Origin of the sequence: Nocardia sp. AB354 (genome assembly GCF_049538315.1) — a bacterium.
GTDB classification, from domain to species: domain Bacteria; phylum Actinomycetota; class Actinomycetes; order Mycobacteriales; family Mycobacteriaceae; genus Nocardia; species Nocardia nova.
Genome location: NZ_JBMVFU010000001.1, coordinates 168,411 through 283,753 on the forward strand (window position 1 = coordinate 168,411; position 115,343 = coordinate 283,753).

Below are 115,343 nucleotides of genomic sequence, written 5' to 3' on the forward strand. Positions count from 1 at the left end.
GCGTCACCGGTCCGTCCTGCCGTTCAGCGTCGGCATGAGCGGGGCCGGCGCCGACCGTGAGCGCCGGAATTATGCCGACGAGCGCCGCAGCGAGAGCAAGACTCCATCGCGTATTCATCTATCCCCCTGGGTATTTCGGTTGTCACTTGCGGATTCGAGGGCGTCGCGGAACCGCATGATCACCTCTACCGACAACAGCTCCGCCTTCTCGCCGGTAGCCAGTTCGCGGGCCATGTAGGTTCCCGGCTCGCTGCGTTGGCCGAGCTCCTCTCTCTTCACTGCTTTCGGGGCCAGAAGAGCACCGCCAAGAACGCCACCAACGGCACCGCGAACGCTACGAACAGCCCCATCAGGCGCCCTCCGCGTCGATGTCCGCCGAACCGAGCCGCTCGGCTTCGCCTGGGCCGAACGCCTGAGCGCTGTTGCACGACTGCCGGTACTCCAGATACACCCCGACACCCGGTTGGTCTCCTGGGTACGCCTCCACCTCCAACACTCCACCCGGAAAGGTGTAAAGCCTTGTGCGCCTCGGCTCTGCGTCCATGTCGTCTCCGTCGCCTCGTGACCGGTGGTAGGGCACCCGGCACCGGGGAAGTCGATTCGGCCCGGTGCCGGGGCTTGGTCGGAACCGTAAGAAGCGAGCCGGCCCGCGGTCTACGATCGTGCTCAATCGTGCACATATCCAAAATTCCCAGTGCATCCCCGGCACGGCGGAGCCACAATCGAGAGCGTATGTGCAACTTCATGCATGACGCCGATGGAGGTAACCGCGATGAAGCTACGTTTTCTCGGTAAGGGTGGGAGCACCAACAATGGGTGTCCGTCGTTGTATGCCACCGACCAAGGCACATACCTGGTGCAGGGATGGGAGACGAATACTGTTGGCACAGTGGAGATTCCGCACTTGCTTACCGGATTCGCCGAACCGGATACGTTCATCGGTGCCACGTTGACCGACACCGGCCGGGGGACGTTCAGCGTCACCGGCCGACCGGTCACCGAGCCGGACGTGCTCGGCATATTGACCTTGGCGGAAGATGAGACCGCGATCGAGGTTCCGAAACAACCACGGAGGTTCTACGGCAATGCTGCTAGTACCCGATGAAGGGTTCCCGGACCTACTCCGGACGTGCAAGCGGGAAGCGTTTCATCTCGAAGTGCTCGACTCGTACGCAGAGCCCGGAGAGAGTGAACCGTACCGGAGGTTCCTTGCCGGTGAGCCGGACGACTACGCATGGTTCAAGCCGTGGACGGAACTGGTACAGGAGACCGTCGGCCGGGGTGTCTCGGTGACACGGGTTCGTATCGTGTCGGTGCCGCACACCGACTACACCCGGTTCTCTATGCGGGTCGCTGAACTCAATACCGATGCAGGCGAAGACATCCGGTATCTGCCTCGGCACGATGCCGGGGAAGTCCCGCCGGACGATTTCTGGCTGTTCGATGACGAGACCGTCGCCTACTCGGCATTCGGAGAGTCCGGAGGCTGGTCGGGCGCACTCACCACCGACCCGCACATTGTCGAATACGCCCTAGGGCTGAAACAACGGTTCTGGTCGCTTGGTACCCCGTTCCGGGAGTACGTCTCCAAGTGACTGGTTCCGTAGGGCAACAGCGCGAATCTCTCGGGGCTCGGCTCCGGGAGATTCGCTTTGCTGCCGGGTTGTCCGGTGCCGAACTCGCACGGCGTAACGGCTGGGACCCATCGAAGGTCTCTAAAATCGAATACGGACGGATAAAACCGTCACTCGAAGACATCACCGCATACTGCCGCGACTGCAACGCACAGGACCAATTAGCGGACCTGCACGCCACCCGCCAGAACATAGACACCGCCTATCTCGAATGGCGGAAGGTTCTCGGAACCGGCACCAAGCGACGACAGCAACAGTCGATCAAATGGGAATCCGAGGCTCGAATACTTCGATCATTCGAGCCGGTACTCGTCCCGGGACTACTTCAAACTGCCGAATACGCTGCCGGCATCCTCCGCAAGGTTATCGAGTTCCAGCAGATACCCGACGATTTGGACGCAGGGGTATCCAAGCGGATGGAACGGCAACAAGTCCTGTACCAGCGAGACCACCTATTCCACTTCGTCATCGGTGAACAAGCGTTGTACACCACCGTTGGAGATGATCAGACAATGATCGGTCAACTCGACCGACTGCTAGCGGTCCAGGGTATGCCACGGGTAACCATCGGAGTTATCCCGTTCACGGCACCGTTCGAGACGGCTACAACTAGTTTCCTGATGTTCGACTCGAAAATGGTTCTCGTCGAGAACATCACCGCAGAGTTGAACATCACCCAGCCGCGAGAGATTCGGGTGTATCACCGGACATTCGATGTGCTGGCGCGGCAGTCGGTCACCGGTGAGGCTGCCCGGGCGTTGATCCGAAAGGCTCTGGAGTCGAGAGGCCACCGCTGACCATCGGGTACCCGGCTACGCCACTCAGGCTGAGGCAGAGTCACAAGGCAACGATTGCTTCCGTCCACGCTGACGGATACTCGGTGCGGAGACGATGGTCCCACCGCGGTCGGTCGATCGGGGTTCAGCGGTACTGCACCGTGACCGGAGCGTGGTCCGACCAGCGCAGCGCGTATTCGGGCGCGCGTTCTACCACGGCCTGCTTCGCGCGCCCGGCGATCGCACCACGCGCGAGGTGGTAGTCGATGCGCCAGCCGGCGTCGTTGTCGTAGGCGCGGCCGCGGTAGGACCACCAACTGTAGGGGCCGGGCACGCCCGGATGGAGTTGGCGGACCACGTCGACATACCCCGCGGCCAGCATCTCGTCGATCCAGGCCCGCTCCCCCGGCAGGAAGCCGGAGTTCTTGACGTTGCCCTTCCAATTCTTGATGTCGAGTTCGGTGTGCGCGACGTTCCAGTCGCCGCAGATCACGAAATCGCGGGTCTGCGCCCTCATATGCGCGCCCAGTTCGCCCAGGAAACGATATTTCTCGTCCTGCATGGGAGTGTCGGCCTCACCGGTGTGCACGTACACGCTCGCGACGGTGACTTCGTCGAAATCGGCCTCCACGTAGCGGCCGACGCCGTCGAATTCGGTGCTGCCGAAGCCGATTCGCACGCGGGTGGGCTCACGGCGGGACAGAATTCCGACCCCGGCGCGGCCCTTGGCGCCCGGCTCGGCGTGAGCGAGGAACCACCCGGCGTCGAGGACCGGCGCCAGTGCCTTGCGGGTCTGGTCATCGGTTGCCCGGGTCTCCTGCAGGCAGATGATGTCGGCCTCGGTCACTGCGAGCCATTCGAGCATCCCCTTCCCGGTCTTGCCGGTAGCTGCGCGTATGCCATTGACGTTGACGGAACTGATGATGCGGGCCACGTATCGACCGTACAATGCGGGAATCAACCCGTCCTCGCGGACATCGCGGCCACGCCGAGCAGGCCGCCGCCGATTCGGAAGGGGTGACGACGATGACGTCCGGCACCACCCAACCCGCCACCTCCCTTGCGCCGATGACAGCCCTGCACACCGGATCGGGCGATCCGCTGCTGCTGTTGCACGGTTTCCTGATGTCGCCGCACTGCTGGGAGGACGTCGCGTCCCGATTGTCCGCTACTTGCGAGGTGTTCGCTCCGGCCTTCGCCGGGCACTGGGGCGGCCCCGACCTCAGCGGCTGGTACATCGACGTGAATCTGCTCGCCGACCGAGTCGAGGAACAGCTCGACGAATTGGGTTGGCGCACCTGCCATATCGCGGGCAACTCGCTCGGCGGCTGGGTCGGCTTCGAATTGGCCCGCCGCGGCCGGGCGCGCACGCTCACCGCCATCGCACCCGCCGGTGGATGGCACAATCCGTCGCTGGCGCAGTTGCGGGTGGGGCTGGAGTTCCTGATGCTGCTGCCGATCGTCGAAATCGGCGAGCGTCTACCGTCCTGGATCCGGTTCAGCGCGCCGGTCCGGCGGGCCACCGCCATGTTGCTGAGCAAGAACATCGCCGCGGCGCCGCGACGCGGAGTGGAAGCGGCGATCATGTCGGCGACCCACTGTGCGGCCATGCTGCCGCTGATCGTCAGCGGTCTGCGGATGGCGGTTCTCGACGATCTGTCCACCGTGCGGACGCCGGTGCGCCTGCTGATGTGCGAATTCGACCGGATCATCCCGAACCGCATGTACGCCAAGCGTTTTCTGCGGGAACTGCCCGAGACCGCAGACCGCATCCTGGTGCACGGCGTGGGTCACGTCCCGATGCTGGAGGCTCCCGACCGCATCGCGACCCTCATCGCCGAGCACGTCTATGCCAGCCGCACGCGTCTGCGGGCGGTGTGAGAAAGGCCGGCGGATCGGTTCGAACCCCTCGGCGCCGATCCGCCGGCCGCCATCACGTGGCGATCACCGGCCCAGCAGGCCCTTCGCGATATGGGTCACCTGGATCTCGTTGCTACCGGCGTAGATCATCAGCGACTTGGCGTCGCGGGCGAGTTGTTCGACGCGGTATTCCTGCATGTAGCCGTTACCGCCGAACAGTTGCACGGCCTCCATCGCGACCTCCGTGGCCGTCTCCGAGCAGTACAGCTTGATCGCCGACGCCTCGGCCAGGGTCGGCGGTTTGCCCGCGCGGCCGCGTTCGAGGGTGTTGAAGACCATGTTCTGCACGTTGATGCGGGCGATCTCCATCTTCGCGAGCTTGAGCTGCACCAGCTGGAAGCGGCCGATCTCCTGACCCCACAGCATGCGGGTCTTGGCGTATTCCACACACAGCCGGTGACATTCGTTGATGATGCCCAGCGCCATGAAGCCCACGCCCACCCGCTCGGCGACGAAACTCGTTCGCGCGCTTTCTCGCCCGTCGCCGCCCTTGTGCTCCTCGGTCTCACCGAGCAGCCGGTCCTTGCCCAATCGCACGTTGTCGAAGAACAATTCGCCGGTGGGTGAGGAGTGCAAACCCATCTTCTTGAACGGTTTGCCCTGGGTGAAGCCCTCCATGCCCTTGTCGAGGACGAAGGTGAGCACCTTGCGATCGCGTTTGTCGGTGCCGTCGCCCTCGTCGAGTTTGGCGTAGACGACCACCACATCGGCGTACGGACCGTTGGTGATGAAGGTCTTCTGGCCGTTGAGGATGTAGTCCTCGCCGTCGCGCTTGACCGAGGTCTTCATGCCGCCGAAGGCATCCGAACCCGAATCCGGTTCCGTGATGGCCCAGGCCGCGACCTTCTTCAAGGTCACGATATCGGCGAGCCAGCGTTCCTTCTGCGCGAGCGTGCCGCGCGACATGATGGTGGCCGCGCCCAGACCGATCGAGACTCCCATCGCGGCGACCAAACCCATACTGACGCCGGACAATTCGCTGATCAGCACCGCCATCAACGACTGCTGCTCGCCGAACGGGTCACTGCCGGACCTGGGTTTCTTGTCGCGCTGTCCGGCCTCGTCCGGCGCGGCCTCGGCGGCACGCTGCTTGGCGAGCATCTTCTCTATCGCCTCGGCGCCCATGACGTCGATGCCGAACTCGCCGAACAGTTTTCGCAAGATCGGATACGGCGGCATCTCACCGCTGTCGAGGGCGTCCAGATGCGGCCGGATCTCCTTGTCGATGAAGGCGCGCACGGCCGCGCGGATCATCTCGTCGGTCTCGGACCATTCGAACATCGTCATTCTCCTCCAGCGTCAGGGCAGCCGGGCTGCGATGTCGTCGATCAGCCAGGGGCCGTCGGTTTCGATGGTCTTCACGTCGTGCCAGCCGCCGAGCTCGGAGATGGCCCCGCCCTGGACGGCGAAGACCTTGCCGGTGACCGGGCATTTGTCGGTGGCCAGATAGGCGACCAGCGGCGAGATGTTGGCCGGGCTGAAGGCGTCGAATTCGCCTTCGCCCACCTCGGCGGCGAAGATCGCGCCCATACCGGGTGTGGCCAGGGTCAAGCGGGTGCGCGCCATCGGGGCGATGGCGTTGACCCGCACGCCGTAGCGTTCCAGTTCCTCCGCCGCGACCAGGGTCAACGCGGCGATACCGGCCTTGGCCGCGCCGTAGTTCGCCTGGCCGGCGTTGGGCAGGGTGACGCCGGAGGCCGAGGCGGTGTTGACGACGGCGGCATTGGGCTGCTTACCGGCCTTCGACTGGTCCTTCCAGTACGCCGCGGCATGGCGCAGCACGTTGAAGTGGCCCTTCAGATGCACCGCGATGACCGCGTCCCACTGCGATTCCTCCAGTCCGGCGATGAACCCGTCACGCAGGATGCCGGCGTTGTTGATCACCACGTCGAGCGTGCCGAATTCCGAGATCGCCTGGTCCACCAGGTTTTTCGCACCGTCCCACTGCGCCACGTTGTCGGTGTTGGCCACCGCCTTCCCGCCCGCGGCGCGGATCTCCTCCACCACCTGCTGCGCCGGTCCGGCGTCGGCGCCCTCTCCGGCGTTGCTCCCGCCCAGATCGTTCACCACCACCGAAGCGCCCTCGCGCGCGAACAACAGCGCGTGTTCGCGTCCGATGCCGCGGCCGGCGCCGGTGATGACGGCGACCCGCCCATCCAATACACCCATGAAAGTCTCCTCGGCTACGAGTTGTCGGCGACGACCGCCAGGCCGTCGGTCAGAACGAGATCGGTTCCGCGCGCGGTGCGGAACGCGTAGGTGGTGTCGGAGCCGGTCGAGCCGACCTTCCAGATCTGCGTCTCCAGATCGTCGCCGGGGAACACCATCTTCGAGAAGCGCACCGCGAAACGCTTCAACCGGTGCACATCGGAACCGGCGACCTCGGTGAGGACCGCCCACGACGACATCGCCATCGTGCACAGACCGTGCGCGATGATGCCGGGCAGTCCGGCATCCTTGGCCACCTGCTCGTCCAGGTGCAGCGGCACCGGATCGCCGGAGGCGGGGGCGTAGCGGTAGGTCTGATCGTCGTCCACGTGGGCGGCGACCCGGGCCAGGGGCGGGCGCGCCTCCAGTTCCGGATCGAACTTGTGCGCCGGCGCGCTCTCACCGACCCGCTTGCCGACATCGATGTTGCGGAAGAAGGCGGTCAGGTACTGCTCGTTGACCAGCTCGCCCTCGGAGTCCCGGCATTCGATGAGAATGGTGATGGTGGTGCCGTTCTCCCGGCCCTCGTAGCCGACCGCCTTGGCCCGCGAGACCAGCCGATCACCGGGCCGGATCGGGCGGTGGAAGTGAAAGTCCTGCTCGCCGTGCACGACTCGGCCGAAGATGTCCATCGGGACGACGTCGATCACGGGCATCATCATCGCCTCGAAGACGGGCACGATGGCGAAGACGGGTGAGGCGATATCGCCGGACAGGTGGGCCGGAATCGGGTCGTTGGTGGCCGCGGCGTACTCGGCGATCCGCTCCCGGGTGACCTCGAATCGTTCCTCGTCGGACCAGACGTCGAGGCCCGCGTCGTCGAATTCCACGGGCCGGGGTGCTGTTTCGGTGGCCATATGCGCCTCGCTATGCCGTCGCGAGCGCGTCGAGCTGGTCGAGGGTGGTGTCCAGCTGCTTGGCGCCGTCCTTCTCCACCGCCTTGCCGAGCGCGCCCTTGATGAGCGCGCCCTCGAAATCGCCGGAGACCGAGAACGTGCTGCCGGCCCCCTCGGGCGTGATGTCGAAGGAGAACTTCACCTTCACACCGGCCATACCGGCGCCGCTGAGCACCAGATTGTTCGGCGAATTCACCTCCTCGACGACCCATTCCATCTTGTTCGCCATGCCGAGCATCATGATCTTGGCGACCAGCTTCGAGCCCGTGGTGAGCGTGGCCGGCGGTTCCTCCATCCAGCGCTCGTGAATGGTGAACCACCTGTCCCAGGTCTGCGGATCCGAGACGACAGCCCACAGCGCGTCCGGGGTGGCGTTGAGGTTCTTGGTGGCTTCGATGTGACCCATGCTCGTACTCCTTTCAGCGCTCGGCGCGCTGGTAGGCGGTGACGACCGCGGCTCCGCCGAGGCCGATGTTGTGCTGCAGCGCGGCGGTGACGCCGTCCACCTGACGCTTGTCGGCCTCGCCGCGCAGCTGCCAGGTGAGCTCGCTGCATTGCGCCAAACCCGTCGCACCCAGCGGATGCCCCTTGGAGATGAGGCCGCCGGAGGGGTTGACCACCCACTTGCCGCCGTAGGTCGTCTGCTCGCCGTCGATGAGGATGCCGGCCTCGCCCTCGCCACACAGGCCCAGCGCCTCGTAGAGCAGCAGTTCGTTGGCGGAGAAGCAGTCGTGCAGTTCGATCACCTGGAAGTCCTGCGGGCCCAGGCCCGACTGCCGGTACACCTGCTGCGCGGCTTGCACATTCATGTCGTAGCCGATGAGGTTCTTCGCGGTGCCGTCGAAGGTGGACGCGAAATCGGTGGTCATCGCCTGGCCCACGATCTCCACCGCCCGCCCGGCCAGACCGTGGCGGTCGACGAAGTCCTCGGAGGCCAGGACCACCGCGCCCGAACCGTCCGAGGTCGGCGAGCACTGCAGCTTGGTGAGCGGGTCGTAGATCATCCTCGCGCCCAGGATGTCGTCGAGCGAATACTCGTCCTGGAACTGCGAATACGGGTTGTTCACCGAATGCTTGTGGTTCTTGAATCCGATCTTCGCGAAATGCTCCGCGGTGGTGCCGTACTGCTTCATATGTTCGCGGCCCGCGGCGCCGAACATCCACGGCGCCGGCGGGAACAGCACTTCGGAGATCTCGGCCAGCGCCATCATGTGCTTGGCCATCGGCTGCTCGCGGTCGTCCCAGGTGGAGCCGAGCGATCCGGGCTGCATCTTCTCGAAGCCCAGCGCCAGCGTGCAGTCGGCCAGCCCGCCCCGAATCGCCTGTGCCGCAAGGTAGAGCGCGGTGGATCCGGTGGAACAGTTGTTGTTCACGTTGATCACCGGGATACCGGTCATCCCCAGTTCGTAGACCGCGCGCTGGCCGGAGGTGGACTCGCCGTAGACGTAGCCGACGTAGGCCTGCTGCACCTCGCGATAGTCGATTCCGGCGTCGGCCAGCGCCTTGGTGCCGGATTCGCGGGCCATATCCGGGTAGTCCCACGCGCGGGTCGTCCCGTCGGCCTCCTCGACCTGCCGTCGCCCCGGTTTCTCGAACTTCGTCATTCCGACGCCGACGACGTAGACCTTGTTCGTCATCGAACCACCCTTCTCCCAGTCGGCCGCCCCGGCGAACGGCAGCGGTCGATCCGTTCCGATCGAACTGGAAACAAACATACGGAGCTGTATGTAAATGCGCAATAGGGTGCGTGAGGTCGCTGCCGGATCGGGAGGTATGCGCAGTTAGGACGTTTGTGTTGATACGTACAGGTGCATCTGTAGCTCGCTATAGCGCGCGCCCCGCCGCCGGCGCACCGGCGGGGCGGTACGGCAGTCAGCGGTGGCGCCCATAACAGCAGCCCGAGCTCCCGCGCGCGAGAGTCGGCGCATCGGACTCGGAAAGCCCCGCGGCACCGCACATCGGCGCCGGCGCGGAGCCTTTCAGAGCTCTCAGCCCCCGATTCCCAGGCCCGGCAGTGCGGATTCGGCGGCCCGGCGCAGATGCGCGGAAGCTCGCTGCCAGCGGCGGTGGGCACGCTCCGGATCGGGGGATACGAAGTTGGAGACCAGAATTCCGCGCAAGGTGTCCATCGCGGTATAGGCGAAGTCCCGAACTTCCTTGCGCCGCAATTCGTCCGGGACCAATTGCGATACCGCCATCAGGACGGCGTTGTTGACGAACGGCTCGACCTTCTCGGCCTCGGCGGCCAGCACCGGATCGGTGCGCCCGGCCACCCACAGCTCCATGGCCGCGATGAACAGTGGTCCTTGATGCAGCTCCCACATCGCGTCGAGGGTGGCGCCGATCGGATCGTCGCCGGCGCGCAACCGGCCCAGCTCCTTCATCGCGGCCTCGGTGCGCCGCTGCGCCAGATGCGAGATGGCGGCCACCACCAGATCCGTCTTGGAACCGAAATGGTGCACCTGAGCGCCGCGAGTGACCCCGGCCCGTTCCGCGACGCGCGGCGTCGTGGTGCCCGCATAGCCGTATTCGACCAGGCAATCGATGGTCGCGTCGAGCAGCCGCACCCGCATCTCACTGCTGCGCTGCTCCTGCGTACGACGCGGTGGCTTACCGACGACAGATCTGGCCATTCGGAAATCCTACACTTACATACACACGTGCATGAAACTCACTCGGGCTCGTGCGCCGCACGGCCGCGCTGGATAGCGGCCAGCACCACACGCACGCCGGCGCCGATGAGCGCCAGATCGGCCAGGATCTGCACAGTCACCATGACGCGGGCGGCCTGCGAGGTCGCAGCGATATCGCCGAAACCGACCGTTCCCAGCACGGTCACCGTGAAGTAGAGGGAATCGACCCGGGTCAGCAGGATCGTGAAACTGTCCGGCGCGGCCGACGACATCAACACATACGTCGTGGCGAATACGAGAATGAACACCACCGCGATCATGGTCAGCGCCTCGGCTCCGCGGAGTCCGGGATAGGGCGCGGCGACGATCCGCGTGGCCTGCCGCACGATGAGCACGACGACCAACACCAGACCACCACACAGGCCCAGTAGCGGACCGAGCTTGTCCAGATGATGAAAGGGCAGGACGAAATACAGCGCGACGAGCACGATCGTCGTCACCGCGGTCCGGGCGGCGGCATACAACGCCGCCCGCCGCCGCGCACCGTCACCGCCGCTCCACTGTTCCTGCGGATCCATCCTGACCTCCCGGTCGAGTTCTGCCGCCTGCTCGGGATCACTCAACCACGCCGGAGGGTCGCACAAGGGGAGGTTGCCCGGCGTTCTCCCGGTCGGCTACAGGCGAGGAGCGACCGGTTCACGGCGTCGCGCCACGCGGCGAGACGACCACACGGTGATGGTGAACAGCACCACCCCTGCGACGGCGAGGCCCGCGCCCACGACGGCGGGCGCGGTGTAACCGAGGCCGGCCGCGATCACGAGGCCGCCCAGCCAGGCGCCGGCGGCGTTGGCGATGTTCAGGGCGGCGTGGTTGAGCGCGGCGGCGAGGGTTTGGGCGTCGTGGGCGACGTCCATCAGGCGGGTTTGCAGGCCGGGCGCCAGTGCGGCTCCGGAAGCGCCGACCAGGAAGGCGCCCGCGGCGGCGGTGAACGGATTGTGTGCTGCCGCAACGAAAGCCGCGAGAATCACGACCATCGCGATCAGCGCGACGAACACCGAGCGGTCCACACCGCGGTCGGCGAGGACGCCGCCGCCGATGTTGCCCGCGACCATGCCCAGGCCGAACAGTGCCAGCACGATCGGCACGAGGCCCTGACCCATGCCGGCGACATCGGTGAGGGTCGAGGTGATGTAGGTGTACACCGCGAACATGCCGCCGAAGCCGATCGCGCCGACCAGCAGGGTCAGCAAGACCTGGGGGCGGCGCAGGGCGGTCAGTTCGGTGCGCGGATCGGTCACCCGCACGCCGTGCAGATCGGGCACGAAGCGGGTGATCGCGAAGACCGTGGCGAGCCCGATGACGGCGACGACCACGTAGGCGTCACGCCAGCCGAGCCCCTGCCCGAGCCAGGTGGCCGCGGGGACACCCACCACATTGGCGGCACTCAGGCCCAGCATCACCGCGGCGACGGCCTTGGCCCGCTGCCCCACCGGCGCCAGCGAGGCGGCGGCCAGCGAGGCGACACCGAAGTAGGCGCCGTGCGGCAGACCGGCGACGAAACGCGCGGCGACCAACGCCGGGAACGCCGGGGCCAGCACCGAGGCGATATTTCCGACGGTGAACGCGATCATCAAGGCGATCAGCAGACGCTTACGCGGCATGCGGGCGCACAGTGCCGCGATCACGGGCGCGCCGACCACCACGCCCAGCGCGTACGCCGAGACGGCATGTCCGCCGGTGGGCTCGGAAACATGCAGATCCGCGGCGATGTCGGGCAGCAGTCCCATGGTGACGAATTCGGTGGTGCCGATCCCGAAACCGCCGAGCGCCAGCGCGAGCATCGCCGGGACATGCCATCCGGTGCGGACGGAAGTCTCCGGCGCCGAGCCGAGCGCCGCACGGGACGACGCGTCACTCGCAGACGGCGCCGAGAGGAAGTCGACGGGAGGTGCGGTACGCACGGGAGCTGAGTCGGCCACGGGTGTGGCCAACACACGCGGCCGTCGCGGTGATACCGGCGGCCGGGGTGATTCGACTCACCGGAATCGGCTTCCGCTCGCCGGCACCGTCCGAGGAGCATCGAAATCGTTGCGGGACAACGGCTCTCGCCGTATCGGAGGCCGCGCCCGGCGCGCTGTCGGATACCTCACACGCCGTGCGATCGGGTGCGGAAAGCAATTCGGGCACCCGCGGCCACCGGGATCGGTGGGGGCGGGTGCCCGGATATGTCTACCGGCCGCGCCGGATTCCGGCCGGTCGTGAGCGTTCAGCTCAGTTCGCGCGCCAGGTTGGCGTCGAGCACACCGAGGAATTCCTCGGTGGTCAGGTAGCCCTGGTTGCCGCCGACCAGCAGCGCCAGATCCTTGGTCATCTGGCCGCTCTCGACGGTCTTGATCACGACGTCCTCGAGGGTCTGCGCGAAGCCGATGACCTCGGGGGTGTTGTCCAGCTTGCCGCGATGCGCCAGACCCCGCGTCCACGCGAAGATCGAGGCGATCGGGTTCGTGGAGGTGGGCTTGCCCTGCTGGTGCTGCCGGAAGTGGCGGGTCACCGTGCCGTGCGCGGCCTCGGCCTCACAGGTGCGGCCGTCCGGGGTGAGCAGCACCGAGGTCATCAGGCCCAGCGAGCCGAAGCCCTGCGCCACGGTGTCGGACTGCACGTCGCCGTCGTAGTTCTTGCAGGCCCAGACGTAGCCGCCTTCCCACTTGAGCGCGGAGGCGACCATATCGTCGATCAGCCGGTGCTCGTAGGTCAGTCCGGCGGCCTCGAACTCTTCCTTGAACTCGGTCTCGAAGATCTCCTGGAAGGTGTCCTTGAACATGCCGTCGTAGGCCTTCAGGATGGTGTTCTTCGTCGACATGTAGACCGGGTAGTTCTGCTGCAGGCCGTAGTTCAGCGACGCCCGCGCGAAGTCCTCGATCGACTTCTTGAAGTTGTACATACCCATGACGACGCCGCCGTCCTCGGGCATCTTCACCACTTCGTGGACGATCGGCTCGGAGCCGTCCTCCGGGGTGAACTGAATCGTGACGGTGCCGGCCTGATGCACCTTGAAGTCGGTGGCGCGGTACTGGTCACCGAAGGCGTGACGGCCGATGATGATCGGCTTGGTCCAGCCGGGCACCAGGCGCGGAACGTTGGAGATGATGATCGGCGCGCGGAAAATGGTGCCGCCGAGGATGTTACGAATCGTGCCGTTCGGCGAACGCCACATCTTCTTGAGACCGAATTCCTCGACACGTGCCTCGTCGGGGGTGATGGTGGCGCATTTGACGCCGACGCCGTGTTTCTTGATGGCGTTGGCCGCGTCGACGGTCACCTGGTCATCGGTCTTGTCACGAGTTTCGATGCCGAGGTCGTAGTACTCGAGGTTCACATCGAGGTACGGATGGATCAGCTTGTCCTTGATGAACTGCCAGATGATCCGGGTCATCTCGTCGCCGTCGAGTTCGACGACGGTCCCTTCAACCTTGATCTTGGACATGGATCTTCGTGTCCTCCTAAGGAAGGTGTGCTCCCATTGCACGGCCAGGCGAGCACGCTTGTGAGCGGACCCCAGCTGTTCAACAGACAACGTATACGCCCCGCGTTGTCCACGAGACGCCTGGTGCTAAACAAGACAAGCGTACTGGTGCGCTGGGTCTCACTGACAGGGGCGGTCCCATTGCGAGCTACCCACGTCACACCGGCCCGATGTCCGGTCGCCAGGGAAACGGACATACACCGCGAACGTCCGCCTCGAATCGGGCGAGCCCAACCCTCGCCCCCGCCGTGACCGATTGTTACCATCCACGGCAGGTCATGAGTGCCAGCGCCAAGCCCCGGCTCGCTGGCCGGCAACCCTCCAGTTGCGGTGGGGTGCTCCGGGTGATTGACCGGGCTCTCGAAAGCCGAGGGCAAGCGCGACTGTCAGGAGCAACAAGTGAGTGAGTCCACCGTGCCCATTGTCGACAAGTGCGTGGAGGCGGCGGAGCGGCGCAGGCGTATCGCTACCATCGGGGATGTGTGTGCCCCAGCCCTCCGTACCGCCTCGACCATGCGTGCGCTCTCGCCGTGCGCCGACCCGGCGGCCTCCGGCGCCGTGTTCCGGCAGGTCCGCGGGCCGATGCGGACCCTGGGACTCGACGGCACGGGAGTAGACGGCCTGGCACGGCTCGACGTGGTGACGGCACGGTGACCGTGAGTATCGAATCGAGCACGTCACGCCCGGGCGCAACGACACTGCTACCACCCGCGGACGGCACGGTGGGCATCATCGGCATCGGCGATGTCCGCGTCGAGAACGGGGCGGTCGTCCCCGGTGTCGAACTGGCCGTGCAGCGCTGGGGCGAACTGGCCCCGGGCCTGGACAACGTGGTGCTGGTCGAGCACGCATTGACCGGAGATTCGCACGTCTGCGGACAGCCCGACGAACTGCACGCCCTTCCGGGCTGGTGGGACGGACTGGTCGGACCGGGCGCCGCATTGGACACCGATCGCTGGTGCGTGATCGCTACCAACGTCCTGGGTGGTTGCCAGGGCAGCACCGGCCCCTCGTCCCTCGCGCCGGACGGAAAGCCTTGGGGCGCACGGTTTCCGGAGATTTCGATTCGTGACCAGGTGAGCGCCGAAGTGGTGCTGCTGGACCTGCTCGGCATCTCCCGCATCGCCGCGGTGGTCGGCGGTTCGATGGGCGGCATGCGAGTGCTGGAATGGATGGTCGGCTATCCCGATCGCGTCGACGCGGCCCTGGTGCTGGCGGTCGGCGCCCGCGCCACCGCGGATCAGATCGGCACCCAGACCACCCAGATCGCCGCGATCACCTCGGATCCGGACTGGCAGGACGGCAATTATCACGACACCGGCCGCCGCCCGCAGGCCGGGCTGGGCATCGCGCGCCGGATCGCGCATCTGACCTACCGCACCGAATTCGAACTCGACCATCGGTTCGCCAACACCGCCCAGGGTGACGAAAACCCTTGGGACGGTGGCCGTTACGCGGTGCAGAGTTATCTGGAACATCAGGCCGACAAGCTGGTCGCGCGGTTCGACGCGGCCACCTACGTGCTGCTGACCGAGGCCATGAACCGGCACGACGTCGGGCGCGGACGCGGCGGTATCGAGGCCGCGCTGGCCGCCACCCCGGTGCCGTGCGTGGTCGGCGGCGTGGACTCGGACCGGTTGTATCCGTTGCGGACTCAGCAGGAACTGGCCGATCTCCTGCCCGGCTGCAAGGGCCTGGAAGTCGTGCATTCGCGCGACGGCCACGACGGTTTCCTCACCGAGATCGAGGCGATCGGCAAATTGCTGGAGCAGACGATGGAGTTGGCGCGCGCCGCGCAGGACGCCCGCGCGTCCTGAGTTCAGCCGACGCCGAGGCTGCTGATGGTGACCGCCAGCACGATGATCGCGCCGCCCAGCACGGTGTAGGCGCCGATGTCGAACGGGCGGCTGCGCACCGCCAGCAGCCCCACCCGCGCCGTCGGCAGGCACAACCGGAACACCGCCGCCAGCAGGGTCGCCCCGCCGATGAAGAACGCACCGCGCCGCCACCGGTCCTGGGCCACGAAGACCACCGCGACCAGCAGCACCACCACGACCAGCAACATCGGCAGATGAACCTGGAAGAAGCGGCTCGCCGGGCTGGAATGCTGTGGGTGGGTGGTCGGCACGTCGGTCACGGCTGCGATTCTCGCATGTCCGGTCGTGCCGCCCCCGGGAGTGGGGGCGGGCCCGGCCGCGACGGCCACCGGATGCGGCCGCCGCGACCGAGCTGCAATCAGACGCCGAACGGTGCGGCGTAGCGGATACGGCCCGCCGGGAGAGGATGGTCCGCGTCGAGCGCGAGGGCCATCAGCGCGTCATCGGGGACATCGATGCTCAGATCGATGCCGTATCGGCTTGCCCGTCGGAAACCGAACCGCGGGTAGTACTCGGGGTGGCCGAGCACTGTGACGAAATGCTCGCCGCGGTCGGCAGCGGCCCGCAGTGCGGCACGAACGGCCGCCGCCCCGGCACCGGTGCCTTGATACTCGGGCAGTACGGCGCACGGTCCCAGGCACAGCGCCGGGATATCGCCGATATGACAACGAGTCAGCAGCGCATAGCCGACGACTGCGTCGTCCGGTCCGGTCGCCCCGATCGACAGGCCGTCGATCCAGGCGGGGTCGGCGCGTAGCGCCTCGACGAGGTCGGCCTCGTCGGGCCGGTCGAATGCGGCGGTAGTGACCGCGTGGACGGCGGGGATGTCGGCGGCGGTTTCGGCGCGCGTGATCCAGGTTCGAATAGTCAATGCTACGAATCCGTTTCGTATCGATCGGGTGATGAGTCGACGCGGCTGCGCGAGCGGGCGCTCGGCGCAATCGCGGACGAGATCAGGCCGACGCGCGGAAGGGGCCCTGGGGAAGGTGTTCGGCACCTGCGCGCACGGCGGCCTCACGCACAGTCATCGATCCACCTCCCGGGAACTCATCGATACCGAGGCGATCGCGGCATCGTCGAAACGGATCGGCCGTCGCCATACGGCCGCCGATCACGGTAACAGAGGCCGGGCTGCGAGGCGTACCACTTATCCGGGACGGGTACCGTCTCGGTGTGCTCAAGCTGGTGTTCTTCGAACCGCGTATCCCACCGAATACGGGCAATGCGATCCGTTTGGCGGCCGGCACGGGATGCGAACTGCATCTGATCGAGCCGCTCGGATTCGATCTGTCGGAGCCGAAGCTGCGCCGCGCCGGACTGGACTACCACGATCTCGCGGTGGTCACCGTGCACGAAAACCTCTCCGCCGCATGGAAATCCCTGCGTCCCGAGCGCGTCTTCGCCTTCACCACGCACGCCACCACGCACAACACCGATATCTCCTACCGGGCCGGAGACGTCCTGCTGTTCGGTCCGGAACCGACCGGGTTGCCGGCCGACGTCCTGGCCGACCCGCACATCACCGATCAGCTGCGCATCCCCATGCTGCCCGGTCGCCGGTCGATGAACCTGTCCAACGCCGCGGCGGTCGCGGTGTACGAGGCGTGGCGGCAGCTGGGATTCCCGGGCGCCGTGTAGCCGCCGAGGCCCGCGCCCGAACGGCACGCCTCAGATGTCGATCGTGAAGCGTTTGAAGCGGGAGGTGGCGCCCGCGGTGAGGTGGACGGCCGACTTGGGCACGCCGAAGTGCTGGGCGAGAAGTTCGATCGCGGCCTTGTTGGCCTTGCCTTCCACCGCGGGGGCGCGCACGTACAGCTGCAGGGTGCCGTCGTCGAGGGTTTCGACGAGCGGGCCCTTGCGGCTGTTGGGTTTGATGGTCGCGCGGACCACGGTCGCCACGTGCTGCTCCTCGATGTCGGTCGGTGGGACGAGCCTAGCCGCGACCGTTCAGCGGAAATCGCGTGACTTCGAGGCCATGCGCAGGTCCATGCGCTGCAGATGTTCCGCCACCACACTCACCACACCCTCGGCGTTCTGCACCCGCCCCCGGATCAGCAGCGCGGGAGCGCCCTGGGCGATGCGCCGATAGCGGCGCCACAGCCCCACCGAACACACCACGTTCACCATGCCGGTCTCGTCCTCCAGATTGATGAAGGTGACCCCGGACGCGGTGGCCGGTCGCTGCCGGTGCGTCACCGCACCGCCGATCAGCACCTTCGACCCGTCGGGCACGGCGAGCAGCCGGTTCGCCGCGACCACGCCGAGTTCGTCCAGCCGCGGACGCAGGAATTCGGTGGGATACCGACCGGGCGACACACCGGTCGCCCACACATCGGCGGCCGCCATTTCCAGTTCGCTCATCCCGGGCAACGCCGGTGCGTCGGTGACCGCCCCGGTCCCCGGCAGCCGATCCGCCCGCTCCCCCGCCGCCGCACCGGCCGCCCACAGCGCCTGCCGCCGGTCGAGACCGTGGCCCGATGCGGACTCGATGCTGCCGAGCGCACCCGCGGTGGCCAGGGCCTCGGCCTGCGGCACCGTCAACTCGACCCGCCCGGTCAAATCCAGAAACGATCGATAGGGACCGGAAGACCGTGCGGCGACGATCTTTTCGGCCACGTCGTCACCGATGTGCCGGACCGCGGACAAGCCCAATCGCACCTGGGTTCCGCACTGCTCGAGCGTCGCCCCGGCCAGGCTGTGATTGATATCCGGCCCGTGCACCACCACCCCGTGCCGGCGGGCGTCGGCCACCAGCGACTGCGGAGAGTAGAAACCCATCGGCTGCGCGTTCAGCAGCCCCGCGCAGAACGCCGCGGGATGATGCAGTTTGAACCAGGCCGAATAGAATACCAGCGCGGCGAAACTTTGCGAATGACTTTCCGGGAAACCGAAATTCGCGAAGGCGTAGATCTTCTCGTAGATGCGATCGGCCAGCTCTCCGGTGATTCCGTGCAGATCACGCATGCCCTGATAGAAGCGGCCGCGCAGCCGCTCCATGCGCTGCGGTGACCGTTTCGATCCCATCGCGCGGCGCAACTGGTCCGCCTCGGCGGCGGTGAAACCCGCGATATCGATCGCCATCTGCATGAGTTGTTCCTGGAACAGCGGAATTCCGAGGGTGCGGGCCAGCGAACTCTCGAGCGCCGGATGGTCGAGCGTCACCTCCTCCCGGCCGTTGCGCCGGCGGATATAGGGATGCACCGAACCGCCCTGAATGGGGCCGGGCCGGATCAGCGCGACCTCCACGACGAGATCGTAGAAGGCACGCGGGCGCAGCCGCGGCAGCGTCGCCATCTGGGCACGCGACTCGACCTGGAACACTCCCACCGAATCCGCGCGCGCCAGCATCTCGTAGACGGCGGATTCGGTGAGATCGAGGGCGTGCAATTCCACGACCTCACCTTTGTGCTCGCGCACCAGATCGATCATGTAGTGCAGGGCCGAGAGCATGCCCAGACCGAGCAGATCGAATTTCACCAGACCCGCTGCGGCACAATCGTCCTTGTCCCACTGCAGCACACTGCGCCCGGGCATGCGCGCCCACTCCACCGGGCAGACGTCGGCGATCGGCCGATCACAGATCACCATGCCGCCGGAATGAATACCGAGATGTCGCGGCAGGCCCTCGATCTCACCCGCCAGTTCCAGGACCCGGTCCGGAATATCGGTATGCGTTTCGGATGCCACCGCGGTCCATCGGCTCACCTGTTTGCTGAACGCGTCCTGCTGGCCGGGCGAGAAACCCAGCGCGCGAGCGGCATCGCGCACCGCGGACTTGCCGCGATAGGTGATCACATTGGCCACCTGGGCGGCGTATTCGCGACCGTACTTCCGGTAGACGTGCTGGATCGCCTCCTCCCGGCGATCGGATTCGATATCGAGATCGATATCGGGCGGGCCGTCACGTTCGGGCGCCAGGAAACGTTCGAACAGCAGATCGTTGGCGACCGGATCCACATTGGTGATGCCGATCGCGTAGCAGACCGCGGAATTGGCCGCCGACCCCCGGCCCTGGCACAGGATGTCGTTCTGCTTGCAGAAGTGGACGATATCGTGCACGACCAGGAAGTAGCCGGGGAAATTCAGTTCGGTGATGATCCGTAGTTCGTGTTCGATCTGCCGGTACGCCTTGGGATTCCCCTCCGGCGGGCCGTAACGATCGCGCGCTCCGGCGAGGGTGAGTTCCCGCAGCCAGGAATTCTCGTCGTGGCCGGGCGGCACGTCGAACGGCGGCAATTCGGGGGCGATCAAGCGCAGATCGAAGGCGCATGCGCGAGCCAGATCGACCGCCCCGGCCACCGCCTGCGGGTATTCGGCGAAGAGCCGCGCCATTTCCGCACCCGAGCGCAGATGCGCGCCACCGGTGGGCGGCAGCCAGCCGTCGATGTCGTCCAGACTGCACCGTGCCCGGATGGCCGCCAGCGCCATCGCCCGGCGGCCCTGCGCCGGGGTGGCGAAATGCGCTGCGGTCGTGGCGATCACCGGCACGTCCAGCCGGGTGGCGAGGGCGATCAACCGGGCATTGCGTTCGTCGTCGTCGGGCACTCCGTGGTGGGTGAGTTCGACGCTCACCCGGTCGCGGCCGAACAGATCCATCAGCCGGCGCAGCGCCGCCTCCGCCTCGGCGTCACCCCGCTCCAGCGCCCGGCGCACATGACCTTTGCGGCAGCCGGTGAGAATATGCCAGTGCCCGTCGGCGGCGGCGGCGAGCCGGTCCAGGTCGTAGCGCAGGATTCCCTTCTCACCGGCCACCATATGTGCCGCCGACATCTCCCGCGACAGCCGCCGATATCCCTCCTGCCCGCGCGCCAGCACCAGCAGATGCGGCCCGGACGGGTCCGGTTCACCCGTGCGCGGTTGCGAATCGTCCATCGGAGCGGAGCCGAATATCGTTGTCGCGTCGCAGATTTCACCCAGCGACAATTCGGCACCGAACACCGTCGGCAGCCCCCATTCGGCGGCGGCCTCGGCGAAACGCACCACCCCGTAGAAGCCGTTGTGATCGGTGAGCGCCAGGGCCTCGAGCCCCAGGCGCACCGCCTCCTCCACCAACTCCTCGGGTTGGCAGGCGCCGTCGAGAAAGCTGTAGGCCGAATGCGTATGCAATTCCGCATACGGCACCAGCGGACCGCTCGACTCCGGCCGCGACCCCGCCCGGTATTCGCCGCGTGTATGCGACCACGCCGGGCTGTCTCCGCCGTCACCCGGCGGGGCGGCCCCGCGCCCGGGCAGACCGGAGAGCACCCGCTCCATTTCCGCCCAGGTGGGCGGGCCGTTTCCCCAGCCCATATCGGCACGCACCTTCGTAGATTCGAACGTATATTCGATACCGATGCTAACTCGTGGGCGCAACGTTCGGAAGGCGGCCCCGCTGCGATCAGCGGGTCCGGACGAATATCCCGCCGACCACCGCGGCGGCGAGCAGTGCGAGGACGGCGATCACCAGCGACGTCCGCAGGCCGCCGAGGAAGTCACCGGCCACCAGCGTGCCGAATACCGCGACCCCGACCGCGCCGCCGACCTGCCGCGCCGTGTTGAGCTGCGCGGACGCCACCCCTGCCCGGGCGGCCGGCACGCTCTCCAGCACCGCACTGGTCATCGCCGGCACGACCGTTCCCGCACCGAAGCCGACCGGGACGGTCGCCACCCAGATCATCCACAGCGGAGCATCCGCACCGGCCAGAACGAGCAGCAGCAGACCACCCGCGAAGGCGAGCTGCCCACCGACGATCGGCGAGCGCGGGCCGACCGCGGCGGTGATCCGGCCTCCGAGCAGATTCGCGGTCAGCGCGGCCAGGCTCATCGGCAGGAATACCAGCCCGGTCACCAGCGCCGAATCACCGCGCTGCTCCTGCAGAAACAGCGACAGCAGGAAGACGATGCCGTAGTAGGCGAAGTTCTGCACGAAGCCGACGACCGAGGCGGCCGAGAAGGCCGGGTGCGCGAACAGATCCAACGGCAACATCGGGTCCGCCACCCGGCGCTCCCACCGCACGAAGAAGACCGCACCGGCCGCCGCCGCGATCAATCCGGTCAGCACCGGCGCCGAGCTCCAGCCCCGGTGGCCACCCTCGATCAAGCCGTACGTCGAACCGCACAGCACCACAACCACGGTGAGCTGTCCGACCGGATCCATGCCACGGCCGGTGCTCGCGGGCGTCGCCGCCGCCCGGGTGGTGGCCAGCAGTCCGCAGGCGCCGATCACCAGATTGACCAGGAACAGCGACCGCCAGCCGAGCGTCGCCAGCAATACGCCGCCGATCACCGGTCCGGCTGCCACCGCCGCCCCGCCGGCCGCTGCCCACAGCCCGACCGCCCGCGCGCGCCGCCCGGGGTCGGCATAGGCGTGCCGGACCATCGCCAACGAGGCCGGCAGCTGGATCGCGGCTCCGAGGCCCTGCGCGAACCGGGCGGCGATCAACATCGCCGGCGCCGTCGCCAGCCCGCAGGCCAGCGAGGCCGCGACGAACACCGTGAGACCCGCGACGAACGCCCGCCGCGCCCCGATCCGATCGGACAGCGTGCCGCCGATCAGCTGGAAGGCGGCGAATACCAGCGTGTAGCCGTCCACCACCCACTGCAGCTGACTCAGGCCGGCATCGAGCCGGTGCCCGAGCGTGGGCAGCGCGACGTTCACGATGGTGGCGTCCAGGCTGACCATCAGGAATCCGAAGGAAGCCGCGAACAGCGTCCACCGGGCCCGCCCGGGCGCCTCGGTGATCTCGATGCCGGAAATCGGCTGGGTGACAGGTGTGCTCACGTCGTCAGCATCGATCCCGGGGCGACCGCCCGACAAGGGCCGAGGGTGCACCTGTCAGGGCTACCCTGAGCGAGGCGTGATGGTAGGAGGAGCGGTGGCAGACACACAGGCGAGCGAGTTGGGTTCGTTCCTGCGCTCGCGCCGGACCGCGCTCGCGCCCGAGGCGGTCGGTATCCGCGTCGAGGGCGTGCGGCGCACGGCAGGGCTGCGCCGCGCGGAGCTGGCCCGGCTCGCGGGGGTCAGCCCGGGCTACTACACGCGGCTGGAGCAGGGGCGTGCTCCGCATCCGTCACCGAGTGTGCTTGCCGCGCTGGCGAATGCGCTGCGGCTGTCCGCCGACGAGCGCGAGCATCTGTTCGCGCTCGGCGGCGATGTGCGGCTGCAGCCGGCCGAGCCGGGCGAACTGTCGCTCGGCGCCCGCCGGATGCTGGAGCTGCTGTCGGAGCCGACGGCCGCGTATGTGATCGACCGCTACAGCGACGTTCTCGCATGGAATGCCGGCGCCGCCGCGCTCTTCGGCCACCTGGTCGAGGGCTCCGGCCATCCGAACAACGTCCGCTATGTCTTCACCGACCCTGAGGCGAGGCAACGCTTTTCGGACTGGGACGAGATAGCCGCCGACTCGGTGGCACATCTGCGTGCGGCCACCGGTCGGCGGCCGGACGATCCGACGCTGCGCCGGCTGGTGGCCGACCTGCACGCCCGGAGCGCTCCTTTCCGGGAACTGTGGGCCGATCACGAACTGCGGCACAAGGTCAGCGGGCACAAACGGCTGTACCACCCACTCGTCGGCGCCTTCACGCTCGACTACGTGGTGCTGGCCGTTCCGAATGTGCCGGGGCAGCGGTTGGTGGCCTACAGCGCCGAACCCGGCACGACCGCGTGCGACGCGCTGGTACGGCTGGCGGCGGCTGCGCCCCGGGCATCCACTGTCGCGGGCTGACCAGGGAAGCGGTCGGCCGCAGGCCGGGACAGACCCGCGCTGGAATCTCGCTGATTCGAATCCTTTTCGCGAATATCGGCTCGCCCTAATGTCACTGGGCGAATCGACGGCGGGAAGGAAAGGGACCCCATGTCTGTACTGGAGTCCGCGCCGGCGAGTACGCGCGCCGCGGGGCTCACCGCCTGAGCCCGCTCATCCGCCGGTGTACAGGGCGCGACGCCGGCGCCGCGCACGCCGGACCGCCTGTTCCGCCGCGGCGGCGGCCTCTCCTTCGGATGCCCCCGCTGCGATCGCCTTCGCCCGGGCGTCGGACCCGGCCTTCTCGTCCCTGGCCGCCCTTCGCCCGCGCAACGTTGTCCACAGACTCACCGTCGTCTCCTCCCGCACCGATATCCGAACACCCAGCATGACGCGGGAGCGCCGGGCCGGCATCGCCCGTCGGAATGACCGGTACGGGGCCGATGTAGTCCTCGCGACCTACCCGGCTCCCCCGCGCCGATGTGCGCAGCCCCCTTGGCAGCGGAACTTACTTTGGAGTAAGTTCGGAGGAAATCGACCTGCAAGGGAGCAGCGATGTCGGATAACCACGCGGCCGAACACGGCTATCTGGCCCGTCGGCGGGCACGCCGGGATCTCGCCGGTAAACATGTCGTCATCACGGGCGCCTCCTCCGGTATCGGGCGGGCGGCGGCGACCGCGGTCGCCGCCAAGGGGGCCGTGGTGCTGCTGCTGGCACGGCGAGGCGAGGAACTGAACGCCGTGGTCGAGGAGATCACCGCCGCGGGCGGGCGGGCCTACGCCTACCAGTGCGACGTCACCGATTCCGACTCGGTGGACCGGACCGTGAAGTCGATTCTCGACACCCACGGCCACGTCGACATGCTGGTCAACAATGCCGGCCGCTCCATCCGGCGCGCCGTGCACCGATCCACCGACCGGCTGCACGACTTCGAACGGACCATGGCGGTCAACTACTTCGGTGCGGTGCGGATGACGCTGGCACTGCTGCCCCAGATGCGGGAGCGCAAATTCGGCCACATCGTGAACATCTCGAGCGCGGGTGTTCAGGTTGCCACACCGCGGTTCGCCGCCTATCTCGCCAGTAAGGCCGCCCTGGACAAGTTCGCGGAGGTCACGGCGGCCGAGATGCTCTCCGACAACATCACTTTCACGACCATTCACATGCCGCTGGTGCGGACGCCGATGATCGCGCCCAGCGGTAAACAGGGCCCGTCGGAATCTCCCGAATGGGCGGCGGCCACCATCGTGCGCGCGCTGAGCGAGCGGCCGCGGCGCATCGATGTGCCGGTGGGCACCCTGGCCGAATACGGGACGCTGTTCGCACCGGGGATCAAGGATCGGGTCATGCACCGGTACTACCGGGCGCTGCCGGACTCCCCCGCCGCCAAGGGCGAACTGCCGGTCGAGGACGAACCGGAGTCGGAAGTGCCCGCGCTGCAGGCGAAACCACAGCGCAAGCCGTCGGCGGCGGAGCGGGTTACCCGCTCGACACTGCGCCGCGCCGCCCGGTTGGTTCCCGGCACCTACTGGTAAACGCGGCTGCAGCCTCCACCCGCGTCGCTCCGTTGCGCTCGCTCCCGCCGCCGGTCACCCGCGGCGAAATGTCACGTGGTCTCGCGGATTTCGTCCACGACGATCGCCGACACCGGTTTCGGGGCGGCGCCGCAGCTCGCCTGGCGGGGCGGATAGCCGACGGTTCGCGTGGTGACCAGCCACCGGCGGCCGTCGGTATGGGTCACCTCGGCGGCGCCGGCGAAGGTTGCCGGATCCGATGCCGGGGCCGCCCGCTCGACAACCGAGACCGTCAACTGGTCGAGGGCGGCCGGCACCCGTTCCCGCACCGCGATCTCCGCCACCTGCTCGACCGGCGACAGGCCACTTCGCCCACGAAACCCCTTCAGCGACAGGTGGTTACGCCGCACCTGCGCCACCGCTCGGACCGCGTCCTCGGCGTCGACCCGGCCGTAGGTCAACCCCTCGGGCAGGATCACCATGGCGGGCGCGAACCGGTGCCCGCCGGTATGCGAGCACTCCCAGACCTGATCCGGATATTCGGCCGCCAGCCGGGCCGCGATCGGACGTCCCAGCCGGGCGCAACACTGATCGCGCTTACCGTGTGCGCACACCAGGGTCAGCGGATCGGTCACGCGTTCACCGATTCCCGGCGCGGGACCGTTCAGCACGTGCAGATCGATATCGAGAAGTTGTTCCGGATCGGTGACGGTCAGACGTTCGCACCACGAACCCTGTGGCCGGGAGGCGGCGAGCAGAACCGTTCGCACACCGGTGAATTCGCCGCGACCGGGACGCCGGATGAGGGTGGGACGGACGCGCGCGGCCTTGGTGCGGGCGGCCAGTTCGGCGGTGAGCTCGGCACCGAGGACCGCATCGCCGATCACATCGCGGCCCCAGGCGCCGGGTTGTTCGATACACAGCCAGCCGCTCACCCGGGTCGCGCTGCCCGGCAGGGGAATATCGGCCGCTGCCGCCGAACACGGCAGCCCGTCGAAATTGCTCGCGGGCGCCTGCGAGGTGGGTGGTGCGGAACGGGAATCGGCCCCCACGTTCAGCGCTCCAGGAACGGCAGCACCACCGAAGCGAACTCCCGATACCGGTCGCGGTGGATGCTGTGCCCGCAGGTGAAGGCCTCGACCCGGCAGTCCGGGACGCTGGCGCGGAAGATCTCCAACTTCTCCGGATCGACCATGCCGCCGGGACCGCCGCGCAACAACACTGTGGCTGCGGTGATATCCGCCAGCCGCTCCCACCATTCCGGATGCGGTTTGCGGAACTGCTCGAGCGCCGGAGTGGTCATCGACCGGTCGAAGGCCAGAACCGCACGCGGATGACGCAGCAGACTGGTGGTGGCATGCCACAGTTCCGGCACGGACGGCAGCCGCCGGGTGAGAGTGAGTTGTTCGTCACCGGAACGCAGCGGCAGCGGCTGTTCCTCGAGGACCAGCCGCCGGACCAGCGCCGGCCGTTCGATGGCCATCCACGAGCAGGCGTATCCGCCGAGCGAATGCCCGACCAGATCGACGGTGGCCAGTTCCAGCCGATCGCACAGGCGCAGCAGATCCGTGCCGAAATCCTCGAACCGGTAGGAGGCGGTGTGTTCGCTGCGGCCGTGTCCGCGCAGATCGGGAATGATCACCCGGCGTCCGGATCGGATCAGCGCGGTGGCGAAGCGATCCCAGGTGTGGCCGTCGCCACCCATCCCGTGCACCAGCACCACCGGGACCTCCGAGAGCGGATGCGGCGTCGGCGCGCTGCCCGAATCCCGATAGGCGATCTGCACCCCCGCCAGGGGCACCCGGATGACGTTCGACTCCACGATCAGCCAGGGTACGTCGCCGCGGGCGCCGTCGCCGCAGCCTGTGGGGTTTTCCATAGCCCGCGCCCAGGGGCATCGGCGGCGCCGGCACTATTCGTAGAGTCCCTCCACGTGCCAGATGTGGTCGTAGCCGAGCAACAGTAGAGCACGCTCCTCCGTGTCGAGCAGGATCTGCGTGCGGACGGCGCCTCCGGAATCGCCGGTGGCCCACCAGCGTTCGTCCAGCAGCCAGGGGCCGGCCCAGCCCGCGACCCGCCACGACTTGCTGCCCCAGTGCAATTCGGCCGGTTCGGCGGTGAACATGCCGCGGTCGGTGAGCCAGATCGGGCTGCCGTCGCCGGACTCCAGCCGGACCTCGGGATGGTTGACCAGCACCACCGCGGGCGCCGGTTGCGGCAGCCGGCCCGGCCACGGCAGGCCGGGATCGGCGGCGGGAACCACTTCCTCACCGAAGGTGATCAAGGTGACGCGTTCGACGGGACCGCGGCCGCCGCTGAGGACACCGATCCGCACCGCCTCACCGCCCAGCAGACCCTGCACCCGGGTCAGGGCGCGGCGGGCGCGCTGATCCTCCTCGCCGACCCCGCCCCAGAGCCCGAGCTGCAGCGCACCGGCCGCCACCACCTCGACCGGCTCCAGGCGCAGCAGCGTGATCGGAGCGGACGGTGGCGGTTCGGAATCGCCCGTCCGCCCGCGTTTTCCGTTGGTCAGGGCGCGATGGGTGAGCCAGCCGTCCAGCTGCCAGCGCACCCGGTCCGCGGTGGTCTCCGGAGTGAGCGGCTGGGCACAGCGCCAGATTCTCGACAGTTGTTCCCCGGCCGCGGTTTCGGCGTGGACCGCCAGCCGGGTGCAGGCCACCGAGGCCGCCGCCAGGCGTTCGTGCAGCCGGGTGGCGAGCATGCGACCGGCGAAGGCGGCGGCATCGACCCGCTCGATCGGCGGATCGCACCGGTACTCCACCATCAGGTCCGGGGCGGGCGGGGCCGCCGAGGGCGGGCGCTCCGGTTCGGCACGGGCACACCGGTGCGCCCGGATCGCGTCGGCGCCGAACCGGGAGGCGACCTCGGCGGGCGTGAGGGCCGCGAAATCGCCGATGCGGCGTAAACCCAAGCGGTGCAACAGATCCACCAGTTCGGCGCGCTCCGGCGGAGCCAGGCTCGGCTCCACGGCCAGCTCCCCCACCGGCAGCGGCGCCAGGAAATTCGCGGCGGCGCCCGGCGCGACGATCTGCGCCCGGCGCGCGGCTGTCACCGCGGCCGACAGTTCGTCGGCGATGCCGATCCGGCATTCCACACCGAGTGCGGCGACCGCGTCGACCAGGCGTTCGGCGGCCTCCTCCTCGGACCCGAAGTAACGAGCGGCGCCGCGGGCGGCGAGTACCAGCAGGCCGGGACGCAAGACCTCCACTCCCGGCACCGTCGCGTCCACGGCCGTCGCCACCGGTTCGAACAGACGCGCGTCGCGGTCCGGATCCGCCTGCGCCACATGGAGGTCAGGGCAGCGCGCCTGCGCCTCGCGCCGGGTCAGACCGCGCCGCACCCCCGCATCGCGAGCCACCGCCGAGCAGGCCACCACCCGATTCGCGTGCAGCACCACCACCGGTCGCAACGGTGAGAGGTCGGCCACGGCGGCCGCCGCCGCGGCCGGCCAGTCCGGACACCACACCGCCAAGACGCGGAACCCGGGTCGCTTCATCACGCCCCCACTGCCGACAGCGCGGTAGGCGGCGAATCCGATTCCGGTACAAGCCATTCGACCCGGCCGTCGCGCGGGCACAGGTCGAGCGTGCCGGTGCGCTCCGGTGCGGACCGGCCGCGCACGCAGACGTTCAAGCGCACCGATCGCAACCGGCCGCGACCACGCCCCAGGCCCGAATAGCCCGCGACCCGGGTGTCGATCCGCAGCGTCGGACCGCTCCAGGCGCCACCGGTCACCACGAGCGTGGCCCCTTTGCTGCGGGCGCGGGCGGCGAGAATTCGAGTTCGGCTGGGCGGCACCGATATACCGGCCAGGCCGACCACCACCAGATCAAGACCATCCAGCAACACTGCGGCGACCTCCACCGGGTCCGGGCCGGGTTCGGTCACCACGGCCAGCCGGCCCAGATCGGCACCCATCTCCGCGGCGGCGAGCAATCCGAGCCGCGGCAAGCCGACGGCCGCGGCGTAGCCCCCGCCGCCGGTCACCGCGGCCAGCAGGCCGGTCAGCAGCGAACCCGCGCCCGAGTAGGCCACCACCGCCCCCTTCGGCATCCCGCCCTCGGGCAGCAGCCCGGCCAGCGCGGGCGGTACGGGAAGAAGCTCTCTGCGCAGTTCAGCGCTTGCCGGTGGGCGTTCCACGACCTCGACCCCACGGGCCGGAACCGCGGCCATCCGCCGCCGCAGCTCCGCCAGCTGCACGGCCCGCGCGTCACCAGCCGAACCCATCTCGCCGACCACCTATCTCTCACCGAACGGACTCCACCGCACTCGATGCACCGCACCGCGGCATCGACTACATACCGCACCTCCTCCGCCTCACCCACCTGCGCCGGGGCTCGCATCCCCTGACAACGTCGGAAGCACCGCCGAGTGGATTCAGCACCGATTCAGCTATCGATCGTAATCGAATATACGTTCGATCCGGTGATCAGTAGAACCTTCCGACCGGTCTCCGTCAAGCCGCACCGGCCCAGGTGTCACATCAGTCCCACTGCGACTGTTCCGTCACGGTCGCGGCTGTTGTCCCCACCACCCATCGGGGCCGTCCGGCGGGCCGCCCGCCGAGCTGTGACCGCCGCCAACCCCGGTCCGAAGCAGGCCGGTCGCCCTGGTTTTCGGCTATCCTCGCGCCGTGACCGAACGCGCCCGCCCCATCGTCGGCCCCGACTATCTCGTCGCCGGCCGTTACCGCCTGCAGTCCAAACTCGGAGGCGGCGGTATGGGTGCGGTATGGCTCGCCACCGATCGGCTGCTCAACCGCGAGGTCGCCATCAAACAGGTGCTCACCACCGCCGGGCTCAGCGAGGCCGAGGCGACCGAGGTGCGCAACCGGATCGTGCACGAGGGCCGGGTCGCGGCCAAGCTCTCGCACGAACACGCGATCGCCGTCTACGACGTGGTGCTCGAGGCGGGCGAACCGTGGCTGGTGATGGAGTATCTGCCCTCGCGCAGCGTCGCCAAGGCACTCGCGCTGGCCGACACCCTCTCCCCCATCGAGGTCGCGCAGATCGGCGCGCAGGTGGCCGACGCCCTGGCCACCGCCCATGCCGCCGGAATCGTGCATCGCGACATCAAACCGGGCAACATCCTCGTCGCCGATCGAGGCTCCGAGGTGGGGATGGCCAAACTCAGCGACTTCGGTATCTCCAGTGCGGGTGAGGCTTTCGACGAACCGGAAGACGTGATCACCGGCACCCCGTCCTATCTGCCGCCGGAGGTGGCGCGCGGTGCTCAGCCGGGCCCGGCCAGCGACGTATTCTCCCTCGGCGCGACGCTCTACACCGCGATCGAGGGACATCCGCCGTACGGATTCGACGACGACAACGACGTCATAGTCACGCGCGCGGCGATGGCACAGATCATTCCGCCCACCCGCAGCGGGCCGCTCACCCAGGTGCTGCTGCACATGATGGAACCGGCGCCGCAGCGTCGCCCCACCATGGCCGAGGCCCGCGAGGAAATCCTCACCGCCGCCTTCGGTCCCGGCACCGGGCCTTATATTCTCGGCGCTCCGATCCGCACCGAGGACGGCACCATTCCGGCCTGGGCGGCCCGCAATTCGGCCGCCGGACTGCGCAGTCCGCATTCCGCGCCGCTGCCCCGCCCGCCGCGGGTCGCCGCGGCCGGTGCCGTTGCGCAGCAACCGAAATTGGGGAAATCGAAGCTCGTCGACATCGACTTCACGAAGTTCGGGCCCAATGCGGCGCCGCTCGCGATCGCGGTGGGCCTGCTGATCGGACTGCTCATCCTGATCGTGATCCTCGTCGCCGCGATGTAGGCGCGACTCAGTCGATGCGCCGGCGGTGCGCCCAGCGAGTCAGCGCATTGCGGTTGGACTGCTGGGTTTTTCGCAGCACGTTGGAGGCGTGGGTTTCCACGGTTTTCACCGAGATGAACAGGGTTTCAGCGATTTCGCGATAGGTGTAGCCGCGCGCCAGCAGGCGCAGCACCTCCAGTTCACGCGGGGTCAGCGAATCCAGTTCCGGATCCAGCGGGGGTTCGGGGGCCGGTGAGCGCCCGGTGAACGAGTCCAGCACGAAACCGGCCAGCCGCGGACTGAACACCGCGTCGCCGCCCGCGACGCGCCGAATGCCTTCGGCCAGTTCGGAACCGGAGATGGTCTTGGTGACGTAACCGCGCGCGCCCGCGCGAATCACCGCGATCACATCCTCGGCGGCATCGGAGACGCTCAGCGCCAGGCATACCGGGCCGTTACCCGACGCCGAACCGTTCGGACGATCGTCGATGCCCTGCAGGACCGCGACACCGCCGCCGTCGGGCATGTGCACATCCAGCAACACCACATCGGGTCGCGCGGCGTCGATTCCGGCCACGGCCTCGGCCACGGTGCCCGCTTCCCCGACGACATCCATATCGGCTTCGCGGCTCAACTCCGCCCGCACCCCCGACCGGAACACGGCGTGGTCGTCGACCAGAAAGACCCGGATCGTCACAGTTCTCCTCACCTCGAGCCGGCCCGCTGCCGGGCGCGGCAGCGCCGAACTCCTCATCGGTACCACATCGGTGGCCGGGGTGCCGGAAACCGCATCGCGGTGGGCAGGGCCGGTACCGCTGCCGATGTGCCCGCCTCCCCCATCTCCGCACGCTCCGCCCGCTACCGCGACCTGCCCGGGCCGGTATCCGCGGTTTCCCCTCGCGGTTCGGTCGTCGCGGCGCTGTGCGAATCACCGGCGCGGCTCGCGTCGGCGGCCTCGGCCGCCGTGCCGGAGCGGTGTCCCTCCGCACTCGCGGACTCGGCATCCCCGGACTCTGCACGGTCGACGCCGGCTGCGGCGAATTCCTCTTGGCCCTCGGAATCCTTGCGAGGCATCATGATTCGCACCTCGGTGCCGCGGCCGGGTGCGGTCTGAACCTCGACGGTGCCGCCGCGGCGTTCGATCCGGGCGTGAATGGATTTCGCCAGGCCCTGCCGGTCTGCCGGTACCGAGGCGGGATCGAACCCGGTGCCGCGATCGCGCACGAAGATGCTGACCTGATGCGGTTCCACCTCGGCGAAGACGTCGATGGTCGGCACACCAGCATGTTTGGCGGCGTTGACCAGCGCCTCCCGGGTGGCGCCGAGCAGGGCGGTGAAATGTTCCTTCGGCAGGCCGAATCCGGTATCGCCGACATCCATCGAGACGTCGCCGACGGTCACCGGAGTCACCTGCACCCCGTACTGGTCCTCCACCTCACCGGCGATCGTGCGCAGTGCGGCGGCCAGGCTCGACTGCGCGGGCATGGAATCCTCGAACAACCATTTCCGCAGTTCCCGCTCCTGGCTGCGGGCCAGCCGGGCGACCTCCTGCGGGTCGTCGGCCTGCCGCTGGATCAGCGCCAGGGTCTGCAGCACCGAATCGTGCAGATGTGAGGCGATCTCCTCGCGTTCCTCGTTGCGGATGCGGGCCGAGCGTTCGGCATTGAGGGCGCGCATCATGCGCAACCACAGCGGCACCGTCAGCAGTCCGACGCCGATCAGCGTGACCGCGACCGCGATCAGTGCCGAACCCAGCGAACTCAGGTTGATGCGGGCCAGCACCACCACGCCCAGCCCGACCACGATCAGCGTCGCCCCGGCCAGAATGCGCGTCCAGGTGAGCACGGTCGGCCGGGCGGGCAGGCCGAGAATGGAACGTGGCCCCTCGGCATCGAATTCGCGCCACACCAGCGCCGCACCGACGGCGACCACGATGATCGGCGCGACCACCCGCGCCGCGGTCCCGTTGAACAGCCACGCCATCGATACCGACAGCGCCAGCCCGAGCAGCACCAGCCCGACGGCCTGCCGCCGCTCGGACGCCGTGGGCGGCGGCCCGTCCGCACCCGAGGACGTGAAGATCCACAGCAGCCCGTAGGCCACGATCCCCGCCCCCATCAAGGCCGACAGCAGGACGAACGCCATCCGCACCTTGAAGACGTCGACACCCAGATGGTCGGCGATACCGCCCGCGACCCCGCCGACGACCCGGCCACCGGATCGCCGCAGCAACCGCGGCTGTTCGAACACCGGATCGGCGCCCCGGCCGTCCGGCCCGAGACCGTCCACACCGGCGCGAGGTTCGAACCCCACGCGACCGTCGAACCCCGAACGCGCGTCGAATGCGGGCATGGAGGGGTACATGCCTTCGATACTGGCACGTCACCCCGACAACCGACCATCGGGAAATACCCGGATCCCCGATCTCGGGGTCGCCGACGGCGCCGTGTTATCCGAGGCGGCGAGCACGCACCAGCGAGAGGCTACCCAGAATCACGCCACCCAGCCCGAGCACCACCGCGGCGATCGCGCCGGCCAGCCCGTTGCCGGTACCGAAACCACCGGCGGCATCGGCCCCGTGGATGGCGCCGACGACCGCGGCGACCGCTCCCAGCGCCAGCGCCGTGACGGCCCGGGACCGGCGGGTGCCGACGCGGTGGCCGCGGGCCGAGACCGCCGACCCACCGGCGATCACGCTGATCAAGCCCAGGACTGCCGCGATGGTGGGAACGGTCCGGCCGACGCCGACCTCGTACCCGGCGGCCACGACTGAGAGGCGGGTGGTCGAGAGCGCGGCGAACACATCGAGTGCGGGCATCGCGAATCCTTTCGGTCGAGCGGCAGCCGGCTGCCGTGCGGGTCGCACGGACTCGGAATCGGCTGCGGACGCGACGATCGTCGCGCCGCGACCCGCTCGCGGGCATCGGCCCGGGATCGACGACGAATACGCCGTTCGGCGTAGCCGACCGCGCACCGCGACGTACGAAGTCGCGCGCTCGGCACGACGTCCCAGGCCGCCTCGGGCTCCTATGATCGCCACATGCCGGACCGCGTCACACCGCTGCGCCTGCCGGGCTGGTCTCAGGATCTGCTGTTGGCGGTATTCATCACCGTGATGCAGGTCCAGGGCACCGTCGTCCGCAACAGCGGCCGGCCCGAGGAGGTGCTGCGCCCGCTCTCGGACTTCGGATATCTCGGCTGCCTCCTCTTGATCATCGCGGGCACCGTCCTGGTCCTGCGGCGCCGATATCCGGTCGCGGTATTCGCCGTCACCGCGCTCACCAGTGCGATCTACTACGCCCTCGACTTCCCGGACGGACCCGGATGGCTGGCACTGTTCGTAGCGCTCTACACCCTCACCGCACACGGTGACGGGCGGCGCTCGCTGGTGGTGGCCGGAGTGGGGATCGCCGTCCTGACCGCGATCTGGCTTCCCGCCGCATCGGACGTCCAACCGCCGGCCGCGATCGGCTGGGTCTATTTCCGGATAGGCGCCGCGGTGATGAGCGCCGCGCTCGGCGAGAGTGTCCGCTCGCGGAAAGTCATTGCGGCACAGGCGTTGGAGCGCGCCGAGCTGGCGGAACGAACTCGCGAGGAGGAGGCCCGCGCCCGGGTCGACGCGGAACGTCTCCGCATCGCCCGCGAAGTGCACGATACGGTCGCGCACGCCATCGCCGTCATCAACGTCCAGTCCGGTGTCACCGCGCACGTGCTGGACAAACGGCCCGAACAAGCGCGTGAGACCCTGAAGATCATCGAGCGGACCAGCTCTCGGGCGTTGTCGGAAATGCGGGCGGTCCTCGGAGTTCTCGACGACCGCGCCCCACATCCGGGTCTCGGGCAGATCCGGGAACTCGCCGCCGCGGCCCGCGACGCCGGGCTCGAGGTCGAATTCGACACGCCCGCACCGCCTCCCGATATACCCGGCGCGGTCGGCACCGCGATATACCGGATACTGCAGGAATCGATCACCAACGTGATTCGCCATGCCGGCGCGACGCGAGTCTCGGTCGAGGTGAACTACGGTGCCGACACGGTCGACATCAGGGTCACCGACGACGGGCGGCAGTCACCCGCCGCATCTTTCGGAGGTCCAGCGCGTACCGCCGGGCGCGGCATCCTCGGTATGCGTGAGCGATGCCGGCTCCTGGGAGGTGATCTGGACGCGGGCCCGCTTCCGCACGGAGGATTCGCGGTCACGGCCCGGCTGCCCCTGGCCACGACGGAAACGGTGAACCTGTGAGCAGTACGGCAGACTCGGACGGTGGCACCCCGATCCGGGTTCTGCTCGTCGACGACGAGCAGTTGGTGCGGTCGGGCTTTCGGCTCCTGCTCGATATCGAGGACGACATCACGGTCGTCGGAGAGGCCGCCAACGGCGCCGAAGCCGTGCGGAAAGCTCGTGCGCTGCGTCCGGATGTCGTACTGATGGATATCCGCATGCCGACGATGGACGGCATTCAGGCCACCCGCGAGATCGCCGCGACGACCGGGCTGCGGAATGTCCGGATCCTCATCCTGACCACCTACGACACCGATGCCTATGTCTTCGAGGGACTGCAGGCCGGCGCCGGCGGTTTTCTGCTCAAGGATGCCGGTCCGGCCGAGCTGCTGCACGCTATCCGCGTGGTCGCCGCCGGTGAGGCTCTGCTCGCGCCCCGGATCACTCGCCGGCTCATAGCCCAGTTCACGGCTCGCCGCGCCGCCGACCAGGCCGCCGAACAGCGGCTCGCGGTACTGACCGACCGTGAGCGGGAGGTGCTGGCCCTGGTCGGCCAGGGCATGAGCAATGCCGAGATCGGCGCCGAACTGTTCCTCAGTCCGGCGACCGCCCGCACCCACGTCAGCCGGGCGATGGTCAAACTCGGCGCGCGCGACCGCGCGCAATTGGTCGTCATCGCCTATCGAACGGGCCTGGTGACACCGTAGATCGAACTCGTCCGACCGTGCCCCGAGCCGCCGTCGTCTGGCGGCCCGAGTCGAGTCGATTCCGTCCGGATGTAGTTCAGGTTCGTTTTCAGGGTGAACCCCGATGCCATTCGATGCTGCTCACGGCCACCATTGAGCTATGACCACAGCGAGCGGCGGGACCGGCGGCACGAGCCGGACGGGATTCAGCGAACAGCTCCAGCACCTGTGGCGGACGCGTCCGACACGGTTGCCGGGACAGAGTCCGGTCGCCGGCGTGGCGTCCGGATTCGGCCGGCGCTACGGCGTGGACCCGGTACTGATCCGGGTCGCGTTCGTGGTGTCGACGATCTTCGGTGGTGCGGGCATCGTGTTGTATCTGGCGGCATGGTTGCTGCTGCCTCCGGCGGGTGATGCGGTCTCACCCGCGGAGGGCCTGATCAGCCGCGGACGTAGTTCGCAGTCGTCGACCAAGACCATCGTGCTGATCGTCGCTCTGGCGATCGCGGTCACCACGATGGGCCCGGTGGGTGTCGGACTCGGCGGCTCGGGGGTGATCAGTTTCGCGCTGATGGTGGCCGGCTGGTGGTTGCTGTACATGCGGCAGCCGGAACCGCCGATCGACGGCTCCTATCCGCTGACGGCCGAGGGCGGGATCGCGGCGACGGGATATCCGGGGGCGAGCTTCCCGGGCGGGTCGCCGTGGAGCGGAAGCCAGTACGGACCCTTCACCAAGCTGCCCGACCACTACGAACCGGACCCGAATGCCTTTGCCGGCGGCCAGGTTCCGACCACACCGACACCGGCGTCGAACGACGCTGTTTCGACGGCGGACAACGCGTCGACGGCAACCGAACCGATCGTCGCAGCCGCCGCCACCGCCCCACTGCGGGTCGATCCGGCCACCGGGACGCCGGAAAGTGATCCTGGCGAAGCCGGCACCGCATCGCAGGACAGCACGAGCTCGGCACCCGAAGCGACCGAAAGTACTGCGACCGAAGCCCTTGCCGCAGAAGGTGTTCCGGCGGAAGATGCATCCAGACGCCAGACCGGTTCGAGTGCCGCGACCGATCCCGGTACCACCGAACACGCTGCCGCCGAGCCGGACTCGCCCACCGACGAAGCGCCGGCCGACGACCGACCCACGGTCGCGCTGACCCGGCCACTCACCGCCGAATCCGAATCGGCGGCACCCTCCGACGAACACCCGGCCGAGGACGAGTCCGGCCCCGACGATTCGCCCGGGCCCGGCGGGAGCACACGTCCTCGCCCGACGCCTCCTCCCGGCCCACGGCCGACCGGCAACCGTCCGATCCCGAACCCGGCGCATGTCGGCCCCACTGCGGCCGGCTGGGATCCGCTCGGCGTGGCGCCCATGGCCTGGGATCTGCCCACCCCGACGCAGCAACGCCCGGTCGCGGTCGTCCCCGCACAGCGGCCGCGCTCCCGGCTCACGCCGGTGGTGATCGGTCTGGCCGTCCTGGCGGCAGCGGCGGCGGGCGCGGTGGCCGCGGCCGGGGCGGACTGGATGACACCCGCGCGGATCGGCGCGGTCGCCCTGGCGGTGGTCGGCCTGGGCCTGATCGTCGGCGCGTTCCTGCGACGCGGCTACGGCTTGATGGTGGTGCTGGCGCCGCTGGCGGGATTCGTCATCCTCGCCTCGATGGTCGGTCCCGTCGAATTCGACCGCGGAGCCATGGGCGACCACGTCTGGACCCCGGCCACAACCGCCGATCTGGCCTCGGAATACCGGATCACCATGGGATCGGGCACGCTCGATCTGCGCCAACTGCCCCTCACCGAGAATCGCACGGTGCACGTGAACGTCCAGATGGGCGACTTCCGGGTGCTGGTGCCGAACTCGATGCGGCTACACGCGACCTGCAACGCCAGTATGGGCGACGTGTCCTGCCCGCAGGGGCCCACCGGACCGGCCGACGGGCCGATTCTCACTCTCGACGTCGATGTCCACGCCGGAAACGCGGAGGTGAAACGTGGCTGACAACGAAACGGCCGACACTCGGACCGAAACTGGGCGCGGACCGTCGTTCTCGCTGCTGCTGGCCGGGATACTCGCCCTGCTGGTCAGCGTCTGGGCCTTCATCGGCCCCACGTCCTGGCCCTTCCACAGTGCGGTGCCGGTGGGCTGGATCGTGGTGGGTGTGGCGGTGGTCGTGGGCATCGCCCTGGTGATCTCGCCGCGAAGGAAGAAATAGCCTCCGGAAGAGGCCGCAACAGAAAGAAGGGGCCTTCCAGCCGATGCTGGAAGGCCCCTTCTCCGCTATCCGTAACGACAGCCGCTTATTCCCATTCGATGGTGCCCGGCGGCTTGCTGGTCACATCGAGCACCACGCGATTGACCTCGGCCACCTCGTTGGTGATCCGGGTGGAGATGCGTTCGAGCACCTCGTAGGGCAGGCGGGTCCAGTCCGCGGTCATGGCGTCCTCACTCGACACCGGCCGCAGCACGATCGGATGTCCGTAGGTGCGGCCGTCGCCCTGCACGCCGACACTGCGCACATCGGCCAGCAGGACCACCGGGCACTGCCAGATCTGCGCGTCCAGACCGGCGGCGGTCAGTTCCTCGCGGGCGATCGCGTCGGCCTGCCGCAGGGTTTCCAGCCGGTCCGGCGTGACCTCGCCGATGATCCGGATCGCCAGGCCCGGCCCCGGGAAGGGCTGGCGCGCAACGATTTCCTCGGGCAGCCCGACCTCGCGGCCGACCGCGCGCACCTCGTCCTTGAACAGCAGCCGCAGCGGTTCGACCAGCTCGAATTCCAGATCCTCGGGCAGCCCGCCGACGTTGTGGTGGCTCTTGATGTTGGCGGTGCCGGAGCCGCCCCCGGATTCGACCACGTCCGGGTACAGGGTGCCCTGCACCAGATATTCGACCGCGGGTCCGCCATCGCCGTCCTCGGTGCCGGTGGACTTCACGACCTCGGCGACCGCATCCTCGAAGGACCGGATGAACTCCCGGCCGATGATCTTGCGCTTCTCCTCCGGATCGGTGACGCCCTTCAGCTCACCGAGGAACTTCTCCACCGCGTCGACCGTCACCAGCTTGGCCCCGGTGGCGGCGACGAAGTCGCGCTGAACCTGTTCGCGCTCCCCGGCCCGAAGCAGGCCGTGGTCGACGAAGACACAGGTCAGCCGGTCTCCGATGGCCCGCTGCACCAGCGCGGCCGCCACCGCGGAATCCACGCCACCGGAAAGGCCGCAGATCGCGTGTCCGTCGCCGATCTGCTCGCGCACCTGCTCGACCAGCGCATCGGCGATATTGGCCGGGGTCCAGGACGCGGGGATGCCGGCGAGTTCGTGCAGGAACCGGCTCAGCACCTGCTGGCCGTGCGGCGAGTGCAGAACCTCCGGGTGGTACTGCACACCGGCCAGCCGCCGGGCGCGATTTTCGAAGGCGGCGACCGGCGCACCGGCCGTCGTCCCCGTGACCTCGAAGCCGGCCGGCGCGTCGGTGACCGCGTCGCCGTGGCTCATCCACACGGGTTGCACCGTCGGCAGTCCGCCGTGCAGCACGCCGCCGTCGATGTTCAGCTCGGTGCGGCCGTACTCACGGGTGCCGGTGTGCGCGACCGTGCCGCCGAGCGCCTGCGCCATCGCCTGGAATCCGTAGCAGATACCGAAGACCGGAATGTCGAGATCGAACAATCGCGGATCGAGCTGCGGCGCGCCCTCGGCGTACACGCTGGACGGGCCGCCGGACAGGATCACCGCCAGCGGCTGCCGATCGGCGATCTCCTCCACGGTCGCGGTATGCGGTACCACCTCCGAGTAGACGCTGGATTCGCGCACGCGCCGCGCGATCAACTGCGCGTACTGCGCCCCGAAGTCGACGACGAGAACTGGTCGCTGGGTTTCTGCCACCCGCACAGTTTAGTGAGGGCATCGGCGCACCTCGAGGGCGGGCGAGCCTGCGACTCCAGGCCGTGATCGCCCCCACTCCACCGGTTCGATGCCGGTCGTATCGGCCGGTGCCGGCCGGGCTTGCGAAACGGCCTATCCGCCAGCACATATCCATGCCCGCCTTCCTCCGCGGCGATCACGAAGGCGGAGCAGCGGCACTCGGCGACGGCTATCCTCGTGCTCGTGCCATTCGCCCGTGCGATCGATGCCGAAATCCATTACGAGGATTCCGGTGGCCGTGGCCCGGTGGTACTGCTGGGGCACGAATTCTTCATGGATCGAACGATGTTCGCATCGCAGGCGGCCGCATTGGCACCGGAGTTCCGCATCGTCACCTGGGATGCGCGCGGACACGGCCGCACCCGCGACGAGGGGCTGCCCTTCACCTATTGGACGGCGGCCCGCGACGCGCTGACCGTGCTGGATCAGCTCGGCGTCGAACGCGCGGTGGTCGGCGGCACCTCACAGGGCGGGTTCAGCGCCATGCGCACCGCCCTGCTCGCTCCCGAACGGGTGGAGGCGCTGATCTTGATCTCGACCGAGGCGCACAGCCCGACCCCGCAGGAACTCGTGACCTCGCGCCGCTTCCTGGACCACTGGCGGGAGCCGAATATCCGGCACGCCCTCGCCGAGCACATGGCGCACTGGCTGATCGGAGACGACGCCTGGTACCGGGCGGTGTGGACCAAGCGGTGGCTGGCGCGCGATCCGCACGAGCTCGAGGCCGCGGCCGGATGTCTGCTGGCCCGCGACTCGATCCTGGATCGGCTGTGCGAAATCACCTGTCCCGCATTGGTCATCCACCCGACGCGGGCCGGCATCCCGCGCGCGCACGCGCTGGAGATGGCACGGCGACTGGTCGGATCGCGATTCTGCGAAATCGAGGGCGCCCGTCAGGCGGTCAACATGACCCACCCCGAGCAGGTCAACGCCGCGATTCGCGACTTCCTGCGCGGGGAGGTGCTGACCCGGCTCAACTGAGCCGGGCCGCGGCGTGCGATCTCAGGCCCGCACGCTGAGACCGACCCGCTGGAATTCCTTCAGATCGCAGTATCCGGCCTTGGCCATCGAACGACGCAGGCCGCCAACGAGATTCACCGAGCCCCACGGATCGCTGGACGGTCCGTACAGCACCTTCTCCAGCGCCGGCTGCTCGTCCGGCTCGGCGAACTGCAGCAGCGCACCGCGCGGGACCGACGGATGCGCGGCCGCCGAGGGCCAGTACCAGCCGTGGCCGGGCGCCTCCTGGGCCAGCGCGAGCGGCACACCCAGCATCGCCGCGTCGGCACCACAGGCGATGGCCTTGGCCAGCTGGCCGGAGGAGACGATGTCGCCGTCCGCGATCACGTGGACGTAGCGCCCGCCGGTCTCGTCGAGGTAGTCGCGGCGGGCCGCGGCGGCATCGGCGATCGCGGTCGCCATCGGGACGCCGATACCGAGCACCTCACCGGTGGTGGTGGCGCCGGGCATCGAGCCGTAACCGACGATCACGCCGGCGGCGCCGGTGCGCATCAGATGTAGGGCGGTGCGGTGATCGCTGACGCCACCGGCCACGACCGGCACGTCCAGTTCGGCGATGAAGGTCTTGAGGTTCAGCGGTTCCACCGACGAGCCGGCATCTTCGACGGGCACCGCGCTCGCGCCGCCGACGTGTTCGGCGGAGATGATGGTGCCGTGGACGACCAGCAGGTCGATCCCGGCCTGCACCAGACTCGGGGTCAGGGCGCGCGCGTTCTGGGGGCTCACCCGCACCGCGACCGTCACTCCGGCGGCGCGCACCTGCGCGACCGCGGCGGCCAGCAGGTCGGGCTGCATCGGCGCGGCGTGCAGTTCCTGCAGCAGTTCGACCGCGGCCTCGGGACCCTTGTGCTCGGCCACCTCGACCAACTGCTCGATGCGTGCGCTCACATCGGCGTGCCGGGCCCACAGTCCCTCGCCGTTGATGACGCCCAGTCCGCCGAGGCGGCCCAATTCGATCGCGAATTCCGGCGACACCAGCGCATCGGTCGGATGCGCGACCACGGGGATGTCGAATCGGTAGGCATCCAGCTGCCACGCCAGCGACACCTGCTTCGACGACCGGGTGCGCCGCGAGGGGACGATGTCGACATCGTCCAGCTCATAGGTACGCCGCGCGGTCCGACCCATCCCGATCTCGACCATGTCCCGCACTGATGTCTCTCCTTAGTGTGTTCTGCCACGCCGGTGTGTGCGACGAACTCGCGCGCCGGCGCCACGACGTCGCGGCGATCCCACGCCGACGCGCGTCCATCCTCCCAGCTCCCGGCGTACGCCATACGCCGGGGGCGGTCCGTGTCGGACCGTGCGCATCGGGACGGGCCGGGCGCGGTCACACATCGACACGACCGACCGGTATCCCGGGACCGCGTTGGGCCGACGCGTCGCGATGACATGCCTTGCCCCGGAAGCATTTCCGTCACCCGCGACACAGCGGCGAGCCAACCGTGTCGCCGTGGCGAGGACTCGTCGCCCTCGCCCCGGCTCCTACTTGCCGCGGCCGGTGTAGTTCGGCGCCTCGACCGTCATGGTGATGTCGTGCGGGTGGCTCTCCTTGAGACCCGCCGCGGTGATCTGCACGAACTGCGCCTGCTGCAGGTCGGCGATCGACTGGGAACCGGTGTAGCCCATGGCCGCCCGCAGACCGCCCACCAACTGGTGGATGACCTGATTCACCGGACCGCGGAAGGGCACCCGCCCTTCGATGCCCTCGGGCACCAGCTTGTCCTCGGCCAGCACGTCGTCCTGGAAGTAGCGGTCCTTGGAGTAGGACTTGCCCTGTCCGCGTCCCTGCATGGCGCCCAGCGAACCCATGCCGCGGTAGCTCTTGAACTGCTTGCCGCCCACCAGGATCAGTTCGCCCGGGGATTCGGCGGTACCGGCGAGCAGCGAGCCGAGCATGACCGTCGACGCACCGGCGGCGATGGCCTTGGCCACGTCACCGGAGAACTGGATACCGCCGTCGGCGATCACCGGCACGTCGGCCGCGCGGCACGCGGCCACGGCCTCGAGAATCGCGGTGATCTGCGGGGCGCCGACGCCGGCGACCACGCGAGTGGTGCAGATCGAGCCGGGACCGACACCCACCTTGACCGCGTCGGCGCCGGCCTCGACCAGCGCCGCCGCACCCTCGCGGGTGGCGATATTGCCGCCGACGACCTGGATCCGGTCGCCGACCTCGTTCTTGACCTTGGCGACCATCTGCAGCACCTGGGCCTGATGGCCGTGCGCGGTATCGACGATCAGCACGTCGACCCCGGCATCTGCCAGGCTCATCGCGCGCGACCAGGAGTCCTCGCCGACACCCACCGCGGCGCCGACCAGCAGACGGCCGTCGCGATCCTTGGTCGCGTTCGGGTACTGGTCGGTCTTGACGAAGTCCTTGACGGTGATCAGCCCGCGCAGGCGGCCGTTGCCGTCGACGATCGGCAGCTTCTCGATCTTGTGCCGGCGCAGCAGACCCAGCGCGGCCTCGGCGGTGACGCCCTCCTGGGCGGTGATCAGCGGCGCCTTGGTCATCACGTCGGCGACCCGGCGGTTCTGGTCGACCTCGAAACGCATGTCCCGGTTGGTGATGATGCCGACCAGCGCACCGGTCTCGTCCACCACGGGCAGACCCGAGATCCGGAACCGCGCGCACATCGCGTCGACCTCGGCGAGGGTGTCGGTCGGGCGGCAGGTGACCGGATCGGTGACCATTCCGGCCTCGGACCGTTTCACCGTCTCCACCTGCGCGGCCTGATCGGCGGCCGACAGATTGCGGTGCAAGACGCCCATACCTCCGGCGCGGGCCATGGCGATCGCCATCCGCGCCTCGGTGACGGTATCCATCGCCGAACTCACCAGCGGGGTGCGCAGCGTGATCTCGCGCGTCAACCGGCTGGAGGTCTCGACCGAGCTGGGGATCAGATCGGAAGCGGCCGGCAGCAACAGCACGTCGTCGAACGTGAGGCCGAGCATGGCGATCTTGTTCGGATCGTCACCACCCGTATGCGGGCGGACGGCTCGTTCGCCCATCACGGGACTACTCATCTGATCGACCCCTCCTGGACCTCGAAAGCACCGATACGGCACTTCGGCCCGGCATTCCGGGACCTCGGTACCGATCGAGAACAGCTGATGGATGGTGGAGCCGAAGCGTGCGACCCGGCGCCTGTGTATCCATGGTATCGGCCGCCTGTGGGGGCGACCTCGTCGCCTCCGACACAGTGGTGGACGAGGGTGACAGCCGCGCAACAAGCGCGTCAAAATGCCTTCAGCGCTGGCGCGGAGGGGGTGGTTCTGCGTACCGTGGGATTGTGCGTGACCATCTACCACCTGGCCTGCCGCCGGACCCCTTCGCCGGAGATCCCTCCGACCCGTCGGCCGCGCTCGATGCCATTGAGCCTGGGGAGCCGCTGGACCCCCATGAGCGCCTAGCGGTCGAAGAGGATCTCGCCGATCTCGCGGTGTACGAGGCGCTGCTGTCCCACCGGGGCATCCGCGGTCTCGTGGTGAGCTGTGAGGATTGCCGGCAGGACCACTACCACGATTGGGACATGCTGCGCGCCAACCTGCTGCAACTGCTGGTCGACGGCACGGTCCGCCCGCACGAGCCCGCATACGATCCGACGCCGGAGGCCTACGTGACGTGGGACTACTGCCGCGGATATGCGGATGCCTCGATGAACGAAGCCCTGCACGGCGACGGATTCGACGGTTTCGACGCCTGACCCCTCAGCCGCGTAGCGCTCGGCTCGGCACAGCCGCGCGCGCTTTCGGCGTGTGAATTTCCACACTTCTGCCGCGACGTACCGCGCGCACTTCCCCCTGAAAACCCCTGAAAAACACGAATCCGACCGCCGGGATCGGCGATCGGTTCTCGTATTGAATATGTGGTTCTAGTTGATGCCGGTGTGCAATCCCCCACCGGCCGGCGGCACGACCACCGTCGGCACCGAGGGCACCGACGGATGGACCGGAGCCACCGTCTGCTGCGGCTGCGTCGGCGGGACCACCGCCCCTCCGCCGATGGTGGTCGGCGGATTGGCGGTGGGCTGGTTCGTCGGCGGCTGTTCGTGTGTGGGTGGCTGTTCGTTGGTCGGCGGCTGCTGCTGAGTCGGCGGCTGGTTCGTCGGCGGCTCGGCAGTCGTCGGCGGTTGCTGCTGCTGGTTCGTCGGCGGCTTGGAACCACTTCCCGGCTCGGTGCCCGGCGTTCCCGGTCCGGAACCGCTCGCACCGGTTTCGGGCGCGGTCTGGCTGCGCATGATCTCCGGGCCCGGGGTGCTCGGCTTGGAGCCGGTGCTCTCGTGCTGCCCTGGATTGGCAGACTGTCCCGGCGTCGTCGGCGCGACCACTGTCGGGGTGGCCGGCGTCGTATTCGCCTTCGGCTCCAGCGACTCCAGCGCGGCGGCCACCTCGGGTGCGGTGGTCTTCAGCTGATCCAGCATGTGCTGCCAGCGCACCTGCAGATCCTGCTTGCGCGAGTTGTCGTCGACCTGAGTCGTGTTGGTGGAAGCGCTCTCCAACAGTGCCTTGGCCTGTTCGGGGTGTCCCTGGTCGATCAGCGCCTGTGCCTTGGTCATATCGTCGTCTGCGCGCTGGGCGATCGTGGTCTGCGCCTGCTGGCTGAACACGACCTCCTTCACCCGCCACAACGGATCACCCGGCTGCGCGCCGTAGGAGAAGGCCGTCGTCCCGCCGGCGATCACCGCGACCGCGGCCGCGGCGCCCATCAGCGGACGTACCAATCGCAATCTGCCGCGGCGATGGGCGTTGACCCTCGCCTCCCGCGCTCCGATCTCCTGGTTGACGGCCGCTACCACGGCGTCCAGATCGGGACCGGCCGGCATCGGAGTGTCGACGATATCGGCTCGCCAATTCGCGAGCAGGCTCGCGAGTTGATACTCCTCGGCACTGTCGGTCGCTACGGGACCGTCGCCTGCGATGGCGTCGATCAGCGCATCGTCGCGTCGGACCGCTGCGATATCCACCGGCCCGGCGTCACCGGACTCCCCGGATGCCTCGGCATAGGGACCGCTGTTCGGCGATCCAAGCCGCGCCTTCCAGTCGCCCCGACCGCGCTCGCCATCCCTAGCCATACATTTCACCTGCCCTCGCCACTTGTGACTTGAGTTTCGCGAGCGCCCGATGCTGAGCCACTCGTATAGCTCCCGCCGTACTGCCCACGGCGACAGCAGTTTCTTCTGCTGACAAACCCATGACCAAACGCAGGATCAGGATCTCTCGATGCTTCTCCGGTAGCGTGGCCAGCAGACTGTTCATCTGCCGGCTCGTTTCGGATTCGAGAGCGCGCTGCTCCGGCCCCTGGTCGGTGGATATGACATCTGGTACTTCGGCCATCGCGTCCGCCTTGTTACGGGCGGCGTTGCGATGTGCGTCGGCGACCTTGTGCGAGGCGATTCCGTACACGAAAGCCATGAACGGCCGCCCCTGGTCCTGGTAACGCGGCAGGGCGGTCATCACAGCCAAGCAGACCTCCTGCGCCACGTCGTCCGCGGAGAGCTGCCCACGCTCCGCGGAACCGATCCGCGCACGGCAATAACGAACTACCAGCGGGCGGATGATTTCCAGTACCTGGGCTAAAGCCGAACGGTCGCCCTGAGCTGCAGCAGCTACGGCGGCGTCCAACTCCTCGCCCGAGTGCGTCATCGTCAGAGATATTCCTGGCGTTACAAGTGGCACGGCCGGATTTCGACCGGTGCTTCCACCGGTCGGTGGAACGAAACCAACAATAGCGGCTCAGCTATGTGAGTCGGACAACATGGGGGATCACTGCTCCCCGATTTCCGTCCCGATCCGCAGCCGACCGCCCCGACCAGCCAGAATGCTCGCGAACACAGCGGCTTCGGCTGCCGCGCGGCGGGCCTCGGCCGGCTCGCACACCCCCGACCGCAACATCGCGGCGGCCCAGCGCAGCGGCAGCAATCCATGTGCGGCGCAGAGGGAATCGACCAGCTCGGCACCGGCGCGACTGCGATCGATGTCACCCTCGGCCGCCGCCGCGGCGGCCAGCAGTAGCCGCGACTTCACTTGATGCCGAACCGATCCCATCCGCTCGGCCGCGGCGACAGCCGCCTCGGCGTGCGTCGACACCGGCTCGGCGACCAGTCCCAGACCGGGTGCGGCGAGGGCGGTTTCGGCGCTGACCCAGTGCCAGCGCACCAGCGTCCGCAGGTCCGTGGGCGCGCGATCCAGTTCGCCGCGACAGCGCCGCAGCAACCGCGCGGACACCTGCGGCTGCCCGGTACCGAGTGCGTCCGCGGCCAATCCGGTCAGCGCGTCGCAGACCGCCGCAGCGCGCATCGGATCGGCGGCACCCACCACCGGCAGGTTCGCGACCAGCGCCGCTGCCCGTCCGTCCAGGATCGCGGCGCGCGCGTGCCAGCCGAGTTGACGGAGCAGCGACGCCTCGGTGGAGGCCACGAGCGAGCGGAATACCGGATCCCTGGTCAACCGGGCGGCCCGGAGCAATTCGGCGCGCGCGGCCGCATACCACCCCCGACCACCGAGGACGATTGCCCGCAACCGGGTTCCGGCGGGATCGGCGGCGACGGGCAGATCCGCGAGCGCGATGCCGGGGCGGCCGCCGAACGCCGCGTCGGCCAGTACGGCGGCGGGCCCGGGGTCCAGCAACCCGCGCACTCCCGGGGACAAATCCAACACCAGCGCACCTTATCCGGAGGCGGCCCGCGCTCCGCACCGCATACGGGCTATTTCTCAGCGAAAAGCGGAGGCGCCGTGTTTCCATCAGGTAAATCTGCAACGAGCTAACCGCCGGCGCACCGAAGCAGAATTCGCACGCTTTTCGGATTATTAACCTGCGCGCCCCGACGCGGCCATCCGGACTTCTTCCGCGCGCACGAGGCCAGTGTGCCACATCACATATCACACTCCCCAGCGTTGGCAAGTACGACAGATCTTTTCTTCTGCTAAACACCCTGTGAACTGGGAAAACGCGGGAATCTACGGACATGTCGCAATACTTGCGAAACAAGTCAACCGGTCAGTATCGCTTTCCCGGTCCGGAAAGTAAACAGTGCGCAGGTTAAATCTGAGATCTGCCGGAATTGCGATCACTGTCGACGTATCTATTGACGTGATTTCACTGCGCGACCTAACGTACTTCATCGCCGTCGTCGGCGCCGCGCGAAATTGCGGCGACCGCGTACTGCGATCGCCGGAGATCGGCGATACGGTCCGAGCCCGATCTCGGCGAGGTCACTGTCGCCCCCGCCCAGGGTCCGGACAGACCGCTGCTGACAAGCACCGCTCGACAACGCCGACGAGCTCGCACCATGAGGAGTTCACCATGCCCATGCCCACCCACCTCCCCGGTCCCAACGCCGACATCTGGGATTGGCAGATGCGCGGCTCGTGCCGCGGTGTGGACTCCTCCGTCTTCTTCCATCCCGACGGCGAGCGCGGCCGCGCGCGCACCCAGCGGGAGTTGCGCGCCAAGGAGATCTGCCGGACCTGCCCGGTGCTCATGCAGTGCCGCAGCCACGCCCTGAAGGTCAGTGAGCCGTACGGCATCTGGGGCGGCATGTCGGAGACCGAACGCGAGCTCCACGCCCGGCGCAACCGCCGCCGGATGGCCGTCTGACCGGCGCTCGCGAAATTCGGTCGCACCCGACCGATCCGAACCAGCTGGGGCGCCGAATACCTAGCAAACACCCGGCCACTGAACGTGGCCGGCGACACCGGTACAGGCGCAGGTTCTCGGCCACCGCCGATTCGCCTGCCGCATGTTGACCAACGGCCGCACCCAAGCCCCAGCGTTTCGCGAAAGTCATCGGCGTGTCACGGCGTGTCTCCGCACACTCCTCGGCGTGTCGTCTTACGCGCGAAATCCGCTGGGCCACAGGTGCGTTGCCCGCCGCACCCCACCTGGAAGGAGGTCATAGCGACGCGCTACGGTAGTGACCGATGACACAGAATGGAGCGTTGTGACAACGCGGCCGCCGGCCGCAGAGGACGACTCGTTCCAAGGATCCATCGGGGACGGTCGGGTGGCCACACCGAGTGTGGACTCTGCGATCACGGCACGCGCAAGCGAAAGTATCGAGCTGGCGGCACTTCTGGTGCGCTGCGGCCGGTCCGATCAGCAAGCATTCGCCGAGCTGTACGACCGCACGTGCGCCCGGGTATTCGGACTGGTGCTGCGTGTCCTCCACGATTCCGGTTACGCGGAGGAGACGACCCAGGAGGTCTACCTCCAGATCTGGCGCACCGCAGCCAATTTCGACCCGGCCAAGGGTTCGGCGGTGACCTGGCTGATGACGCTCGCGCATCGGCGCGCCGTCGACCGCGTCCGAGCCGAACAGGCGCACGCCCAGCGTGAGGTCACCTACGGCACCGCGACCCTCGGCCACGAATTCGACGAGGTCACCGAGGAAGTCGGCCGCCGACTCGAACAGCAGGCCGTACGCGAGAGCCTCGCCACCCTCACCGAAACCCAGCGCGAGGCCATCTCGCTGGCGTATTTCGGCGGCCGGACGTATGCCGAGGTGGCTGCCTACCTCGGAGTAGGGTTACCGACCGTCAAGTCCCGGATTCGGGACGGATTGACACGACTGAAAAAGAGTTTGGGAGTGACGTGAGATGAACGAGAGCCAGATCGATCTCGCGCATACGGTCGCGCTCGGATCGATCGGCGACGAGGACCAGCGCGCGGTGCAGGAGCTGTTCGACTCCGGCGACCCCGTACTGCGCGCGGACTTCGACACGGAAGTGCAACTGACCAGAGAAGCTCTTACCCTGTTCGCCTCGGCGTCGGCCGTCCAGCCACCCGCCACCCTCCGCACCCGGCTCCTGGCCGCGATCGCCGACGATCACGCCCCCGCCGCACGACACATTCGTCCCCCCGCGCACCGCAACGGTGAGGAAGCCGGTCCCACCTCTCTCAACTGAGCTCCGGCCTCAACCGAGCCTCGAGGTAGGCGCAATCGCTCCAGCGAGTATCCGCCCGCAGCCCCCTCACGAAAACGCCAACGGCCCGTTCACGTTTCAACGTGAACGGGCCGTTGCGGTCACAAAGGCTCCCGTCACCGAGACTCAGACCCGACCCGATCTCACCGAGACTCAGGCCCGACCCGACCCCAACGGGTTGCGGCCCGGCTCGTCGATCGGTGCCCGTTGCGTACGCGACGAAGGAGCAAGCAACGGGTGCCGATCGACGAGCCCTAGGGGGCCGCAACCCCGCCGGAGCGAAGCGGAGGCCAAAAATTCAGTGCGCGTGGCCGTGGTGGTTGTCGGCCTCGTCCTCGGCCGGCTTGTCGACCACGGCGCTCTCGGTGGTGAGTACCATGCGCGCCACGGAGGTGGCGTTGAGGACCGCGGAGCGGGTGACCTTGACCGGGTCGACGACGCCGTCGGTGATCAGGTCGCCGTAGGTCAGGGTGGCGGCGTTGAAGCCGTCCTTGCCCTCGCTGACCTTGCTGACCACGACCGCGCCGTCGATACCGGCGTTGGTGGCGATCCAGTACAGCGGCGCCCGCAGCGCCTGCCGCACGACCTCGACGCCGATGGACTGGTCACCGGTCAGCGAGTCGCGCAGTTCGATCAGCTTGGTCGCCGCTTGCACCAGCGCGGTACCACCGCCGGAGACGATGCCCTCCTCGACCGCGGCCTTGGCCGCGCTGACCGCGTCCTCGACCCGGTACTTGCGCTCCTTGAGCGCGGTTTCGGTGGCCGCACCGACCTTGATGACCGCGACGCCGCCGGACAGCTTGGCCAGCCGCTCCTCCAGCTTCTCGCGGTCCCAGTCGGAGTCGGTGGCCTCGATCTCGCCGCGCAGCTGCGCGACGCGGGCGTCGATGGCCTCCTGGGTGCCGGCGCCGTCGACGATGGTGGTCTCGTCCTTGGTGACGACCACGCGGCGGGCGTGGCCGAGCAGGTCCAGACCGGCCTCGCGCAGGCTGATGCCCAGGTCGGGGTTGATCACGGTGCCACCGGTGACGACGGCCAGGTCGTCGAGGAACGCCTTGCGGCGGTCGCCGAAGAACGGCGCCTTGACCGCGACGACCTTGAGGGTCTTGCGGATGGCGTTGACGACCAGGGTGGACAGCGCCTCGCCCTCGATGTCCTCGGCGATGATCAGCACCGGCTTGCCGGATTCGGCGATCTTCTCGAGCAGCGGCAGGAAGTCGGGCAGCGAACTGATCTTCTCCCGGTGCAGCAGCACCTGGACGTCCTCGAGGACGGCTTCCTGCTTGTCGGGGTCGGTGACGAAGTAGCCCGACAGGTAGCCCTTGTCGAACTGCACGCCCTCGGTGATCTCCAGGTCGGTGCTGACCGTGGAGGATTCCTCGACGGTGACGACGCCGTCCTTGCCGACGGTGGTCAGGGCCTTGCCGACCATTTCGCCGATTTCCTCGTCGCGCGAGGAGACGGTGGCGACCTGTGCGATGGCCTTCTCGCCGGAGACCGGCTTCGCGGCGGCCAACAGCGCCTCCGACACGACGTCGGCGGCCTTGCTCATGCCGGCGCCGAGGCCGATCGGGTTGGCGCCGGCGGCGAGGTTCTTGAGGCCGCCCTTGATGAGGGCCTGGGCCAGCACAGTGGCGGTGGTGGTGCCGTCGCCGGCGACGTCGTTGGTCTTGGTGGCGACGCTCTTGACCAGCTGCGCGCCGAGGTTCTCGAACGGATCCTCGAGGTCGATGTCGCGCGCGATGGTGACGCCGTCGTTGGTGACGGTGGGGCCGCCGAACGCCTTGGCCAGCACCACGTGCCGGCCGCGCGGGCCGAGGGTGACCTTGACGGCGTCGGCCAGCTTGTCGACGCCGCGTTCCATTGCCCGACGAGCCTTCTCGTCGAACTCGATCTGCTTTGCCATGGTTGAGATGTCCTTGGGGTGGGAGTGGTGGACGGGCCTGCGACGACCCGCGGCCTGGAGCAGCGACCACGACGATCCCGGCCACAACGATCACTGCCCCGGCGCCCATGCGTGGGACACCGGGGCAGTGATCGTTACGGTGCGATCCGGATCGCGACGGCCGCGTGGGTCATCGGTCGGTCATCACTTGTCGACGACGGCCAGCAGGTCGCGCGCCGACAGGATCAGGTACTCCTCGCCGTTGTACTTGATCTCGGTGCCGCCGTACTTGCTGTAGATGACGACGTCGCCTTCCTTGACATCCAGCGGAATGCGCTTCTCGCCGTCCTCGTCCCACCGGCCGGGTCCTACGGCGACGACGGTGCCCTCCTGGGGCTTCTCCTTCGCCGTGTCGGGGATGACCAGGCCGGAGGCGGTCGTCGTCTCGGCCTCGTTGGCCTGGACGAGGATCTTGTCCTCGAGCGGCTTGATGTTCACGCTCGCCACGTTGAGCCCTCCACTTTCAGGGGATTCGGTCGTCCGGGGCTGTTCCCCGGACTCACGGTTTGGTCACGGTGTTGCTGCGGCGTTCGTGGAGCCTTACCACTACCGCCGTGCCGACCCTGCGCACAGCCCCGTCGTCGCGGGTGCCGGGACCCTTGCCCAAAGTCGAGCTGGCACCTGAGCACAACCAGTGCCGACTAGCACTCTATACACGAGAGTGCCAGCGCTCAAGGGTGGGCAGTGCTGACATCGCGACACGCCCGAGGGCGTGGCAATTGCTCCGAAAAATCTGTAACGTTCGGATAACGGATTGTGACAGTATGTAAGACGGTTCCGTGATCGGTCATGCCGTACGACAGTTGTGTCGTTACGGCGCGTCCATCGGCCGTAACCGTCACGCGATCCGTTGAGTACCACTGCTTCACCCATTCGCGCGACAACCTCGCGCACACCTGAGACGAGAACAAGACCGCACGTGATCGACGGCCGGTCCCGACCCTGAAAACGGATCGCACCTGATGGGACCGAAAGCCTGACGGAATGGCGCCTCACCGGACCGCCCCCGACGGAGGAAGACCCGCCCCGATCCGCGCGCGGAGTATTCGCCGCACAGCGGATGCCCGTGATGTCCGTTCGAGATGGTCGGTTCCACCAAGGCCGTCCGCTCGACCAGCTCGAGAAGGGAGGTGAACATGCGAACATCCCTCGGTATCTCCGCCGGGAACGAGGTCGTCTGCTCGGCCGTCGTCACCACCACGCCCAACGGCGCCCAGAGCTTCGACTACCGCGTCGTGTCGGCGGATGTGGCACATTCCGATCCGGGTGATCTGGTCGCCTCGTCGATCGAGCTGATGACCACGCAGATGCCCCGCGACTACCTGCACCGGGTCGGCACGCACACGCCCGGCGCCTCGGCGCCCCAGACGCAGCCCGTCCCGGCCGGGGCCATCGCGGTCGCCTACCGCGATCGTGAGCAGGCGATGGCGATTCGCGCCGCGATCGGCAAGCAGCGCCGGGATGTGCAGCTCATCCCCGAAAGTACTGCGGCACTCACCTATTTGCGCGAGACCGGCCTCCTCGACCGCTACGAGACGGTGGCCGTGATCGACCTCGGCGCCTCCGGTACGACGGTCACCGTGGCCGATCTGGCCGACGACACCGTGCTGCGTTCGGAGCGCACCGAGACGATCAGTGGCGCCGCGGTGGACGAGCTGATCTATCACCATCTGCTGGACTGCCATTTCGCCCGCAGAGGCACCCGGCCCAACCGGACCATGCTGATCAACCGCAGCCGGGCCGCCAAGGAGCATCTGTCCATCGCCCCGGCGGTGACCATCGATCACGTCGCCGGGCAGCCGCTGAAGCTGACCCGCGCCGATTTCGGTGAACTGATCGCCGATCTGCTGCACGAGGCGGCCGACTACGCCCGCGCGGTCTTCGCACGAGCGCCGAAATCCCCGGAGGCAGTGGCGATCATCGGCGGCGGCGCCAATATCGCCTCGCTGGTCGAGGGACTCGACGCACTGCTCGACATTCCGGTGGTCTCGGTTCCGGAGCCGGAGGCGGTGACCGCGAAAGGCGCGGCGCTGGTGGCCGATTCAGCCCAGCCCTCGACCTTCTCCCCGATCGCGCTCGGTAGCGACGGATCGGCCGGAACCTTCACCAAACTGATCGGCACCCTCGTCGGTGCGGTCGTGGTGGTCGGTCTCGTGGTCGGCTACGGCGTCAAGGAGCTCGTGCCGACGGCCCACCAGGATGTGACCCCGGCAGGGACGACCGGTACTCAGCTGACCACGTCGCCCACGTCGTCCCCGATGCCCACGGGTACATCGACGGACGGCACCGGGCAGAGCCGGACCGAGCGTCCGCCGACGAGTTCCACCCAGCCCGGCAGTTCGGCACCCGGCACATCGCCGGGCAGCTCGGTGCCGACCACCCATGCCGATCAGGTGCCGCCGATCACGCCGACGACCAGTGCGCCGGTCCTGCGGCCGGATCCGAATCTGCCGCAGATCCCGTTGCCCAACCTGCCGCATCTACTCGGACCGCTGCTGGGAACCACCGCGCCGCAACCGGTTACGCCCGAGACGACCACACCGGACAGTCCTACTCCGGGGGCCGCGCCGACCAAGCCGGGCAGTACCCGAATTCCGGTACCGCCGCACTCGAGTTCCGGGTCTGCGGCGACGGACCCGGCCCAGTCCGCCGAGCCGGGTGAATCCACTCCCTCCGGGCAGCCGACAGCGCCCAGCACGACCGTGCAGCCCCAGAACTGAGCCGGTGGAATCCTTTTCGGGACGGCCTCAGCGAATCTGGCTGGTGGACACCGAAAGACCCGGATCGGTCGCGACCGTCAACGGAGACGGTTCGGCGCCGCCCGCGATCACGTGGGCACCCAGGGTGGCGATCATGACGCCGTTGTCGGTACACAAGCGCGGCTTCGGCACCCGCAGGGTCAGACCGGCGGCCGCGCACCGCTCTTCGGCCATCGACCGGATCCGGGAGTTGGCGGTCGCGCCGCCACCGAGCACGAGCGTGTCCACACCGACATCCTGCGCCGCGCGCACGGCCTTCATGGTCAGCACATCGGCCACCGCCTCCTGGAACGAGGCCGCGATATCGGGGATCGGCAGTTCGGTCCCGTTGCGCTGGGCCGCCTCGACGTAGCGGGCGACGGCGGTCTTGAGACCGGAGAAGGAGAAGTCGTAGCGCGGATCACGCGGCCCGGTCATCCCGCGCGGGAATGCGATCGCAGCCGGATCACCGTGGACCGCAGCGGCATCGAGCGCCGGACCGCCCGGGAAGCCGAGGTCCAACAGCCGCGCCACCTTGTCGAACGCCTCGCCGGCGGCATCGTCGACGGTGCTGCCGAGTTCGACGATCGGCTCGGCCAGATCGGTCACGTGCAGCAGATGGGTGTGCCCGCCGGAGACCAGCAGGGCCACGCACGGCGGCATCGGTCCGTGTTCGAGAGTGTCGACGGCGACGTGCCCGCCGAGATGGTTCAACGCGTACAGGGGGATATCCCAGGCCGCCGCATAGGCTTTCGCGGCCGCCACGCCCACCAGCAGCGCACCGGCCAGGCCCGGTCCGATGGTGACCGCCAGCGCATCCGGCTTGGCGATGCCGGCCGTCGACAGCGCACGCCGCATGGCGGGCACGATGGCCTCGAGATGGGCACGCGAGGCGATCTCGGGAACCACGCCACCGAACCGCGCGTGCTGGTCGACGCTGGAGGCGACCTCGTCGGCGAGTAGCTCGCAGGTGCCGTCCGGATGGCGGCGCACGATGCCGACACCGGTTTCGTCACAGGAACTTTCGACACCCAGGACGATCATGACAGGACCTCGGAGTCGTGGGCGCGCTCGACACCCGGGTGCGGGAATCCGGTCATCGCCGGGCGGCGCATGGTGAACGCGTCGGCGCCGCTGGGCTGGTAGTAGCTCTTGCGCAGGCCGATGATGTGGAAGCCGTGCTTCTCGTAGAGCGCGATGGCCGGGGCATTGTCGGTGCGCACCTCGAGGAAGACGGGCCCACCGCGCCGGCCGGCCTCGGCCAGCAACGCGCGCAACAGGGCGGTCCCGATGCCGCCGCGGTGCACATCCGGATCGACACCGATGGTGTGAATCTCGGCCTCGGGATGGTCGGGCGTGCCCAGCAGCGCGATGCCCGCGTACCCGAGCATGCGCCCCGCGTTGTCACGCGCCACCAGATAGCGATTGTGCGAACCGGCCAGCTCCGAGCGGAAGGCCACGTCCTGCCAGGGATCGTCCTCCGGGAACAGCAGCAGTTCCAATTCCACGCAGCGCGCGATATCGGCCGGGCCCATCGGTTCGATATGGACCACCGGCGAGGATTCGGTACTCATCGCACCGCCTGATAGCTGCGTTCGACCGCATCGGGACGGCGCAGATACAGCGGGACCAGCGGCTGCGGCGTCGCGCGCGCGAGGATGTCGTGGGCGGCACACCGCACCAGCCCCGCCGCCGACGGGGTCTCCACCGGCAGCACCGGAAGATCGAAAAAGTCCACGTGCGAGGGTGATCCGGCGATCGCGGTCGCGTCCCCGGAATCCAGATCGACCGGTTTGCACACACCGGGACCGTCGACGCGGCCGCCGCGGCGATACCGCGCCCAGTACACCTCGCGGCGGCGGGCGTCGGTCACCACGAGCAATTCGGCGCCCGAGATCTCGTCCTGACCGGCCGGCACCTCGGGCCATGCCTCCGCGGCGATGGCGTCGAGACTGCAGACGCCGTGCACCGGCAGGCCCAGGGCGTCACCGAAGGCGGCGGCGGTCGCCATTCCCACCCGCAGGCCGGTGAACGGGCCGGGGCCGATACCCACCACGACCGCCCCGATATCGGTGCGCGTGCGGTCGGCCTCCTCGAGGCAGGCCAGAATCTGCGGAGTGAGCACCTCGTTGTGGGCGCGCGCGTCCACGGTCACCCGGGAGGCGAGAGTGCGGACCTGCGGCTGTGTGGCGGCCTGCTCCAGTTCCACCAGTCCTGCTGTAACGGCAGGCGTCGCGGTGTCGACAGCAAGTACAAGCATGATTGCCTCAACGATACCGGTTGGTCACCTGCTGTATGCCATCAGCGCCGTCGGCGTATTCGCATGTCGCAACCGCGGGGCAAACCGCTGCCGACCGGATGTTCGCACGTCGTGACGAGGCGACCGCGTGGCGCTCGTCAACGACCAAGTGCCGCAACAACTGCCGGGGTGCCGGTGCGGAGGTCCGCGATCGGGGCCCGGCGGCCGGGCCGGATTCCGCGCTGCCGCGTATTCGCCCGCGGCGCATCGGTGGCGAGCATCACAACCGATCAGTACTGACCGACCCACTCCCAGGTGGCGGTGCGGGTCTCCGATTCCGCTTCCCGATGCAACCGCACCCGCAGATGACGGTCCGCGAGATGTTCGACGACGCCGAGGCCCCACTCGACGACCACCACCGCTTCGTGCAGATCGGCATCGAGATCCAGGGCGTCGAGCTCGTCGAGGTCACCGCCCAGCCGGTAGGCGTCGACATGCACCAGCGGTATCGATCCCGGCGCCGCGCCCGCGCGATGCTGCCGCGCGATGATGAAGGTCGGTGAGCTGACCCGTCCCTCGACCCCGAGCCCGGCCGCGATCCCCCGGGTCAGCGCGGTCTTCCCCGCGCCCAGCGGGCCGTCGAGCACCACCAGATCGCCGGGCCGCAACTCGGCGGCCAGCTCCCGGCCCAGCGCCTCGGTATCGGCGACCGTGGGCAGTTCTCGGCTCTCGGCCTCGCCCTGTGCATCCGGGGCTTGCTCGCGATGCTCAGCCATTGCTCGCCTCCCGCCCCACGCCGTAGTCGACGGACGCGCCGCCGAATACGCCCGTGCGCAACAGCAATCGATCCAGCGCGGCGTTGATCAGCTCGGGATATTGCAGATGCACCATATGCGCGGCGTCGGTGACCCGGATCAGATCGGCGTCCGGCAGCCGGGCGGCGAGTTCCCGCGAATTGCGGAACGGGATGATCAGGTCGTGGTCGCCGCCGACGACCAGCGCCGGCTGCGGCGCGAGCACCGGTAGCGCCGCCGATTCGTCGTGCACCTGCAGGGCTTCGAGAAATTTCACGATGGTCTCGACCGGTGTGCGATCGATCATCGAGGTGGTGAATCGCGACAGCGTGGGACTGACGTCGCCGTGGAACGAACTGACGTGCAGGACCGGGGTGATCAGCTGACGGGCCGTGACCCGTCCCGCCTGCACCAGCGCCGGGGAGGTGTGGGCGAGCACCCGGAACCCGTCGATCGCCGGACTGCGCAACAGCTGTGCCGCACCGGCGCGGGTCACCCCGGCCGCGGTGGTGGACAGCAGTGCGGAGGCCAGCACGCGGCGCTCGAACAATTGCGGATTCCGCGCGGCCGCCGCGAGAATCGCCATCCCACCCATGGAATGCCCCACCAGCACCAGCGGGCCGTCGGGCGCACAATCCTCGATCACCCGCAGCAGGTCGCGTCCCAGCTGTGGAACCGTGCAATTCGCAGTGCTCGACGTGCCGGAACTGCCGTGCCCGCGCAGATCGAAGAACACCATGCGGACCTGCGCGCCCCACTGCCTCGCGAGATCACGGCGCTGAAAGTGGAACGAGTGCATGCTGTTACAGAATCCGTGCACGAAAACGACGGTGGCAGCGGGTTTCTCGGCGCCGACGACGCGCGCGGCCAGCGGTACGCCGTCGTCGGCCACCACCCGGCGCGCGGGATCGCGGTCCAGCAAGGTGAAATCCTCGTCGCGCAGGTCGTCACCGCGAGCCGGCCAGGCGACGGCGGCGCCCATTCGCCGCAGGGCCTGCGCACCGGCCAGCGCGCCCAGCACACTCGCCGACGCCACCCCGCCACGCAGCAGTGTGGACCGTAACCGGCGCGCGCTCCGAAACTGATGTGCCCGTTCGGGTTCCATCACACCACCCCTGCCTGTCCGGTATAGCCTCGCACGACACGGCCGCGGGGGGAACACACGATCTCGTAGTGGATGGTGTTCATCAGTTCCGCCCACCGCTGGGCGTGCGGATCACCCGGGGCCCCGCCGAACAGCACCGCGCGATCCCCCTCCTGCACTCCCTGCCGGTTCTCGCCCAGATCCACGACCAGCTGATCCATGCACACCCGGCCGATGTTCGGATACTCCGCATCCCCGATCCGCAGCGCGATCCGACCGCCCAGGCCGCGCGGCACGCCGTCGGCGTAACCGGCCGGAATCAGTGCCACCGTGGTGTCGTGCGGCGCGATCCACTCGTGCCCGTAGGACACGCCCTCGCCCTGCGCCACCCGTTTGACCAAGGCGACCCGGGCCCGGAAGGTCATGGCCGGGCGCAGGCCGAAGTCGGAGATCTCCGGAATCGGACTCAGGCCGTAGACGGCGATACCGGGCCGCACCATGTCGAACGCCAGATCGGGCCGGGTGAGCGTGGCCGCGGAGTTGGCCAGGTGCACCACCTCGGGCTGCAGCCCGTAGTCCTTGGCGAGAGCGATGGCCTCGACGAATCTGTCCCGCTGCGCGTCGATGACCGGATGCTGCGGCTGATCGGCGTGGGCAAGGTGGGAGAACATCGCCCGCAGATGCACCACGCGCTCGGCGACCAGCTCCTGCAGCAGGGTCAGCACGTGCGGATACTCCGTGGAGGAGACACCGTTGCGGTTCAGGCCGGTATCGAGTTTCAGCGTGACGGTCGCGGTGGTTCCGCTCGCCCGCGCCGCGCGCTCCACCGCCCGCAGGTGGGCGGTCGAGGAGACTCCGATCTCGACATCGGCGGCGATCGCGGCGGCGTAATCCGCGTCGGAGGTGTTGAGCCAGCTGAGGATGGGCGCGGTGATACCGGCCGCGCGCAACTCCAGCGCCTCGGGAATGGTGGTCACGCCGAGTTCGGCCGCGCCCGCGGCCAGTGCCGCCCGGCCGACCTGCACCGCTCCGTGGTTGTAGGCGTCGGCCTTCACCACCACCATCACCGCGGCATCGCCCGCGTGTTCGCGCAGTATCCGCACGTTGTGTGCGATGGCATCCAGATCGACGACGGTCTCCACCTGCGGATCAGCGCTACTCACGGCTACCGATCCTGCCACGCGGCGCGTCGCGCCCACCCGGCGCGCCCGAGTGATATCGGATCGAGCCGAAATCAACCCTTGCTTGGAGTGCACTCCAGCTCATTAGCGTGGTTCACGCGGGCACACGCCGCCCGCCACCACCCATCGACCAGAGGGGTTTCATGAGCAAGGTTTGGTTCATCACCGGCGTCTCGCGCGGATTCGGCCGCGAATGGGCTCTGGCGGCCCTCGAGCGCGGCGACCGGGTCGCCGGAACCGCGCGCAAGCTGGAGACACTCGACGACATCGTCGCCGCCTACCCCGACACCTTCCTGCCGCTCCAACTCGACGTCACCGACCGCGCGGGCGACTTCGCGGCGGTCGCGGAGGCCGCCGAGCGGTTCGGCCGCCTGGACGTCGTGGTCAACAACGCCGGGTACGGGCACTTCGGCATGATCGAGGAACTGACCGAAGAGGAGATCCGCGCTCAGCTCGAGACCAACGTCTTCGGGGCGCTGTGGGTCACCCAGGCGGCGCTGCCGATTCTGCGCGAGCAGGGCAGCGGCCACATCATCCAGGTGTCGAGCATCGGCGGGATCAGCGCCTTCCCGAATCTGGGCGCCTATCACGCGTCGAAGTGGGCGCTCGAGGGGTTCTCGCAGTCGCTGGCGCAGGAGGTCGCCGGTTTCGGCATCCACGTCACATTGATCGAGCCGGGCGGGTTCAGCACCGATTGGGCCGGCCCGTCGTCGGTGCACAGCACGGAAAACCCCGCCTACGACGAGGTGCGGGCCGCGCGCACTCGGACCCGTTCGGCCCAGCAGCCCGGCGAGCCGACGGCTACGCGGGCGGCGATCCTGGCCGTGGTCGACGCCGACAAGCCGCCCTTGCGGCTGTTCCTGGGGACCGCACCGCTGCAGATCGCGACCGCCGACTACGAGTCGCGACTGTCGACCTGGCGCGAATGGGAGTCGGTCACGCTGGCCGCCCAGGGCGACTGACCGGGCACGTACCGGGAGGACGGGCTGCCGGCGCTTCGGTCCCGGCGCCCGGCCGTCCACCGTGGTTCCGCCGTGGCGAAGATGGCGCGGTCAGAACGAATCGGCCGGCAGTCCGTCCGCGGCATCGACGAGACTACGCAGGGTCCGCACCGCGGCTCGTAGGTGATGCAGCAGCGGAGTAGCCGAAATAGGCGCTGCCGCATCACTGTCGGCATGGGCGGCGAGATTCGCGGCGAGGGCGTGGACACGCGCGGCGGCCGCCGCCGCCCACCCCGGGTCCCGTCCCGCCGCCAGCAGTGCGCCGATGACGCCGGACAGTACGTCCCCGGCGCCCGCGGTGGCCGCCCAGGAACCACCCGCCTCGTTGACCAGCGTCGGCTCGCCGGGGGTGGCGACCAGCGTGGACCGCCCCTTCAGCAGGACCGTGACCTGCCACTTCTCGGCGAGTTCACGCACCGCCGCCACCCGGTCGGGGCCGAGTTCACGGCCGGTCAGACGCGCGAATTCGCCTGCGTGCGGTGTCAATACGGTCGGTGCGCCGCGACCGGTGACCAGCTCCGGCGTGGCGGCCAGCAGGGTCAACCCGTCGGCGTCGACCACCACGGGCAGATCGGTGGCCAGGACCTCCGACAGACGCTCGCGCGCGGCGTCGTCGGTACCCGCCCCCGGCCCGAACACCCAGGACTGCACCCGCCCGGTTCCGGAAATACTCTCGGCCGCAATGACTTCCGGGAATTGCGCGAGAACCTGTGCGGCTGCGGTTCCGGCGTAGCGGACCATGCCGGAGGTGGCGGCCACCGCGGCGCCGGTACACAACACCGCGGCGCCGGGGTAGGTGTCGCTGCCGGCGTGGACGCCGGTGACACCCTGCGTGTATTTGTCGTCGCGCGGTCCGGGCACCGGCCAGTCGCGACCGATCGACACCGGCTCCAACGCGGCCAGCTGCGGCTCGGGCAGGCGTAACCCGATGGGAACCAGCTGAATTCGCCCACACCACGGCGCGGCCAGCGCGTGCACCGGTTTGTAGGAACCGAAGGTGACCGTCACCGCGGCCCGTACCGCCGGGCCGTCCACCGCACCGGTATTCGGATCGACACCGCTCGGCAGGTCGACGGCGACGATCGGTGCCTCGATCGCCGCTACCAACTCGGCGGCCCGGGGTCGCAGCGCACCCCGGCCGGAGATTCCGATGATGCCGTCGACCACCAGGTCCGGCGTGCCGAGCAGTTCGGCGGCCGATCCCGCCCCGGCCTCACGAATCCGCCCGCCCGCCCGGCGCAGCGCGGCGAGTCCTTCCGCATGCGCTCGCTCGGGCGACAACAGCACGGCCGTCACCCCCGCACCGCGCCGGCGCAGCGCCGCGCCCGCCCAGAGCGCATCGCCGCCGTTGTCCCCCGATCCGACGAGCAGTGTCACGGACCGCCCGGCGACGCCGCCGGTCCGTTCCCGCAGTTCGGCCGCAACCACATTCGCCAATCCGTACGCGGCACGGCGCATCGGCACCCCCGCGGCGACCCGCTCGAACAGTTCGGCTTCGGCAGCTCGCACCTCGTCGACGGTGAAATATCCCCGCAGGGCCGGTGCCATCATTCGCCTCCTCGTAGGGATCGCACAGGGATCGCGCTCGAATCGGAACCTCCAGCAGATTACGCCCGGGATCTTCGGTTCCCGCATGCCCGCGGCTCTGCCGCCGGTGCGCCGCGGCCGGATCGCACGCGGGTGCCGCGAACCGGACGCCACCATTCGGACTAGGCTCGTGATCATGGCCCACAGCACCGTACGCAGCCGCGCAGCGCGTCTCCTCCCGATCGCCGGAGCGCTGGTGGCTGCCGTGCTGATCGCCGGATGTGGTTCGAACACAACGACATCCACTCCGTCGCCCACGACCGTGACCACGCCGCCGGGTACCGCGGCTGCCTCGCCGACCGCGGCCCAACCGGCCTCGGTCACCGTGCGCGTCGAGGATATGAAGTTCTCCCCCGACGCCGTCACGGTCCAGGCGGGCGACACCGTCACCTGGAAGTTCTCCGACAAGGTGCCGCATGCCGTGCAAGGCATCGGCGATGCGGCGATGGGCATCAACAGCCCGATTTTCACCGGCGGCGAGTGGAGCCATACCTTCGCCGTGCCCGGCGTCTACCGCTACCTGTGCCCGCTGCATCCCGAAATGCGAGGCACCGTCACGGTGCGGTAGTCGCGACGCCGTCTCCTACTTGCATCTCGCGGCGGTTCAACGCCTCCACGGCCGTCACCAGTGGGGCCAGTTCGGGATCGGCCGCGGCCTCGCGGAGCGCCTGCGACAGGGCGGCGTCGTTGGTGGGCCGCGCCTGTTCGAGGAGGGCAAGACCAGCGGGCGTGACGTCGGTATAGATGCCCCGGCGGTCGTCCGGGCACAGATAACGCTGCAGGAGACCGCGGTCCTCGAGCCGGGTCACCAGCCGCGTGGTCGCGCTCTGACTCAGCGCCACCGAGTCGGCGACCTGGTTCATCCGCAGATGGCCACCGGGCCCGTCGTGTTGGCGGCTGAGCACGGTGAGAAGTGAGTATTCGCGCACGCTGAGCTCGTGGCCGGCCTGCAGGGCGCGTTCGATCCGTGCCTCGATCCGGTCGTGCAGCACCGAGAGCGCATACCAGCCATCCGCCAATCCGGTCAGTGCGGCTTCCGCGGTCATCGGGCCCTCCTCATGTCGTCGCCGTCCCCAGGATAACGCGCTCCCGCAATAGCAAGCGCTTGCAATTAACACGCGTCTGCAATTATTGTCGACGCCTGTAACGCCCGTCTACAACACCGTGTGGAGGCCTGCACCCATGCCACTCGCACTTCTCGCCCTCTCCCTCGGCGCATTCGCCATCGGGACGACCGAATTCATCGTGGTCGGGTTGCTGCCCGGGGTCGCGGACAGTTACGCGGTATCGATCCCGACCGCCGGTTGGCTGGTCACCGGCTACGCCCTCGGCGTGCTCGTCGGTGCGCCGGTGATGACCGGACTCGGCACGTGTGTATCCCGCAAGCGCATGCTGCTGATCAGCCTGCTGCTGTTGATCGCCGGCAACGCATTGTCCGCTGCCGCACCGACTTTCGGCCTGATGCTGACCGGCCGCATCATCGCCTCACTAGCGCACGGCGCCTTCTTCGGCATCGGGGCGGTGGTCGCCGGATCGCTCGTCGCCCCGGACCGACGCGCCGGTGCGATCGCCATGATGTTCACCGGGCTCACCGTCGCGACCGTGGTCGGCGTTCCGCTGAGCACTCTGCTGGGGCAGCATTTCGGTTGGCGGCTCGCCTTCGCGCTGGTCGCCGCCGTCGGCGCGCTCGCCTTCGCCGGAGTGCTGGCGCTGGTGCCCGATCGGCCGGCACCGCGCGACGCCCGGTTCACCCGGGAGCTGGCGGTCCTGCGCAATCCGCAGGTACTGCTCGCGATGGCGATGACCGTGCTCGGCTTCGGCGGTGTCTTCGCCGCCATCACCTACCTCGCGCCGATGATGACCGAGGTCACCGGATTCGCCGAAACCTCGGTCACCTGGATCATGGTGTTGTTCGGCCTCGGATTCCTGATCGGCAATCTGGTCGGCGGCCGTTACGCTGATCGCCATCTGCTGCCGATGCTCTACATCACGCTGGCGGCGCTGGCCGTCGTCCTGGCCCTGTTCACGCTCACCGCGCACAACAAGGTCGCGGCGGCGATCACCGTCGTCCTGATCGGAGCCCTGGGCTTCGCCACCGTGCCGCCGCTGCAGAAGCGGGTCCTCGATCAGGCCGCCGCGGCGCCGACGCTGGCCTCCGCGCTGAATATCGGGGCCTTCAATCTGGGCAACGCGCTCGCCGCATGGCTCGGCGGATCGGTCATCGCCGCGGGTTTCGGTTACACGAGCCCCAGCTGGGTCGGCGTGGCCCTGGCCACGAGCGCACTCGGCTCGGCCGTCTGGTCGGGCGCACTGGAACGTCGCACGACACGCTCCAGCACGGCACCCGAAGAGCTTGTGGCAGTGGGAGATTGACCGGCGCGCCCGCCGCTATTCGACGGTGACCGACTTCGCGAGGTTGCGTGGTTTGTCGATGTCGTAGCCGCGGGTCTGCGCCACCTCGGCGGCGAAGATCTGCAGCGGCACGGTCGACAGCAGCGGCTGGAAGAGGGTCGGGGCGGCCGGGATCTCGATCAGATGATCGGCGAACGGGCGGACCGTATCGTCGCCCTCCTCCGCGATCACGATGGTGCGGGCACCACGGGCCTGGATCTCCCGGATGTTGCTGAGCAGCTTCGAATGCAGCACCGCGCGTCCCTTCGGGGAAGGCATCACCACGATCACCGGCAGACCCTCCTCGATCAGCGCGATCGGGCCGTGCTTGAGCTCACCGGCGGCGAAACCCTCGGCGTGCATATAGGCGAGCTCTTTGAGTTTGAGCGCACCCTCCAGCGCGACCGGATAGCCGACGTGGCGGCCGAGGAACAGCACCGTCGACTGATGCGCGAACCGGCGGGCGATCTCGCGCACCTGCGGCGCGGTCTCGAGCACCCGCTCCACCAGCTTCGGCATGGCCTCCAGTTCACCGAATTCGCGAGCCACCTCGTCCGGATACTTGGTGCCGCGCGCCTGCGCGAGGGCAAGGCCCACAAGGTAATTCGCGGTGATCTGGGCGAGGAAGGCCTTGGTCGAGGCGACCCCGATCTCCGGGCCGGTGCGGGTGTAGACCACGGCATCGGATTCACGCGGAATCTGCGCGCCGTTGGTGTTGCAGATGGCGAGCACACGCGCCTTCTGCTCCTTGGCGTGACGCACCGCCTCCAGCGTGTCGGCCGTCTCACCGGACTGCGAGATCGCGACGACCAGCGTGGACCGGTCGAGGACCGGGTCGCGGTAGCGGAATTCACTGGCCAGCTCCACCTCGACCGGAACCCGGGTCCAATGTTCGATCGCGTACTTGGCCAGCAGTCCGGCGTGATACGAACTGCCGCAGGCCACCACGAACACCTTGTCGAATTCGCGAAGTTCCTGATCGGCGAGGCGCTGCTCGTCCAGCACGATGCGGCCGTTGTCGAAATGGCCCATCAGCGTCTCGGCCACCCCGGCGGGCTGCTCCTCGATCTCCTTGAGCATGAAGTAGTCGTGGCCGCCCTTCTCGGCGGCGGCCAGATCCCAGTCGATGGTGAACGGCCGGGTCCGCGCGCCCTCGGTAGCGCCGGCGAAGTCGGTGACCACATAGCTGTCCGCGGTGATCACCACGGCCTGGTCCTGACCGAGCTCGACCGCTTCGCGCGTGTGCTCGATGAACGCCGTCACATCCGAGGCGATGAACATCTCCCCCTTGCCCACACCGACCACCAGCGGCGTCGAGCGACGCGCGGCCACGATCGTGCCCGGATGATCGGCATGCGTGAACACCAGCGTGAACGCGCCCTCGAGCCGGCGCAGGACGGCCAGCGCACTGCCGACGAAATCACCGGCCGTGGGGCCGGCCGCGTAGGCCTGGGCAACCAGGTGCACGGCGACCTCGGTGTCGGTATCGCTGCGCAGTTCGACCCCGGCCTCCTCGAGTTCGCGCCGCAGCGGGGCGAAGTTCTCGATGATGCCGTTGTGCACGACCGCGACCCGGCCCGCGAGGTCACGGTGAGGGTGCGCATTGCGGTCGGTGGGCGCGCCGTGCGTGGCCCACCGCGTATGTCCCATACCGGTAGTACCGGCGAACGCGGCGGGACCGGCCTCGGCCAGCTCGGCCTCCAGATTGGCCAGCCGACCGGCCTTGCGCTCCACCGCGATAGTGCCCGCGCCGTCCAGGATCGCCACGCCCGCGGAGTCGTAGCCCCGGTACTCCATGCGGCGCAGTGCGTCCACGACGACGCCGAGCGCGTCCCGGTACCCGACGTAGCCAACGATTCCGCACATGGTGTCCCAGCCTACTTGGGCCGCGTGGACACGCGAATCGGCCTGCTATCGAAGCAGGTGGGGGCGTGTCCGGGCCGCTCCGCTCGTGACAGTGCCGCATTCCGGGCGACTCTCGGTAGAGTTCACCCCCGTGTCGGTGTCTGTGAAATCGCTTCTGAGCATTCTGACCAGCCCTGGTCCGCACCGGGTGATGCGCGGCAACCTCGGCATCGCCGGGCAGCCCGGCGTGGTGTACACCCCCGAAGAGGGCCACAATCTGCCCGCGGTCGTCTTCGGACACGGCTGGCTCGCCGGCGCCGGCAACTATCGCCGACTGCTCGAACACCTCGCGTCCTGGGGTTTCGTCGCCGCCGCACCCGACACCGAACGCGGCCCGCTGCCCTCGCACCTGAATCTGGCCACCGACCTGCTGACCACGCTCGACATCTGCGCGGGCGTGCGGCTGGGCACCGGCGCGATCAGCGTGCACCCGGACAAGCTCGCGCTGGCAGGGCACGGGATGGGCGCGGGCGCCGCCGTCATCGCCGCCTCGCAGCGCAAGGTCGGCGCCGTGGCGGCCCTCTATCCGGCACCCACCGCCCCGAGCGCGGAAGCGCTGGCGGCCCGGATCGACACCCCGGCCCTCATCGTCGCCGGCGGTGTCGACATCTCCACCGGCAACTGCACCGCGCAGGCCCTCGCCACCGCCTGGGGCGGGCCGATGTCGCTGCGCACCGTCGACAAGGCCACCCACAACGGCATCGTCGAGGGCCGCCGCGCTCTCGCCGCGCTCGGCGCCGCCAAGTACGAACCCAAGACCGAACGCATCACCCGAGCCCTCCTGGTCGGCTACCTCAGCTACCAACTCCTGGGCGACAAGAAATATCAGCCCTTCGCCGACCCGGAAGCCGACATCCCCCACACCTCGGCCGTCGACCCCGAAGCCACCGAAGAGCCAGAGCCCGAACACGTTTCGCCCTTGCAGCTCGTGCAGGTAGCCCGCGCCCTGCGCAAGTAGAAGGCCGTCGCCCGGGAGCGCACGAGAACGGTGGGAACCGATCGTCGCCGGGCCGCGTCGGATATGTTGACGGCTGGTTTTCGACGGAGGGGTGGACAGATGGCGGACGCCGAGCAGGAGGCCGCGCGGGCGCGGAACGAGGCGTTGCGACTGGAGGTCGATTCCCTTCTGGCGACCTTCGAACAGCAGAAGCGCGAACTCGCCGACGTACAGGAGCGGTTGGCCGCCACGACCGCCGAGGCCTGGTCCGCGGACAATCTGGTCCGGGTCGTCGCCAATGTCGCGGGCGTGGTGGTGGAGGTCCATCTGGAGCCCGAGGCGTTCAAGCGGTCGACCCCGGAGAAACTCGGCAGGTCGATGGCCGAGGCCGCACAGGCCGCGGCTCGCCGGGCCGGCGAGTTGTCGCAGCAGGCGCTGGCACCCATCCAGGAGGTCGCCGGTGACGTGCCCGACCTCTCCGACATCCTCCCGGGTGCGCCCAGCATCAAGGATCTGATGAACACGCTGCTGCCCGATCCGGCGGGAAGCGCACCGGCGCAACAGGGCTCGTCGGAGCCGGGGGCGTTCGACGACGAGGACGAGGACGACTACTACCGCAACCGCGGCTACCTGCGGGGGGAGCGATGAGCGCGTTCAAGGTCGATCCGGCCGCTCTGCGGGCGACCGAGCCCCGGTACAACGACGTTTCGGACCGGGTGATCACCGCGGTGCAGAACCTGAAGCGGATCGTCGAGGCCGAGGGCCAGTGCTGGGGTGACGACGAAATCGGCGAGAAGTTCGCGAAGGGGTACGTCGATCCCGCCGGTAAGGCCGTCACGACCGGCAGTAATCTCGGCGCGATCCTCACCAGCATGGCGGGCAATATGCGCTCCGCGGCCGAAACGCTGCAGGCGCAGGACCAAGCCAACGCCGGCGCGATCGCCCAGACCCAATTCTGATTCCGCGCCGCACATGGGTATCGAAATCCCCACCGAACTGCAGTGGGTCGCGAAATATGTTGTGGGTGCCGGTGATTGGCCCAAGGGTGACGAGACCGCGATGCGGCGGCTCGCCCACGGCTGGGACCAGCTCGCCGACGCCCTGACCGAAATTCAGACCGACGCGGGTTCGGTCACCACCTCCGCTTTGGCCGCCGTCGACGGGAAGACCCACGAGGCGATCAAGGAGTTCTGGGATCAGGTCGCGGGCGACAAAGGCCTGTGGCCGGGGCTGATCGAGGAAGTCAAGGGCCTGAGCAAGGACCTCGACGACACCGCCACCGATATCGAACATACGAAATACGTCATCATCGCGACCCTGGTGATCTTCGCGATTCAGATGATCCAGGCGATCGCCACGGCATGTACGGGTATCGGCGCCCCCGCCGCCGCGGCGGAGGAGGCTGCGGCGCAGGTCGCCGCGCGCCTGACCATCCGCCAGATCATCAAGTGGCTGATCCAGAAGATCTCCACCCGGGCGCTGGCCAAGGCCGCGATCATCGGTGTGGCGCAGGGCGCCGGTGTCGACGCGGGCGCCAGTCTGCTGCAGATGGCGCAGGGTAAGCGCGGTGGTTTCACCGGCGAGGAAGTGAAAGGGCTGTTCGCCGAGAGCGTTTCAGGCGCTGTCGGTGGTGCGGTGGGCGCGAAACTGGGCTCCGACGGGCTGGCCAAGGGCCTCGTCGACAAGGCCGGGTCGACTGCCGGAAAGTTCGCCGCGCGCACGGCCGCCGATGCTGTCGGTGGCGCGGCCGGATCGGTCGCCGGAACCGCCGCGAGCGTCCCGTTCGGCGGGAAATTCGAGGTCGACCCGACCACGCTCGCGACATCGTCGGTCGCCGGCGCGGCTCAGGGTGCGCTCGGCCAGGTGCACGAAGGGCGGACCACGCCCGCGAGCCACGAATCCGGAACGACGGACGCCGGGGATTCGGGAAGTTCCAGTTCCGCTGCGGGACAGTCTCACTCGACTGACAACTCGACCGGCACCCATTCGGGGAACGAGACGAGCCCAGCGCAGCCGTCTCCAGCGCACGACAACACAGCCGCACCGTCCACGGCACACGACAGCGCGCCGACCGGTCCCGCGCCTGCCGGTGATACCGACGCACAGCCGTCACCCCACACCTCGTCGCCCGCTCCCGCCGGCACCGAGACGGGCACGACTTCACACAGCAACGATGCGGCGCCGGCACCGGACCACACCACCCAACCGGGTAACGGGAACGGCCTTCCCGAACACACGGAATCCGCTGCGCCCCAACACAACACCGCACCCACCGATGCGCCGCAAGCCTCGCACACCCCGACTACCGAGACCGCGCCATCCGGCCACCCGACCCCGGCAGAGCATTCGGTACCCGAGCAGCCCCACACCGGGTCGAGCCTGAACTGGGACACCGATTCGCCGTCTCCATCGGAGACCGGCAGCACAGCGCACGACTCCAGCGGCGCGACGAACCACCCGGCGCCGCACGACACGTCGAATCCGGCGAACGACGCGCCGGCAACCTCACAGCCGGCCGGACCCGGACACACCGCACCGCAGCATCCGGACTCGGCGCCAGCGAATACGCCGGCGCAGCACGATGTCGCTCCGGCAGCACCCGCCGCATCTCCGCATCCGGATGCCGGGGCGCCCGTTCACCACGACGAATCACCGGCGCCGCAACCCGATTCACAGGCCGGGCCCGCACACCCCACAGCGACACCACACAAAAGTTCGGTCGATCCGGCGGCATCGCCACAACCGGTCGGCGACCGGGCCCCGACTCCGGCCGACACCGCCCCGGCGACCACGCACGCCGCTACCGCCGACTCCCCCACCGCCGCGACGCCGTCGGCGGCTCCCTCGATGGGATCGATGGGATCTCTCGGTTCCTCCGGGGGTGAAGGTACACATCGGTCGAGCACCCCCGCCCACACCCCGATCCACCCGGAGACACCGCACTCCGGGCCCGACACCGCGTCGCGCCCGGACAGTTCCCGTTCCCCGCGCGAGAACGTGCGAACCGAAACACCCCCCGCGAGCAGACCCGAGTCACCGCGTCCGGCGCCATCGACCCCGACCACACAGGGCACGACTGCCCGGCCGGAGCCCGGCCGTCACACCCCCGGCTCGACCGCCGCCGGCCACTCCTCCGCGCGGCCCGGACCGGAATCGACGCCACCGCCGGCGCGTACTCCGGAGCCGAACCGCCCGCAGACTCCGCACGTTCGAAACGAACACGCGCAGAACAAACCCACCGGCGAGCGACCGCCCGGCGCTGCCGCGAGCCGTTCGGAGACTCAGGCTCCCAACGGAACTCGTCCCGAGTCACCCGTGCCGGCCGATGCGTCCGGTCGTCGTTCCGAACACTCGGACCGCCCGGGTGCCGCAGACGACCCGTCCCGTGCAACCGGCGAGCATCGCCTGTCCGACGATTCGACCGCCGCACCCCACAACCATTCCGACCCGGAACCAGCCGAGGTCCCGCGCACCGGCACCGACGGAAGTGCGGAAGCGGAACCGCCGACGGCACCATCGCAGCCGCCGCACCGCCCGGGCTTCGACCCCGCGATCCACAACTACGTCGCTCGTCACAACGACGGCCGGATGATCCACATGGATCCGTTCTATTCCGGCCGATACAACCCTCACATCGACCGCTACCAGCCGACGCCGGAGGAGATCTCCGCGGCCCGCGCCCACCCACCCGGGGAAAGCCCGCACGATGTGGAAGTCCGCCGCTGGGAAGAACACCGCGCCGGAGCCGCGGAAGCGCCTGCCGCCCAAGAGCAATCACCTGCCCGCACACCCGAGCACGAAGCTCCGACCGCTCGCGACTCGTCACCGGAGAACACCGCCCGTCCAGAGCGTCCGGCCGAACGCACTCCCACACCCAGCGATCGTGCCGGAACACCGCACGACGGGAACACACCCCCGCACAATCGCACCGGCACCCCCCACGATCACCCCGCCAACGCCCCCGAACACCCGGCGGCCGAACGCCCGGAAACCCCGCCGCTGCGCCGCGAACCCGAACTGGCAACCCCACCCCGCTGGGCCCACCACGACCCGAACTTCCTCGCAAATTCGATGCGCCCGCCGGAGTTCATGCGACGCGGCGCCTCCCACCCGGCCAACGGCCACCCACACCCGGCATCGCATCCGGAAACACGGGGGTCGACCGATCGCCCGAACAATCCGCGAGCGCCCCACCCGAACCGCTCACACCCTGAAACACCGCGACCGGAAACCCCACGGCCCAGCCGAGTCCATCCGGAGACTCACGGGCCAACGCATCCCGTCGGCCACCCGGCCCAGGAACAAGCGCCGCACGCAAATCCGAGCCGGCCGTCCCCACACCCACGGCACACCGACCCCAGCACGCAACACCCGGCGCCTCACCAAGCGGCGGGAACCCCACCCCAACATTCACACCCGGCGCCCGATCGTCGGAACCGCACCGCTTGGCGACGGCTGCTGGGCACGCTGGGTATCGGTCGAAACGAACACGGCGCCTCGCCGGGCTCACATGGCCCCCATGCACCATCGGAAACCGGCACTCGGCACGATCTCAATACCAACCAGCATCCTGGACATCCCGTCCCGGCCGATGGATGGTTTACGCAGCACGGTGGCGATCTGAATCACCCACTGGCTACGACGAGAATGATGGATCAGTACGTCGGCGAACAGATTCCTGGGCGGAGGTGGCCCACAGGGGTCTGGTATTACGATGATGTCGGCCGCCAACAATTCCGCCTCAGAATTCACGAAGGACGGATTTACGATGCGCAGGGAAGACTTTTCGATACCAGGTCGGGCGTGAGCGTGTGGAACGGACAGGGTAACGCTATCTTCGTCATGGATGAGCATGGAAATCTCTACGCATCACTCTTCCAGCAGCCCGGCGTTTTCCATCATTCCAGCTTCCTCGCAGGAGCACCAGTCGCCGGTGCAGGAGAGTTGGTCGTCATAAACGGCGAACTCCAGTTGATTACCGATAGCAGCGGCCACTACCGCCCCGGCCACGATTACACCTTGCAAGTTGTCGACCGGTTGCGAGCGATGGGGGTTCCGATAACACGCGACCAGATCAGACTGACACCTGGCGCATCGTAGAAGGGTTCTCATGAACGAGATGTGGCGGTCCGTTGTGGACGCTATTGTCTACAATATCGAATATTACCCCGATCTGGGGCCTGATGCCGTGGACGGCACAGCACGGGCGCTTCTTGTTCAACCCCTGTGGAATATGACTCCACAGGAAGAATACGAAGCGATACAACATGCCATTCAGGCCCAGGGGCCCATCACATCGATACCTACAGCACATGACCAGGCTGCTATACGAGACTTCCTGGGTCGCGTGCTGAGCCGCCTGGACGAAATGAAACCTTGGCCCGAGCCACGGTTCCAGACCGTGCCGATACTTCGCTGGTCGGAGTTTCTCAACGCCCCCCTCGTCGCCGTAATAGACGCACCGTTCCCTTATATTCAAGACAGGGTTGGACAGGCATTCGGACAGCCTCCGGACGAAAGTCGCTATTATCTTTTGCTGAAACTCGGGTCCGGAGCCGAAATCGGCCTGATCTGGCCTCTCCGCGACGATCAAACAAAAACCGGCCTGGTAGCACTCGGCACGCGATCACCGACCGAAATTGTCGAGGAACTCCTCGATGCATCGACCCTGCCACCGGAGATCATCACCCCTGTCCAGCCCGGCCCCAATGCTCGCCCGGCAGAACAATCACGGTTCGAGACGACTCCGTTGCTACCGGAGTTTCACGGTGAAAACTTGCCCGGAAATCCGATCTGGTCAGGAAAACAGGTTCGCTATCTGACCGATCAGGAACGGCCACCCTATCGAATCCAATTCGACAACGGTCTGGCTTACGACAGCAATGGGAAACTCTTGGACACACGCGGAAGCGCCACACTGTGGACTCCACAAGGTGGTCGAGCGATCTTTGTTATGGACGCTTTCGGGAACCTCTACTGGTCACCGTGGCATATCCTCGGGCAATTTCATCACTCCAGCCTCCTTGCGGGCGCACCCGTGGCAGGCGCCGGAGAAATCGGCGCAGTAGAAGGCCGGATACTGTTGATATCCGACAAGAGCACACACTACCGGCCGATGCAACGCTTCACCCGGCAAGTTGCAGAATCCCTCCGCAGCCGAGGCGTACCCTTTTCGGATTCTCAATTGGAGATTCACTCCGACCGATAGCCAACAGTCAGCGTGCTGCATCGCGTCGAGATCGTCGCCGGGGCTGCCGGGTGTCACCGCGTGTACTCGCTGTCACATCGTGGAAGTCGCGCAACTTGCCCGGCGACGGCTACACCGGCGTCGATACCTGATACGCGCGAGAGTTCTGCGGCCCGACGGGGCGGTTCGGCAGTCGTAGAAGGCATCAGAGCCCGAAGGTGACATATGCATCCGAATTCCGAGTTCAACCCGCCGTCCCCGTCCGGCGGCGGACCCGTTCCCCCACCACCCGACCTCTCGACAGGTGACGACCGCTGGTCACACCGTCCGCTCGAGAAGGGCCGTGGGTCCAAGACAGCGGACGACACCAGCTACAACTGGGGCCCTCTTCTACCGCCGGGGACGCCTGAGTACCCGGAGCCGAAACTGCAACGCGATCCGCTCGAAGGGCGATACGAGCCCTGGACCCGTAAGCCGTTGTTCTACTGGCCGATCCTGATCCGCGGCGAATTCGTCGGCTACATCTGGGCCTCGCAGCACCACAAGTCCGCCGGCCTGGTCCGCATCTCGAGTCGTGACGATTACTTGTGGATGGATGTCTGGAGGGAGCGGCTCGACGACTCCTGCAAGCAGGGATTGCGTCCGGTCGATGCCGTACAGCGTTGGGTCGGTGCGCCCGAAGACCCTGTCGGTGGCTACCTCCCCGCCGATGCCCCGGTCTACGACGCGCCCAATCTCGACACTCTGCACCAGCGCACCAATCCCGGCGGCCCGCCGGCGCCCGGCCCCTTCATCCAAGACGGCGAATTCCCCGACGGCACGCCGGTCGACCGCTCAGAGGGTTGGGGCCCACTGATCAGCGCACCTCTGCGCCGCTATGCGACGAGCACATCCAGCGCTGTCCACTATCTTCCGATAGTCAAGGAAGGCCGACACATCGGCTATCTCTGGGCCTCGGTCGACAACGACGCCGCCGACTACCTTCCTCTCCGAACCGCCGGCAAGACAGCACAAGTCGCAGCCGGTCTCTGGCAGCTGCGACTGAGCCAGGGGTACAAGCAGCACATTCCGCCACTGCAAGTGCTTGAAGACAACCGGCGCCATCCCGAGGACCACCTCTCCGGAATGATCCAGCCTGGTGCACACGAGGGCGAACTGCCGTCACTGGAACATCTCGAGGCATTGGCGCAGCGGTAGGCGGATTGGGAGCAGCCGGGGCGCACCGAGCTGTGGTTCGCCGTTCATATGCTGGTATACGAAGAGGGACAAGGACCTATAACCCGCTCGTGCCGGCGTGGTCAGCCGGTTCAGACCAGCCAGCTCTTGCGGCGGTAGTAGGCGTCGTCCTCGTCTTCGGCGTCGATCGGGGCGACGGCCTGGTTGGCTTTCCGGGCGGCCGCGGCGCGGGCTATCGCTTCGCGTTGCTCGCGGGCCTCTTCTTCTTGGCGCTCGCGCTCCTCGGCTTCGGCGGCGGCCAGGCGTTCGGCTTCGGCGACGCCTCGGTCGATCTCCGCGGCGAGATGTGCGCCATTGGCGGCGAGTCGGCGTTGAGCTTCCTCGTAGTCCTCGTTGTGGTAGCGCAGCCAGCGGCCGTGTTCGTACATCACCTCTTCGAGGTGGCGGGCGAGGTCCATCTCAATTCTCCCGGGTGGTCAGCGGTGGACGAGTCAGAGTGGGCCCGCCTCGGCCAGTTCCGCGCCCGAGCCGTTGGGATCGGGCGGCGGCCCCTGCGGCGGGACGGCCGGCGGCTTGTGATCGGTTTCGGAGTCACGGCGAGGCGGCGGGGGTGTAGCCGGGTTGACCGGATTGGCTTCACTACCACCGTTTTCGCTCGACTGACCGCCTCCGGCGGGTGGCTGTTGGTCGGTCGGCTTCGGTGGCGGAGGTGCCTGATCATCGTTGCCCGGCTTGCCGACACCGCTGTCCTGCTTCTGCTCGGTGTCATCGGGCTTGCGGCCGTCACCGGGTTGCTGCCCCTCGCCGAAGGACTGACCATCACCTGCGGGTGAGTCGCCAGGGTGCCCCGCGTCCCCCTCCGCACCCGGCTTCTTGTCCTCGGTGTTGATCACCGGGTTGCCGTGCTCGTCCAGCTTCATGCTGTAGGTCTTCTCGTCGCCCGAACTGTCGGACATCACGACCTTCAGCTCACCGTTCGGACCCATCTCGAACTTCAGATGTCTTCCGGCGATGTCGAATTCGGCATTCGGTTTACCGTCTGCGGCCCCCTTCGCGTCGTGCGGCTGCAACAGCGACTGCACTTGCTGCAGGGCACCGTCGAACCCTTGCTGGATCGCGGTGGACAACGCTGTCGCTCCCTGCGTCAGCGACTGCCCGAGCGTGCTGACCACCGGAGAGAGCTGGGATGCCACCTGACTGATCTGCGCAAGTCCGTCGAGGCCGGAGGTGACCGTCGGCGAGACCGACGACGGGACGGTATTCCCCGGCGTCGATTGATTACTGGGGACCGAATTCGCCGGAGCTGGGCCCGGATTGGCGGGTGCCGGTCCCGGATTGCTCGGAGAAGGCCCCGGGTTGCTCGGCTGGGACGGCTGCGGAGTCCCTGCCGGCATCGGGTACGCCGAGACATCCAATCGGTCGAGGGCGTCCGATATGCCGCCGTAGAGCTGCTCGATCGTTGATTTCGTCCGCGCGCAAAGGTCATTGAAAGACTGGACAGTGTCTTCCACACCCTTGACGAAAACCGTTCGAAGCCAGTCCGTGGCCGTGGGCCCGTACTGCTTGGCAATCTGCATCGACACCACGGGCGCGTACGAACCCGGGTTCTTGTACTCGGCAGCCACCATGATCATCCAGTCGATCTTCTGCCGCCCCGCGCTGCCATCGAAGTCCGGGCCGTCGTCCTTCCAATACTTCTTGACCGCTTCCGCCTTGCCCAAGACCGCATTTCGCAACGAGCCGGGCGCGAACGCCAAGCCCAACGACACCTGCTTGACCTGGTCGTAGTCCGTCTGCGCACGCCGGACTTGCTGGTCGAGCAGGGCATGTGCGTCATCTCCGGCAGTGCCCTGCCAGATGGATTGGACGGCGCCGAGTTGCGTCTTCTGAAGTTCCAGTTCGGTATCGGCCTCGCCGACCACGCGGCTGAGATCCTGTGCGACACCGTCCAAGGCGGCAAGGTCCATACCTCGCTCGGTATCGTATTTGGCACATAAGGATTCGTAGGACGGCATCTCTGCTCGGCCGAATCCGAGAAGTTTGTTGACCTGCGCGTACCGGGGCAGATATTCCTGGAAGAACATCAGCCCGGTGCAACCTTCGTCCAGGATCTTATCCACGGAGGCGTCGGTAGAAACGTTGAGAGTCACCAGCATTCACCACCACGGGCACGATGCGCACGACATCGGGAACACATCAGACGCGCGCCGCGGCGGGCGTTGTCGGGTTCAGATTCACACCCGTCGCGTTGAACTTCTCGACATTGGAGTCATCGACCGTCGAGTAGGTGTTGGCACTGGTGCTCATCGTTTCCCCCATCTTCGCGATCGCGGTTTGCCAATTCTTCAACCAGGCGGTCAGGTGCCCCAGCGAGTGGTTGATCTTGACACCGTCGGCAGTGTAGTCACGGCCGGCCTGCGGACCCCCGAAGGTATGCGACGTCAACTCCGTGGTCTTGTTGTCGAGTACACCCGCGGAGCCCTTGAGATTCGTCGCCATCCGCTGAAGCGACACGACGTCCACCTTGACGTGCCCACCCGAAGCCATCGTTAGCTCCCCTCCCTCGCTGACCTGCGGCCGACGCCACAGCCTTCCCGTACTCTCTTGGACGCGCTCGGACAGCAGCCGGTTCCATCACGTACCGGCGGTCGAAAACCGAAGCCACGCCGCTCACTTGCCCATTTTGCCCTTGTCCACCTGGACCCACTCGGTGCGGCCGTCGGGATAGTGGTGGAACTCCCAGGCGGAGTAGTCGCCGCCGTCGTCGACGATGCTGACGTGGTCGGCGTAGCCGTCGTGGTCCATATCGGACCAGACTTCCATCGAGTGGTCGCTGTGGAAGGTTTCGGTGTCCAGGATGCCGTCCGCGTCGATGTCCTGGGACGGGTGGTTCAGCTCCACGGCGCCGATGCCGCCGAGGTCGGAGTGTGCGTCGACTTCCGGCAGGTCCAGGCCCGGCAGATCGCCCGAATGGATCATGTATGTGCTCCTCGAGGGACGTGCGGGAATTTGTTCCATCCTGGCATCCGGAAGCGGCGCTGCGCATCCCTGGCCCGGCATGTTGTGGATAACTTGCCGGCGCCGAGGTGGGCCGCGGGTTTGCCTGTGGATAACTACCGTCGCATCGCGTCCGCTACTGCTTCGGGATGACGATCCACAGCACCAGGTAGACGATGAACTGCGGGCCGGGCAGCAAGCAGGACAGGACGAACAGCAGGCGGATCAGATTGGCGTTCCAGCCGAAATATTCGGCGAGGCCACCGCAGACGCCGCCGATCCACTTGTCGGAGCTCGATCGGGTGAGGCGGCGGGTGGGGGCGGTCATGACGCTCTCCTTCGGTCACGGTCGTGCGTTGTGGTTCCACTGTGCTGTGCGGGCGCCCTCGCGCGCATCGGGCGCGAGACCCATCCCGACCCTGATTTCCACGGCCCGGGCTCAGGGTGGTACCCCGAACCCGGCAGACTCGTGGGCGTGAGTACGACTCTGCATGCGCACGGCCTGTCGGCGGGGCACGGAGACCGGGTGCTGTTCGAGGACCTGGATCTGGTGCTGGCGCCCGGTGATGTGATCGGCCTGGTGGGGGTGAACGGAGCGGGCAAGTCGACGCTGTTGCGGATGCTGGCCGCTCGCACGCCGCAGACGGGCCGGATCACGCTGAGCCCGCCCGATGCGACGATCGGCTACCTCGCGCAGGAGCCGGAACGCCTGGCCGACGAGACGGTGGCCCAATTCCTGGCCCGCCGGACCGGAGTGGCGGCGGCGCAGCGGGCGATGGACGCCGCGGCGGAACAGCTGGCGACCGACGAGACCGCCGCCGAGGACTATTCGGCCGCCCTGGACCGCTGGCTCGCACTGGGCGGTGCCGACCTGGAGCCGCGAGCCGCCGAGGTGGCCGCCGAGTTGGGACTCACCGAAAGTTTGCCGCAGGGCCTCGACACGCCCATGACCGCGCTGTCGGGTGGGCAGGCGGCGCGGGCCGGACTGGCCTCGGTCCTGTTGTCGCGCTTCGACATTCTGCTGTTGGACGAGCCTACGAACGATCTCGACCTGGAGGGCCTGACCCGGCTGGAGAATTTCGTGACCGGGGTGCGGACGCCGTTGATGGTGATCAGCCACGATCGAGAGTTCCTGGCTCGCACCGTCAACCGGATCGTCGAACTCGATCTCGCCCAGCAGCAGGTCGGCAGTTACGACGGCGGTTACGACTCGTATCTGGCCGAACGCGAGATCGCCCGCCGGCACGCGCGGGAGGCCTACGAGGAGTACGCCGATACCAAGGCCGGGCTGGAAGCGCGGCAGGTGATGCAACGAAACTGGCTCGAACACGGCGTACGCAATGCACGCCGGAAGGCTCGCGATCCGCGAAAGGTGGACTCCGACAAGGCCGGTCGCAAGATGCGGGCCGAATCCACCGAGAAACAGGCTTCGAAGGTGCGCCAGACCCAGCGTCGCATCGAACGGCTCGAGGCCGTGGAGGAGCCGCGCAAGGAGTGGGAGCTGCGGATGTCGATCGCATCCGCACCGCGCAGCGGCTCGGTGGTGGCGACGCTGTCCGGCGCCGTCGTGTCGCGCGGTGAGTTTGCTCTGGGTCCGGTCACCACGCAGGTCGACTGGGGTGATCGGATCGTCCTGACCGGTCCCAACGGTTCCGGCAAATCCACACTGCTGGCGCTGCTGCTGGGCAAGGTGGCTCCGGATGCCGGGGCGGCGTCGCTGGGTTCGGGCGTGGCGATCGGCGAGGTCGATCAGGTGCGTGGCCTGTTCCGTGGAACGGCCACGCTCGCCGACACTTTCGGCGCCGAGGTACCCGACTGGCCGGAGGCGGAGATCCGTACGCTGCTGGCCAAATTCGGGCTCCGCGGCCCGCACGTGCTGCGCGCCAACGACACTCTGTCGCCGGGTGAGCGCACGCGCGCCGCGCTGGCGCTGCTACAGGCACGCGGGGTCAATCTGCTCGTCCTCGACGAACCGACCAACCATCTGGATCTGCCCGCGATCGAACAGCTGGAGCAGGCCGTCGAATCCTTCGACGGCACGCTGCTGTTGGTCACCCACGATCGCCGAATGCTCGATACGGTGCGTGCGACGCGGCGCTGGCACATGTCCGCCGGACAACTCACCGAAGACCGGTGAACCGGAACCTGCTCGACATCGCGATCGCGATGCGTCACGCGACCGCCCAGGAGATTCGGATGGACCGGATACAGCTCGGTGTCGACACCCGGATCACGCTGCTGATCGCGGGCCTTCTCTTCGTCTGGGCGCTGCTGCTGGGCGTGTGGAAGTACCACGGGATGCGGACCTCACCGGAGGGGCATGCGCACCCCTACGTCGATATCGCGCATCGCGCGGCCCTGATGTACAGCTTCGCCGCGCTACTGCTCGCGGTCTTCGTGGAGCTGTCGGACTGGCCGACGGCGGTGAATCTCGTTGCGGCGCTTATTGTTCTCGGCTTCTTCGCCGGCGCGGTCGCCTCGTACTGCCTGCACGGGCTGCGGCGGGACACGACGAATCAATTCCGCGGCGATATCGGGCTGCCGCTGCGATCGGCCATGTACGCGCTGATCGTCTGCGAAATCGGTGGCTTCCTCGTGCCTTTCACCGGCTTCGTGCACGCTCGGTTCTGAACCTTCGATGTGGTTCAGCCGGCCGCGATGCCGGTGATCAGCGTGCGGCCCGATTCCGCTCGGGTGCTGATGATCTGGGTGAAGGCATGCGGCTGTTCGTCCGGCTTCTGCTGGGTGAGGCGGACCTCCCACTGCCCCTCGTCGCCGGTACGGGTGATCTGCACGCAGTAGCGGGTGCCGACCGGCACCTGGTTGATACCGCGCTGAATCTGGTCGGCCGGCGGCACCGACGAGTCGTCGGCGACGACGGCGCGCGCGGCATACCCCGACCGCTGGACGTAGTACGCCCGCTCGAAAGCCAGGATGGCGTCCGGGCCGCTCGCGGTGCCTCCGGGGTCGGTACCGGAGACCACTTCCGCGGTGCGCTGCTGCTCGCAGCCGTCGGTGGCGATCGTCGAGGTCGCCGCCGCCGTGGTCGAGGGCGGCGACGGGGTGACGCTCGCCGAGGTGGGCACCGGCACCGCCGCGACCATCGGCGGTTTCGTCGCGGCCGGTTGCGACCGCTTCCCCGTGTGGATGACGGTCAGCACCACCGAGACGACGACGATCCCCACACCGATCAAAGTGAGTGCGGCCAGCAATTTTTCACCACGCCGATGATCGCGGCGCGGCCCGGCCTGGCGTGGGCGAGGACGTCGCAGCGCAGGACCGGGGTTACCGCCCGAGCGGTCGACGATGTGCGGAACCAGCGTCGATTTGTCGACCAGGTCGGGATCGGTCAACGGCCCCCCGACCGGAATGCGCCGCGGTTCCGGTTCCGTCTCGGGCTCGGGGTCGGGGATCGTCCGCTGCGCGGGTTCGAGCCACTGTTCCCACTCACCCGACGGATAGACCGCCGGCTCCGGACCGGGCCGCGCCGGCGGCACGGCCACGGCGCCGTGATAGGTCGCCCCGGCCGTTCGGTTCGGGTTCCGCCGGCCCGGCCGCCGCTTGCGGCCCTGCTTACCGACGGGAGTCCGGACCATCGGCAGGCCGAGGTCGAAGGGATTGTCCTGCTGCGGGTCCGGCTCAGACCGTGTCATCGCCGAAGTCGCCGATCACGGCGGCGGGAACCGTTGTCTCGGCCGCCGGCACGGTGACACCGAGCTGACCGTCGCGAGGTTTGTGGTCCTGCCCGCTACCGGCCGGCGGCGGCAATGCCATACCTCCGGCAACGCCGCCCGGATGGGCCGTCTCCGGAGCCGGCGCGGGAGCGGGGGCCGGTGCCGGTGGTTTCGGCATCGGTGCCGGGTCCGCGGGTGGCGGGATGATGGACGACGGTGACGGCGGTGGCGGATCGGATTTGTCGGCCGGGGTCTTGTCGGCCGGCGCCTTGTCGGGCGCCGGGGCGCCCGGAATGATCGAGCCCGGCCCGGTCGTTCCGGGAGCCGCCTTGCCGGGGCCGAAGTCGAACAGCTTCGCCGAATCTCCGGAATTACCCGCCGGATTCGTCTTGTCGCCGGTGGCGTGGTCCGGGTTGATCAGCTGCGGTATCGCCTGGTCGACCGAGGAGGCCACCGTGTCGATGGTGTGTGTGCCCACCTCGGCGATCTTGTCGATCAGGTGGGTACCGATATCCACACCGGCATTGATGGCCGAGGTGCCGATCTGCACACCGGCCTGCACGAGCAGCTGCTGCAGTTGCAGCTGCGCGAGCTGAGCCGGATCGATCGGCTGGCCGGGCGCCATCCCGTATTGCGCTGGGACCGTGGCGTATTGGCCCGGAATCGCGCCGTAGGCGCTGGGCAGCACCGTATCGGGGGTATCTCCCCACGACTGCGAGGAGTTCAGTCCGGCGGGCGTGGTGACCGTCAGCGGACCCATCTCGTCCAATCGGCGCGAGTGATCGTCCATTTCGGTGCGCGCGGAGGTGACGGTGGTGATCGCATCGCGCAGCGCCTGGGTGGCCCGGTTGATCACCGCATCGGTATCCGGGGCGGCGGTGGCGTTGCCGAGGATGGTTCGAGCGTCGCGCCGGAAATCGGCGATGATCCGGTCCATCCGGCCGGCCGCCCGTGCGCTGGTCGCGTGGGCATCGGCCAGTACGCCCAGATAGGCCGGGCCCCGATCGGAGATGTCACCGATCTGAGTTTGGGTGGTGCGCAAGGCCGGAACGGCCGCGTCGGAGCCCGGCCCCGTCCAGGTGGATTCCAGCGCGTGGACGCCGTCGCGGTGTGGTCCCTCGGTGTCGGCGGCCTGTGTGGACGCGCTGGACAGCGCACCGGTGATGGCCGAAGAAGGTGTCGCGACACCGGTGCCCAGCGAGGCGCGCAGCTCCAGCAGCGGCTGCACCAATGTCGCGACGATCGGCGGATCCACGGACGGATCGGATGACGTTGCAGGCGACGTGGTGTCGTTGCGGGCGGCGGTGGGCCGGCGCCGCAATCCGATCGGACGCCTCATGACCGCGGCTCCGTCCGGGTGATCGCGACGGCCGAGTCCTCGTCGGTACCCTGCACACCCGCGGTGTAGGTGTTCAGACCCCGCCCGTAGGCCGAGACCAATTTGCCCGCGGTGGACAGCGCCTGTGCGTGTTCGGACACCGCGGCCGCGAATTTGGCGGCGAAATCCGCTCCCACGAGCCCGAGGTCGGTCGCCAGCTGCTGTGGGTCGACCGCGCCGGCCGCCACGGAAGCCGCCGAAGCCAGCTGTTGGGACACGGTATTCGCGATGTACGTATACGCGGCCATCGCCGCGGGATCGACCCGCATCACCGTATCCGGAGCAGGTGCGGTGGCGGTCGGCGGCGGCGCCGGATTCGCGGAGTCGTCGAGCGTCGGAGACTGATCAAGCTTCAGCGGTTCCACTGTTCCCCCTCACGGAAATCAAGCTTCGCTGTCGCGTCATGATGTGCGTCCCACCATACTTCCCGGAGCCGACAGTCGCGCCCCCATCGCCGGGACCGTCGGCGCGCCAACGCCCTTCACGCGACGTGGCGAGGACCCGCGACCGGCCATCGATACCGACTGTGACCAGGCGATATTCGCCGATCGCGCGCGAATGCGGCCATCGCGGCCGCGGCTCCGACCCTCGGCAACGGCCTAGACAGCCGCACCCCTACGCGGCGTACGCACCCCGTCCGTCGCGCCACGCGGCGCGGCCGCCGAAGTCAGACCGCGGCGACACACTTGGCGAGATCGTCGGCGAGTTGTTTGGCGCGATGCGAATCGGTCGCCTCGACCATGACCCGGATCAGCTGCTCGGTCCCGCTCGGGCGCAACAGCACTCGGCCGTCGTCGCCGAGGACGCGCTCGGCCTCGGCGACCGCCTCGCGAACCTCCGGCGCGGCCGCGACCGCGGCTTTGTCGGCGACGGGGACATTGACCAGCACCTGCGGCACGGTCGTCATCACGCTCGCCAGATCGGCCAGGCTGCGCCCGGTCTCCACCATTCGCGCCATCAGTTTCAGACCTGTCAGCAGTCCGTCACCCGTGGTGCCGTATCGCGGGAAGACCAGATGTCCGGACTGCTCGCCACCCAGGCTGTAGCCACCGCGGCGCAACTCCTCCAGCACGTAGCGGTCGCCGACGGCGGTGGTGCGCACGGTGATTCCGGCATCGCGCAGCGCGATGTGCAGACCCAGATTGCTCATCACGGTCGCCACCAGGGTGTCCTGGACCAGCTCGCCCGATTCGTGCATCGCCAAGGCGAGAACGGCCATGATCGCGTCGCCGTCGACCACGGCGCCGGAGGCATCGACGGCGAGGCAGCGGTCGGCGTCGCCGTCGTGGGCCAGGCCCAGATCGGCGCCGTGCTCGAGCACCGCACGCTGCACGTTCTCGAGATGCGTGGATCCGCACCGCTCGTTGATGTTGAGCCCGTTCGGCTCGGCGTTGATCGCGACCACGCGCGCGCCCGCCTCGCGGTATGCGGCCGGTCCCACATCGGAGGCCGCGCCGTGCGCGCAGTCGACGACCACGGTGATGCCGGATAGATCGCGGCCGGTGGCCTCCACCAGATGTTCGACGTAGCGCTCATGGGTGCCGGCCAGGCTGTAATGGTCCTCGACACGACCGTCGACGCCGGAGAGGCTGAGCACCCGGCCGATGCCCGCACCGGTCGGACGCACGAAACCCTTGGCGCGGACCAGTTCCTCGATCTTGTCCTCGATGCCGTCGTCGAGTTTGTGCCCGCCCGCGGCGAAGATCTTGATGCCGTTGTCCGGCATGGCGTTGTGCGAGGCGGAGATCATGACGCCCAGGCAGGCGTCGTAGGCGGCGGTCAGATACGCGACCGCCGGGGTCGGCAGGACACCGACCGAGAGCACACTCATTCCGGCGGCGGTCAGGCCGGCGGTCACCGCGGCCTCGAGCATCTCGCCGCTGGCGCGTGGATCGCGGCCGACCACCGCCACCGCGCGCGCTCTGCCCCGGCCCAGCACCTGTGCCGCGGCCGCCGAAATCTGCAGTGCCAGTTCCGGACTCAGCGAGTCGTTGGCAAGGCCGCGGACTCCGTCGGTACCGAACAAACGCCCCATCTATCTCGCCCCTCGAGTTGAATTGCGGTGAGCGCGGAGACCCTGCGTTGCGGACGCAGGCTGCCCGCCCCGGCCTACCGTCGATCGATACAGCACGAGAGCAGGCGCCCAGGAGTGGGCGCCTGCTCTCGTACGGGGTCGCGTCGGCCGTGCTCCCACCGGCACACCGTGTGGGTGCGAGTGGGAGCGGCCGCGCGCTGCAAGATCAGCGCTTCGAGTACTGCGGAGCCTTGCGGGCCTTCTTGAGGCCGTACTTCTTACGCTCGGTGGCACGCGGGTCACGCGTCAGGAAGCCAGCCCGCTTCAGGGCGGGACGGTCGTCCGGGGTGACCTCGATCAGCGCGCGGGCGATGGCGAGGCGCAGCGCGCCGGCCTGACCCGACGGGCCGCCGCCGACCAGGCGAGCGTGCACATCGAAGGTTTCGGTGCGCTCGACGGTGACCAGCGGGGACTTCACCAGCTGCTGGTGCACCTTGTTCGGGAAGTAGTCCTCGATGGTGCGGCCGTTGAGCACGAACTGGCCGGAACCCGGGACCAGGCGAACCCGGACCACGGCCTCCTTGCGGCGGCCGACGGTCTGCACCGGGCGGTCGATGACGACCGGCGCGGCGAAGCCCTCGGACTCGGTGTACTCGGCGTCGTAGCCGGCACCCTCGTCGACGACCTCCACGGCGGCGTCTTCGACGTATTCCTCGTTGAATTCCTCAGGAGCGGTCACTGGGCCACCTGCTTGATCTCGAACGGAACGGGCTGCTGGGCCGCGTGCGGATGCGACGGGCCACCGTAGACCTTCAACTTGCGCGCGATCTGGTTGCCCAGCTTGTTCTTCGGGATCATGCCCTTGACGGCACGCTCCACGACGCGCTCCGGCCGGGTGTCGAGCAGCTGCCCGACAGACCGGGACTTCAGGCCACCGGGGTGCCCGGAGTGGGTGTAGAGGAGCTTGTCCTCACGCTTGTTGCCGGAGACGGCAACCTTGTCGGCGTTGATGATGATGACGAAGTCGCCACCATCGACGTTGGGGGCGTAGGTCGGCTTGTTCTTGCCACGCAGCAGATTCGCTGCCTGCACGGCAAGGCGGCCGAGCACTACGTCAGTGGCGTCGATGACGTACCACTGCCGGGTCACGTCACCCGCCTTCGGGCTGTACGTAGGCACAGTGCTTCCCTGTCTGTCGTTGATGTTCTGCCAGCCAGGCGAACGGTCGAGTGATCCCGGCGGCCGGTGGAGACCCGGGGCTCGTGGGACGGCACGGACGAATCCGCGACGTACCGCACGCCGAACGACGACGATACCAGGGTCGGTTCGAGGTCCCGAAATCGCGTCCGGACTCGTCAGATGTGAATGGGCGGTCCCGAGTCGAACATACCGGGGACGGTCGGAACGACGTAGTGCAGATTGTCGACCGCCAGATGGGCGCAGGGATGGTCGGCGACCGTCCGCATACCCGGGCCCGGGCGCTCGACGGCGTTCGGCGTGACCGAACAGGCCGGGCTGGGCTCGGGCGCGCGTGAGACCTTGTCCACGGCCGGCCACGAGCCGAAGTCGGATTCCGCGCCGATTCCGGCCGACGATCGCGCATCGACGGCCGCCGCGCCGCCGGGACGCGCATCGGAGGCTCCGGATACCGCCGCCGAGATGTGGTCGGGAAGCGGCCGCGCCATGTGATCCGGTTCACCGTCGGCGTGGATCGCGAGCGCCGCCAGCGCTACCGCTCCGACGATCGTCGGGGCGCCGAACAGATTGTCCTTGACCTTGCTCCACAACTTGCCCTTGTGAGCGTGTTCCCCGTGGTCCGGTTGTTCCCCGGCCGATGACCGACCACCGGATTCGGTGGTCCGCTGATCATCGACCGGGCCGGCCGGGGGGCGGGTGAACCTGCTTTCCACCTGGCCGGCCTCCCGGGTCATCCGGGTGGTCGGCTCACCGGCCGGAAGAGGCTGCGGGCCCGATCCGGGCCCGGCATCACGCGCCGCGTGCCGGCCCTGGGCGAGGCCCTGCGGATTCGGCGGCTCCGGACGATGGTGCGGTTCGGCGGGCGGGCGGGCCGGATCCGGCAGCCCCGCATGCCGGCCCGCGTTCTCGGCCCGGGAATCCGGTTGCGGCACACCGCGATTCGGGCTGCCCTGATTCGACGCCGCCTGCATCGGGCCGGGTCGCGGCGGACCCGGCTGATTCGGCACCGCCGGGTTCGGCTGATTCGGCACCGCCGGACCCGGCGCGGGAGCCGGCCCCTGCTCGGCCTCGGCGTATTCGCTGTCGGTGACCAGCAGATGCGCAGCACCCAGCACCAGGGCGTGCATCGGATGATCGGCGACCCGCAACCGGTTGCCCAGATGGTTCTGGAACGCCAGCCGCAACGCGTCGTTGAAACACACATTGCCGGTGAGCAGCACCGTCGAGGTGTCGGCGCCGATCGAACGGGCCGCGGCCATCACCTCGATGACGACGTTGTCCGCCGAATGCGCGTCCCGCATCGAATCCGGGGTGATCGGGACCCCGACCGATTCGGTGGGCTGCTCGTCGTCCCCGTCGACGGCCACCACCAGGCACACCCGGCCGTCGGAATAGACGCCGGTCGCGCCGACGCCGCGGCGGCCGCGCGCGGGCGGCTGTACCAGGCCCAGGGCCCGCACATAACCGGACAGCGCCACGGATTCGGGCAGTGGGTCGGTGACGACGTCCATCTGCTCGATCAGACGGCAGTACTCCTCGACCTTCTCGTCGGCCCAGTCGTCCGGAAACGGCAACGCCACCACGTCGGGCTTGCCCCGCAACCGGGAGCCGATCGCGGCGAGCGGGTTGTAGAGCCGGGCGCGGAACACCAGCTCCGCCGGCCAGGTCGCCCCGGCGATGCGGATCTGCTGATGCCCGAGGATGTCACGTACGTCGGAGACCGCGATGCCCAGATCGGGCCGCTGCCGGTCCACGCCCGCGGTGTGCAGTCGCCCGGACTTGTCCGCCAGCAAATACGCAGGCGGCGTATATGTGCCTTCCACCTGGACCGGGCGGATCGGTATCCCACCGCCACCGGCGGCCACGGACACCACATCCCATCCGAGATGTATCGCCCCAACTCGAGCCGTCACATGCATAAGTGTGCCTGCTGTCGCGTCGGCACGCTCGGGGCAGGGCCGATTAGTGCGGACATCCCTTGTCGACGCTCGTTTCCGGACCCGTTCACGCGGCCGACTTCTTCAGCCGCAGACGCCACCACGTCAGCGTGGACAGCGCCGCGGTGAGCACGATCAACATGCCGGCGTCGAGGAACCAGAAACCGGGTTTGTGCTGCCAGATCGCATCGGGCTGGGCGTTGACGAACAGGGTCCGCAGATCGATGGTCGAGGCGCCGCCGGCGAATCCCCAGCGCGACGGGAAGACGTACGAAAGCTGTTCCAGCACCACGCGATCGGTCACCGGAATCATGCCGCCGGCCATCACCAGCTGACACATGATCATGACCACCAGCAACGGCATGACCTGTTCGTTCGACTTGGCCAAGGTCGACAACAACAATCCGACGACCACACACGTCACCGCCGTCAGCGCGATATCGACGTACAACTCGATACCGCCGGACGGGATGAGCGCCCCCTTCCCGGGCGGATTCTTCCCGGCCAGCACGATGGCCACCAGCACCGCGGACTGCAGCAGCGCCGCGACACCGAAGACCATCACCTTCGCCAGCAGATATGCCGAGGGCAGCAGGCCGACGGCTCGCTCCCGCAGGAAGATCGGGCGTTCCCCGACCAGGTCGCGGACGGTCAGCGTCGACCCCATGAAGCACGCGCCGAGGATGAGCACGACCAGCAGCTGCTGCGATTCACTTCCTCCGGTGAGCTGCGGATGCAACTGGCCGTCCGGGCCGAGAATCGGTGGGGCGGCCGCAAAACCGTTCTTACCCGGCACGACCAGGCACAGCACACCCAGCACGAACGGGAGGACCACCAGGAAGGCCAGGTAGCCGCGGTCGGCGAGGATCAGCCGGACCTGCCGCCGCGACAGGGTCGACAGTTGTTTCCAGCCACTGGATTTCGGCGGCTGCCCCATCACGCCGCGGGGCACGGCCGGCGGCGGCGGTGGCAGCGCCGCCTGCCGGGACCGGTAGTTCGCGAAGGCGCGATCCGGTTCGGCGGCGACCCGCGCGAAGATCTCCGCCCAGTCGCTGGTCCCGAGAAAGTCGCCGACCCCGGCCGGATGTCCGCAGAACGCGGTCTTGCCGCCGGGCGCCAGCAGCAGCACCTGATCGCACATGTCCAGGCAGGCCACCGAGTGGGTGACCACGATGACGGTGCGCCCGGCGTCGGCCAGTTCACGCAGCATGGTCATGACCTGCCGGTCCAGCGCCGGGTCCAGGCCGGAGGTGGGTTCGTCGAGTAGCAGCAGGGCCGGGCCGGTCAGCAGTTCCAGGGCCACGGAGGCGCGCTTGCGCTGACCGCCGGAGAGCCGGTCGACGCGGGTATCGGCATGTTCGGTCAGCGACAGTTCCTTCAGCACGCCGTCGATGACCTGCTGCCGATCGGCCTTCGAGGAGTCCGGCGGCAGCCGCAGTTCGGCGGCGAATCCGAGTGCCTGGCGCACGGTCAGCTGGCGGTGCAGCACATCGTCCTGCGGGACCATGCCGATACGACTGCGCATGGCCTCGTATTCGGCGTGCAGATTGCGGCCCTCGAAGGTGACCACACCGGCCGACGGATGTGTCGTTCCCGCAATGAGTTTCGACAGTGTCGACTTACCGGCGCCCGAGGGTCCGATGAGCGCGGTCAGGGTGCCGCGACCGGCCTGCATGTTGACGTCCACGAGCAGCTGCTTGTTGCCCTCGACGACGAAACCGACGCCGTGCACGCTCAATCCCTGTTCGGTGACCGGCTTCTTGCGGTGTTTCAGCGTGCCTTCCTGCACGACGAAGTCCACGTTGCCGATGGTGACGATATCGCGTTCGCGCAGCGCCACCCGCTGCTCGCGGCGGCCGTTGACGAAGGTGCCGTTGGCCGAGCCCACATCCTCGAGGACGAGGCCCTCGCCGCTCTTGACCAGGCGGGCGTGCCGCCGCGAAGCCAGCGGATCGTTGACGACGATCTGGTTGTCGCTGGTGCGGCCGATGGTCAGGCCGCCGGCCGGAATGCGGTCGGCCCGCGCGATCGGCGCGGTCGAGGCCCGCGCACGCACCGGCGGCAGTGCCGAGGTGTCGGCCTTGGTGGTCATATTGACGTTCGGCACACCGCCGGAGCCGTGGGCCGCCGGAATCGGTTGAGACGGACGTTGATTCGGCCGTTGCGCGGGCCGCGAGGGCGGCTGCGGTGCAGCCGGGCGGCGCATCTGACCGGATTGCGGGGTGGGATGGGACGCTTGCCGCCGCTGCTGCTGACCCCCACCGTGCTGACCCCCACCATGCTGATTACCACCGTGCGGGCCGCTGCCACGCGGCCCCGCGTCCCGGACAGGCGGATTCGGCGCACGGCCCGGCGACTGCGCCCGGGCGGGCGGTGCGGGCGGCCGGAATTGCGCCTCCGGCAGCAGATGAACCAGCGGGCCCGTGATCGCGTCGCCGAGCCGGACCAGCATCGGCCGATCCACCGGGACGGGACGCGTGATCCGCTGGGCGTCCACGAAAACCCCGTTGGTACTGCCGTTGTCGGCGAGCACCCAGGCGCCCCCCTGCCAGCCAAGTGTCGCGTGCACACGAGAGACCAGCGGACTGTCGACGAACACCGTCACCTCGGGCGCGCGGCCCAGGGTCACCTGCTGAGTGTTTTCGAAGATCCGATCGGTTCCCTCATGGCGCACGGTGATCTTCTGCGCCCCCGGTAATGACATGAGCCGGATAATATGCGATGGCCGTGACATCGGTGGGGCTCGAACGTGCCCCCGATCGCCGGGGGCGGCGCAGGTGACGCAGCGACTACCGGCCCGGGGAGGGATGGGGAGATGGCGAAACGCCCGGTGACGGCGGCCCTCGCCGTACTGGTGCTGGCGGTCGGTCTACTGGCCGGGTGCACCATGACGACCGGTGGGCACGCCGTATCCATCTACGACGACCCGTTCCAGGTCGCCGGACTGCCCACCACCAGCGGCCCCAGCGGTCCTCGTTCCGGTGTTCCCGATTCCCCGCTGACCGCGACGGGCGGTGACAAGGGCGCGGTCGACACGTTGGCGCTCAACGCCATCGACGATATCCAAAGTTATTGGCGCGGTGAGTATCACAACGAGTTCGACGGCGACTTCACCCCCGTCACCAAGTTGTATTCCTGGAGCGCGAAGGCGCCGCGCTCGCAGGAGACACAGTTCTGCAAGGACACGACCTATCACCTGGTCAACGCGGCCTACTGCCGGCTGGACAATTCCGTCGGCTGGGATCGCGGCGTACTGCTGCCCATGATGCAGGACAGCTTCGGGAAGATGGCCGTGGTGATGGTGCTCGCGCACGAATACGGCCACGCCATCCAGACGATGTCGCACATCGTCACCGCGAAGGATCCGGTCATCGTGAAGGAGCAGCAGGCCGACTGTTTCGCCGGCGCGTTCATGCGTCACGTCGCCGAGGACAAGGCCGCGCATTTCACGATCAACACCTCCGACGGCCTCAACAACGTGCTGGCCGCGACGGTTGCCATCCGCGACGCCAATCCCGAGGATCCGGAATCGGTGCACGGCTCGGCCTTCGAGCGGGTGACCGCGGTGCAGATCGGTTTCACCGACGGCCCCAAGGGCTGCAAGGCGATCGATATGAAGGACATCGATCGCCGCCGCAAGAATCTGCCGCAGTCCTTCGGCGACGACGTCAATCGCGGCGAACTGGCGATCACCAAGGACAGTCTCAAGGAGTTGAGCAAGGCGATGGCGGCGATCATGCCGATCCCGTCCGAGCCGACCTACGACTATCACGGCGCCCTCATGCACTGCAGCAACGGCGCCGACACCGTGCCCGTCACCTACTGCCCCGCGACGAATACGATCGGCACCGACATTCCGGCCCTCGCACAGCGCGGCGCGGCGGATACCGATGAGCAGGACGGCTTTCCGACTCGCGTCGGCGGCGACTACAACGCCTACGTCGTGTTCGTCTCCCGCTACGCGCTCGCGGTGCAGCGCAGTGCGCACCAGCAGTTGACCGGAGCGAAGACCGGTCTGCGGGCCGCCTGTCTGTCGGGCGTGATCACCGCGAAGCTCGCCGATCCGCGTCGCGATGCCGGCCAGGGCGATATCGCGCTGTCTCCCGGCGATCTCGACAAGGCGGTTTCGGGACTGCTCAGCGATGGGCTGGCGGCCAGCGATGTGGAGGGCAAGACCGTGCCGAGTGGCTTTTCCCGGGTAGACGCGTTCCGGGCCGGTGTGCTGGGCACACAGGAGATCTGCGAGGCGCGCTACTCCTGACGCGCTGCCTCCCCCGGCCGCGTCGCTACGGTCGCTCAGCCGAACGGCGGGGGCGCGGCCGGTTCCAATCGCAGTACGCGGTTGCCGAGCTGGATCTCCGAGCCGTGGGCCAGCACCATCGGCTGATTCGGTTGCAGCCGAATCCAATCGCGATATCCGGCCGGCCGGGCCCGGGTGCCGTTGGTGGAGCCCCGATCCACGACGGTGATATCCCAGTTCATCAGCCGGATTTCGGCGTGGGCCCGCGACATTCCGCCGGAGGAGTCCTCGATTTTGACCGGCACCAGACCGCGCTGGGCGGCCTCGGAGTTCTCCGGGTCCCGTCCGATCACGGCGTCGGCCGCCAGCAGATAGGTCATACCGTCGTCGAGTACGAGCATGCCCAGCGGCGGCCGGACGACCTCGACCGGTTGCTGCGTCTGGTCGACCGGCATTCCGCAGACCGTGCAGAACGCCGAGCGCGGATCGCTGGGATGAGCCCGAGCGCAGGTGAATCCCATCACCCGCACGGCCAGCGAGGTCGCGCGGGCGGTCGCCTCCATTCGGCGTTCCAGTTCGGGATCGGGACCGGGGGCGGGATTCGTACCGCGCAACCGGGTTTCGGCCAGCCGAGGATCCTCCGCCGGTTCGGGACGCGATATCCCTTGCCGCGCATCGGCTTCCGGCGTCCGATCCGGTCGGGTCGGGGGTGGGGGCAGTTGCGGTTCGGGCCGCTGTGCGTCCAATTGCGACGTGGGCGAGGGCTTGGCGCGATGGTGTGCACCGGCGGCGGGACGGGCGACACGATCACGCGCGCGGGTCCGCTCGCCCTCGAACCAGACCACCGCACCCGCGGCGGCTGCCACGCCCTCCACCAGGGAGCCGATGCCGCGTTCGGGCAGTTCCGGAATCCGGCCGTGCTCGTCGTCGATGAACAGCGCCGCCGCGCGGGCCGGCGGTTCGGTGAACCGGTCGACGGTGAAGGCGGCATCCACGCCGCGGTAGTACTCGACACCCCGGGCGCCCGCGAGTACCGCGGTGACCGAGCCGTGCAGGAAGATCGCCACTCCACCGGTATCCGAGCCGGACAGAATTCCGAGGTCGACCGGGCTGCCGTCGACCTGTTCGGCCTCCTGCATCAGCCAGCGGGTAGCCTCGCGCGCGATGATCCGCCCGGGTCCTTGTGGGGCATGCTCGGACGCCTCGGACACCAACTGCGCCAGCGCCTCGGCGGCCCGCATCGCCGGTGCGTCGGGGTGAACCCGGCCGCGACCACGATGCGCGACGACCACGACGGCCCCCGCGACACGCACGACGACATGGTTACCGGCGACAACCTCGACCTGCCGATCCATCAACGGAATCGGCCTCCGAGCGAGATCAGCGCAGCGGTCAACACACGGACAAGGTTAAGGCAATCGTTGTCCATGAGTCCCCGCTGTCGGGTCCGGTCCGGTAATTTCGATGTCGGAGAACCGGGAGAGAGCACCGGGAGAAGGGGGCGGTCCATGGGCCGGACGATTCGCAGATCTCTTGTTTTCACCTGCGCCGCACTGCTTGCCGCGCTGACCGGTTGCGGCGTGCAGGGAACCCCGACCGCCGCCGAACTGGATGTCCGCACGCTCGACGTCGGTCCGTATCCGGTCGACCGCCACAGCTACGACGCCACCGCGGGCAGCAAGGGCGCGCTGGCGGAGGGGATGCGGATGTCGCAGGCCGTGGTCCCGGCCGTTCGCATCGACCCGTCGCTGACGGTCGGCGCCGGCGGGCGAGTCGTCGCCGACAGCACCGAGGCCACCCGTCGCCTGCTGGCCGCGGTCTCCAAACCGGTGCTCGACCGCAACAAGATGATCGTCGCCTATGTCGCGGCGGGTTCCGACAAGCCGGGCTCGCTGGACAGCGCGGCAGCGGCGACCTCGGTCACCGATCTGGTGCTGCGTTTCCCGGACGAGTCCGCTGCCCGGCAGGCCGCGCGCGAACTCGAGGATGTCGACTTCGGTGTGGCACCCGACCTCAATCGCAAACTCGCACAGCCGAAATACCCGGATGCCTATATCCACTACCGTCCCGGGATCCCCACCATCGGCACCTTCATGGCCTACAAACAGTTCGTGATCTCGCTGTTCATCGAGCGGCCTCGCTCCGAGGAGGCCGACCTGCTGGCCTGGGTCCAGAAGACGCTCGACGCCGAGGTGCCGGCACTCGATCACTTCCAGGCGACGGCGGCCGGCGGCCTCGACGCGCTGCCGGTGGATCCGGACGGCCTGCTCGCCCGCGCCGTCGTGCGCGACCGCTCGAACCGCACACCCGATGTCGATCGCTTCGCGGTCTATGCCGCACCGGCATTCGTCCACATCTCCTCCGACGAGACCACACGCCAGCGCCTCGTCGACGACACCGGCATGGATGCCATCGCCGTCGCCGACAACAGCTCGGTGTTGCGCGTCCGCGACGCCGATGCGGGGGCGCGCATGATCAAAGGGCTGATCTCCGGTTCCGGTGAGCAGTACGAGCCGGCCGACGCGCCCGAGACGGTGCCCGGGGCCAAATGCCTGACGCTCAACAGTTCGGGAGATCCCCAGAAGGACAGCCGTTTCCGCTGCTACGTGCCCTACCGGCGATACGTGGAGGTCGTCAACGCCAACAGCCGCGAGGATATAGATCAGCGGGTCGAAGCGGCGTATGCGTTGCTGGCCAACAGCTTCTGACCGAGCCCGGGCGGCGCGGGAGCGTCACCGTGCTGGAGTACTATGCCGCGAGACCCAGCCTGGAAGGGGGAGCTGATGTCCACGGTCGATCTGATACTGACCGACAGCCGATTGTGGGCGCGCAGCGAATCCACTCATTGGGACGGCGCTCCCTCGGTGGTCCCCGCCAGCGACGGAGCGAGTCTCGTTGTGGGAGAACCACTTCAACCGCCCACCCCCGCCGTCTCGGTGGTACGGCTGGCCGCAGCGGACCGCATCGCCTTCGTCCCGATGCTGCCGACCGTCGCCGACGCCTTCGCCGCGATCTTCGGCGCGGTGCTGACGAATCTGCGGCTGCCCAGCGCGTGTGAGCGGCTCACGGTGGTGAGCCCGTCGGAGTGGGGCACGCGCCGCCGCGCCGCGCTCGAGGCCGGCGCCCGCCGTCTGGCCGGCGAGATCAGCGTCGAACCGCTGGCATTGCGGGTGGCCGGACTGTCCGCGAGCACCTCGCAGCAGCAGCGCATCGCGGTGGTGGAACTGAATTCGCTCACCACGACCGTCACCCTCACCGGCCGTTCGGGCACCGAAACTTGGATCGAGGCCTGCGAATACGAGCCGACGATCGGCTCCGCGGACCTGGCCGAGGGACGCGGCGTGGAGGCCGTCGTCGATGTCGTCGATCGACTGCTCGGCGGCCGCAAACCCAGCTATCTCGTGGTCGTCGGCGCCGCCGAACCCGCACTGCTCGACGCGATGCGCGCGGAACTGTCCCGGCGCTACGGCTTCGGTGTCGACCTGCGTGCGATGTCCGGTGTGGATCTGGTCCGGGGCGGGCCCGCGATGTCCCCCGCGACTCACCCCGCGCAGTTCGCCCCGCAGACACCGTGGGTCGGCTCACTGCACGAGCATGCGGCCGCGACCGCGCCGCCGCCGAAGCGCCGCACTCCGCTCGTCATCGGCGCCGCTGTGTTCGCGGTGATCGTCGCCGCGGTGGCGGCCGCCGTCGTGCTGACCCGATCCGGCGGCGAGTCGCAGACGGCCGAATCCACCGGTACGCACCCGTCCCCCGTCGCCTCACCGACCGCGGCGGCGGCACCGCCCGCGGAGTCCTTCGGGCGGGTCGAGGCGGTGGTCCCGGCGGGCTGGCATATCACCAATCGCTCCGGCGCCCGGGTCGACCTCTCCCCGAACGACGGTGCGCGGGAACGTATTTCGCTGGTCCAGAAGGATCTCGCCGCGGGCTCCGGCATCGAGGACGTCGCCGCCACTCTCGAAACCCAGATCGCCAAACGACCGGCCGGCACGGTCGGGCCGCTGCAGCGCAACGTGATCTTCGGCGGCCGCCCTGGGCTGTCCTACGAGGAAACTCCCAGCGACGGCACCACGGTGCGCTGGCAGGTTCTGGTGGATTCGGGCCTGCAGGTCAGCGTCGGCTGCCAATATCCTGCCGGCGACTGGCAGCCCATGGCCGCGGTGTGCGAGAAGTTCGTCGGCGATCTGCGGACGGGGGCCTGACACCCCGCCCACAGCGACGCCCGCACATCGGGTGCCGCCGCCGGTGAAGGGCACCCGTCGGAGACGGGTGCTATCTTCTTCGCAGCGTCGGCCGAGCAGGCACCTGTGTTCACCGGCGTGGAGCCTGTGGGAGGGGACTATGCGAAATTCCGTGCGTGTGCTGGCCGCTGCCGTGGCCGCGCTGGCGCTGGCCGCGACGGGATGCGGCTCCGATCCGGCTCCCCCTCCGGCCGCCGAACCGACCGTCGATCTCAGCGGTCTCGACGTGGGACCGTACGACGCCACACCGCGCGATATGGGCAAGCCCGCCAATCCGGGTCAGGCCGCATTCTTCGAGGCGGAGCGACTCGGCAGCGCGATGCCGCTGCCGATGGATATCGACCCGGCCTTCACCCACACCGGCAAACTCGACACCCTGGTCTTCCTCGATCCGAAGACGTCGGTGATGAAGGACTTCACCGACCTGGGCAACTTCGCCGAAGACGCCCCGGACCTGATCGGCGGCTTCGCGTCCTACGGCCGCGACGACCCGGACAACCTGGGAAGCGAGCTGGTCAACGCGGCCATGATCTTCCCGACCGAGCAGCGCGCGACCGAGGTCGCCGTGGCCCTGGAGCGGCGCGATTTCGGCCGGGACCCGCAGACCCAAGCGGTCGCCATCCCCAATTATCCGCTGGCGCATGCACATTGGGTGCCGACCAAACAGGCGATCAGCAGCTGGTATCCGGCGGGTCGGCTGGTCGTCTTCACCGCGGTCTACGACCAGGCCAAGAACTGGTTCAACAAGGTCGATCTCCCGGCGCTCGTCTCGCGTGTGCAGAAAAGTCTCGACACCGTCGCGCCCGCGCTCGCGAAGTTTCAGCCGACACCCCCGGACAAACTGATGGACCACCCGATCGACATCGACGGGATGCTCGGCCGGACCATGATCCGGCCGAAGGAGGCGACCGGCGAATGGCTCAACCCGCCCGGTGTCTACCTCGGACATGCCGGGCTGCACTTCAGTAGCGATCCGGGCGAGTCCCGGGCGTGGTACGACCGCGACGGCGTCGACCGCTTCGCCGATTACGGCAACGAACTGTACCGAGCCCGCGATGCCGTGGCCGCCGCGGATATTCGCGACGAATTGGGCGGATCGGAAAAACATTTCAAGCAGGCGGCGTCCCCGCGGAATCTTCCGGTCGCGAAATGCCGGGAATACAACGGCAAGGAGATGTTGGCCGTCCGCTTCTACTGCTCGGTGTACTACGGCCGATATGCCTCGCTGGCCTGGGGCGAGCAGTTACTGGATGCGCAGCAACGCATTTCGGCCCAGTACACCATCCTGGTGAAGGCGGATCCGAAATGACCACACGATTCGTCCGGGCGGCGGCCGCCGCGGCCTGCCTCGGCGGAGTTCTGGCGGCGACCGGGTGCGGCGCGACCGTCGGCGGCTGGGCCGGTCCGTCGGAAATAGATGTCCGGAAGCTCGATGTCGGCAACTACGATGTACGGCCGCTCGATATCCACGTGGACTATCGGCCGGGCTTCGTCAACGCACCCGAGGCCGCCGGCATGCGCCTCGCCGAGTACGTGGTAACCGCGGACCAGGTCGACCCGTCGCTGACGAAACGCGAGAAGGCGGGCAGCTTCTCCGCCGGCGTCCTGCCCGATGCGCTCGGCAACGAGAACGATATGGAGGCCGTCGCCAAGCGCGACCACATGGTGTACGGATTCTCGACGGCGGCCAGCGACAAGGACGCGGGCTGGGGTTTCGCCGGCTGGCCGAAACCCGAGAAGCCCTATTCCACCGTGCTCGCACTGTCGGTCATGCAGTTCGACGACGCCGCAAGCGCCACCCGGGCCGCCACCGATTTCTACAACGCCGATTTCAACGCCTACAAAGACCAGAACCAGCCGGTGCCACTCGCGAAATATCCTGATGCGCACGCCCATTGGCTCCCCGGAACACCGTCGATCCGCTCCTTCCTCGCGCACGGCTCCTATGTGGTGTCGGTACTGGCCCTCACTCCGACACCGAACCTGAACAGCCTCATCTCGCTCACCGAGAAGGCCCTGGACGTCGAATTCCCCCTGCTGGACCGGCTGCCGCCGATTTCCGACGAGGACACGGTCAAACTTCCCTGGGATCCGGACTACCTGCTCAGCCGGGCGCTCAATACCGGTCAGTCGGGGCGTCCCCAATACGGCGACGACAATGGCGTATTCGGTCCGCACGGAATCCTGCACTACATGTCCGATCGCAAGGCCGCCGCGCAGAGCGTCGCCGCCCTGAAGGCCGACGAATTCGCCAAAACCTCCGACGCTCTGGTGGTGCGCGCCGCCGACGGCGCATCGGCGAAGAAGGCTGTCACCGATCGCATCATCTTCCAGGGTGGCGGCCCGGCCGTCGATCCGGTTCCTCAGCTCACGGATTCGGCATGCGTAGAGAACGGTACGAAGAACGCCGACGGCGGGCTGAAGCGCTATACCTGCATCGTCGCCTACCGCAACTACGTCGGCTATGTGACCTCGAATCAGCTGGTCGACGTGCATCAACGCGCGGCCGCGCAGTACGCCCTGTTCGCCAACAGCCAGTGGCAGCCGTGACTCGACCGCCCACCTCGAAGTCCAGTAAGCTCCGCGACGATACGCGGCCCGCCGAACTACCAGGAGTTTGTTACTGATGGTGATGAGTCCCGGCACCATCGTCGGTGGGTATCGGATCGTTCGCCAGCTGGGCGCCGGTGGGATGGGCACGGTGTATCTCGCCAAACATCCCAGCCTCCCCCGCATGGACGCCATCAAGGTGCTCAGCGGTGAACTGTCGTCCAACCACGAATTCCGGGGCAGATTCGAACGCGAGGCCAATCTCGCTGCCGGCCTGGATCATCCGAATATCGTCTCGGTCTACAACCGCGGTGAAGAGCACGGCCAGTTGTGGATCGCCATGCAGTACGTCGACGGCACCGACGCCTCGGCCGAACTGGCCCGCGACCCGCATTCGATGACTCCGCTGCGCGCCCTGCGCATCGTCACCGAGGTCGGTAAGGGCCTGGACTACGCGCACCGCCGGGGACTCCTGCACCGCGACGTCAAACCCGCGAACTTCCTGCTGTCGACCCCCGAGGACGATGACGAGGAACGCGTCCTGCTCACCGATTTCGGTGTCGCCAAATCCGCCGACGACGCCACCGAACTCACCCAGACCGGCAGCTTCGTCGCGACGATCGCCTATGCGCCGCCGGAACAACTCCAAGGCATGGCGGTCGACAGCCGAGCCGACATCTACAGCCTGGGTTGCGCGCTCTACAAGCTCATCACCGGCCAGAACCCGTATCCCGCAACCCAACCCGCGATGGTCATGATGGGGCACCTCTACGAGCCCCCACCCCGCGCCACCGCCGTAAATTCCGGGCTACCACCGGCGATCGACCACGTCTTCGCGCGCGCCCTGGCGAAGAATCCCGCCGACCGCTTCAGCAGCTGCCGCGAACTCACCGACGCCGCCGCGAACGCCCTCACCCCCGGCCACAGCCCGATCCGCACCACCACCTCCCCGACCTACCCCATCCAGGTCTTCGACCCCCGCCCCCAGACCGACCCTCGCACCCCGATCCCCCACCGGACCCAATCCGCAATCCCCACCCAAACCGGCCACCGCCCCGACCCCGATCTCTCCCACCGCCCCACCCCGGACCTCTCCCGCCTCCTCGAACCGAAACCCAAGAGCCGCAAACCCCTGCTCCTCGGCGGAGTCGGAGCACTCGTCGCCGTAGGATTGGCCGCCGGCATCGGAGTGTGGGCAACCCAGGGCAATTCGGGCGGGACGGGGCCGGCGACCACCTCGGCATCGGCCGCCGCGACGACGACCGCGGCAGCGGCGTACACGTCGGTTACACAAGCGCGCGAAGCGAATCCGACGTTCGCGGGCAAAACCATCACCGTCGTCGATGTCACCAACGACGGCAAACTCGCCATCTACCTGGAGGGCACGCCGCAGACGAAATTCCTCGAGGACCTGGGGTTCGTGTACAACCTCAATTATTCGAAGAAGGGGGACGAGCCGTCGCCGCGGCCGATTTCGGACACGGACTACGACGCGTTCAAATTCTCGGACGACAGCTACGTTCTCGCGGTACGTAGCGACAAGAGCGCCGGAGGCGGAGGGCTTCTGGGGCTGCCTTTCCAGCTGACCAGCTCACGCGCCACTGTCGTTCCACTCGACGATGCTTCCACCGTTGCGGCGATTCGCAATTGGGGTGCGCATTCCGAGCAGGCCATGCTCACCAAGCTGGTGCCATTGCTGCACGACCGCATCCGCTAGTTTCAGCGTCGATCGTCTGAGAACATCACAGCCGATCTCACTCGTTCGAAACAACATGCATATCAGGGGAGGGATAGTGCGAATATCGACACTCGCGTGTGTCGCAGCGTTGTCTGCCGCGCTCGCATTCACCGCGGCGTGCGCATCCGACTCGTCGGATGACGCCACCGTGGCCGCATCACCGCATATCGACCTACACGACCTCGATGTCGGCAGCTTCGTCACAACATCCGGGAAGGTCGGCAGTCCGAATCCGACCCGCGCAAGGATGGTCGAGGGGCAACGCCTGGGCAGCGTCGCACCGCTCGCGATGGAGATCGATCCTCGATTCAAATATCAAACAGGCCACGAGGACAACAGCGTTTATGCATGGCTGGACCCGGATATCGCGGGCATTCGATCCGATGACTTCGAAGCCGATGCGGCCGGCTTCATCGCCGGATTTTTCACGTGGGGTCGGTCGGAGCTGGATCTCGGAATTGCTCAGAACATTTCCTATTCCGTCCTACTCTTCTCCGATTCGGACTCCGCGACACATGCGGCCCACACTCTCTACGGTCGAGAAATAGACTTCCAGCAGCATGTGCAATTTTCCGGAGACACGTACCCGCACGGTCCTGTCACGGTCGATGGTCATCCCGACATCCTGGCTTGGAGCACCTACGACGGGGGGCTGAAGGCATTCGAGGCCTCCGGGCGATTCGTTGTCCACACCAGTGTGGACGACCAGCTCGCCAGCAAAATCCATCAACTGGACATCAACGAGCTGATCGACCTCACAACGAAAAGCATGTCTACGATCACCGCCCGCATGGCTACCTTCCAGCCGACACCCCCGGACAAGCTCACCTCGGTGCCGGTCGATCACGAGGACATTCTCGGCCGGACACTCAGGCGTTCACCCACCGACAACTGGAAGGACACTCCCGGCTTCTACGACCGGCACGGCGCTCTCCATCTCTCCTCCAACCCGAGTGAGGACCAAAGACTCTTCGCCGAGACCGGAATGGACTGGATGGCATACAACGGGGGCAGGCTCTACCGCGCCAAGGACGCCGCTTCGGCTCAGAAAATTCTCGACGCACACTCGTCGTTGGGGAAGATGTACCGGCTGATGGACGCACCGAAAAACCTTCCCGCGGCCCGCTGCTACGAATATCACGGCGACGGTTTCGCACAGTTTCGTTTCGAATGCTTCGTGCGGTACAACGAATTCGTTGCGGAAATTTCTTCCAACCAGCTCATCGATATACGTCAGAGGACTTCCGCCCAGTACGCGATCCTCGAGAATCCCAAGTAGAGCCGGACATTCCGAATAATGTTTCACATGAAAAAGTTCCCGTTCCGAGTTTTTCTGCTCATCGCGACGCTCGTCACCGCGGCCGGATGCGGCGAGGTCAGATCCGGCCTTCCGGCAGCAGGTGAGATCGATGTGCGACATCTCGATGTCGGTCCGTACTCAACCGAACCCATCGACACATACAAGGAGTACAGTCACTCGGTCGCCAATGGTTTCGAATCGGGGATCATTCGGCTGACGAACCATACGGCTACCGGTCTGGATATCGACCCCAAGCTGAAGTTCGGGACCGGTACCCAGTCCATCGCACCGCTCAGCATGGACACGACAGCCAATGTCAGCGATGTGGAAAAGATCTTGTCGAAAGCAGGTGCGGCTGCAGCGGTTCGCAACAAGGTGATGTTCGGCTTCGCATCGGGAAGTAGCGACCATGAGCCCGATCGGTCGGGGACCTCCATGCCGGCGGCAACGCTGGTAACCCTCGGCGTGATGCAATTTCCGACCGAGGCGGATGCGGCTCGCGCTGCGGGCGAGATCGAGCAAGCCGATTTCGACGTAGCACGCGACGCAAACCGTTCGGTGCAGCTGAAAAACTTCCCCGGAGCCCATTCGCACTGGCAACCGGGCACGCCGACGCTCGGATCGCTGATATCACGAAGCCGCTATGTGGTGAGTCTGTTCGTCCAAGTACCGGACGGAGGACTGCCTGATATCGAAGCGCTCGCGGAAAAGGCCTACACCAAACAACTTCCGATGCTGGACGCCCTCCCACCGCTGTCCGCGTCGGACGCGGTGAAGCTGGACCCGGACACCGACGGGATGCTCCGACGCATCATCAATCCGAACAAGTTGTACACCCCTGCCAGCGGTTCGTTGGCAACTTATGAGGAGCAGGGGTTCCTCCACTTCCAGAATGATCGTGCCGCGGCCAAAAGCCTTTTCGAGGCTACGCGCCTCGATCGATTCACGGTCTCCGACGCCTACATTCCCTCTGCAGTCGACTACAGCGCGGCCGGAAACGCTCAAGCCTTCGGGAAGGGAATATTCAAGAACGCCACCGGCGGCGCCATCCTCTATCGAAGCTCCGGTGCGGCCTCCGCAGCGGACGCGTACTCGCGTTTACTGGAGGCGCCGGACGCACATATGAGCCCGAAGAATGTGCCGGACTCGAAGTGTGCTCAGCTTCCGGATTCAGGGAATTATCGTCAATTCTCCTGCGCGGTCAGGTATCACAACTTCGTCGCCGTCGTCTGGGGCCGACAACTGGATGATGCACAACAACGCGCAGCTGCCCAGTACGCGTTGCTGGCCAACAGTGAGTGGATGTAGCCGAACACCGGCTGCTGCCCATCAACGAAGAGGCTGGCCACATTCCCAGTGGGATTGTGACCAGCCTCTCGGTGTCGGACCGCGGTATTTCAGCCGCCGATCAGCTTGGCCGCCAGAATGTCGGCGCCCTGCATCTGCTCACCGGAATCGACAGTGCGAGTACCGAGCTGGGCGAGCGAAGCGCTCAGCTCGTCGGACTGCTGACGCCAGTTCTGCTGCACGCTGTGGAAGGCGTCGGCACCGCCACTGCCGGTCCAGTGCTGAGTGATGAAAGTCTGGAACTTCTGTTCCATCTCCTCGAGCGCTGCGGTGATCGCCATCGCCTGGTTCTTGATCCCCGCGCCCGCCGCGTTGATCGCGCCGAAATCGTAAGAAATCTGACCGAAATCGCTCATCGATTTCTCCTTTCAGAGTCTGTGGTGAGTTTTCCGCCGGAGAGAAGGACTACGTCCAGTTCAGGCTGGGCGAGTTGGCCGACTGCTGCAGGTGCGACAGGTTCTGCTCTTCCATCTCGGCGTACTTGCTGCCGGCCGACTTCAGGTTCTCGGAGTTCTGCAGCAGCGCATCGTTCATCTTGTTCGCCGCGGTGAGGAACTGCTCGAACGTGGCCTGGAACGCCTTACCGGCACCACCCTGGAAAGCCGGGCCCTGCAGATCCGTAGCGTTTCCGTGGGCGGCCTGGATCATTCCGGCGATGTCCTGGTGCTTCTTTTCCATCTCCTGGGCGAAGGCATTGAGTTGGTCGCCTTCGGCGTGAAAGGGCATCGTGGCTCCTTCTATCGGTCACCGCGGGCCGCGGCGAGGAATGGTCTTTATCCTGCTAGTGGTTTGGACGCATGACGGGCGTCCTCGGTTCCATCGTCATGTCCCGCGCATCGGCGCAGTTCGACAATCGATCGCATGGCTCGGATGCCTGCGGTGTGGATGTCTTGCACCTCCCCCTCTCGTGTTGAACAGCCCGTGTGCCGTCAGTCGGTCCCGCTCAGCGATGAGCATCGCGCCCCCGAGCGTTCCCGTTCTGTCGGCCGGTGGTACCTGGGGCGACGGTCCTGCTGGATATCGCGCATCAGACGTTCACACTGTCCGGATTCTGAGCCTGCCATCTTCTGCGCGGAATTTCCAGCGCCTTCGGATTTTCCGCTGTGGCCGTCGGTGATGACCTCGGCCACAGCGGTTTCGACACAGGCGCCGGTGCCCGTCATCAGGGTGCCGGGGTCCAGGCGGTCTGGATCAGGCTGTTTCCGGAACGGGCGACCAATGTGCCGCGGCCGGGCGGCATTTCGCTGAGCCTGACGTTGCCGAGCAGCGCGCCCTCGTCGCGGTTGCCGCTCATCAGCAGGCCGATGGTGCCGATATCCTTCATCCGGCCGATCAGCGGCTCGTACAGCGCTCGTGACGCACCACCCGAGCGCCGGGCGATGATCAGGTGGAAGCCGATGTCCTTGGCCTGCGCGAGATATTCGGTGAGGATCGACAGCGGGTTGCCCGACGGAGTGGACACCAGGTCGTAGTCGTCGACGATGACGTAGACCTCGGGGCCCGACCACCACGACCGCTCACGCAACTGCTGCTGGGTGATGTCGGGGCCGGGCATGCGTGCCTTCAGCACACCGACCAGGTCGCGCATCATCGTGTCCAGCATCTCCGCCGACGGCGCATATCCCGCGACATGGCGGCCCTCGACCACTCCGAGCAGCGTCCGGCGGTAGTCACCGATGATCAGCTTGGCATTCTCCGGCGTATTCGAGGCGACGATGTTCAGGATGATGTTGCGCAGCACATTCGTCTTACCGCATTCGGTGTCGCCGAAGATCAGTACGTGCGGTTGCTCGGCCATGTTGAGGAAGACCGGCGCGAGCTCGGATTCGTTGAGGCCGATCGGGATCTGCACGCACCGCGTGTACTGATCCACCGCGCCCGGCCAGCCACCGAGAACGTTGTGTACCAGCTCGTCGCGGTTGAGGACTTCGGGGAGCATGCGCACGCGCGGCGCCGGCCGGCCCGGGGTCGAGGCGACCAAACGTTGCACGGCATCGGCGACACCGGCGCCGAGGGTCTCGGGATTCGAATTCCCGTCCACACGAGGCAGTGCCGTGAGCATATGCAGCGCGTCGGGGGTCATACCGCGGCCCGGACGGCCCTGCGGTACCAGCGAGGCCACCTTGCGGCCGAGATCGGAATCCATCGGGTCGCCGAGGCGCAGTTCGATGCGGGTGCCGATCTGGTCCTTGAGGGCGGGCCGCGCTTCCGCCCAGCGGTTCAGCGCGATCACGATGTGCACACCGTACGAAAGACCTTGCGTCGCAAGGTTCATGATCGGCTGTTCGAGCGAATCGAAATCCTGGCGAATGGAGCCGAAGCCGTCGACGACCAGGAAGACGTCACCGAAGGGGTCTTCGTGGGCGCCGGCCGCGGCGGGACTGCTCGCCGGGTCGGTGCCGCGCAGGCGACGGAAGTCGGCCATCGACTCGATACCGAGTTGGCGGAACCGCATTTCGCGCTGACGGACGATGGTCGTCATCTCCGAGATGGTGCGGCGCACTTTGTCCACATCCAGGCGGCCCGCGACGGAACCGACGTGCGGCAGGCCCTCCAGGCCCGACAGGGTGCCACCACCGAAGTCGAGGCAGTAGAACTGAACCTGTTCGGCGGTGTGGGTCAGCGACATGCCCATGACCAGCGACCGCAGGGCCGTGGACTTACCGGACTGTGGACCACCGACGACGGCGACGTTGCCGCGGGCGCCGGACAGGTCGACCACCATCGGATCGCGGCGCTGGTCGTACGGCCGGTCGACGATGCCGATCGCGGTGCGCAGGCTCGCGATCGGGTTGTATTCGCCGGTGAGGATCGAGCGCGGAATGAGCTGATCGAGGGTCGGCGCCGCGTCGAGCGGCGGCAGCCAGATCTCGTGGGCGGTGCGACCGTGGCCCTGGATGCGCGAGACCAGCATGCCGAGGTTGGAGATCTTCTCGGTGCTCTCGTCCTGCTGCACCTCTTCGACCGCACTGGGCTCGGGCGGCAACGGAATTCGGTCGCTCTTGCGGAAGGCCACATGGCCGGCCACAAAAGGCCTGGCGTTGATATCGATTTCGCCACCGACGATGCCGGCCTGGGTGACCTCACGCTGAGCGCCACCACCCACATACGCCCCGGAAACATAGGAGGCCTGGAAGCGCTGAATCTCACCGGAGTCCGACTTCAGATATCCGCCACCGGGACTGTTCGGCAGATTGTAGGCATCGGGCACACCGAGAACCTGACGAGATTCGTTGGCCGAGAACGTCTTCAGGCCGATGCGATAGGACAGATGTGATTCCAGGCCCTTGAGCTTGCCCTCTTCCAAACGCTGCGAGGCGAGCAGCAGATGCACGTGCAGCGACCGGCCCAGACGGCCGATCATCACGAACAGTTCGGCGAAATCCGGGTGCTGACTGAGCAATTCGGAGAACTCGTCGAGCACCACGAACAGGGCGGGCAGCGGATCCAGGTCGGCCCCGGCCGCGCGTGCCTTCTCGTATTCGGAGACGTTGGCGAAGTTGCCGGCCTGCCGCAGGACCTCCTGACGGCGGTTCATCTCACCGGCCAGCGCGTCCTTCATACGATCGACGAGATCGGCCTCTTCCTCGAGGTTGGTGATCACGGCCGCGACGTGCGGAACGCCCTCCAGGCCGAGGAAGGTCGCACCACCCTTGAAGTCGACCAGCACCAGGTTCAGCTGGTCGGGCGAATGCGTCGCCAGCAGCGAAAGCACCAGTGTGCGAAGGAATTCCGATTTGCCCGAACCGGTGGCGCCGATGCACAGACCGTGCGGGCCCATACCGTTCTCGGCGGCCTCCTTGATATCGAGGTAGACCGGCAGGCCGTCGGCGCCCACACCGAACGGCACGCGCAACCGGTCCCGGCCGTACCGCGGCTTCCACCCGTTCTCCGGGTTGAAGGTGCCGATATCGCCGAGCCCCATGAGTTGCGACCACGAACTGATGACCTCGGCGTTCTCCTCGACCACGGATTCGCCACCGCGCTGGACGGCCGCCACGCGGAACGGCGCCAACCGCCGCGCGACCTGTTCGGCCTGCCGTGCGCTGATGCGGTCGATGAGGGCGAAGCGTTCCATGTTGCCGGTGGCGCCGCGGCCGACGCATTCACCGTTCTCGACGACCATCTGAATGCCGCGCGAAACCGCCAGGCGCGGAGCGTAACTGCACAGATCGATGATGGTGACGCCCTCGCAGCCGGATTCGCGCAGCGAATCCTCTTCGGCCTCGAGCAGACCACCGTCGACGATGATGACGATGTGGACCAGATTCTGATTGGCCGGCTGGTTGCGGGAGTAGCGAACGCGGTTGTGCAGCAAAGGATACAGGCCATCGGCGAGTTCGCGGATGGAACCGTAGACCATGCGCTCGGTGCCCACGCCGTCCTGGGAATCCGGGTGCTGGGTGTGCGGGAGCCATTTGGTCCACTCCCATTCGGCGGCGGTGTCGGGACCGCAGACCACCGCGACCAGCACCTGGTCCGGCGCCTGAAACATGCACAGCTGCAACAACATCGCGCGGGTCATATCGCGCGCCTGGGCGCGGTCACCGTTGAGCTGGATGGTGGCGAAGCCCTTGACCGCGATGGCGGTGGGCAGGTCCGGGACCGTGGAATGCGTACGTACGAAACGACGCAGCGATACGGCCGCGATCGGCTCGAGCTCCTCGACCGGGCCGGTTTCCGGCGAGACCAGCCGGGTGGCCAGGCGCTGACCGCCCAGGCCGATGCGCGCGTGGCAGAAGTCCTTGTCCCCCGGACGGCGTTCCCACATGCGGCTGGTGCCGGCCAGCATCCACACCAAACCCGGTTCCGGATGGCTCCATTCGACCGCCGCGCGCTGCTGGGAGGCGGTTTCGTCGACGTCCTTGCGGACCTGGTCCAGGTAGCGCAGATAGTCCTTGCGGTCCTCGTTGGCCTCGGCGGCCTTCTGCCCCTTACCACCCTGACCGGCGAACATGCCGACCATGGAGAAGACCATCATCATCGGGAACATCATGCTCATCGGGTTGGAGGCGATACCTCCACCGCGGGTGAACATGATGGCCATCATTCCGACCATGCCGACGACCATCACGACGGGCATCAGTTTGCCCAGTAAACTGCCAGGTATCGCGCGTGGAATCTCCGGCGGCGGTTGCAGTGTCACTTCGCCGCCCGGTGACCTCGGAACCTCCCGGCGCGCACGACGCTGGAACCTGACAGTGCTCATCGACGGAAGATCCCCCTTCGGCGGCTGTACTGCGGACTCAGTGTAGAGGCAGCGGCCGACATGTCGTACAGTTCGACCAGCATTCTGCACGGATCGGCCGCGCGACCGCAAACCGGAGCGCATGCTGAAACACCTGGTAGAGACGGAGTTGGGGGAAGCGTGACGCACGCGCGACTGGACCATATCGAAGAGGATTCGAGCCGCGGAATCGTCCGGGCGCCCGATCTGGCGCGGGTGACAATTCTGGCCAAGCACACGCAGGTCGATATGGCGATTCCGGTCGATGTTCCGGTCGCACTGGTCATTCCGAGCGTGGTCGACATGGTGGCGCAACACAGCCGCACCAACGATTTCGACAACAGCGGCGAACAGTTCCAGCCGGCCGAATGGGTGCTGGCGCGTATCGGGCAGCCGCCGTTCTCCAATTCGCTCAGCCTGGGCGAGCAGGGGGTGCGCGACGGCGAGCTGCTGATGCTGGAAAGCGCCGATCACGTCGCGCCCAGTCCGCTGTTCGACGACATCATGTACAACGTCGCGATCGCCGACGCCGACCATTTCCGCAGCTGGTCGCCGCAGGTCGCGCGGATCACCGGATCGATCATCGCGGTGCTGACCATGCTCGCCGGATGCACCGGCCTGCTGGCCGCGCCGGATGCGATGGCGGGCTGGATCACCGGGGCCATCGCCGCGGTGCTGACGATTCTGCTGGTGGTGGCCGGCACGGTGATGAGCCGCATGTACGGCGACACCACCTCCGCGCTGGTTCTCGGCGGCTGTGCGCTGCCGAGCGCGTTCGCCGCGGGCATGTTGATCGTGCCCGACCATTACGGCTGGGCGAATCTGCTGCTCGGCTCTGTACTCGTCGGCGCGACGGCACTGCTGGCGTGGCGGGTCAGCGGGGTCGGTCTGGCCCTGTTCATCGGCGCCACAACACTTTCCGTCTTCGCCATCCCCGCCGCACTGGTCGGCCTGCTCACCTCGCAGCCGGTCAAGGCCATCGGCGCGGTCGCCGCCGCGCTCGCGCTCGGCGCCCTGTCGCTGGCACCGCGAGTATCGATGCTGCTGGCGAAACTGCCGCTGCCGCCGGTGCCTTCGCCCGGCACCCCGATCGATCCCACCGAGGACGATCCCGACGACCATCGCGCGCTGCCCACGATGGACGTGCTGCGCACGAAATCCGAACGCGCGCGGATGTATCTGGCCGGCCTCGTCGGCGCGACCACGCTGGTGACCGTGATCGGAGCGCTCGCCTCGACCGATCCGTCCGCGGACAGCCCCTATTGGCCCGGCATCGCGCTGGCGCTGGTCTGCGCGGTGGTGCTGATGTTCCGCAGCCGCACCTACGTCAGCGCCGAGCTGGCGGTGGTGCTGCTCGCCGGCGGTGCGGCCATCCTGCTGATCATGACGGTCGGCGCGGCCTTCGTGGTGGAACAGCCGCTCGCGGTGTTCGGCGCCGCCATGGTGATGCTCATCGCCGCGCTGATCCTGGGCACCATCGTGCCGAACCAGTCGGCGACGCCGCCGATGCGCCGCGCGGTGGAGCTGCTGGAGTACGGGTTCGTCGCCGCCGTCCTGCCGCTGGTTTTCTGGGTAGCCGAGCTGTACACGCTCGTTCGATCGCTCTGAGCCGCGCATGAATCCGAAAATGTTCGGGCGCAGAGCAATTCGAGTAGCGGCGGTCGTCGCGGTGCTGGGACTGAGCGCCTCGACCGGCGCGGGCGCCGCGATCGCGGACAAACCGGTGGTGAACCCGGGGGCGCTGCCGTCCGGTGGTAACCCGGCGCCGCCGGATGCCACCGAGCAGCCGGCGAATTCACCGTGTGCCAGCACGAGCACCGGCGGTGACGGCCCGACCGTGCCGACCGCGCAGCGCAGTCTGGAACTGGACAAGGCGTGGCAGTTCAGCAGGGGCGCAGGGCAATTGGTAGCGGTGATCGACACCGGCGTGATGCGCCATCCCCGGCTGCCGGGCATCATCCCGGGCGGCGACTACGTCTCCGCCGGCGACGGCACCGACGACTGCGATGCGCACGGAACCTTCGTGGCGGGCATCATCGCCGCGACTCAGATTGCGGGACAAGGTTTTTCGGGAGTCGCGCCGCAGGCGCAGATCTTGAGCATCCGGCAGACCTCGAGCTATTTCCAGAAGAAGGGCGCCGGCCGTGACAAGGGGCCCGACGCCATGCCCGAGGGGTACGGCACCACCCACACCCTGGCGCAGGCGGTGCGCCGGGCGGCCGATATGGGCGCGACGGTCATCAACATGTCCGAGGTGGCCTGCCAGGCCGGGGCGATTCCCGACGACGACCTCGGCGCCGCGGTACATTACGCCGCCGTCGAGAAGAACGTCGTGGTCGTCACGGCCGCGGGTAACAACGACAAGTGCAAGGGGACCAATCCCGTCATCGATCCGCTGGATCCGAGTGCGGATCCGTGGACGAAGGTCGATCTGAACGTCTCGCCCGCGCGGTGGGACGACTATGTACTGCCGGTGGGCTCGATCGACGACAACGGCCAGCCCTCGAAGTTCACCGTGCCGGGCCCGTGGGTCGGCGTCGCGGCACCGGGTGAGAATCTGACCTCGCTCGATCCGCACTGGGACGATCCGCGCAGCAAGGGGACCGCCGTCGCGAAGGTGGATCAGCAGGGCAAGGCCGAGCCGATCTCCGGAACCAGTTTCGCCTCACCGTATGTCGCGGGGGTGGCCGCGCTCGTCCGTGCCCGCTACCCGGAACTGAGCGCGCTCGACGTCATCAAGCGGATCGAGGCCACCGCCCACGCGCCCGCCGAGGGGTGGAACCCGTATGTCGGATACGGCGCGGTCGACCCGGTGGCCGCGCTCACCGCACAGGTCCCGAACTCGTTGCCGCCCAAGCGGCCCAGTGCCGCCAAGAGCTGGCAACTGCCGGTGCCGGCCACTCCCCCGGCCCCCGACCACACCTCCCGCAATGTGGCGCTGATCGGAACCGGTGTCATCGCCGTGCTCGCCGTGCTCGGATATCTCGCCTCGTTCCCGCTGCGCCGCCGCTTCGGTGATCGCGGCGAGTGAGGTTCAGCGCGGCTCGTCGAACCGCCAGCGCGTCGCGCCGCCGGGTTCGACGGTCGACAGCGCCGTCGCCGCGCGCACCGCGATGCGGTAGACGTACCAGGGCGGCGGGCCGGCCGACGGCGCGCTGAAATCGGCGGTCAGGGCCGTGCCCGACTCGTCGACCCGGCAGGGCCATCCCTCGCCGGCCCAGTGGGCGGCCCGCTGTGCCACCGTCGCCGGGTCGGTGACGCGTTCGGCGGTGCCGTTCACACTGAGGTCGAAGGTATCCAATGCCACGCCGAGCGTGCAGCGCGGATCGCGAGAGATGTTGCGGGCCTTGCGTGTTCGCGGGCCGGTTTCGAACCAGAACGCACCGTCGACCCAGAGCGCGCCCACCGCGGTCATATGCGGACTGCCGTCAGGATCGATCGTGGCCAGCCAGCAGGTGTGGCGATCGGGGCCGCCCGTACCGGGCGCCTGCGGGAATCCGGCGTCCAGACCGGCCACGACGGCGGACCAGTCCAGCGGATCCAGCTCGTACAGTTCGGCGAGGTTGGTCGTCTGCATAGTGTCCATGATGGTGCGACGAGGCACGGCGACCGGATTCATCGGTGCGCGCGCCATCGATTCGTCCGTTATAGGCGATATGCCCTGGTCGGTGCGGGTGAATCCGCCCAAGATCGACACGGGCCGCCCGGGGATGACTCAGTATTTCTGACAGCGGCGGTCCAGCGGTACGGCCGTCGCGGGTCGTCGCACGAGGGGCAGGAACAGCCATGACAGTCGCCGGCAGGCAACGTCTCACTCCCGATCAGCGCAATTCGTTCATCGCGGCCCAACTGGGCTGGACGATGGACGCTTTCGACTTCTTTCTGGTCGTCTTCGTCTATGCCGATATCGCCGCTTCCTTCGATATGCCGAAATCCGACGTCGCGTTCATCACCACCGCGACGCTGATCATGCGCCCGGTGGGCGCGCTGCTGTTCGGTCTGTGGGCCGACCGGGTGGGCCGGCGCATTCCGCTGATGGTCGACGTCGCGTTCTACTCGGTGATCGGGTTCCTGTGCGCCTTCGCGCCGAATTTCACTGTGCTGCTGATACTTCGGTTGCTCTACGGCATCGGCATGGGTGGGGAATGGGGCCTCGGCGCGGCGCTGGCGATGGAGAAGATCCCCGCCGAACGGCGCGGCTTCTTCTCCGGCCTCCTGCAGGAGGGCTACTCGTTCGGCTACCTGCTCGCCTCGCTGGCCTCACTGCTGGTGATGAACTGGCTCGGCCTGTCCTGGCGCTGGCTGTTCGCGCTCTCGGTGATTCCGGCCCTGATCATCCTCGTGATCCGGACCCGCGTGGGTGAATCGGAGGCGTGGGAGAGCAGCCGCGAACACATGCGACTCACCCAGACCTCGTTGCGTGATGTGGTGATGAACCCGGTGGTGATCCGCCGCTTCGCCTACCTCGTCCTGCTGATGACCGCGTTCAACTGGATGAGCCACGGCACCCAGGACGTCTACCCGACCTTCCTGTCCGCGGTCGACAACGGCGGCGCCGGGTTGTCCTCGGCGACCGCCAAATGGATTGCGGTGGTGTACAACATCGGCGCCATCATCGGTGGTCTGGTGTTCGGCAGCCTGTCGCAGAAGTACGGTCGCCGCTACACCATCATCTTCTGCGCACTGCTCGGACTGCCGATCGTGCCGCTGTTCGCGTATTCGACGACCGCGGCCATGCTGTGCCTGGGATCGTTCCTGATGCAGCTGGTCGTGCAGGGCGCCTGGGGTGTCATCCCGGCACATCTGACCGAACTGTCGCCCGACGCTATCCGCGGCTTCTATCCGGGCGTGACCTACCAGCTGGGCAATCTGCTCGCCTCGCTCAATCTGCCGATCCAGGAGCGGGTGGCCGAAAGCCACGGATATCCGTTCGCGCTGGCCGTCACCATCGTGCCGGTGCTGATCGCGGTGGCCTTCCTGACCCTGATCGGCAAGGAGGCCAAGGGAATTCGCTTCGGCACGAACGCGAGCGCATTACCCGAGACGCCCGCCCGGCAATAGCCGAGCCGGCTAGTTCTGCGGTTGCTGCGCCGACTGGTCCTGCTTGGAACGCACCAGCTGCTTGGCCGGATTCGGATCCGGCGCCACGCCGTCGTGGGCCACCATGGCCTCCTGACGACCGAGCGTCGGGCCGGCGGCGAGCAGGCCGACGATCTGATACGGCGCGAGTTCGGGTTTGGCCTTGTCGGCGTCCATTCCCAGCGCCTTCTGCGCCGCGGCGTCCTTGATGCCGTAGCGCACGCCGGTGTCGGCGATAAAGAACATGCTGTCGCGGCGCTGGCTGTCGGCCTCGATACCCGTGGTCTGGACGAAGAATCCCGAGCCGGGTGTGGAGTAGAAGGCATCGACGTTCGGGCCGGACCCGTCGGCCTGCGCCAGCGGTGTGGTCTGCGCACTGTCCGGGATCGGCAGCGAATGTCCCGTCAGCACAGCCAATTCCGCGCGCTTACTGCCGTCGGCCTTGTCGGCCGCACCGGACAGTGGCTTCCAGGACATGCATTCCACCGGCTGATCCTTCGAATCGACGATGGCCGGCGCGGACGTCGGATACTGCTGGACCGGAAGGTCGTTCGACGGCGGCGCCTGGGTGCTGTCGTACTGGCTGATCTCGGGATTTTCCGAAGCCGTCGGATTGGAGTTGCGGATGATGTCGGCGGTCAGCGGCGAGATGGGCTGCAAACCGTCGTGCAGGACCACGTAGTACTGATCCTTGGTGTCGACATGCACCACATCGCCGATGCGGTGATTGCTCAGCGAATACGCCGGGGTGCCACCGGGATCGACGATTTTCGGCGGCGTGATGGGCAGGACCTCGGGCACCGCGTTCAGCAGACCGGCACTGATCGGGCGGGGAGTCATCCCGCGGATCTTCAGCGCCTCGGTCACTTTCGGATCGTTCATATCGACCCGGGCCCGCTGATTGTCGTAGATCAGATAGGCGGCGTCGCGACCCTGCACCAGCAGCGCCTTACCCGAATCCAGCTTGGTGGCCTTGGAACCCAGCGACGGATCGCCGGCGAGCACGGTGGTGGTCAGCTCGCGGCTGCCGTCGTTCTTCAGCTCGTCGCAGATCGACCATGCGCGCCCCTTGCCGTTGCTGTCGAAATTCAGCGACGACGGCGCGCCCGGAATGCCGATCAGCGCCCCCCGGGGCTTCTTCGACAGCTCGGATTCCTTGATGGACACCGCTTTTGCGGGTTCGCCGACCGCGAGCCGCGCCGACGCGAGGTTCAGCGACGGGTGCACGACGCCGTCGATGACGGCGTAGACGGCGCCGGAATCCTTGCCCAGCAGGATCTTGTTGTCGCCGATCGACCCCTGCGGCCGCAGCAGCGCGAGCACGCCGCAGCCGGCCAGCGCGACGACTCCCAGTACCAGCCCGGCGGCATAGGCACGCGACTGCGAGCGCATCGGATCGTGCAGCATCCGCACGTCCCGGCGTACCAGGGCATGCTCCATTCGCCTGACCAGGAAGCGATAGCCGCTCACCTGCCAGCGCGTAGTGGGCTTTGAAGGCATGAGTCCTCCCCCGAACAGTGCTCGCGTTCGCCCAACACAGTACAGTTCAGCAGGACTGAAGTTCAGCTCGGCCATCGAGGAATCGGCCGACACCGGGTACTTGGGGGACGACGATGGCCGAATCCAGCGGCACCAACAGCCGCCCGCTCCTCGGACGGATCTCGCTGCCGAATCTGCTGGCCGCACAGTTACTGGGACTGCTCGTCGGCGTCGTCGTGCTCGCGGTGGGGGTACCCGGCTGGTACGCACTGGGTGCCGCGATCGTGGCCGGCCTGGTGCTGCTCGTCCCGATCGGCAAGCGCACCCTCGCCTCGTGGATCGCGACGGCGTGGCGCTATGTCACCCGCCAGGACTACGACCTCGGTGACACAGTCGATTTCCGCGGCCCGGACGGCCGCTCGCTCGGTCTGTACTGGGAGGGCAGCCGCGTCGTCGCCGTCGTCGAGGTGCTGCCGCCCAAGGGCGGTCTGACCCGGATCGACCGCAACACCGTGCACGCGTCG

Annotated in this window: 105 protein-coding genes and 1 riboswitch (2 of these 106 cut by a window edge); of the genes, 44 read left to right on the forward strand and 61 right to left on the reverse strand. The window is 67.8% G+C overall.

All coding sequences use genetic code 11. From position 1 onward, the window contains the following. Both ACPCUW_RS00850 and ACPCUW_RS00855 read right to left on the reverse strand, forming a co-directional pair. Positions 1-118: the 5' end (the start) of a hypothetical protein gene (locus ACPCUW_RS00850; protein WP_423423392.1), read on the reverse strand. It extends 302 nt beyond the left edge of the window; only the first 118 of its 420 coding nucleotides appear in the window; the start codon lies at positions 116-118; its stop codon lies off the left edge, out of view. Between the two features lie 231 nt (positions 119-349). Next, positions 350-544 carry a hypothetical protein gene (locus ACPCUW_RS00855; protein ID WP_423423393.1) on the reverse strand — a complete coding sequence of 65 codons (195 nt, stop codon included), beginning with the start codon at positions 542-544 and terminating at the stop codon, positions 350-352. Positions 545-748: 204 nt separating this feature from the next. On the opposite strand from ACPCUW_RS00855, the gene ACPCUW_RS00860 reads away from it, so the two are divergent. From ACPCUW_RS00860 to ACPCUW_RS00870, 3 genes are read left to right on the forward strand one after another with little or no spacing between them, the layout of a single operon-like run. Further along, on the forward strand, positions 749-1,105 hold the full coding sequence (locus ACPCUW_RS00860) for a hypothetical protein (RefSeq protein WP_423423394.1): 357 nt from the start codon (positions 749-751) through the stop codon (positions 1,103-1,105). Then, a complete protein-coding gene (locus ACPCUW_RS00865; RefSeq protein ID WP_423423395.1) occupies positions 1,086-1,595 on the forward strand; it encodes a DUF6879 family protein in 510 nt (169 codons plus the stop codon). The genes ACPCUW_RS00860 and ACPCUW_RS00865 overlap by 20 nt, the downstream gene beginning before the upstream one ends. Next, positions 1,592-2,431: a helix-turn-helix domain-containing protein gene (locus ACPCUW_RS00870; RefSeq protein WP_195073178.1), complete on the forward strand. Its 840-nt coding sequence runs from the start codon at positions 1,592-1,594 to the stop codon at positions 2,429-2,431. Before ACPCUW_RS00865 ends, ACPCUW_RS00870 begins: the two co-directional genes overlap by 4 nt. 124 nt (positions 2,432-2,555) lie before the next feature. Here the strand turns inward: ACPCUW_RS00870 and ACPCUW_RS00875 are convergent, their stop codons facing one another. After that, positions 2,556-3,344, reverse strand: a complete 789-nt coding sequence (locus ACPCUW_RS00875; RefSeq protein WP_423423396.1) for an exodeoxyribonuclease III — start codon at positions 3,342-3,344, stop codon at positions 2,556-2,558. A gap of 14 nt (positions 3,345-3,358) precedes the next feature. Between ACPCUW_RS00875 and ACPCUW_RS00880 the strand changes: the two genes are divergently transcribed. Beyond that, positions 3,359-4,291, forward strand: coding sequence for an alpha/beta fold hydrolase (locus ACPCUW_RS00880; protein ID WP_423423397.1), 933 nt, complete (start codon positions 3,359-3,361; stop codon positions 4,289-4,291). Positions 4,292-4,354: 63 nt separating this feature from the next. Here ACPCUW_RS00880 and ACPCUW_RS00885 read toward each other — a convergent pair whose 3' ends face one another. From ACPCUW_RS00885 to ACPCUW_RS00925, 9 genes are all read right to left on the reverse strand, one after another. Beyond that, positions 4,355-5,611 carry an acyl-CoA dehydrogenase family protein gene (locus ACPCUW_RS00885; RefSeq protein WP_104393614.1) on the reverse strand — a complete coding sequence of 419 codons (1,257 nt, stop codon included), beginning with the start codon at positions 5,609-5,611 and terminating at the stop codon, positions 4,355-4,357. 18 nt (positions 5,612-5,629) lie between these two features. After that, positions 5,630-6,499 carry an SDR family oxidoreductase gene (locus ACPCUW_RS00890; RefSeq protein WP_063029370.1) on the reverse strand — a complete coding sequence of 290 codons (870 nt, stop codon included), beginning with the start codon at positions 6,497-6,499 and terminating at the stop codon, positions 5,630-5,632. Between the two features lie 14 nt (positions 6,500-6,513). Further along, a complete protein-coding gene (locus tag ACPCUW_RS00895; protein WP_063015600.1) occupies positions 6,514-7,395 on the reverse strand; it encodes a MaoC/PaaZ C-terminal domain-containing protein in 882 nt (293 codons plus the stop codon). A gap of 10 nt (positions 7,396-7,405) precedes the next feature. Further along, entirely contained in the window at positions 7,406-7,840 is a 435-nt protein-coding gene (locus ACPCUW_RS00900; RefSeq protein ID WP_030513547.1) for a type II toxin-antitoxin system Rv0910 family toxin, read from the reverse strand. A 13-nt stretch (positions 7,841-7,853) separates the two neighbouring features. Continuing rightward, complete coding sequence (locus ACPCUW_RS00905) at positions 7,854-9,071, reverse strand: lipid-transfer protein (RefSeq protein WP_423423539.1); 1,218 nt, start codon at positions 9,069-9,071, stop codon at positions 7,854-7,856. A 351-nt stretch (positions 9,072-9,422) separates the two neighbouring features. Continuing rightward, positions 9,423-10,067 (reverse strand): TetR/AcrR family transcriptional regulator, encoded by a 645-nt coding sequence (locus ACPCUW_RS00910; protein WP_030513545.1) that lies wholly within the window; start codon positions 10,065-10,067, stop codon positions 9,423-9,425. A 38-nt stretch (positions 10,068-10,105) separates the two neighbouring features. Next, positions 10,106-10,690, reverse strand: coding sequence for a potassium channel family protein (locus tag ACPCUW_RS00915; RefSeq protein WP_146098797.1), 585 nt, complete (start codon positions 10,688-10,690; stop codon positions 10,106-10,108). A gap of 51 nt (positions 10,691-10,741) precedes the next feature. Beyond that, positions 10,742-12,028: an MFS transporter gene (locus tag ACPCUW_RS00920; RefSeq protein ID WP_423423398.1), complete on the reverse strand. Its 1,287-nt coding sequence runs from the start codon at positions 12,026-12,028 to the stop codon at positions 10,742-10,744. Positions 12,029-12,333: 305 nt separating this feature from the next. Further along, positions 12,334-13,551 carry an NADP-dependent isocitrate dehydrogenase gene (locus ACPCUW_RS00925; RefSeq protein ID WP_063015596.1) on the reverse strand — a complete coding sequence of 406 codons (1,218 nt, stop codon included), beginning with the start codon at positions 13,549-13,551 and terminating at the stop codon, positions 12,334-12,336. A gap of 313 nt (positions 13,552-13,864) precedes the next feature. Beyond that, a riboswitch (SAM riboswitch) is annotated at positions 13,865-13,976 on the forward strand. A gap of 13 nt (positions 13,977-13,989) precedes the next feature. On the opposite strand from ACPCUW_RS00925, the gene ACPCUW_RS00930 reads away from it, so the two are divergent. Both ACPCUW_RS00930 and metX read left to right on the forward strand, forming a co-directional pair. Next, a complete protein-coding gene (locus tag ACPCUW_RS00930; protein WP_423423399.1) occupies positions 13,990-14,244 on the forward strand; it encodes a hypothetical protein in 255 nt (84 codons plus the stop codon). A 2-nt stretch (positions 14,245-14,246) separates the two neighbouring features. Next, entirely contained in the window at positions 14,247-15,407 is a 1,161-nt protein-coding gene (gene metX, locus ACPCUW_RS00935) for a homoserine O-acetyltransferase MetX (RefSeq protein ID WP_393525016.1), read from the forward strand. Positions 15,408-15,409: 2 nt separating this feature from the next. On the opposite strand, the gene ACPCUW_RS00940 is transcribed toward metX, so the two are convergent. Beyond that, positions 15,410-15,655: a DUF3017 domain-containing protein gene (locus ACPCUW_RS00940; RefSeq protein WP_081879271.1), complete on the reverse strand. Its 246-nt coding sequence runs from the start codon at positions 15,653-15,655 to the stop codon at positions 15,410-15,412. Between the two features lie 170 nt (positions 15,656-15,825). After that, a complete protein-coding gene (locus tag ACPCUW_RS00945) occupies positions 15,826-16,338 on the reverse strand; it encodes a GNAT family N-acetyltransferase (protein WP_423423400.1) in 513 nt (170 codons plus the stop codon). 302 nt (positions 16,339-16,640) lie between these two features. Between ACPCUW_RS00945 and ACPCUW_RS00950 the strand changes: the two genes are divergently transcribed. Next, positions 16,641-17,105 carry a tRNA (cytidine(34)-2'-O)-methyltransferase gene (locus ACPCUW_RS00950; protein ID WP_030513537.1) on the forward strand — a complete coding sequence of 155 codons (465 nt, stop codon included), beginning with the start codon at positions 16,641-16,643 and terminating at the stop codon, positions 17,103-17,105. A 30-nt stretch (positions 17,106-17,135) separates the two neighbouring features. On the opposite strand, the gene ACPCUW_RS00955 is transcribed toward ACPCUW_RS00950, so the two are convergent. The 3 genes from ACPCUW_RS00955 to ACPCUW_RS00965 all read right to left on the reverse strand — a co-directional run bounded on the left by ACPCUW_RS00955 (position 17,136) and on the right by ACPCUW_RS00965 (position 22,227). Then, positions 17,136-17,366, reverse strand: a complete 231-nt coding sequence (locus tag ACPCUW_RS00955) for a DUF167 domain-containing protein (protein WP_195073166.1) — start codon at positions 17,364-17,366, stop codon at positions 17,136-17,138. Positions 17,367-17,414: 48 nt separating this feature from the next. Further along, positions 17,415-20,756: an error-prone DNA polymerase gene (locus tag ACPCUW_RS00960; protein ID WP_423423401.1), complete on the reverse strand. Its 3,342-nt coding sequence runs from the start codon at positions 20,754-20,756 to the stop codon at positions 17,415-17,417. 88 nt (positions 20,757-20,844) lie between these two features. Next, on the reverse strand, positions 20,845-22,227 hold the full coding sequence (locus ACPCUW_RS00965; RefSeq protein ID WP_423423402.1) for an MFS transporter: 1,383 nt from the start codon (positions 22,225-22,227) through the stop codon (positions 20,845-20,847). A 94-nt stretch (positions 22,228-22,321) separates the two neighbouring features. On the opposite strand from ACPCUW_RS00965, the gene ACPCUW_RS00970 reads away from it, so the two are divergent. Next, positions 22,322-23,170, forward strand: coding sequence for a helix-turn-helix transcriptional regulator (locus ACPCUW_RS00970; RefSeq protein WP_423423403.1), 849 nt, complete (start codon positions 22,322-22,324; stop codon positions 23,168-23,170). Positions 23,171-23,362: 192 nt separating this feature from the next. Here the strand turns inward: ACPCUW_RS00970 and ACPCUW_RS00975 are convergent, their stop codons facing one another. Further along, positions 23,363-23,539, reverse strand: a complete 177-nt coding sequence (locus ACPCUW_RS00975) for a hypothetical protein (RefSeq protein WP_423423404.1) — start codon at positions 23,537-23,539, stop codon at positions 23,363-23,365. 204 nt (positions 23,540-23,743) lie between these two features. On the opposite strand from ACPCUW_RS00975, the gene ACPCUW_RS00980 reads away from it, so the two are divergent. After that, positions 23,744-24,724 carry an SDR family NAD(P)-dependent oxidoreductase gene (locus ACPCUW_RS00980; RefSeq protein ID WP_063012671.1) on the forward strand — a complete coding sequence of 327 codons (981 nt, stop codon included), beginning with the start codon at positions 23,744-23,746 and terminating at the stop codon, positions 24,722-24,724. Between the two features lie 71 nt (positions 24,725-24,795). On the opposite strand, the gene ACPCUW_RS00985 is transcribed toward ACPCUW_RS00980, so the two are convergent. The 4 genes from ACPCUW_RS00985 to ACPCUW_RS01000 form a co-directional block, all read right to left on the reverse strand. Next, complete coding sequence (locus ACPCUW_RS00985) at positions 24,796-25,692, reverse strand: sucrase ferredoxin (RefSeq protein WP_423423540.1); 897 nt, start codon at positions 25,690-25,692, stop codon at positions 24,796-24,798. A gap of 65 nt (positions 25,693-25,757) precedes the next feature. Then, complete coding sequence (locus ACPCUW_RS00990; protein ID WP_423423541.1) at positions 25,758-26,525, reverse strand: alpha/beta fold hydrolase; 768 nt, start codon at positions 26,523-26,525, stop codon at positions 25,758-25,760. 90 nt (positions 26,526-26,615) lie between these two features. Beyond that, positions 26,616-28,220 carry a DNA polymerase Y family protein gene (locus ACPCUW_RS00995; RefSeq protein WP_104393654.1) on the reverse strand — a complete coding sequence of 535 codons (1,605 nt, stop codon included), beginning with the start codon at positions 28,218-28,220 and terminating at the stop codon, positions 26,616-26,618. After that, on the reverse strand, positions 28,220-28,951 hold the full coding sequence (locus ACPCUW_RS01000) for a hypothetical protein (RefSeq protein ID WP_423423405.1): 732 nt from the start codon (positions 28,949-28,951) through the stop codon (positions 28,220-28,222). Before ACPCUW_RS01000 ends, ACPCUW_RS00995 begins: the two co-directional genes overlap by 1 nt. 406 nt (positions 28,952-29,357) lie before the next feature. Here ACPCUW_RS01000 and ACPCUW_RS01005 point away from each other — a divergent pair, with 406 nt between their 5' ends. Next, the gene (locus ACPCUW_RS01005; protein ID WP_030513526.1) at positions 29,358-30,503 is read left to right on the forward strand and encodes a serine/threonine-protein kinase; all 1,146 of its coding nucleotides are present in this window, start codon (positions 29,358-29,360) and stop codon (positions 30,501-30,503) included. A gap of 7 nt (positions 30,504-30,510) precedes the next feature. On the opposite strand, the gene ACPCUW_RS01010 is transcribed toward ACPCUW_RS01005, so the two are convergent. The 3 genes from ACPCUW_RS01010 to ACPCUW_RS01020 form a co-directional block, all read right to left on the reverse strand. Continuing rightward, the gene (locus tag ACPCUW_RS01010; RefSeq protein ID WP_036498325.1) at positions 30,511-31,173 is read right to left on the reverse strand and encodes a response regulator; all 663 of its coding nucleotides are present in this window, start codon (positions 31,171-31,173) and stop codon (positions 30,511-30,513) included. 167 nt (positions 31,174-31,340) lie between these two features. Then, positions 31,341-32,846: a PspC domain-containing protein gene (locus ACPCUW_RS01015; protein WP_423423406.1), complete on the reverse strand. Its 1,506-nt coding sequence runs from the start codon at positions 32,844-32,846 to the stop codon at positions 31,341-31,343. A gap of 85 nt (positions 32,847-32,931) precedes the next feature. After that, a complete protein-coding gene (locus tag ACPCUW_RS01020; protein ID WP_305779334.1) occupies positions 32,932-33,300 on the reverse strand; it encodes a DUF6223 family protein in 369 nt (122 codons plus the stop codon). Positions 33,301-33,522: 222 nt separating this feature from the next. On the opposite strand from ACPCUW_RS01020, the gene ACPCUW_RS01025 reads away from it, so the two are divergent. The 4 genes from ACPCUW_RS01025 to ACPCUW_RS01040 all read left to right on the forward strand — a co-directional run bounded on the left by ACPCUW_RS01025 (position 33,523) and on the right by ACPCUW_RS01040 (position 37,606). Continuing rightward, entirely contained in the window at positions 33,523-34,725 is a 1,203-nt protein-coding gene (locus ACPCUW_RS01025; RefSeq protein ID WP_423423407.1) for a sensor histidine kinase, read from the forward strand. Further along, a complete protein-coding gene (locus tag ACPCUW_RS01030; protein ID WP_423423408.1) occupies positions 34,722-35,411 on the forward strand; it encodes a response regulator in 690 nt (229 codons plus the stop codon). The genes ACPCUW_RS01025 and ACPCUW_RS01030 overlap by 4 nt, the downstream gene beginning before the upstream one ends. 139 nt (positions 35,412-35,550) lie before the next feature. Further along, entirely contained in the window at positions 35,551-37,392 is a 1,842-nt protein-coding gene (locus ACPCUW_RS01035; RefSeq protein WP_423423409.1) for a PspC domain-containing protein, read from the forward strand. Continuing rightward, a complete protein-coding gene (locus ACPCUW_RS01040) occupies positions 37,385-37,606 on the forward strand; it encodes a hypothetical protein (RefSeq protein ID WP_030513518.1) in 222 nt (73 codons plus the stop codon). Before ACPCUW_RS01035 ends, ACPCUW_RS01040 begins: the two co-directional genes overlap by 8 nt. An 85-nt stretch (positions 37,607-37,691) precedes the next feature. Here ACPCUW_RS01040 and guaA read toward each other — a convergent pair whose 3' ends face one another. Next, positions 37,692-39,269, reverse strand: a complete 1,578-nt coding sequence (gene guaA, locus ACPCUW_RS01045) for a glutamine-hydrolyzing GMP synthase (protein ID WP_030513517.1) — start codon at positions 39,267-39,269, stop codon at positions 37,692-37,694. A gap of 222 nt (positions 39,270-39,491) precedes the next feature. On the opposite strand from guaA, the gene ACPCUW_RS01050 reads away from it, so the two are divergent. Further along, positions 39,492-40,289 carry an alpha/beta fold hydrolase gene (locus tag ACPCUW_RS01050; protein ID WP_030513516.1) on the forward strand — a complete coding sequence of 266 codons (798 nt, stop codon included), beginning with the start codon at positions 39,492-39,494 and terminating at the stop codon, positions 40,287-40,289. A 21-nt stretch (positions 40,290-40,310) separates the two neighbouring features. Here the strand turns inward: ACPCUW_RS01050 and ACPCUW_RS01055 are convergent, their stop codons facing one another. Continuing rightward, positions 40,311-41,480: a GuaB3 family IMP dehydrogenase-related protein gene (locus ACPCUW_RS01055; RefSeq protein ID WP_063012661.1), complete on the reverse strand. Its 1,170-nt coding sequence runs from the start codon at positions 41,478-41,480 to the stop codon at positions 40,311-40,313. A 333-nt stretch (positions 41,481-41,813) separates the two neighbouring features. After that, on the reverse strand, positions 41,814-43,358 hold the full coding sequence (guaB, locus tag ACPCUW_RS01060; RefSeq protein WP_227463190.1) for an IMP dehydrogenase: 1,545 nt from the start codon (positions 43,356-43,358) through the stop codon (positions 41,814-41,816). A 266-nt stretch (positions 43,359-43,624) separates the two neighbouring features. On the opposite strand from guaB, the gene ACPCUW_RS01065 reads away from it, so the two are divergent. After that, entirely contained in the window at positions 43,625-44,038 is a 414-nt protein-coding gene (locus ACPCUW_RS01065) for a DUF5319 domain-containing protein (RefSeq protein ID WP_025347353.1), read from the forward strand. A 168-nt stretch (positions 44,039-44,206) separates the two neighbouring features. Here ACPCUW_RS01065 and ACPCUW_RS01070 read toward each other — a convergent pair whose 3' ends face one another. The 3 genes from ACPCUW_RS01070 to ACPCUW_RS01080 all read right to left on the reverse strand — a co-directional run bounded on the left by ACPCUW_RS01070 (position 44,207) and on the right by ACPCUW_RS01080 (position 46,991). Then, positions 44,207-45,406 carry an anti-sigma-D factor RsdA gene (locus ACPCUW_RS01070; RefSeq protein ID WP_082940783.1) on the reverse strand — a complete coding sequence of 400 codons (1,200 nt, stop codon included), beginning with the start codon at positions 45,404-45,406 and terminating at the stop codon, positions 44,207-44,209. Further along, positions 45,399-45,977, reverse strand: a complete 579-nt coding sequence (locus tag ACPCUW_RS01075; protein ID WP_030513512.1) for a sigma-70 family RNA polymerase sigma factor — start codon at positions 45,975-45,977, stop codon at positions 45,399-45,401. Before ACPCUW_RS01075 ends, ACPCUW_RS01070 begins: the two co-directional genes overlap by 8 nt. Before the next feature lie 120 nt (positions 45,978-46,097). Further along, positions 46,098-46,991, reverse strand: coding sequence for a hypothetical protein (locus ACPCUW_RS01080; RefSeq protein WP_423423410.1), 894 nt, complete (start codon positions 46,989-46,991; stop codon positions 46,098-46,100). 646 nt (positions 46,992-47,637) lie between these two features. On the opposite strand from ACPCUW_RS01080, the gene ACPCUW_RS01085 reads away from it, so the two are divergent. From ACPCUW_RS01085 to ACPCUW_RS01095, 3 genes are all read left to right on the forward strand, one after another. Further along, positions 47,638-47,931 carry a WhiB family transcriptional regulator gene (locus tag ACPCUW_RS01085; RefSeq protein WP_030513510.1) on the forward strand — a complete coding sequence of 98 codons (294 nt, stop codon included), beginning with the start codon at positions 47,638-47,640 and terminating at the stop codon, positions 47,929-47,931. Between the two features lie 421 nt (positions 47,932-48,352). After that, positions 48,353-48,928, forward strand: a complete 576-nt coding sequence (locus tag ACPCUW_RS01090) for a sigma-70 family RNA polymerase sigma factor (RefSeq protein ID WP_063012702.1) — start codon at positions 48,353-48,355, stop codon at positions 48,926-48,928. 1 nt (position 48,929) lies between these two features. Beyond that, a complete protein-coding gene (locus ACPCUW_RS01095) occupies positions 48,930-49,238 on the forward strand; it encodes an RskA family anti-sigma factor (protein ID WP_227463192.1) in 309 nt (102 codons plus the stop codon). A 316-nt stretch (positions 49,239-49,554) separates the two neighbouring features. On the opposite strand, the gene groL is transcribed toward ACPCUW_RS01095, so the two are convergent. Both groL and groES read right to left on the reverse strand, forming a co-directional pair. Continuing rightward, entirely contained in the window at positions 49,555-51,162 is a 1,608-nt protein-coding gene (groL, locus tag ACPCUW_RS01100; RefSeq protein WP_423423411.1) for a chaperonin GroEL, read from the reverse strand. Between the two features lie 183 nt (positions 51,163-51,345). Beyond that, positions 51,346-51,648, reverse strand: a complete 303-nt coding sequence (gene groES, locus ACPCUW_RS01105) for a co-chaperone GroES (protein WP_030513506.1) — start codon at positions 51,646-51,648, stop codon at positions 51,346-51,348. Between the two features lie 689 nt (positions 51,649-52,337). Here groES and ACPCUW_RS01110 point away from each other — a divergent pair. Beyond that, positions 52,338-53,921, forward strand: coding sequence for an Hsp70 family protein (locus ACPCUW_RS01110; protein WP_305779338.1), 1,584 nt, complete (start codon positions 52,338-52,340; stop codon positions 53,919-53,921). Positions 53,922-53,948: 27 nt separating this feature from the next. On the opposite strand, the gene tsaD is transcribed toward ACPCUW_RS01110, so the two are convergent. From tsaD to alr, 6 genes are all read right to left on the reverse strand, one after another. Then, positions 53,949-54,983, reverse strand: coding sequence for a tRNA (adenosine(37)-N6)-threonylcarbamoyltransferase complex transferase subunit TsaD (gene tsaD / locus ACPCUW_RS01115; RefSeq protein ID WP_030513504.1), 1,035 nt, complete (start codon positions 54,981-54,983; stop codon positions 53,949-53,951). After that, the gene (rimI, locus tag ACPCUW_RS01120) at positions 54,980-55,513 is read right to left on the reverse strand and encodes a ribosomal protein S18-alanine N-acetyltransferase (RefSeq protein WP_305779339.1); all 534 of its coding nucleotides are present in this window, start codon (positions 55,511-55,513) and stop codon (positions 54,980-54,982) included. Before rimI ends, tsaD begins: the two co-directional genes overlap by 4 nt. Continuing rightward, positions 55,510-56,199, reverse strand: coding sequence for a tRNA (adenosine(37)-N6)-threonylcarbamoyltransferase complex dimerization subunit type 1 TsaB (gene tsaB, locus ACPCUW_RS01125; protein ID WP_063012648.1), 690 nt, complete (start codon positions 56,197-56,199; stop codon positions 55,510-55,512). The genes rimI and tsaB overlap by 4 nt, the downstream gene beginning before the upstream one ends. 269 nt (positions 56,200-56,468) lie before the next feature. Then, positions 56,469-56,954 (reverse strand): tRNA (adenosine(37)-N6)-threonylcarbamoyltransferase complex ATPase subunit type 1 TsaE, encoded by a 486-nt coding sequence (tsaE, locus tag ACPCUW_RS01130; RefSeq protein ID WP_305779340.1) that lies wholly within the window; start codon positions 56,952-56,954, stop codon positions 56,469-56,471. Further along, a complete protein-coding gene (locus tag ACPCUW_RS01135; RefSeq protein ID WP_305779341.1) occupies positions 56,947-58,077 on the reverse strand; it encodes an alpha/beta fold hydrolase in 1,131 nt (376 codons plus the stop codon). The genes tsaE and ACPCUW_RS01135 overlap by 8 nt, the downstream gene beginning before the upstream one ends. Beyond that, complete coding sequence (gene alr / locus ACPCUW_RS01140; RefSeq protein WP_423423412.1) at positions 58,077-59,219, reverse strand: alanine racemase; 1,143 nt, start codon at positions 59,217-59,219, stop codon at positions 58,077-58,079. Before alr ends, ACPCUW_RS01135 begins: the two co-directional genes overlap by 1 nt. A 161-nt stretch (positions 59,220-59,380) precedes the next feature. On the opposite strand from alr, the gene ACPCUW_RS01145 reads away from it, so the two are divergent. Next, complete coding sequence (locus tag ACPCUW_RS01145; RefSeq protein WP_104393639.1) at positions 59,381-60,199, forward strand: SDR family oxidoreductase; 819 nt, start codon at positions 59,381-59,383, stop codon at positions 60,197-60,199. Between the two features lie 90 nt (positions 60,200-60,289). Here ACPCUW_RS01145 and ACPCUW_RS01150 read toward each other — a convergent pair whose 3' ends face one another. Beyond that, positions 60,290-61,774, reverse strand: coding sequence for an NAD(P)H-hydrate dehydratase (locus ACPCUW_RS01150; RefSeq protein WP_423423542.1), 1,485 nt, complete (start codon positions 61,772-61,774; stop codon positions 60,290-60,292). A gap of 187 nt (positions 61,775-61,961) precedes the next feature. Here ACPCUW_RS01150 and ACPCUW_RS01155 point away from each other — a divergent pair, with 187 nt between their 5' ends. After that, the gene (locus tag ACPCUW_RS01155) at positions 61,962-62,393 is read left to right on the forward strand and encodes a cupredoxin domain-containing protein (RefSeq protein WP_305779343.1); all 432 of its coding nucleotides are present in this window, start codon (positions 61,962-61,964) and stop codon (positions 62,391-62,393) included. On the opposite strand, the gene ACPCUW_RS01160 is transcribed toward ACPCUW_RS01155, so the two are convergent. After that, positions 62,380-62,871 carry a MarR family winged helix-turn-helix transcriptional regulator gene (locus tag ACPCUW_RS01160; protein ID WP_423423413.1) on the reverse strand — a complete coding sequence of 164 codons (492 nt, stop codon included), beginning with the start codon at positions 62,869-62,871 and terminating at the stop codon, positions 62,380-62,382. The genes ACPCUW_RS01155 and ACPCUW_RS01160 overlap by 14 nt on opposite strands. Positions 62,872-63,007: 136 nt before the next feature. Between ACPCUW_RS01160 and ACPCUW_RS01165 the strand changes: the two genes are divergently transcribed. Next, positions 63,008-64,198 carry an MFS transporter gene (locus ACPCUW_RS01165; protein ID WP_423423414.1) on the forward strand — a complete coding sequence of 397 codons (1,191 nt, stop codon included), beginning with the start codon at positions 63,008-63,010 and terminating at the stop codon, positions 64,196-64,198. 15 nt (positions 64,199-64,213) lie between these two features. Here the strand turns inward: ACPCUW_RS01165 and glmS are convergent, their stop codons facing one another. Further along, positions 64,214-66,082 carry a glutamine--fructose-6-phosphate transaminase (isomerizing) gene (glmS, locus tag ACPCUW_RS01170; protein ID WP_063012634.1) on the reverse strand — a complete coding sequence of 623 codons (1,869 nt, stop codon included), beginning with the start codon at positions 66,080-66,082 and terminating at the stop codon, positions 64,214-64,216. 130 nt (positions 66,083-66,212) lie between these two features. Here glmS and ACPCUW_RS01175 point away from each other — a divergent pair, with 130 nt between their 5' ends. From ACPCUW_RS01175 to ACPCUW_RS01200, 6 genes are all read left to right on the forward strand, one after another. Beyond that, positions 66,213-67,079, forward strand: a complete 867-nt coding sequence (locus ACPCUW_RS01175; protein WP_063012699.1) for a dienelactone hydrolase family protein — start codon at positions 66,213-66,215, stop codon at positions 67,077-67,079. Positions 67,080-67,178: 99 nt separating this feature from the next. After that, on the forward strand, positions 67,179-67,706 hold the full coding sequence (locus ACPCUW_RS01180) for a YbaB/EbfC family nucleoid-associated protein (RefSeq protein ID WP_064901761.1): 528 nt from the start codon (positions 67,179-67,181) through the stop codon (positions 67,704-67,706). Beyond that, on the forward strand, positions 67,703-68,017 hold the full coding sequence (locus ACPCUW_RS01185) for a WXG100 family type VII secretion target (RefSeq protein ID WP_063012630.1): 315 nt from the start codon (positions 67,703-67,705) through the stop codon (positions 68,015-68,017). Before ACPCUW_RS01180 ends, ACPCUW_RS01185 begins: the two co-directional genes overlap by 4 nt. A 13-nt stretch (positions 68,018-68,030) precedes the next feature. Then, complete coding sequence (locus tag ACPCUW_RS01190; protein WP_423423415.1) at positions 68,031-72,158, forward strand: hypothetical protein; 4,128 nt, start codon at positions 68,031-68,033, stop codon at positions 72,156-72,158. Positions 72,159-72,168: 10 nt separating this feature from the next. Continuing rightward, a complete protein-coding gene (locus tag ACPCUW_RS01195) occupies positions 72,169-73,266 on the forward strand; it encodes a hypothetical protein (RefSeq protein WP_423423416.1) in 1,098 nt (365 codons plus the stop codon). Between the two features lie 204 nt (positions 73,267-73,470). Then, the gene (locus ACPCUW_RS01200; RefSeq protein ID WP_423423417.1) at positions 73,471-74,442 is read left to right on the forward strand and encodes a hypothetical protein; all 972 of its coding nucleotides are present in this window, start codon (positions 73,471-73,473) and stop codon (positions 74,440-74,442) included. A gap of 110 nt (positions 74,443-74,552) precedes the next feature. Here ACPCUW_RS01200 and ACPCUW_RS01205 read toward each other — a convergent pair whose 3' ends face one another. From ACPCUW_RS01205 to ACPCUW_RS01225, 5 genes are all read right to left on the reverse strand, one after another. Beyond that, positions 74,553-74,879, reverse strand: coding sequence for a hypothetical protein (locus tag ACPCUW_RS01205; RefSeq protein WP_423423418.1), 327 nt, complete (start codon positions 74,877-74,879; stop codon positions 74,553-74,555). Between the two features lie 33 nt (positions 74,880-74,912). After that, complete coding sequence (locus ACPCUW_RS01210; protein ID WP_423423419.1) at positions 74,913-76,577, reverse strand: hypothetical protein; 1,665 nt, start codon at positions 76,575-76,577, stop codon at positions 74,913-74,915. Positions 76,578-76,617: 40 nt separating this feature from the next. Next, positions 76,618-76,968, reverse strand: coding sequence for a hypothetical protein (locus ACPCUW_RS01215; RefSeq protein WP_423423420.1), 351 nt, complete (start codon positions 76,966-76,968; stop codon positions 76,618-76,620). A 123-nt stretch (positions 76,969-77,091) separates the two neighbouring features. Then, positions 77,092-77,400, reverse strand: coding sequence for a DUF6802 family protein (locus tag ACPCUW_RS01220; protein ID WP_030513482.1), 309 nt, complete (start codon positions 77,398-77,400; stop codon positions 77,092-77,094). Between the two features lie 154 nt (positions 77,401-77,554). Further along, positions 77,555-77,746, reverse strand: a complete 192-nt coding sequence (locus ACPCUW_RS01225; protein ID WP_030513481.1) for a PspC domain-containing protein — start codon at positions 77,744-77,746, stop codon at positions 77,555-77,557. Between the two features lie 147 nt (positions 77,747-77,893). Here ACPCUW_RS01225 and ACPCUW_RS01230 point away from each other — a divergent pair, with 147 nt between their 5' ends. Next, positions 77,894-79,555 carry an ABC-F family ATP-binding cassette domain-containing protein gene (locus tag ACPCUW_RS01230; protein ID WP_423423421.1) on the forward strand — a complete coding sequence of 554 codons (1,662 nt, stop codon included), beginning with the start codon at positions 77,894-77,896 and terminating at the stop codon, positions 79,553-79,555. 59 nt (positions 79,556-79,614) lie between these two features. Next, positions 79,615-80,049: a hypothetical protein gene (locus ACPCUW_RS01235; RefSeq protein ID WP_423423543.1), complete on the forward strand. Its 435-nt coding sequence runs from the start codon at positions 79,615-79,617 to the stop codon at positions 80,047-80,049. Between the two features lie 14 nt (positions 80,050-80,063). Here the strand turns inward: ACPCUW_RS01235 and ACPCUW_RS01240 are convergent, their stop codons facing one another. The 8 genes from ACPCUW_RS01240 to ACPCUW_RS01275 form a co-directional block, all read right to left on the reverse strand. Continuing rightward, positions 80,064-81,071: a hypothetical protein gene (locus ACPCUW_RS01240; RefSeq protein WP_063012604.1), complete on the reverse strand. Its 1,008-nt coding sequence runs from the start codon at positions 81,069-81,071 to the stop codon at positions 80,064-80,066. Beyond that, positions 81,058-82,431: a hypothetical protein gene (locus ACPCUW_RS01245; protein WP_423423422.1), complete on the reverse strand. Its 1,374-nt coding sequence runs from the start codon at positions 82,429-82,431 to the stop codon at positions 81,058-81,060. The genes ACPCUW_RS01240 and ACPCUW_RS01245 overlap by 14 nt, the downstream gene beginning before the upstream one ends. After that, positions 82,428-82,835: a hypothetical protein gene (locus ACPCUW_RS01250; RefSeq protein ID WP_423423423.1), complete on the reverse strand. Its 408-nt coding sequence runs from the start codon at positions 82,833-82,835 to the stop codon at positions 82,428-82,430. The genes ACPCUW_RS01245 and ACPCUW_RS01250 overlap by 4 nt, the downstream gene beginning before the upstream one ends. Before the next feature lie 302 nt (positions 82,836-83,137). Next, complete coding sequence (gene glmM / locus ACPCUW_RS01255; protein WP_423423424.1) at positions 83,138-84,505, reverse strand: phosphoglucosamine mutase; 1,368 nt, start codon at positions 84,503-84,505, stop codon at positions 83,138-83,140. A gap of 205 nt (positions 84,506-84,710) precedes the next feature. Then, complete coding sequence (rpsI, locus tag ACPCUW_RS01260; protein WP_030513474.1) at positions 84,711-85,223, reverse strand: 30S ribosomal protein S9; 513 nt, start codon at positions 85,221-85,223, stop codon at positions 84,711-84,713. After that, entirely contained in the window at positions 85,220-85,663 is a 444-nt protein-coding gene (gene rplM, locus ACPCUW_RS01265; protein WP_030513473.1) for a 50S ribosomal protein L13, read from the reverse strand. The genes rpsI and rplM overlap by 4 nt, the downstream gene beginning before the upstream one ends. 176 nt (positions 85,664-85,839) lie before the next feature. After that, entirely contained in the window at positions 85,840-87,600 is a 1,761-nt protein-coding gene (locus ACPCUW_RS01270) for a hypothetical protein (RefSeq protein WP_423423425.1), read from the reverse strand. An 85-nt stretch (positions 87,601-87,685) separates the two neighbouring features. Then, positions 87,686-90,322, reverse strand: a complete 2,637-nt coding sequence (locus ACPCUW_RS01275) for an FHA domain-containing protein (protein ID WP_423423426.1) — start codon at positions 90,320-90,322, stop codon at positions 87,686-87,688. A 111-nt stretch (positions 90,323-90,433) separates the two neighbouring features. Here ACPCUW_RS01275 and ACPCUW_RS01280 point away from each other — a divergent pair, with 111 nt between their 5' ends. Then, positions 90,434-91,879 (forward strand): metallopeptidase, encoded by a 1,446-nt coding sequence (locus tag ACPCUW_RS01280; protein ID WP_423423427.1) that lies wholly within the window; start codon positions 90,434-90,436, stop codon positions 91,877-91,879. Positions 91,880-91,914: 35 nt separating this feature from the next. Here ACPCUW_RS01280 and ACPCUW_RS01285 read toward each other — a convergent pair whose 3' ends face one another. Next, entirely contained in the window at positions 91,915-93,171 is a 1,257-nt protein-coding gene (locus ACPCUW_RS01285) for an FHA domain-containing protein (protein ID WP_423423428.1), read from the reverse strand. A 195-nt stretch (positions 93,172-93,366) separates the two neighbouring features. Between ACPCUW_RS01285 and ACPCUW_RS01290 the strand changes: the two genes are divergently transcribed. The 7 genes from ACPCUW_RS01290 (at position 93,367) to ACPCUW_RS01320 (ending at position 102,995) form a co-directional block, all read left to right on the forward strand. Next, on the forward strand, positions 93,367-94,566 hold the full coding sequence (locus ACPCUW_RS01290) for a DUF7373 family lipoprotein (protein ID WP_423423429.1): 1,200 nt from the start codon (positions 93,367-93,369) through the stop codon (positions 94,564-94,566). A gap of 75 nt (positions 94,567-94,641) precedes the next feature. Further along, a complete protein-coding gene (locus tag ACPCUW_RS01295) occupies positions 94,642-96,060 on the forward strand; it encodes a type VII secretion-associated protein (protein WP_423423430.1) in 1,419 nt (472 codons plus the stop codon). A 139-nt stretch (positions 96,061-96,199) separates the two neighbouring features. Continuing rightward, complete coding sequence (locus ACPCUW_RS01300) at positions 96,200-97,408, forward strand: DUF7373 family lipoprotein (RefSeq protein ID WP_423423431.1); 1,209 nt, start codon at positions 96,200-96,202, stop codon at positions 97,406-97,408. Then, positions 97,405-98,649 (forward strand): DUF7373 family lipoprotein, encoded by a 1,245-nt coding sequence (locus ACPCUW_RS01305; RefSeq protein ID WP_423423432.1) that lies wholly within the window; start codon positions 97,405-97,407, stop codon positions 98,647-98,649. The genes ACPCUW_RS01300 and ACPCUW_RS01305 overlap by 4 nt, the downstream gene beginning before the upstream one ends. 76 nt (positions 98,650-98,725) lie before the next feature. After that, positions 98,726-100,366, forward strand: a complete 1,641-nt coding sequence (locus ACPCUW_RS01310; protein ID WP_423423433.1) for a serine/threonine-protein kinase — start codon at positions 98,726-98,728, stop codon at positions 100,364-100,366. A gap of 169 nt (positions 100,367-100,535) precedes the next feature. Then, a complete protein-coding gene (locus ACPCUW_RS01315; RefSeq protein WP_423423434.1) occupies positions 100,536-101,666 on the forward strand; it encodes a DUF7373 family lipoprotein in 1,131 nt (376 codons plus the stop codon). A 27-nt stretch (positions 101,667-101,693) separates the two neighbouring features. Further along, the gene (locus tag ACPCUW_RS01320) at positions 101,694-102,995 is read left to right on the forward strand and encodes a DUF7373 family lipoprotein (protein WP_423423435.1); all 1,302 of its coding nucleotides are present in this window, start codon (positions 101,694-101,696) and stop codon (positions 102,993-102,995) included. A gap of 89 nt (positions 102,996-103,084) precedes the next feature. Here ACPCUW_RS01320 and ACPCUW_RS01325 read toward each other — a convergent pair whose 3' ends face one another. The 3 genes from ACPCUW_RS01325 to eccCa all read right to left on the reverse strand — a co-directional run bounded on the left by ACPCUW_RS01325 (position 103,085) and on the right by eccCa (position 108,243). Further along, entirely contained in the window at positions 103,085-103,390 is a 306-nt protein-coding gene (locus tag ACPCUW_RS01325; RefSeq protein WP_064909703.1) for a WXG100 family type VII secretion target, read from the reverse strand. Positions 103,391-103,439: 49 nt separating this feature from the next. Beyond that, on the reverse strand, positions 103,440-103,760 hold the full coding sequence (locus ACPCUW_RS01330) for a WXG100 family type VII secretion target (protein WP_064909702.1): 321 nt from the start codon (positions 103,758-103,760) through the stop codon (positions 103,440-103,442). Positions 103,761-104,196: 436 nt separating this feature from the next. After that, positions 104,197-108,243, reverse strand: a complete 4,047-nt coding sequence (gene eccCa / locus ACPCUW_RS01335) for a type VII secretion protein EccCa (protein WP_423423436.1) — start codon at positions 108,241-108,243, stop codon at positions 104,197-104,199. A 159-nt stretch (positions 108,244-108,402) separates the two neighbouring features. On the opposite strand from eccCa, the gene eccD reads away from it, so the two are divergent. Both eccD and mycP read left to right on the forward strand, forming a co-directional pair. After that, positions 108,403-109,869, forward strand: coding sequence for a type VII secretion integral membrane protein EccD (gene eccD, locus ACPCUW_RS01340; protein WP_423423437.1), 1,467 nt, complete (start codon positions 108,403-108,405; stop codon positions 109,867-109,869). A 7-nt stretch (positions 109,870-109,876) separates the two neighbouring features. After that, on the forward strand, positions 109,877-111,292 hold the full coding sequence (mycP, locus tag ACPCUW_RS01345; RefSeq protein ID WP_423423438.1) for a type VII secretion-associated serine protease mycosin: 1,416 nt from the start codon (positions 109,877-109,879) through the stop codon (positions 111,290-111,292). Positions 111,293-111,295: 3 nt separating this feature from the next. On the opposite strand, the gene ACPCUW_RS01350 is transcribed toward mycP, so the two are convergent. Further along, entirely contained in the window at positions 111,296-111,838 is a 543-nt protein-coding gene (locus ACPCUW_RS01350) for a pyridoxamine 5'-phosphate oxidase family protein (protein ID WP_423423439.1), read from the reverse strand. 7 nt (positions 111,839-111,845) lie between these two features. Between ACPCUW_RS01350 and ACPCUW_RS01355 the strand changes: the two genes are divergently transcribed. Together ACPCUW_RS01355 and ACPCUW_RS01360 are read left to right on the forward strand one after the other, a co-directional pair. Beyond that, the gene (locus ACPCUW_RS01355; protein WP_423423440.1) at positions 111,846-111,989 is read left to right on the forward strand and encodes a hypothetical protein; all 144 of its coding nucleotides are present in this window, start codon (positions 111,846-111,848) and stop codon (positions 111,987-111,989) included. Between the two features lie 58 nt (positions 111,990-112,047). Continuing rightward, positions 112,048-113,322 carry an MFS transporter gene (locus tag ACPCUW_RS01360; protein ID WP_063012570.1) on the forward strand — a complete coding sequence of 425 codons (1,275 nt, stop codon included), beginning with the start codon at positions 112,048-112,050 and terminating at the stop codon, positions 113,320-113,322. 9 nt (positions 113,323-113,331) lie between these two features. On the opposite strand, the gene eccB is transcribed toward ACPCUW_RS01360, so the two are convergent. Beyond that, the gene (gene eccB / locus ACPCUW_RS01365) at positions 113,332-114,915 is read right to left on the reverse strand and encodes a type VII secretion protein EccB (protein WP_396927422.1); all 1,584 of its coding nucleotides are present in this window, start codon (positions 114,913-114,915) and stop codon (positions 113,332-113,334) included. 38 nt (positions 114,916-114,953) lie between these two features. On the opposite strand from eccB, the gene eccE reads away from it, so the two are divergent. Next, on the forward strand, positions 114,954-115,343 hold the 5' end (the start) of the coding sequence (eccE, locus tag ACPCUW_RS01370; RefSeq protein WP_064909698.1) for a type VII secretion protein EccE. The gene runs 1,287 nt beyond the window's last position; 390 of the gene's 1,677 nt are visible here — the first part of the coding sequence; the start codon lies at positions 114,954-114,956; the stop codon falls past the right edge of the window.

Bases quoted from the DNA above. Each gene is read 5' to 3' on its own strand.
- ACPCUW_RS00855 (WP_423423393.1), bottom strand. From the start codon at position 544: ATGGACGCAGAGCCGAGGCGCACAAGGCTTTACACCTTTCCGGGTGGA.
- ACPCUW_RS00860 (WP_423423394.1), top strand. From the start codon at position 749: ATGACGCCGATGGAGGTAACCGCGATGAAGCTACGTTTTCTCGGTAAG.
- ACPCUW_RS00865 (WP_423423395.1), top strand. From the start codon at position 1,086: ATGCTGCTAGTACCCGATGAAGGGTTCCCGGACCTACTCCGGACGTGC.
- ACPCUW_RS00880 (WP_423423397.1), top strand. From the start codon at position 3,359: ATGCGGGAATCAACCCGTCCTCGCGGACATCGCGGCCACGCCGAGCAG.
- ACPCUW_RS00885 (WP_104393614.1), bottom strand. From the start codon at position 5,611: ATGTTCGAATGGTCCGAGACCGACGAGATGATCCGCGCGGCCGTGCGC.
- ACPCUW_RS00890 (WP_063029370.1), bottom strand. From the start codon at position 6,499: ATGGGTGTATTGGATGGGCGGGTCGCCGTCATCACCGGCGCCGGCCGC.
- ACPCUW_RS00895 (WP_063015600.1), bottom strand. From the start codon at position 7,395: ATGGCCACCGAAACAGCACCCCGGCCCGTGGAATTCGACGACGCGGGC.
- ACPCUW_RS00900 (WP_030513547.1), bottom strand. From the start codon at position 7,840: ATGGGTCACATCGAAGCCACCAAGAACCTCAACGCCACCCCGGACGCG.
- ACPCUW_RS00905 (WP_423423539.1), bottom strand. From the start codon at position 9,071: ATGACGAACAAGGTCTACGTCGTCGGCGTCGGAATGACGAAGTTCGAG.
- ACPCUW_RS00910 (WP_030513545.1), bottom strand. From the start codon at position 10,067: ATGGCCAGATCTGTCGTCGGTAAGCCACCGCGTCGTACGCAGGAGCAG.
- ACPCUW_RS00925 (WP_063015596.1), bottom strand. From the start codon at position 13,551: ATGTCCAAGATCAAGGTTGAAGGGACCGTCGTCGAACTCGACGGCGAC.
- ACPCUW_RS00940 (WP_081879271.1), bottom strand. From the start codon at position 15,655: ATGTTGCTGGTCGTGGTGGTGCTGCTGGTCGCGGTGGTCTTCGTGGCC.
- ACPCUW_RS00960 (WP_423423401.1), bottom strand. From the start codon at position 20,756: ATGGGCTGGGGAAACGGCCCGCCCACCTGGGCGGAAATGGAGCGGGTG.
- ACPCUW_RS00980 (WP_063012671.1), top strand. From the start codon at position 23,744: ATGTCGGATAACCACGCGGCCGAACACGGCTATCTGGCCCGTCGGCGG.
- ACPCUW_RS00995 (WP_104393654.1), bottom strand. From the start codon at position 28,220: ATGAAGCGACCCGGGTTCCGCGTCTTGGCGGTGTGGTGTCCGGACTGG.
- ACPCUW_RS01000 (WP_423423405.1), bottom strand. From the start codon at position 28,951: ATGGGTTCGGCTGGTGACGCGCGGGCCGTGCAGCTGGCGGAGCTGCGG.
- ACPCUW_RS01015 (WP_423423406.1), bottom strand. From the start codon at position 32,846: ATGTACCCCTCCATGCCCGCATTCGACGCGCGTTCGGGGTTCGACGGT.
- ACPCUW_RS01020 (WP_305779334.1), bottom strand. From the start codon at position 33,300: ATGCCCGCACTCGATGTGTTCGCCGCGCTCTCGACCACCCGCCTCTCA.
- ACPCUW_RS01025 (WP_423423407.1), top strand. From the start codon at position 33,523: ATGCCGGACCGCGTCACACCGCTGCGCCTGCCGGGCTGGTCTCAGGAT.
- ACPCUW_RS01035 (WP_423423409.1), top strand. From the start codon at position 35,551: ATGACCACAGCGAGCGGCGGGACCGGCGGCACGAGCCGGACGGGATTC.
- guaB (WP_227463190.1), bottom strand. From the start codon at position 43,358: ATGAGTAGTCCCGTGATGGGCGAACGAGCCGTCCGCCCGCATACGGGT.
- ACPCUW_RS01070 (WP_082940783.1), bottom strand. From the start codon at position 45,406: ATGGCTAGGGATGGCGAGCGCGGTCGGGGCGACTGGAAGGCGCGGCTT.
- ACPCUW_RS01075 (WP_030513512.1), bottom strand. From the start codon at position 45,977: ATGACGCACTCGGGCGAGGAGTTGGACGCCGCCGTAGCTGCTGCAGCT.
- ACPCUW_RS01085 (WP_030513510.1), top strand. From the start codon at position 47,638: ATGCCCATGCCCACCCACCTCCCCGGTCCCAACGCCGACATCTGGGAT.
- ACPCUW_RS01095 (WP_227463192.1), top strand. From the start codon at position 48,930: ATGAACGAGAGCCAGATCGATCTCGCGCATACGGTCGCGCTCGGATCG.
- groL (WP_423423411.1), bottom strand. From the start codon at position 51,162: ATGGCAAAGCAGATCGAGTTCGACGAGAAGGCTCGTCGGGCAATGGAA.
- ACPCUW_RS01110 (WP_305779338.1), top strand. From the start codon at position 52,338: ATGCGAACATCCCTCGGTATCTCCGCCGGGAACGAGGTCGTCTGCTCG.
- tsaD (WP_030513504.1), bottom strand. From the start codon at position 54,983: ATGATCGTCCTGGGTGTCGAAAGTTCCTGTGACGAAACCGGTGTCGGC.
- rimI (WP_305779339.1), bottom strand. From the start codon at position 55,513: ATGAGTACCGAATCCTCGCCGGTGGTCCATATCGAACCGATGGGCCCG.
- tsaB (WP_063012648.1), bottom strand. From the start codon at position 56,199: ATGCTTGTACTTGCTGTCGACACCGCGACGCCTGCCGTTACAGCAGGA.
- tsaE (WP_305779340.1), bottom strand. From the start codon at position 56,954: ATGGCTGAGCATCGCGAGCAAGCCCCGGATGCACAGGGCGAGGCCGAG.
- ACPCUW_RS01135 (WP_305779341.1), bottom strand. From the start codon at position 58,077: ATGGAACCCGAACGGGCACATCAGTTTCGGAGCGCGCGCCGGTTACGG.
- ACPCUW_RS01145 (WP_104393639.1), top strand. From the start codon at position 59,381: ATGAGCAAGGTTTGGTTCATCACCGGCGTCTCGCGCGGATTCGGCCGC.
- ACPCUW_RS01155 (WP_305779343.1), top strand. From the start codon at position 61,962: ATGGCCCACAGCACCGTACGCAGCCGCGCAGCGCGTCTCCTCCCGATC.
- ACPCUW_RS01160 (WP_423423413.1), bottom strand. From the start codon at position 62,871: ATGACCGCGGAAGCCGCACTGACCGGATTGGCGGATGGCTGGTATGCG.
- ACPCUW_RS01165 (WP_423423414.1), top strand. From the start codon at position 63,008: ATGCCACTCGCACTTCTCGCCCTCTCCCTCGGCGCATTCGCCATCGGG.
- glmS (WP_063012634.1), bottom strand. From the start codon at position 66,082: ATGTGCGGAATCGTTGGCTACGTCGGGTACCGGGACGCGCTCGGCGTC.
- ACPCUW_RS01180 (WP_064901761.1), top strand. From the start codon at position 67,179: ATGGCGGACGCCGAGCAGGAGGCCGCGCGGGCGCGGAACGAGGCGTTG.
- ACPCUW_RS01185 (WP_063012630.1), top strand. From the start codon at position 67,703: ATGAGCGCGTTCAAGGTCGATCCGGCCGCTCTGCGGGCGACCGAGCCC.
- ACPCUW_RS01190 (WP_423423415.1), top strand. From the start codon at position 68,031: ATGGGTATCGAAATCCCCACCGAACTGCAGTGGGTCGCGAAATATGTT.
- ACPCUW_RS01195 (WP_423423416.1), top strand. From the start codon at position 72,169: ATGAACGAGATGTGGCGGTCCGTTGTGGACGCTATTGTCTACAATATC.
- ACPCUW_RS01200 (WP_423423417.1), top strand. From the start codon at position 73,471: ATGCATCCGAATTCCGAGTTCAACCCGCCGTCCCCGTCCGGCGGCGGA.
- ACPCUW_RS01205 (WP_423423418.1), bottom strand. From the start codon at position 74,879: ATGGACCTCGCCCGCCACCTCGAAGAGGTGATGTACGAACACGGCCGC.
- ACPCUW_RS01210 (WP_423423419.1), bottom strand. From the start codon at position 76,577: ATGCTGGTGACTCTCAACGTTTCTACCGACGCCTCCGTGGATAAGATC.
- ACPCUW_RS01215 (WP_423423420.1), bottom strand. From the start codon at position 76,968: ATGGCTTCGGGTGGGCACGTCAAGGTGGACGTCGTGTCGCTTCAGCGG.
- ACPCUW_RS01220 (WP_030513482.1), bottom strand. From the start codon at position 77,400: ATGATCCATTCGGGCGATCTGCCGGGCCTGGACCTGCCGGAAGTCGAC.
- ACPCUW_RS01225 (WP_030513481.1), bottom strand. From the start codon at position 77,746: ATGACCGCCCCCACCCGCCGCCTCACCCGATCGAGCTCCGACAAGTGG.
- ACPCUW_RS01235 (WP_423423543.1), top strand. From the start codon at position 79,615: ATGGACCGGATACAGCTCGGTGTCGACACCCGGATCACGCTGCTGATC.
- ACPCUW_RS01240 (WP_063012604.1), bottom strand. From the start codon at position 81,071: ATGACACGGTCTGAGCCGGACCCGCAGCAGGACAATCCCTTCGACCTC.
- ACPCUW_RS01245 (WP_423423422.1), bottom strand. From the start codon at position 82,431: ATGAGGCGTCCGATCGGATTGCGGCGCCGGCCCACCGCCGCCCGCAAC.
- glmM (WP_423423424.1), bottom strand. From the start codon at position 84,505: ATGGGGCGTTTGTTCGGTACCGACGGAGTCCGCGGCCTTGCCAACGAC.
- ACPCUW_RS01270 (WP_423423425.1), bottom strand. From the start codon at position 87,600: ATGCATGTGACGGCTCGAGTTGGGGCGATACATCTCGGATGGGATGTG.
- ACPCUW_RS01275 (WP_423423426.1), bottom strand. From the start codon at position 90,322: ATGTCATTACCGGGGGCGCAGAAGATCACCGTGCGCCATGAGGGAACC.
- ACPCUW_RS01280 (WP_423423427.1), top strand. From the start codon at position 90,434: ATGGCGAAACGCCCGGTGACGGCGGCCCTCGCCGTACTGGTGCTGGCG.
- ACPCUW_RS01290 (WP_423423429.1), top strand. From the start codon at position 93,367: ATGGGCCGGACGATTCGCAGATCTCTTGTTTTCACCTGCGCCGCACTG.
- ACPCUW_RS01295 (WP_423423430.1), top strand. From the start codon at position 94,642: ATGTCCACGGTCGATCTGATACTGACCGACAGCCGATTGTGGGCGCGC.
- ACPCUW_RS01300 (WP_423423431.1), top strand. From the start codon at position 96,200: ATGCGAAATTCCGTGCGTGTGCTGGCCGCTGCCGTGGCCGCGCTGGCG.
- ACPCUW_RS01305 (WP_423423432.1), top strand. From the start codon at position 97,405: ATGACCACACGATTCGTCCGGGCGGCGGCCGCCGCGGCCTGCCTCGGC.
- ACPCUW_RS01310 (WP_423423433.1), top strand. From the start codon at position 98,726: ATGGTGATGAGTCCCGGCACCATCGTCGGTGGGTATCGGATCGTTCGC.
- ACPCUW_RS01320 (WP_423423435.1), top strand. From the start codon at position 101,694: ATGAAAAAGTTCCCGTTCCGAGTTTTTCTGCTCATCGCGACGCTCGTC.
- ACPCUW_RS01325 (WP_064909703.1), bottom strand. From the start codon at position 103,390: ATGAGCGATTTCGGTCAGATTTCTTACGATTTCGGCGCGATCAACGCG.
- ACPCUW_RS01330 (WP_064909702.1), bottom strand. From the start codon at position 103,760: ATGCCCTTTCACGCCGAAGGCGACCAACTCAATGCCTTCGCCCAGGAG.
- eccCa (WP_423423436.1), bottom strand. From the start codon at position 108,243: ATGAGCACTGTCAGGTTCCAGCGTCGTGCGCGCCGGGAGGTTCCGAGG.
- mycP (WP_423423438.1), top strand. From the start codon at position 109,877: ATGAATCCGAAAATGTTCGGGCGCAGAGCAATTCGAGTAGCGGCGGTC.
- ACPCUW_RS01350 (WP_423423439.1), bottom strand. From the start codon at position 111,838: ATGCAGACGACCAACCTCGCCGAACTGTACGAGCTGGATCCGCTGGAC.
- ACPCUW_RS01355 (WP_423423440.1), top strand. From the start codon at position 111,846: ATGATGGTGCGACGAGGCACGGCGACCGGATTCATCGGTGCGCGCGCC.
- ACPCUW_RS01360 (WP_063012570.1), top strand. From the start codon at position 112,048: ATGACAGTCGCCGGCAGGCAACGTCTCACTCCCGATCAGCGCAATTCG.
- eccB (WP_396927422.1), bottom strand. From the start codon at position 114,915: ATGGCCGAGCTGAACTTCAGTCCTGCTGAACTGTACTGTGTTGGGCGA.